The sequence below is a fragment of the Fictibacillus sp. EA-CB0309 genome (genome assembly GCF_055814265.1).
On sequence record NZ_CP169271.1, the window covers coordinates 2,313,881 to 2,429,223 of the forward strand.

General features: G+C 39.7%; 90 protein-coding genes, 38 pseudogenes, 1 riboswitch and 1 other annotated feature (2 of these 130 running past the window's edge). Of the genes and pseudogenes, 5 read left to right on the top strand and 123 right to left on the bottom strand.

The window, feature by feature from the left end; all coding sequences use genetic code 11:
- The 62 genes and pseudogenes from ACEWFH_RS12805 to ACEWFH_RS13110 all read right to left on the bottom strand — a co-directional run.
- Positions 1–1,650, bottom strand: a pseudogene (locus ACEWFH_RS12805) (proline--tRNA ligase); it reaches 62 nt to the left of the window's first position.
- A 27-nt stretch (positions 1,651–1,677) separates the two neighbouring features.
- On the bottom strand, positions 1,678–2,940 hold the full coding sequence (gene rseP / locus ACEWFH_RS12810; protein WP_473724335.1) for an RIP metalloprotease RseP: 1,263 nt from the start codon (positions 2,938–2,940) through the stop codon (positions 1,678–1,680).
- Positions 2,941–2,945: 5 nt separating this feature from the next.
- A complete protein-coding gene (dxr, locus tag ACEWFH_RS12815) occupies positions 2,946–4,103 on the bottom strand; it encodes a 1-deoxy-D-xylulose-5-phosphate reductoisomerase (protein ID WP_473724336.1) in 1,158 nt (385 codons plus the stop codon).
- Between the two features lie 16 nt (positions 4,104–4,119).
- On the bottom strand, positions 4,120–4,908 hold the full coding sequence (locus ACEWFH_RS12820; RefSeq protein WP_473724337.1) for a phosphatidate cytidylyltransferase: 789 nt from the start codon (positions 4,906–4,908) through the stop codon (positions 4,120–4,122).
- 13 nt (positions 4,909–4,921) lie between these two features.
- Entirely contained in the window at positions 4,922–5,677 is a 756-nt protein-coding gene (locus ACEWFH_RS12825; protein WP_473724338.1) for an isoprenyl transferase, read from the bottom strand.
- Between the two features lie 127 nt (positions 5,678–5,804).
- A pseudogene (gene frr, locus ACEWFH_RS12830) lies at positions 5,805–6,363 on the bottom strand (ribosome recycling factor).
- Positions 6,363–7,088 carry a UMP kinase gene (gene pyrH / locus ACEWFH_RS12835; RefSeq protein ID WP_066240860.1) on the bottom strand — a complete coding sequence of 242 codons (726 nt, stop codon included), beginning with the start codon at positions 7,086–7,088 and terminating at the stop codon, positions 6,363–6,365. The pseudogene frr and the gene pyrH overlap by 1 nt, the downstream one beginning before the upstream one ends.
- Positions 7,089–7,128: 40 nt before the next feature.
- On the bottom strand, positions 7,129–7,269 hold the full coding sequence (locus tag ACEWFH_RS12840; protein WP_473724339.1) for a hypothetical protein: 141 nt from the start codon (positions 7,267–7,269) through the stop codon (positions 7,129–7,131).
- A gap of 135 nt (positions 7,270–7,404) precedes the next feature.
- Positions 7,405–8,281, bottom strand: a pseudogene (tsf, locus tag ACEWFH_RS12845) (translation elongation factor Ts).
- Positions 8,282–8,383: 102 nt separating this feature from the next.
- Positions 8,384–9,109 carry a 30S ribosomal protein S2 gene (gene rpsB / locus ACEWFH_RS12850; RefSeq protein ID WP_473724340.1) on the bottom strand — a complete coding sequence of 242 codons (726 nt, stop codon included), beginning with the start codon at positions 9,107–9,109 and terminating at the stop codon, positions 8,384–8,386.
- Positions 9,110–9,264: 155 nt separating this feature from the next.
- The gene (locus ACEWFH_RS12855; RefSeq protein ID WP_473724341.1) at positions 9,265–9,693 is read right to left on the bottom strand and encodes a DUF6115 domain-containing protein; all 429 of its coding nucleotides are present in this window, start codon (positions 9,691–9,693) and stop codon (positions 9,265–9,267) included.
- A gap of 9 nt (positions 9,694–9,702) precedes the next feature.
- Positions 9,703–9,966, bottom strand: a complete 264-nt coding sequence (locus ACEWFH_RS12860; RefSeq protein ID WP_473724342.1) for a hypothetical protein — start codon at positions 9,964–9,966, stop codon at positions 9,703–9,705.
- A 17-nt stretch (positions 9,967–9,983) separates the two neighbouring features.
- Positions 9,984–11,255 (bottom strand): DUF342 domain-containing protein, encoded by a 1,272-nt coding sequence (locus ACEWFH_RS12865; protein ID WP_473724343.1) that lies wholly within the window; start codon positions 11,253–11,255, stop codon positions 9,984–9,986.
- Between the two features lie 79 nt (positions 11,256–11,334).
- Positions 11,335–12,098, bottom strand: a pseudogene (locus ACEWFH_RS12870) (FliA/WhiG family RNA polymerase sigma factor).
- A 15-nt stretch (positions 12,099–12,113) separates the two neighbouring features.
- Positions 12,114–12,601: pseudogene (locus ACEWFH_RS12875) on the bottom strand (chemotaxis protein CheD).
- Positions 12,594–13,226 (bottom strand): chemotaxis protein CheC, encoded by a 633-nt coding sequence (locus tag ACEWFH_RS12880; RefSeq protein ID WP_473724344.1) that lies wholly within the window; start codon positions 13,224–13,226, stop codon positions 12,594–12,596. The pseudogene ACEWFH_RS12875 and the gene ACEWFH_RS12880 overlap by 8 nt, the downstream one beginning before the upstream one ends.
- 1 nt (position 13,227) lies before the next feature.
- A complete protein-coding gene (locus ACEWFH_RS12885; protein WP_473724345.1) occupies positions 13,228–13,692 on the bottom strand; it encodes a chemotaxis protein CheW in 465 nt (154 codons plus the stop codon).
- 252 nt (positions 13,693–13,944) lie between these two features.
- A complete protein-coding gene (locus ACEWFH_RS12890) occupies positions 13,945–15,945 on the bottom strand; it encodes a chemotaxis protein CheW (protein ID WP_473724346.1) in 2,001 nt (666 codons plus the stop codon).
- An 18-nt stretch (positions 15,946–15,963) separates the two neighbouring features.
- The gene (locus ACEWFH_RS12895) at positions 15,964–17,010 is read right to left on the bottom strand and encodes a protein-glutamate methylesterase/protein-glutamine glutaminase (RefSeq protein ID WP_473724347.1); all 1,047 of its coding nucleotides are present in this window, start codon (positions 17,008–17,010) and stop codon (positions 15,964–15,966) included.
- A 7-nt stretch (positions 17,011–17,017) separates the two neighbouring features.
- Positions 17,018–17,260, bottom strand: a complete 243-nt coding sequence (locus tag ACEWFH_RS12900) for a MinD/ParA family ATP-binding protein (protein ID WP_473724348.1) — start codon at positions 17,258–17,260, stop codon at positions 17,018–17,020.
- Positions 17,261–17,309: 49 nt separating this feature from the next.
- Positions 17,310–17,873, bottom strand: a complete 564-nt coding sequence (locus ACEWFH_RS12905) for an AAA family ATPase (protein ID WP_473724349.1) — start codon at positions 17,871–17,873, stop codon at positions 17,310–17,312.
- Complete coding sequence (gene flhF / locus ACEWFH_RS12910; RefSeq protein WP_473724350.1) at positions 17,866–18,990, bottom strand: flagellar biosynthesis protein FlhF; 1,125 nt, start codon at positions 18,988–18,990, stop codon at positions 17,866–17,868. Before flhF ends, ACEWFH_RS12905 begins: the two co-directional genes overlap by 8 nt.
- Positions 18,990–21,022 (bottom strand): annotated as a pseudogene (flhA, locus tag ACEWFH_RS12915) (flagellar biosynthesis protein FlhA). The gene flhF and the pseudogene flhA overlap by 1 nt, the downstream one beginning before the upstream one ends.
- A gap of 16 nt (positions 21,023–21,038) precedes the next feature.
- Positions 21,039–22,120 (bottom strand): annotated as a pseudogene (gene flhB / locus ACEWFH_RS12920) (flagellar biosynthesis protein FlhB).
- A 4-nt stretch (positions 22,121–22,124) separates the two neighbouring features.
- Positions 22,125–22,897, bottom strand: a pseudogene (fliR, locus tag ACEWFH_RS12925) (flagellar biosynthetic protein FliR).
- A gap of 1 nt (position 22,898) precedes the next feature.
- Positions 22,899–23,170, bottom strand: a pseudogene (gene fliQ / locus ACEWFH_RS12930) (flagellar biosynthesis protein FliQ).
- A gap of 13 nt (positions 23,171–23,183) precedes the next feature.
- A pseudogene (gene fliP, locus ACEWFH_RS12935) lies at positions 23,184–23,863 on the bottom strand (flagellar type III secretion system pore protein FliP).
- Positions 23,864–23,974: 111 nt separating this feature from the next.
- The gene (locus ACEWFH_RS12940) at positions 23,975–24,505 is read right to left on the bottom strand and encodes a flagellar biosynthetic protein FliO (protein WP_473724351.1); all 531 of its coding nucleotides are present in this window, start codon (positions 24,503–24,505) and stop codon (positions 23,975–23,977) included.
- A 24-nt stretch (positions 24,506–24,529) separates the two neighbouring features.
- Positions 24,530–24,891 (bottom strand): annotated as a pseudogene (locus ACEWFH_RS12945) (response regulator).
- An 18-nt stretch (positions 24,892–24,909) separates the two neighbouring features.
- The gene (fliY, locus tag ACEWFH_RS12950) at positions 24,910–26,046 is read right to left on the bottom strand and encodes a flagellar motor switch phosphatase FliY (RefSeq protein WP_473724352.1); all 1,137 of its coding nucleotides are present in this window, start codon (positions 26,044–26,046) and stop codon (positions 24,910–24,912) included.
- Positions 26,040–27,032, bottom strand: coding sequence for a flagellar motor switch protein FliM (fliM, locus tag ACEWFH_RS12955; RefSeq protein WP_473724353.1), 993 nt, complete (start codon positions 27,030–27,032; stop codon positions 26,040–26,042). The genes fliY and fliM overlap by 7 nt, the downstream gene beginning before the upstream one ends.
- Before the next feature lie 34 nt (positions 27,033–27,066).
- Positions 27,067–27,495 (bottom strand): flagellar basal body-associated protein FliL, encoded by a 429-nt coding sequence (gene fliL / locus ACEWFH_RS12960; protein ID WP_289495691.1) that lies wholly within the window; start codon positions 27,493–27,495, stop codon positions 27,067–27,069.
- Positions 27,496–27,711, bottom strand: a complete 216-nt coding sequence (locus tag ACEWFH_RS12965) for a flagellar FlbD family protein (protein WP_473724354.1) — start codon at positions 27,709–27,711, stop codon at positions 27,496–27,498. It lies immediately after the preceding gene.
- A gap of 49 nt (positions 27,712–27,760) precedes the next feature.
- A pseudogene (flgG, locus tag ACEWFH_RS12970) lies at positions 27,761–28,581 on the bottom strand (flagellar basal body rod protein FlgG).
- An 83-nt stretch (positions 28,582–28,664) separates the two neighbouring features.
- Entirely contained in the window at positions 28,665–29,039 is a 375-nt protein-coding gene (locus ACEWFH_RS12975; RefSeq protein ID WP_473724355.1) for a TIGR02530 family flagellar biosynthesis protein, read from the bottom strand.
- Positions 29,040–29,173: 134 nt separating this feature from the next.
- Positions 29,174–29,503 (bottom strand): flagellar hook assembly protein FlgD, encoded by a 330-nt coding sequence (gene flgD, locus ACEWFH_RS12980; protein ID WP_473724356.1) that lies wholly within the window; start codon positions 29,501–29,503, stop codon positions 29,174–29,176.
- A 7-nt stretch (positions 29,504–29,510) separates the two neighbouring features.
- Entirely contained in the window at positions 29,511–29,681 is a 171-nt protein-coding gene (locus tag ACEWFH_RS12985) for a hypothetical protein (protein ID WP_473724357.1), read from the bottom strand.
- A gap of 59 nt (positions 29,682–29,740) precedes the next feature.
- Positions 29,741–30,673: a hypothetical protein gene (locus ACEWFH_RS12990; protein ID WP_473724358.1), complete on the bottom strand. Its 933-nt coding sequence runs from the start codon at positions 30,671–30,673 to the stop codon at positions 29,741–29,743.
- A gap of 16 nt (positions 30,674–30,689) precedes the next feature.
- On the bottom strand, positions 30,690–31,244 hold the full coding sequence (locus ACEWFH_RS12995; RefSeq protein WP_473724359.1) for a MotE family protein: 555 nt from the start codon (positions 31,242–31,244) through the stop codon (positions 30,690–30,692).
- A gap of 14 nt (positions 31,245–31,258) precedes the next feature.
- Positions 31,259–31,696 (bottom strand): flagellar export protein FliJ, encoded by a 438-nt coding sequence (fliJ, locus tag ACEWFH_RS13000; protein WP_473724360.1) that lies wholly within the window; start codon positions 31,694–31,696, stop codon positions 31,259–31,261.
- Positions 31,696–33,015 carry a flagellar protein export ATPase FliI gene (fliI, locus tag ACEWFH_RS13005; RefSeq protein ID WP_473724361.1) on the bottom strand — a complete coding sequence of 440 codons (1,320 nt, stop codon included), beginning with the start codon at positions 33,013–33,015 and terminating at the stop codon, positions 31,696–31,698. The genes fliJ and fliI overlap by 1 nt, the downstream gene beginning before the upstream one ends.
- Complete coding sequence (fliH, locus tag ACEWFH_RS13010) at positions 33,005–33,811, bottom strand: flagellar assembly protein FliH (RefSeq protein ID WP_473724362.1); 807 nt, start codon at positions 33,809–33,811, stop codon at positions 33,005–33,007. Before fliH ends, fliI begins: the two co-directional genes overlap by 11 nt.
- Positions 33,804–34,817 (bottom strand): flagellar motor switch protein FliG, encoded by a 1,014-nt coding sequence (fliG, locus tag ACEWFH_RS13015; protein ID WP_066240774.1) that lies wholly within the window; start codon positions 34,815–34,817, stop codon positions 33,804–33,806. Before fliG ends, fliH begins: the two co-directional genes overlap by 8 nt.
- A gap of 13 nt (positions 34,818–34,830) precedes the next feature.
- Positions 34,831–36,420 (bottom strand): flagellar basal-body MS-ring/collar protein FliF, encoded by a 1,590-nt coding sequence (gene fliF, locus ACEWFH_RS13020; RefSeq protein WP_473724363.1) that lies wholly within the window; start codon positions 36,418–36,420, stop codon positions 34,831–34,833.
- Between the two features lie 81 nt (positions 36,421–36,501).
- Complete coding sequence (gene fliE, locus ACEWFH_RS13025) at positions 36,502–36,801, bottom strand: flagellar hook-basal body complex protein FliE (protein ID WP_473724364.1); 300 nt, start codon at positions 36,799–36,801, stop codon at positions 36,502–36,504.
- A gap of 12 nt (positions 36,802–36,813) precedes the next feature.
- Positions 36,814–37,260 carry a flagellar basal body rod protein FlgC gene (gene flgC / locus ACEWFH_RS13030; RefSeq protein ID WP_473724365.1) on the bottom strand — a complete coding sequence of 149 codons (447 nt, stop codon included), beginning with the start codon at positions 37,258–37,260 and terminating at the stop codon, positions 36,814–36,816.
- A gap of 2 nt (positions 37,261–37,262) precedes the next feature.
- Positions 37,263–37,649, bottom strand: a complete 387-nt coding sequence (flgB, locus tag ACEWFH_RS13035) for a flagellar basal body rod protein FlgB (RefSeq protein ID WP_473724366.1) — start codon at positions 37,647–37,649, stop codon at positions 37,263–37,265.
- A 520-nt stretch (positions 37,650–38,169) separates the two neighbouring features.
- Positions 38,170–38,949, bottom strand: a complete 780-nt coding sequence (gene codY, locus ACEWFH_RS13040) for a GTP-sensing pleiotropic transcriptional regulator CodY (RefSeq protein ID WP_473724367.1) — start codon at positions 38,947–38,949, stop codon at positions 38,170–38,172.
- Between the two features lie 24 nt (positions 38,950–38,973).
- Complete coding sequence (hslU, locus tag ACEWFH_RS13045) at positions 38,974–40,368, bottom strand: HslU--HslV peptidase ATPase subunit (RefSeq protein ID WP_473724368.1); 1,395 nt, start codon at positions 40,366–40,368, stop codon at positions 38,974–38,976.
- A gap of 22 nt (positions 40,369–40,390) precedes the next feature.
- A complete protein-coding gene (gene hslV / locus ACEWFH_RS13050) occupies positions 40,391–40,930 on the bottom strand; it encodes an ATP-dependent protease subunit HslV (protein ID WP_066240759.1) in 540 nt (179 codons plus the stop codon).
- A 24-nt stretch (positions 40,931–40,954) separates the two neighbouring features.
- Positions 40,955–41,857 (bottom strand): annotated as a pseudogene (gene xerC, locus ACEWFH_RS13055) (tyrosine recombinase XerC).
- Positions 41,858–41,918: 61 nt separating this feature from the next.
- Complete coding sequence (trmFO, locus tag ACEWFH_RS13060; RefSeq protein WP_473724369.1) at positions 41,919–43,226, bottom strand: FADH(2)-oxidizing methylenetetrahydrofolate--tRNA-(uracil(54)-C(5))-methyltransferase TrmFO; 1,308 nt, start codon at positions 43,224–43,226, stop codon at positions 41,919–41,921.
- Between the two features lie 13 nt (positions 43,227–43,239).
- Positions 43,240–45,313: pseudogene (gene topA, locus ACEWFH_RS13065) on the bottom strand (type I DNA topoisomerase).
- Positions 45,314–45,412: 99 nt separating this feature from the next.
- A complete protein-coding gene (dprA, locus tag ACEWFH_RS13070; protein WP_473724370.1) occupies positions 45,413–46,066 on the bottom strand; it encodes a DNA-processing protein DprA in 654 nt (217 codons plus the stop codon).
- An 11-nt stretch (positions 46,067–46,077) separates the two neighbouring features.
- Positions 46,078–46,278 carry a hypothetical protein gene (locus tag ACEWFH_RS13075; RefSeq protein WP_473724371.1) on the bottom strand — a complete coding sequence of 67 codons (201 nt, stop codon included), beginning with the start codon at positions 46,276–46,278 and terminating at the stop codon, positions 46,078–46,080.
- A 13-nt stretch (positions 46,279–46,291) separates the two neighbouring features.
- Positions 46,292–46,429, bottom strand: coding sequence for a hypothetical protein (locus ACEWFH_RS13080; protein WP_473724372.1), 138 nt, complete (start codon positions 46,427–46,429; stop codon positions 46,292–46,294).
- Positions 46,430–46,669: 240 nt separating this feature from the next.
- A complete protein-coding gene (sucD, locus tag ACEWFH_RS13085) occupies positions 46,670–47,584 on the bottom strand; it encodes a succinate--CoA ligase subunit alpha (protein ID WP_473724373.1) in 915 nt (304 codons plus the stop codon).
- A 37-nt stretch (positions 47,585–47,621) separates the two neighbouring features.
- Positions 47,622–48,781 (bottom strand): annotated as a pseudogene (sucC, locus tag ACEWFH_RS13090) (ADP-forming succinate--CoA ligase subunit beta).
- Positions 48,782–48,983: 202 nt separating this feature from the next.
- A complete protein-coding gene (locus ACEWFH_RS13095) occupies positions 48,984–49,142 on the bottom strand; it encodes a small, acid-soluble spore protein, alpha/beta type (protein ID WP_473724374.1) in 159 nt (52 codons plus the stop codon).
- 45 nt (positions 49,143–49,187) lie between these two features.
- Positions 49,188–49,463 carry an EscU/YscU/HrcU family type III secretion system export apparatus switch protein gene (locus ACEWFH_RS13100; RefSeq protein ID WP_473724375.1) on the bottom strand — a complete coding sequence of 92 codons (276 nt, stop codon included), beginning with the start codon at positions 49,461–49,463 and terminating at the stop codon, positions 49,188–49,190.
- A 103-nt stretch (positions 49,464–49,566) separates the two neighbouring features.
- Positions 49,567–50,922, bottom strand: a complete 1,356-nt coding sequence (locus ACEWFH_RS13105; RefSeq protein WP_473724376.1) for a hypothetical protein — start codon at positions 50,920–50,922, stop codon at positions 49,567–49,569.
- Positions 50,915–51,699 (bottom strand): annotated as a pseudogene (locus tag ACEWFH_RS13110) (ribonuclease HII). The gene ACEWFH_RS13105 and the pseudogene ACEWFH_RS13110 overlap by 8 nt, the downstream one beginning before the upstream one ends.
- Before the next feature lie 347 nt (positions 51,700–52,046).
- On the opposite strand from ACEWFH_RS13110, the gene ACEWFH_RS13115 reads away from it, so the two are divergent.
- On the top strand, positions 52,047–52,226 hold the full coding sequence (locus ACEWFH_RS13115; protein WP_473724377.1) for a hypothetical protein: 180 nt from the start codon (positions 52,047–52,049) through the stop codon (positions 52,224–52,226).
- Here ACEWFH_RS13115 and ylqF read toward each other — a convergent pair.
- The 11 genes and pseudogenes from ylqF to smc form a co-directional block, all read right to left on the bottom strand.
- The gene (gene ylqF, locus ACEWFH_RS13120; protein WP_473724378.1) at positions 52,202–53,056 is read right to left on the bottom strand and encodes a ribosome biogenesis GTPase YlqF; all 855 of its coding nucleotides are present in this window, start codon (positions 53,054–53,056) and stop codon (positions 52,202–52,204) included. The genes ACEWFH_RS13115 and ylqF overlap by 25 nt on opposite strands.
- 11 nt (positions 53,057–53,067) lie before the next feature.
- Positions 53,068–53,618 (bottom strand): annotated as a pseudogene (gene lepB, locus ACEWFH_RS13125) (signal peptidase I).
- A gap of 84 nt (positions 53,619–53,702) precedes the next feature.
- Positions 53,703–54,047 (bottom strand): 50S ribosomal protein L19, encoded by a 345-nt coding sequence (rplS, locus tag ACEWFH_RS13130; protein ID WP_066289359.1) that lies wholly within the window; start codon positions 54,045–54,047, stop codon positions 53,703–53,705.
- A gap of 115 nt (positions 54,048–54,162) precedes the next feature.
- Positions 54,163–54,900, bottom strand: a pseudogene (gene trmD / locus ACEWFH_RS13135) (tRNA (guanosine(37)-N1)-methyltransferase TrmD).
- Positions 54,900–55,414: pseudogene (rimM, locus tag ACEWFH_RS13140) on the bottom strand (ribosome maturation factor RimM). Before rimM ends, trmD begins: the two co-directional pseudogenes overlap by 1 nt.
- A 346-nt stretch (positions 55,415–55,760) precedes the next feature.
- The gene (locus ACEWFH_RS13145) at positions 55,761–55,988 is read right to left on the bottom strand and encodes a KH domain-containing protein (protein ID WP_066240722.1); all 228 of its coding nucleotides are present in this window, start codon (positions 55,986–55,988) and stop codon (positions 55,761–55,763) included.
- Positions 55,989–56,009: 21 nt separating this feature from the next.
- Positions 56,010–56,282 (bottom strand): 30S ribosomal protein S16, encoded by a 273-nt coding sequence (gene rpsP / locus ACEWFH_RS13150; RefSeq protein WP_473724379.1) that lies wholly within the window; start codon positions 56,280–56,282, stop codon positions 56,010–56,012.
- An 82-nt stretch (positions 56,283–56,364) separates the two neighbouring features.
- A complete protein-coding gene (ffh, locus tag ACEWFH_RS13155; protein ID WP_289495722.1) occupies positions 56,365–57,711 on the bottom strand; it encodes a signal recognition particle protein in 1,347 nt (448 codons plus the stop codon).
- A 15-nt stretch (positions 57,712–57,726) separates the two neighbouring features.
- A complete protein-coding gene (locus ACEWFH_RS13160) occupies positions 57,727–58,050 on the bottom strand; it encodes a putative DNA-binding protein (RefSeq protein ID WP_473724380.1) in 324 nt (107 codons plus the stop codon).
- A 408-nt stretch (positions 58,051–58,458) separates the two neighbouring features.
- On the bottom strand, positions 58,459–59,445 hold the full coding sequence (gene ftsY / locus ACEWFH_RS13165) for a signal recognition particle-docking protein FtsY (protein WP_473724381.1): 987 nt from the start codon (positions 59,443–59,445) through the stop codon (positions 58,459–58,461).
- 13 nt (positions 59,446–59,458) lie between these two features.
- Positions 59,459–63,024: pseudogene (smc, locus tag ACEWFH_RS13170) on the bottom strand (chromosome segregation protein SMC).
- A 225-nt stretch (positions 63,025–63,249) separates the two neighbouring features.
- On the opposite strand from smc, the gene ACEWFH_RS13175 reads away from it, so the two are divergent.
- Positions 63,250–63,474 (top strand): DUF1128 domain-containing protein, encoded by a 225-nt coding sequence (locus tag ACEWFH_RS13175; protein WP_066240704.1) that lies wholly within the window; start codon positions 63,250–63,252, stop codon positions 63,472–63,474.
- A 49-nt stretch (positions 63,475–63,523) separates the two neighbouring features.
- On the opposite strand, the pseudogene rnc reads toward ACEWFH_RS13175, so the two are convergent.
- The 11 genes and pseudogenes from rnc to ACEWFH_RS13230 form a co-directional block, all read right to left on the bottom strand.
- Positions 63,524–64,233: pseudogene (gene rnc, locus ACEWFH_RS13180) on the bottom strand (ribonuclease III).
- Positions 64,234–64,417: 184 nt separating this feature from the next.
- Positions 64,418–64,651, bottom strand: a complete 234-nt coding sequence (acpP, locus tag ACEWFH_RS13185; protein WP_066240701.1) for an acyl carrier protein — start codon at positions 64,649–64,651, stop codon at positions 64,418–64,420.
- A 91-nt stretch (positions 64,652–64,742) separates the two neighbouring features.
- Complete coding sequence (fabG, locus tag ACEWFH_RS13190; protein ID WP_473724382.1) at positions 64,743–65,483, bottom strand: 3-oxoacyl-[acyl-carrier-protein] reductase; 741 nt, start codon at positions 65,481–65,483, stop codon at positions 64,743–64,745.
- Positions 65,470–66,426, bottom strand: a complete 957-nt coding sequence (gene fabD, locus ACEWFH_RS13195; protein ID WP_473724383.1) for an ACP S-malonyltransferase — start codon at positions 66,424–66,426, stop codon at positions 65,470–65,472. Before fabD ends, fabG begins: the two co-directional genes overlap by 14 nt.
- Before the next feature lie 3 nt (positions 66,427–66,429).
- Positions 66,430–67,427 (bottom strand): annotated as a pseudogene (gene plsX / locus ACEWFH_RS13200) (phosphate acyltransferase PlsX).
- A 6-nt stretch (positions 67,428–67,433) separates the two neighbouring features.
- Positions 67,434–68,093, bottom strand: coding sequence for a transcription factor FapR (gene fapR, locus ACEWFH_RS13205; RefSeq protein ID WP_473724384.1), 660 nt, complete (start codon positions 68,091–68,093; stop codon positions 67,434–67,436).
- An 84-nt stretch (positions 68,094–68,177) separates the two neighbouring features.
- Positions 68,178–70,214, bottom strand: coding sequence for an ATP-dependent DNA helicase RecG (recG, locus tag ACEWFH_RS13210; protein WP_473724385.1), 2,037 nt, complete (start codon positions 70,212–70,214; stop codon positions 68,178–68,180).
- A gap of 3 nt (positions 70,215–70,217) precedes the next feature.
- A pseudogene (gene sdaAA / locus ACEWFH_RS13215) lies at positions 70,218–71,104 on the bottom strand (L-serine ammonia-lyase, iron-sulfur-dependent, subunit alpha).
- Between the two features lie 12 nt (positions 71,105–71,116).
- A complete protein-coding gene (sdaAB, locus tag ACEWFH_RS13220) occupies positions 71,117–71,779 on the bottom strand; it encodes an L-serine ammonia-lyase, iron-sulfur-dependent subunit beta (RefSeq protein WP_473724386.1) in 663 nt (220 codons plus the stop codon).
- A gap of 95 nt (positions 71,780–71,874) precedes the next feature.
- Positions 71,875–73,550 (bottom strand): annotated as a pseudogene (locus ACEWFH_RS13225) (DAK2 domain-containing protein).
- A 15-nt stretch (positions 73,551–73,565) separates the two neighbouring features.
- Positions 73,566–73,928, bottom strand: a complete 363-nt coding sequence (locus tag ACEWFH_RS13230; protein WP_066240675.1) for an Asp23/Gls24 family envelope stress response protein — start codon at positions 73,926–73,928, stop codon at positions 73,566–73,568.
- A 235-nt stretch (positions 73,929–74,163) separates the two neighbouring features.
- Here ACEWFH_RS13230 and rpmB point away from each other — a divergent pair, with 235 nt between their 5' ends.
- Positions 74,164–74,352: a 50S ribosomal protein L28 gene (gene rpmB, locus ACEWFH_RS13235; RefSeq protein ID WP_066240673.1), complete on the top strand. Its 189-nt coding sequence runs from the start codon at positions 74,164–74,166 to the stop codon at positions 74,350–74,352.
- A 232-nt stretch (positions 74,353–74,584) separates the two neighbouring features.
- Here rpmB and spoVM read toward each other — a convergent pair whose 3' ends face one another.
- The 3 genes from spoVM to thiT form a co-directional block, all read right to left on the bottom strand.
- Positions 74,585–74,665, bottom strand: coding sequence for a stage V sporulation protein SpoVM (spoVM, locus tag ACEWFH_RS13240; protein WP_066240671.1), 81 nt, complete (start codon positions 74,663–74,665; stop codon positions 74,585–74,587).
- A gap of 106 nt (positions 74,666–74,771) precedes the next feature.
- Positions 74,772–75,416 (bottom strand): thiamine diphosphokinase, encoded by a 645-nt coding sequence (locus ACEWFH_RS13245; RefSeq protein ID WP_473724387.1) that lies wholly within the window; start codon positions 75,414–75,416, stop codon positions 74,772–74,774.
- Positions 75,413–75,982, bottom strand: a complete 570-nt coding sequence (gene thiT / locus ACEWFH_RS13250; protein WP_473724388.1) for an energy-coupled thiamine transporter ThiT — start codon at positions 75,980–75,982, stop codon at positions 75,413–75,415. The genes ACEWFH_RS13245 and thiT overlap by 4 nt, the downstream gene beginning before the upstream one ends.
- Positions 75,983–76,095: 113 nt before the next feature.
- Between thiT and ACEWFH_RS13255 the strand changes: the two genes are divergently transcribed.
- Positions 76,096–76,296, top strand: a complete 201-nt coding sequence (locus tag ACEWFH_RS13255) for a hypothetical protein (RefSeq protein ID WP_473724389.1) — start codon at positions 76,096–76,098, stop codon at positions 76,294–76,296.
- Positions 76,297–76,335: 39 nt separating this feature from the next.
- Positions 76,336–76,442: riboswitch (TPP riboswitch) on the bottom strand.
- Positions 76,443–76,462: 20 nt separating this feature from the next.
- On the opposite strand, the pseudogene rpe reads toward ACEWFH_RS13255, so the two are convergent.
- The 16 genes and pseudogenes from rpe to ACEWFH_RS13335 all read right to left on the bottom strand — a co-directional run bounded on the left by rpe (position 76,463) and on the right by ACEWFH_RS13335 (position 92,530).
- A pseudogene (gene rpe, locus ACEWFH_RS13260) lies at positions 76,463–77,109 on the bottom strand (ribulose-phosphate 3-epimerase).
- 40 nt (positions 77,110–77,149) lie between these two features.
- Positions 77,150–77,878 carry a ribosome small subunit-dependent GTPase A gene (gene rsgA, locus ACEWFH_RS13265; protein ID WP_473727297.1) on the bottom strand — a complete coding sequence of 243 codons (729 nt, stop codon included), beginning with the start codon at positions 77,876–77,878 and terminating at the stop codon, positions 77,150–77,152.
- Positions 77,879–77,884: 6 nt separating this feature from the next.
- Positions 77,885–77,997 (bottom strand): annotated as a pseudogene (locus ACEWFH_RS13270) (ribosome small subunit-dependent GTPase A); the annotation flags it as partial.
- Positions 77,998–78,064: 67 nt separating this feature from the next.
- On the bottom strand, positions 78,065–78,973 hold the full coding sequence (locus ACEWFH_RS13275) for a PASTA domain-containing protein (protein ID WP_473724390.1): 909 nt from the start codon (positions 78,971–78,973) through the stop codon (positions 78,065–78,067).
- 44 nt (positions 78,974–79,017) lie between these two features.
- Positions 79,018–80,007, bottom strand: coding sequence for a Stk1 family PASTA domain-containing Ser/Thr kinase (pknB, locus tag ACEWFH_RS13280; protein ID WP_473724391.1), 990 nt, complete (start codon positions 80,005–80,007; stop codon positions 79,018–79,020).
- Positions 80,004–80,762 carry a Stp1/IreP family PP2C-type Ser/Thr phosphatase gene (locus ACEWFH_RS13285; protein WP_473724392.1) on the bottom strand — a complete coding sequence of 253 codons (759 nt, stop codon included), beginning with the start codon at positions 80,760–80,762 and terminating at the stop codon, positions 80,004–80,006. Before ACEWFH_RS13285 ends, pknB begins: the two co-directional genes overlap by 4 nt.
- Before the next feature lie 7 nt (positions 80,763–80,769).
- Complete coding sequence (rlmN, locus tag ACEWFH_RS13290; RefSeq protein WP_289495742.1) at positions 80,770–81,855, bottom strand: dual-specificity RNA methyltransferase RlmN; 1,086 nt, start codon at positions 81,853–81,855, stop codon at positions 80,770–80,772.
- On the bottom strand, positions 81,848–83,221 hold the full coding sequence (gene rsmB / locus ACEWFH_RS13295; protein WP_473724393.1) for a 16S rRNA (cytosine(967)-C(5))-methyltransferase RsmB: 1,374 nt from the start codon (positions 83,219–83,221) through the stop codon (positions 81,848–81,850). The genes rlmN and rsmB overlap by 8 nt, the downstream gene beginning before the upstream one ends.
- A 2-nt stretch (positions 83,222–83,223) precedes the next feature.
- Positions 83,224–84,152 (bottom strand): annotated as a pseudogene (gene fmt, locus ACEWFH_RS13300) (methionyl-tRNA formyltransferase).
- Between the two features lie 100 nt (positions 84,153–84,252).
- A pseudogene (gene def / locus ACEWFH_RS13305) lies at positions 84,253–84,629 on the bottom strand (peptide deformylase); the annotation flags it as partial.
- 18 nt (positions 84,630–84,647) lie between these two features.
- A pseudogene (priA, locus tag ACEWFH_RS13310) lies at positions 84,648–87,054 on the bottom strand (primosomal protein N').
- On the bottom strand, positions 87,051–88,292 hold the full coding sequence (coaBC, locus tag ACEWFH_RS13315; RefSeq protein WP_473724394.1) for a bifunctional phosphopantothenoylcysteine decarboxylase/phosphopantothenate--cysteine ligase CoaBC: 1,242 nt from the start codon (positions 88,290–88,292) through the stop codon (positions 87,051–87,053). Before coaBC ends, priA begins: the two are co-directional and overlap by 4 nt.
- A 110-nt stretch (positions 88,293–88,402) precedes the next feature.
- Positions 88,403–88,609 (bottom strand): DNA-directed RNA polymerase subunit omega, encoded by a 207-nt coding sequence (gene rpoZ, locus ACEWFH_RS13320; protein WP_473724395.1) that lies wholly within the window; start codon positions 88,607–88,609, stop codon positions 88,403–88,405.
- Positions 88,609–89,226: a guanylate kinase gene (gmk, locus tag ACEWFH_RS13325; RefSeq protein WP_473724396.1), complete on the bottom strand. Its 618-nt coding sequence runs from the start codon at positions 89,224–89,226 to the stop codon at positions 88,609–88,611. Before gmk ends, rpoZ begins: the two co-directional genes overlap by 1 nt.
- A 15-nt stretch (positions 89,227–89,241) precedes the next feature.
- Positions 89,242–89,499 carry an extracellular matrix/biofilm regulator RemA gene (gene remA / locus ACEWFH_RS13330; protein ID WP_473724397.1) on the bottom strand — a complete coding sequence of 86 codons (258 nt, stop codon included), beginning with the start codon at positions 89,497–89,499 and terminating at the stop codon, positions 89,242–89,244.
- Positions 89,500–89,861: 362 nt separating this feature from the next.
- Positions 89,862–92,530, bottom strand: a pseudogene (locus ACEWFH_RS13335) (calcium-translocating P-type ATPase, SERCA-type).
- A 98-nt stretch (positions 92,531–92,628) separates the two neighbouring features.
- On the opposite strand from ACEWFH_RS13335, the gene ACEWFH_RS13340 reads away from it, so the two are divergent.
- Positions 92,629–94,338 carry an Rqc2 family fibronectin-binding protein gene (locus tag ACEWFH_RS13340; RefSeq protein WP_473724398.1) on the top strand — a complete coding sequence of 570 codons (1,710 nt, stop codon included), beginning with the start codon at positions 92,629–92,631 and terminating at the stop codon, positions 94,336–94,338.
- Positions 94,339–94,535: 197 nt separating this feature from the next.
- Here ACEWFH_RS13340 and ACEWFH_RS13345 read toward each other — a convergent pair whose 3' ends face one another.
- From ACEWFH_RS13345 to pgeF, 20 genes and pseudogenes are all read right to left on the bottom strand, one after another.
- A complete protein-coding gene (locus tag ACEWFH_RS13345) occupies positions 94,536–95,198 on the bottom strand; it encodes a class I SAM-dependent methyltransferase (RefSeq protein WP_473724399.1) in 663 nt (220 codons plus the stop codon).
- Positions 95,199–95,272: 74 nt separating this feature from the next.
- The gene (pyrE, locus tag ACEWFH_RS13350; protein WP_473724400.1) at positions 95,273–95,911 is read right to left on the bottom strand and encodes an orotate phosphoribosyltransferase; all 639 of its coding nucleotides are present in this window, start codon (positions 95,909–95,911) and stop codon (positions 95,273–95,275) included.
- Positions 95,880–96,614: an orotidine-5'-phosphate decarboxylase gene (gene pyrF / locus ACEWFH_RS13355; RefSeq protein WP_473724401.1), complete on the bottom strand. Its 735-nt coding sequence runs from the start codon at positions 96,612–96,614 to the stop codon at positions 95,880–95,882. Before pyrF ends, pyrE begins: the two co-directional genes overlap by 32 nt.
- The gene (locus tag ACEWFH_RS13360) at positions 96,587–97,525 is read right to left on the bottom strand and encodes a dihydroorotate dehydrogenase (protein ID WP_473724402.1); all 939 of its coding nucleotides are present in this window, start codon (positions 97,523–97,525) and stop codon (positions 96,587–96,589) included. Before ACEWFH_RS13360 ends, pyrF begins: the two co-directional genes overlap by 28 nt.
- Positions 97,522–98,291: pseudogene (locus tag ACEWFH_RS13365) on the bottom strand (dihydroorotate dehydrogenase electron transfer subunit). The gene ACEWFH_RS13360 and the pseudogene ACEWFH_RS13365 overlap by 4 nt, the downstream one beginning before the upstream one ends.
- Positions 98,233–101,492: pseudogene (gene carB / locus ACEWFH_RS13370) on the bottom strand (carbamoyl-phosphate synthase large subunit). The pseudogenes ACEWFH_RS13365 and carB overlap by 59 nt, the downstream one beginning before the upstream one ends.
- Positions 101,485–102,582 (bottom strand): carbamoyl phosphate synthase small subunit, encoded by a 1,098-nt coding sequence (locus tag ACEWFH_RS13375; protein WP_473724403.1) that lies wholly within the window; start codon positions 102,580–102,582, stop codon positions 101,485–101,487. Before ACEWFH_RS13375 ends, carB begins: the two are co-directional and overlap by 8 nt.
- A pseudogene (locus ACEWFH_RS13380) lies at positions 102,579–103,869 on the bottom strand (dihydroorotase). Before ACEWFH_RS13380 ends, ACEWFH_RS13375 begins: the two are co-directional and overlap by 4 nt.
- Entirely contained in the window at positions 103,844–104,764 is a 921-nt protein-coding gene (locus ACEWFH_RS13385) for an aspartate carbamoyltransferase catalytic subunit (protein WP_473724404.1), read from the bottom strand. The pseudogene ACEWFH_RS13380 and the gene ACEWFH_RS13385 overlap by 26 nt, the downstream one beginning before the upstream one ends.
- 129 nt (positions 104,765–104,893) lie before the next feature.
- Entirely contained in the window at positions 104,894–106,213 is a 1,320-nt protein-coding gene (locus ACEWFH_RS13390; RefSeq protein WP_473724405.1) for a solute carrier family 23 protein, read from the bottom strand.
- 159 nt (positions 106,214–106,372) lie between these two features.
- Positions 106,373–106,915, bottom strand: coding sequence for a bifunctional pyr operon transcriptional regulator/uracil phosphoribosyltransferase PyrR (gene pyrR / locus ACEWFH_RS13395; RefSeq protein WP_066240591.1), 543 nt, complete (start codon positions 106,913–106,915; stop codon positions 106,373–106,375).
- A 191-nt stretch (positions 106,916–107,106) separates the two neighbouring features.
- Positions 107,107–108,021, bottom strand: a complete 915-nt coding sequence (locus ACEWFH_RS13400; protein WP_473727298.1) for an RluA family pseudouridine synthase — start codon at positions 108,019–108,021, stop codon at positions 107,107–107,109.
- Positions 108,022–108,036: 15 nt separating this feature from the next.
- A pseudogene (gene lspA, locus ACEWFH_RS13405) lies at positions 108,037–108,579 on the bottom strand (signal peptidase II); the annotation flags it as partial.
- A 273-nt stretch (positions 108,580–108,852) separates the two neighbouring features.
- A pseudogene (gene ileS, locus ACEWFH_RS13410) lies at positions 108,853–111,614 on the bottom strand (isoleucine--tRNA ligase).
- 98 nt (positions 111,615–111,712) lie between these two features.
- Positions 111,713–111,942 (bottom strand) — a binding site (T-box leader).
- A 39-nt stretch (positions 111,943–111,981) separates the two neighbouring features.
- Positions 111,982–112,491 carry a DivIVA domain-containing protein gene (locus ACEWFH_RS13415; RefSeq protein WP_473724406.1) on the bottom strand — a complete coding sequence of 170 codons (510 nt, stop codon included), beginning with the start codon at positions 112,489–112,491 and terminating at the stop codon, positions 111,982–111,984.
- A gap of 76 nt (positions 112,492–112,567) precedes the next feature.
- Positions 112,568–113,338, bottom strand: a pseudogene (locus ACEWFH_RS13420) (YlmH family RNA-binding protein).
- 9 nt (positions 113,339–113,347) lie between these two features.
- Positions 113,348–113,623, bottom strand: a complete 276-nt coding sequence (locus ACEWFH_RS13425) for a YggT family protein (RefSeq protein ID WP_394605743.1) — start codon at positions 113,621–113,623, stop codon at positions 113,348–113,350.
- 25 nt (positions 113,624–113,648) lie between these two features.
- Positions 113,649–114,070 (bottom strand): annotated as a pseudogene (locus ACEWFH_RS13430) (cell division protein SepF).
- Positions 114,071–114,082: 12 nt separating this feature from the next.
- A pseudogene (locus ACEWFH_RS13435) lies at positions 114,083–114,762 on the bottom strand (YggS family pyridoxal phosphate-dependent enzyme).
- A 36-nt stretch (positions 114,763–114,798) separates the two neighbouring features.
- Positions 114,799–115,343, bottom strand: the 3' portion of a protein-coding gene (gene pgeF / locus ACEWFH_RS13440) for a peptidoglycan editing factor PgeF (RefSeq protein ID WP_473724407.1). It continues 247 nt past the right edge of the window; only the last 545 of its 792 coding nucleotides appear in the window; its start codon lies beyond the right edge, outside the window — the gene reads right to left on this strand; it ends in the stop codon at positions 114,799–114,801.

Sequence of the window (115,343 nt, forward strand, 5' to 3'; positions counted from 1 at the left end):
CAAAAGATTCTCCGCTTTTACGGATCTTCACTTCAACGATACCTTCAGAAGCTCGCTTACCTACCATAACACGAATCGGCAATCCGATTAAGTCACTATCAGCGAATTTAACACCTGCACGCTCAGGACGGTCATCATATAAACAATCATATCCATCCTGTTTAATCTGCTTATATAATTCATCAGAAAGAGCAGCTTGCTCTGCGTTTTTACTATTAACAGCAATTAAGTGCACATCGAATGGAGTTAGTGATAACGGCCAGATCAAGCCTTTATCGTCGTTATTTTCTTCAGCAACTGCTGCTAGTGTACGAGAAACCCCAATACCATAACAACCCATTGACATGATTTGATTTTTTCCGTTTTCATCTAGATAAGAAGCTTTCATCGGCTCACTGTATACTTTTCCAAGTTTAAATACATGACCAACTTCAATTCCTTTTGCAAAAACGATGGTACCTTTGCCATCCGGCGAAAAGTCACCTTCTACGACAAAGCGGATATCAGCTGATTGGTTAAGTTCGAAATCTCTATTCGGATTTACATTCATGAAATGGTATCCTGATTCATTTGCACCACAAACCGCATTTGCCATCAAAGGCACCGCTTGATCGGCAATGATTTTTACTTCTTTCGATACAGAAATTGGGCCAATTGAACCTGGCTCAGTGTTCAACCACTTTTTTGCTTCTTCTTCAGTAGCTAACACTACATCTGTAACTGAAAGTTCATTTTTAAGCTTAATCTCATTGACTTCATGATCGCCTCTTACGAGAACTAGAACCGGCTGTTCGTCAGCGATATAAAGCAATGATTTAATAATTTTTGAAGTTGAAACATTTAAGAATTCGGAAACTTCTCCGATTGTTTTTGCGTGTTTCGTTTCTACTTTTTCGAGTTCAAGCAGATTCTCAGAAGAACTTTCTTCGTTAAGCAATACAGGCGCCATCTCAATATTTGCAGCAAAATCTGATTCAGTTGAATAGGCGATCAAGTCTTCCCCTATATCTGATAAAACCATATACTCATGATTGTCTTTACCGCCGATAGCCCCTGAATCTGCTAAGACCGCTCGGAAGTTCAATCCGCAGCGGCTAAAGATTGCTGAATATGCATCTTTCATCGCTTCATACGTTTCATCAAGACTTTCCTGTTTATCATGGAAAGAGTAAGCGTCTTTCATAATAAACTCTCTTCCTCGAAGAAGACCAAAACGCGGACGCTTCTCGTCTCTGAATTTTGTTTGAATTTGATACAGACTCAATGGAAGCTTTTTATAAGATTTTACTTCATCACGAATGATACTTGTAATGACTTCCTCATGTGTCGCTCCAAGAGCAAAATCACGTTCGTGGCGATCTTTTAATCTCATCAGTTCCGGTCCATAGCTGTACCATCTTCCGCTTTCTTGCCAAAGTTCTGCAAGCTGAAGTGCCGGCATCATCATCTCTTGAGATCCGGCACGATTCATTTCTTCTCGTACAATGTTTTCTATTTTATGAAGCACTTTTTCCCCAGCGGCAAGAAAGAATAGATACCTGCTGCATTTTGGCGGATAAATCCTGCTCTTAAAAGGAGCTGATGACTTTTTACATCGGCATCTGCAGGAACTTCCCGTAATGTTGGCATAAACAACTGACTTTGTCTCATAATCTCTACTCCTCAAATAATCCCTAATTAACCAAGAAATATTTTCTGTATATCATTCCATGTAACCACAAGCATCAGTAACATAAGAAAAGCAAATCCGATAAAATGAACCATTCCTTCTTTTTGAGGGTCGATCGGTTTTCCTCTTAATGCCTCAACTCCTAAGAAGAGGAGTCGCCCACCATCAAGAGCAGGCAGAGGCAACAGGTTGAAGATTCCTAAGTTGATGCTTAGAATAGCAGCCCATTGTAATAACATATACACACCAGCTTTTGCCGCTTGATCCGTGTATTCATAGATTCCAAGTGGTCCAGATAACTGGTCAATTCCATGCTGTCCTGTTATAAGCTGACCAAGCCCGGTAAAGATAGCCGTTGTCATAAACCATGTTTGTTTAGCACCATATTCAAGTGAACCGACAAAAGAAGACTCTGTAAATGGATGTGCTCCAATAAAACCTTCGTTTTGGTCTTCAGCACCTTTTCGTGTACCTAATGTAACAGGAACGACTTTCTCTTCACCATCCCGGTTGATTGTAAACATAAGCTTCTCACCAGGGTTTTGCTGAATAACTGAAACAAGCTCTTTCCAATCATCCATCTTTTCACCTTGAACAGCGATGATTTTATCACCTTGTAATAAACCAGCTTTATCTGCTGCAGCACCTTCTTGCAGAGTACCCAGTCTTGACTCATTCGTTGGAATTCCTTGCATTAATGAAAAGGCTACAAGAATAATAAACGCAAGTAAAAAGTTCATTGCTGGACCAGCAAAGATGGCAAGTGTTCTTTGCATGATCGTCTTCGATCCGAACTGACGGTTATAAGGAGCGATTTGCATCTCTTGATGATCCGCAACAAATAGTGCATCTTCTTTTACTTGATAAGTTTCAGATCCAGTGTCTTCATTCTCAAAACCTGTTAAGTATAATTCTCGTTCTAAATCGGCTTTTTCGATCGTAATCGTTTTTTGAACCGGATATTTATCACGGTGATTTACGACGATCTTCTCCACTTCATTTGCCCCATTAAAGATCAAACCAACTCTGTGACCTGCCTTAAGTTCTATGCCTTCTGGATCTTCACCAGCCATACGCACGAATCCTCCAAGAGGCAATAGACGAATCGTATAGACTGTTTCCCCTTTTTTGAAAGCAAACACTTTTGGGCCAAATCCAATTGCAAACTCACGGCACAAAATACCGGCACGCTTTGCGAGCAAAAGATGTCCCAGTTCATGAAAGAAAATTAAAGCCCCTAAAATGATGATAATGGCTATCACAGTGTTCATTTCCATTACCTGCCTTTACTTAGTAGTGACTCCACAAACTTTCGAGTCCTTGTATCTGTTTCCTGAATTGTCTCAAAATCAGGGGTACTGACATTTGACAGACCTTGCATTGCACGTTCAATCATTTCTTCTATTTCAAGAAACGTAATATGACCGTTCAAAAATAACTCGACCGCTTTTTCATTCGCTGCATTTAAGACTGTTGGCATTAACCCTCCTGCAGTTCCTGCTTCAAATGCTAGTTTCAAGCATCTGAACCGATCGTAATCCATCTTTTGAAAATGCAGCTTTCCAACTTCCCATAAGTTTAACCTTTTCCCGTTTACTAATTCAAGTCTGTCGGGATATGTAAGCGCGTATTGAATCGGCACTCTCATATCAGGTTGTCCGAGATGAGCGATGATGCTTGTATCAACAAACTCTACCATAGAGTGTATGATACTTTCCTTATGTAAAATGACGTCTATTTTGGAATAATCAAAGGAAAATAACCAGTGAGCTTCAATGACTTCCAAACCTTTGTTCATCATCGTGGCTGAATCAATGGTAATTTTCGCACCCATAGACCAATTTGGATGATTCAATGCTTCTTGCACTGTTACGTTTTTTAATTCTTCACGGGTTTTATCTCTAAAACTTCCACCTGAAGCTGTTAAGATTAGTTTTTCAACTCGGTTGGTATCTTCACCATTTAGGCATTGGTAGATTGCTGAATGCTCAGAATCAACTGGAAGTACTGTTACGTTGTGTTTCTTTGCTTTTTCCATTACAAGATGACCAGCTGTAACAAGTGTCTCCTTATTTGCTAATGCAATCGTCTTCTTCGCCTCTATCGCTTTTAAAGTAGGCAATAGTCCTACACTGCCTATAACCGCATTAACCACAACAGATGAGTCAGTTGAAACTGCCGCTTCAATAAGGCCTTCCATACCTGAAACAATTTTAATTGATGAATCTACTCTTAAACGAAGCTTCCTTGCGTCTTCTTCATTTTGAACAGCACATATTTCAGGTTTGAATTTTTGAATGATCTTTTCAGCAGCTTCAATATTTTTACCAACAGACATAGCACTTAATTTGAATTGTTCAGGGTGAGAGGCGATCACGTCTAATGTTTGAACGCCAATTGAACCTGTAGCACCTAATAAACTGACTAATTTCATACTATACCTCCAACCATTATCCTAACAAATGAAGTACGTGCAACAACGGGAACACAAATAATGCACTATCTAGTCTGTCTAGTATTCCACCATGTCCAGGAAGGAGAGTACCAGAGTCTTTCACATCATATATACGTTTAAATGCAGATTCTGCTAAGTCTCCGATTTGACCAAAAATCCCTACAACAACAGAAATAACTAAAATATGAAGCAATGACATCTCAACAAAATTAACAGCATAGCTGATAACACCGACTAATAAGCTGAAGAAAATACCACCAACAGCACCTTCAATCGTTTTGTTTGGTGAGATCACTGGCCATAGTTTCCGTTTACCCATTGACTTACCAACAAAATAAGCTCCAGAATCTGTTGCCCAAATCATAAATAAAATTAAAAACAAAATCTGTACGCCATTTTCTAAGATTCTAGTTTCTTCTAAATAGAAAAAGCCAAAGCCTACATAAATGGAACTAAATAATACAAATGAAATATGGTTATAGTCTGTTTTGTTTTTGTGTACGACAGTTACAACTAGTAATAGAAGAACCGCAAGTATAATGGCATCTGTTTTAGTAAAGGGTTCAAGGTTTTCCATCCATTGTTGAGGCAGCGCGATCAGGACTGCTAAGAGTAGCCCGATTCCTCCAATGAAAGAAAACGCCATTCCTTTCATCCGCAATAATTCATACATGCCTATCCCTGTGAGTAAAAGTATTAAAAGTGAGAACGGCCAGCTTCCGTAAAGGGTAATCCCTATAAATAAAACGGCTGCGATTACACCTGTTATAATCCGTTGTTTCATAAGTCCTCCTTAATTAAACACCGCCATACCGCCTGCCTCGTCCGGCAAATTGTGATACAGCTTCTTGTAGATGCTCCTCAGAAAAATCTGGCCACAACACATCTGTAAACCAAAATTCAGAATAAGCAAGCTGCCATAGCATAAAGTTACTTAATCGCACCTCACCACTCGTCCTGATTAATAGATCAGGATCATTAAGGCCATGTGTCATCAAGTGCTTTTCAATCATTGATTCATCGATCTCTGAGGGTTCTAACTTACCTTGTTTTACTTCAGAAGCTAGTGTTTTAACTGCAGCTGTAATTTCATCACGACTGCCATAGTTCAATGCGAAATTTAAAATTAAACCTGTGTTATTTTTTGTCTTGTTGATCGCTTCATCTACAGCTTTTATCGTATGAAGCGGCAGAAGTTCTTTTTTACCCATTATTCGCACTTGTACGTTCTCTTTAATCAAATCTGGAAGAAAAGTATTTAAAAATTCACCAGGAAGCTTCATTAAAAAATCTACTTCCTCGCGAGGTCTCTTCCAATTTTCAGTTGAAAAAGCATAAAGCGTGAGAACTTTAATCCCCATTCTATTTGATTCTTTAACTATTTTCCTAACCGTTTTCATTCCCTCATGGTGGCCTGCAATACGTGGCAGAGCTCTTTTTCTAGCCCATCGCCCATTTCCATCCATAATAATGGCTACATGAGATGGAATGTTTTCTTCTTTAAATGTATTTGTTTCAGGACCTTTTTTCTTAAAGAAAAGCTTGTCAAGCATGTATAAGCCTCCATCTTCTAGACTTCATTTGTTCATCGAATTATTCATGATAAACCGTGGTGATAAGTCTAATAAAAAAGCCCCCTTTATAGAGGGCTTTTTATATTTAATTGTACATGGAAAAGCTTTATACTTCCATGATTTCTTTTTCTTTAACTGAACTTACAGAATCAACTTCAGCTGTATATTTATCAGTAAGTTTTTGAACGTCATCGTTATAACGGCGAAGTTCATCTTCTGTAATCTCTGCTTCTTTTTCAAGTTTCTTCAGATCATCATTTGCATCACGGCGAACGTTGCGAAGCGCTACTTTTGCTTCTTCTGCAAACTTTTTAACAAGTTTAACGAGTTCTTTTCTGCGTTCTTCCGTTAATGCAGGAATTGCAATACGGATAACCTGACCGTCGTTTGAAGGAGTAAGACCAAGATCAGACTTTAGTATCGCCTTTTTCAATATCAGCCATCGCTGTTTTGTCGTATGGCTGGATAACTAAAAGTCTCGCTTCTGGCGTTGTAACACCAGCTAGCTGATTGATCGGAGTTGGAGTTCCATAATAATCAACTTGTACTCTGTCTAATAACGAAGGATTTGCTCTGCCTGCGCGAAGCGTTGAATATTCACGTCTTAACGCTCCGATTGCTTTTTGCATTTTTTCTTCTGCTTGAGTTAAAACTTCTTTTGCCATTAGTTTTTCCCCCTTATAACCGTCCCAATTTTTTCACCAGCAACTGCTCGTTTGATGTTTCCTTCTTCCATAATAGAGAAAACAACTAACGGAATATCATTGTCCATACATAAAGACGAAGCGGTCGTATCCATAACTGCCAAACCGTCTTTTAGTAGATCAAGATAAGATAATGTTGTATATTTAACAGCATTCTCGTCAAGTTTAGGATCTGCTGAATAGACACCGTCAACGTTATTTTTCGCCATTAAGATTACTTCTGCTTCAATTTCTGCTGCTCTAAGTGCGGCTGTAGTATCTGTAGAGAAATAAGGATTACCTGTTCCTGCTGCAAATATAACAACACGCTTTTTTTCAAGGTGACGAATGGCTTTTCTTCTGATATAAGGTTCTGCAACCTGACGCATTTCTATAGATGTTTGTACTCTTGTTTGAACCCCGATGTTTTCAAGACTGTCTTGAAGGGCTAATGAATTCATGACAGTAGCAAGCATACCCATGTAGTCTGCTGATGCACGGTCCATTCCCATCTCACTGCCCGTTTTACCACGCCATAGGTTTCCACCGCCTACAACTACAGCAACTTCTACGTCTAATTCAACAATTTCTTTCACTTGCTCAGCAATAGATTGAACAATTTTTGGATCAATTCCTGAAGTTTGTTCACCTGCTAATGCTTCTCCACTTAATTTCAAGACGACTCGTTTATATTTTGAAGTAGTCATTTGTCCCTCCATCACCTAAAAAATGTATTTACCTGGTTTATCATGGCCGTTTAAGTTCCTCTTGAATGAGGTTGATTTCCGTTTCAGGTGCTCGCTTTCCGGGGGCGTGCGGTGAGCCACCTCTTCGCTTTGCGCACTTAGGTGTCTCACCTGTCCCGCTGATCCCCCAGGAGTCTCGCACCTTACACTCCATTCAACTTGTCAATGATGTTTTGAAGATCAATGAAAGAACAATTTTTGAAAGTATTGCCATTATGAAACTCAGGTTATTTCTAAAAAAAGAGGAACACAACGTGCTCCTCTTTTAAAACTGTGCTTACTTTTTCACTTGAGACATAACTTCTTCTGCGAAGTTGTCTTCACGCTTTTCAAGACCTTCTCCAACTTCAAAACGAACGAAGGCTTTAACAGTAGCACCTTTGGAAGCTACATATTTACCAACTTTTGGTCTGGATCTTTAATGAAAGATTGATCGTTTAAGCAAATATCTTCGAAGTATTTACCAAGACGTCCTTCTACCATTTTAGCTACGATGTTTTCAGGCTTGCCTTCGTTAAGTGCTTGTTCAGTCAACACTTTACGCTCACGAGCTACTTCTTCTTCGCTTACTTCGTCACGAGAGATGTACTTAGGGTTTACAGCTGCAACGTGCATTGACACGTCTTTCGCAACTTCCTCTTCAGTTGTTCCTTCAACAACTGAAAGAACTCCAATACGTCCACCCATGTGAAGGTATGCACCAAATGCTGCGTTGTCATCTTTTTCAAGATTTCAAAACGGCGAAGTGTAAGTTTCTCTCCGATTTTTGCGATTGCAGCGTTAATGTAGTCATTAACTGTAGTTCCGTTAAAGTCAGAAGCTAATGCATCTTCAACAGAAGCAGGCTCAGTAGCCAATAAGTGGTTACCTAGTTCAGCGATCAAGTTTTTGAAGTTTTCGTTCTTCGCAACGAAATCCGTTTCAGAGTTCACTTCAAGGATTACTGCTTTGTTCCCGTCAACGATTACTGAAGTTAGACCTTCTGCAGCGATACGGTCAGCTTTTTTAGCAGCTTTCGCGATCCCTTTTTCACGAAGGTAATCAATTGCCGCCTCCATGTTACCATCTGTTTCAGTTAATGCTTTCTTACAATCCATCATACCTGCGCCAGTTTTTTCACGCAATTCTTTAACCATTTGTGCTGTAATAGCCATGTGTTTTTGCCTCCTTATGGGATATGTAGTGCTTTAGTGTGCTTTACATAAAAAAGGTGATAAAGGGTCATCCCCTCTACCACCCTTGAGCATTCCATTTAATTAAGCAGTAGTCTCTTCTTCAGCTGCTTCTGCTACTTCTTCTCCGCCTTGGTTAGCTTCGATGATAGCATCTGCCATTTTACCAGTTAGAAGTTTAACTGCACGAATTGCATCATCGTTACCAGGGATAACGTGATCAACTTCATCCGGATCACAGTTCGTATCAACGATTGCGATGATCGGAATGTTTAATTTACGAGCTTCTGCAATCGCAATGCGCTCTTTACGAGGGTCAACTACGAATAATGCATCAGGAAGCTTGTTCATGTCTTTAATTCCGCCTAGGAACTTTTCAAGACGTTCCATTTCCTTTTTAAGAAGGATAACTTCTTTCTTAGGAAGTACTTCAAAAGTACCGTCTTCTTGCATTTTTTCAAGATCTTTCAAACGGTTGATACGCTTGCGGATTGTACCGAAGTTTGTTAAAGTTCCACCTAACCAACGTTGGTTGATGTAGTACATGTCTGAACGTTGAGCTTCTTCTTTAACTGAATCTTGAGCTTGTTTCTTAGTTCCAACGAAAAGGATCTTTCCGCCGTCAGCTGCGATGTTACGCATAACATTGTAGCATTCTTCAACTTTCTTTACCGTCTTTTGAAGATCGATAATGTAGATACTGTTTCTTTCTGTGAAAATGTAACGAGACATTTTCGGATTCCAACGGCGAGTCTGATGACCAAAGTGTACACCAGCTTCTAACAATTGTTTCATTGAAATTACTGCCATAATGGCACCTCCTAGGTTTTTTCCTCCGTTTGTTTCACCTTTGAGCAATAACTGACTTAGCAGCACCACATTACTCAAATCCGCAAACGTGTGTGATTAACACCGAGAAATAATATAACACGATTCGTGCAATTTCCGCAAGTCTTTTTAAGGTGTTAGGCGTAAAATTTTATTAGTAATTCTACTTCACCTTTTCCTCGGTTAAGCATTTTCGCAATTTCTTCAGCATTATACCCTTCTCGAGCTAATAATAACACCTTATTTCGATCTTTGTTTTCATCAGAAGGTAAATAGTCAACATCCTCCATTAAGTCTGTAGGGACGTCTTCAGCTTCCTCTTGATTGGAGATGGAGATAGAATGATGCTTCTCTTGATTTTGTTTGGAAAATTGTAAAATCATCTCTTGCAATCGTGCATTTTCTTCTTTCATTTCTTGTGAAAACAGCTCTAAAAGCTCTCCAACATCTTCACTTACATTTGAATCCTGAGTCATATCCCGCTCTTGAATCCTTTTCCATAAAATAAATAGAAAATAAAAACAAACAACGTTTAGTAATAAACTGAAGAAAATCAAACCATACATTGTTTTCACCTATCCCGAATAATCAATTTTCTGTCCTTTAAACGGATGACTGGAACTTGTTGCATTTTTTTCATGCTGACTTGTATGTAATAAACTTTCTTCGGCTGATTCTTTCTTATTGACACGTTTCGATTCAAGGTTATCTTTCTTACGTATCTCTTCTGATTTTTGTTCTTGCTGAAGAAGTCCTCTATTTAAAGTTTCAGTAGCTGACTTTGCCGCATCGACTGTCCTAGGAATAGCAACTTGAAGTTCGATTAATTTCAAACTCACAGCTTCACATCCATTTCTTATAAGGAATGAATAACGATTTCTTTTTCTTCCATAAACACTTTTGCCGATTGAAACGGAGATTGCACTTTTCGCTTATACTTGCCAATCCCAATCTCTACATTCGGATGCAATGTACCTTTAATTGTAATAAATGATCGTACAGAATTTTGATTTGCAGCTTTTTCCTTATTCAGTTCTGTTAGTTGAATGTTTGTTTGATGGATCGTATTAATAATCTTATCGATTGTCGCTCTATCCATCTTCTTTTGTTCCATAACCGCTTTTAGTTGATTCAATTTTTTAAGGTTTTGCTCTAGTTCTATCAACTTTTGTTCATTGTTAAATCTAATCTGATCATTATTTTCATTCGTTTTTATATATATTAACGTTTTGGAATACGTTTCATTTCCGATTTCATTCGCTGAAATTTCACTTCCAGCAATACACGTTCCGCCTGATATATTTCCTTTGCCATTTAAGCATATAACATTCTGGCCCGCTTCACAGTGGCTGTGCATAATCGTTTGAGCAACTTCGATGTTTTCTCCTGCATAAACGGTTCCTTGACTAATGTACAGAGAAGTGAAATTTCCGCCACAGCGGATTGAGCCTTTTCCTTGACCCAATACTCCGCCACCAATCACAACATTTCCTTGCGTTATAATTTCTGCGGCCTCTACAACCCCTTCGATACGCACATCACCTTGTGCTGAGATCTTGAATCCTGAAGGGACATCACCTGTTATATGTACATTTCCTACAAAATCAATGTGCCCTGTCTTTAAAGAAACGTCACCTTGAACTCTATAAACAGGATAAATATTGACACAGTTTTTTCGATACGTTACTTCTCCACTCGTTGAAGCATACACACATAAATCCTCAGCATTAAAAACCGTATTCTCTCCATTTTTAATATGGAGGTCCTTCCCTTTTTTCGCAGGCAAGAGTTCACCAAAGACTGTAATGCCGGGTATCCCTTCTGTCGCTGTTTGTTTTCTTGCAACGATTTCTCCAAAATCTGCAGTAGGTATGGTAAATAAGCGTTTAAAATCAACCTTTTTATGTTCTTCTACCAGTACATCACATTCTGTTGAACAAGTAGGAATGAGTTGAGCTGGTTTACCGGCTATAGGCAGTTTACCTTTTGCGATTTCTGCAGGAAAAGAATAGGTTTCCAGGTTTTCAACAATCAAGTTTAAGATTTCATTTCGAACACCATGTCTTATCCCCTTGGATTCAATCCATGCTGCTAATGCCGAAAAACTTATCTGATCTGGAGGAATCACTACTCCTTTTTATACAAAAGAGCGAGTGTATCTTTTTCTTCACGTTTAATATGAAACCATTGATCCATACATTTACTCCTTACATATAACGTTGCAGAACCTGTCTAATTCGAAATAATGCTTTTGAGTGTATTTGAGATATTCTTGATGTTGATAACCCGAGTACTTGTCCAATTTCTGTTAACGTTAATTCTTCAAAGTAAAACAAACTAACAACAAGCTGTTCTTTTTCTGATAGCTCTTTAATCACTAGGGCAAGTTCCCCATGAAGTTCTTCCTGAAGCAAACTGTTTTCAGGAGTGATTGCCTTTTTGTCTTCAATGGTATAACTGACTTTCTCGCGGCTGTCGGTTTCTTTATTTTCTTCATCAATGGATAGAACATTAGCCAGAAAGCTTTCTGACATAACGGTAGTTACTTCGTTTTCGGAGTAGCCTAATTCGTCAGCTACTTCTTTCGCGCTAACCGAGCGTAAGTTTTCTTGTTCTAGCCTTTCGATTGCTGCTTCTACTTTTTTGTTTTTTCCCTTAGGCTTCTCGGCAGCCAATCTTCTCTTCTTAGCCCATCTAGAATCGCACCTCTAATACGGAAAGAAGCATATGTATCAAATTTAAGATCTCGTTCCGGCTCAAACTTTTTTAGGGCATCATACAACCCTAGCATACCAAGGGATCGGAGTTCATCTTTATTGACGCTTTTAGGCAGTCCAACCGATATCCGTTGTACATGATAATTCACAAGAGGCAGATAAGCACGAAGTAGTTCATCACCTGCTTCTCGATCACGACTTGTGTTCCACTTATCCCAGCATGATTGTTCTTCTACTAAAGATGGCTCCGTCATGGTAATCCTCCTCTTTTATATTACTTTAGTGCCCGCATTCACCGTTCTAATGGTTAATAAAGTGTTATTCGGGTCAAATTCAATCGTTCTTCCGCTAGACCCGCCTGTATCACTTGCAATTAGAGGGATTCCTAAAGTTAAAAGCTCTTCTTTTACACGATCTACATTTCTAGGACCGATTCGCATCATTTCGTTTCCAGATGCAAATTGAAACATTTGCGCGCCGCCCGCGATTTTCGCTTTTAGCTTTTACCATTTGCACCTTGTTTTACTAACATCTCATACAAACTCTTAATAGCCGTATCTGCGTATTTGCCATCATTTAATGTTGGTGCTTTCGATAAAGATGAATCAGGGAGCATGATGTGTGCCATACCTGCAATTTTGTTTGTTTGATCAAATAATATGACGCCAACACATGATCCAAGACCTGTTGTTCTAATTGTGTCTGGTGGGGAAACGACGTTTATATCCGCAATCCCCACCTTAATAATTTCACTCATCCAACGGAACTCCCAATGCAAGAAAAATTTTTGAAAATGATTCAGGGTCTGGCAATAAGAAAAAGTGTCCTTTAACATCATCGTGTTTTTCTATATCCGTAAAAGCAGTGTCAATTACAATGGCATAATCACTTACAGTTGAAATTTCAAACAACCCAAAGCTTAAGATTGCACCAGCCATGTCAATACTTGTAGCGGGTACAGAAGGCTGCAAGTTTAAACCCGTAAAATCTGAAAACGAAGTAAGATATGAACCGGAAAGAATATTTCCAACCTCCTGCAGCGCAGAGAGTGAGATTTCTGAAATATCTCCGCTTGCCAACTGTACGGATTGTCCTCCTAATAGGTCTTCGAGAAGCATTTCAGCTTGTTCAATCGGCAGCATAAAAAACATACACCCCGGCGCATCACCAACAATCCTTAGGAAAACTGAAGCTACAACGTTCTCAGCTCCACCAACCATCTCAGATATTTCTTCAAAGGAGATCACATTTACTGAAGGGACTTTCATATCGACCGCTTTGTTCAGCATCGTAGATAATGCTGTTGCAGCATGCCCTGCTCCAATGTTTCCTATCTCACGCAAAATATCTAAATGGATAGGCTGAATCTTTGAAAAGTCCATCTTAATTAAGGATTTCCTTAGCTAGTTGAACATCGAGTTTTTCTGGATTCAATACTTTCACAAGATCCAAAAGGATAAGCAGTCTTTTTTCAATCTTCGCAACGCCCTGAATGTATTCAGCATCAACGCCTCCCACAACTTCAGGAGGTGGTTCGATCGAATCTTTATCCAGGTCGATCACATCATTGGCAGCATCTACAATTAATCCAGCCTCTATCGTACCTACTGAAACAATGATGATTCGAGTTGCGTCTGTATACATCTCTTCTTCAATATCAAAACGTAAACGCAGGTCGATAATCGGTGTTACAACACCTCGAAGGTTTATTACGCCTTTAACAAAATTCACAGTTCTAGGAATTCGCGTAATGTGCTGCATTCTTTCTATTGATTTAACGTGCTGAACAGGAACCGCATATTCTTCGTCTTTTAATTGAAAAATGATTACTTTTTCTTCATTTGCCATTCTGATTAACCACCTTTTTTATTTAGCTATCTCGTTGTCGCTCTTTGAGAGGTTGATTTCCGCTCCAGGTTGCTTCGCTTTCCGCGGGGCGACCGGTGCGCCCCTTGCCGCTTTGCGCCCTTAGGGTCTCACCTGACCGCTCGTCCCGCAGGAGTCTCGCTACCTTCCACTCCTATCAACTTGTCAATGAAGCCTCTTTATTAAAATGACTTAATAGAGAATATCTTTTAGAAAAGAGTTTATAGAAAAGAGCTATTTAATAAGTGCATTGCAATCTAAAATTAAGGCTACTTGTCCATCTCCTAAAATCGTTGCACCAGAGATGGCAAACACGGACGCTAAATATTGACCAAGTGATTTTAAGACGATTTCTTGCTGTCCGATAAACGAATCAACAACTAACGCTGCCATTTTGTCCCCTTTTCTTACGACCACGACAGGAACGTGCTGGCTCGATTCATTTGTTACCGGAACTTCAAAGATTTCTTTCATGTTAACGAGCGGTACTACTTTCCCGCGGAAATCAATGACTTTTTGATTATGAGCAGATAGAATATCTTCTTTTTTAATAATGGCTGTCTCAATAATGGACGATAACGGAATCGCATATTTTTCTTGTTGGATTTCAACGAGCATGACTGACATGATTGATAATGTTAACGGAAGCTGAATCGAGAAGATTGTTCCAAATCCAGCCGTTGAATCAACAGAAATTGATCCGCCTAACGACTCGATCTTGTTCTTCACTACGTCCAGTCCAACTCCACGGCCGGAAATATCTGATATCACGTCAGCCGTTGAAAATCCAGAAGCGAACAACAATTCAAAACACTGTTTATCGGTCAAATTTTCTGACATTTCTTTTGTGATGATTCCGTTCTCTAATGCCTTTTCCAACACTTTTTGTTTATTAATACCCGCTCCATCATCTTCAATCTCAATAAACACATGGTTACCGCTGTGATACGCTCTTAAGTAAATCGTTCCCGTATCATTCTTTCCGGCGGATGACCTAACAGTAGGGTTTTCAATTCCGTGGTCAATGGAGTTTCTAAGCAGATGTACTAGCGGATCACCGATCTCATCTATAACGGTTCGATCAAGTTCTGTTTCAGCTCCTACAATCTCCAAGTTCACTTTCTTGCCTAAGTCTTTTGCCAACCCTCTAACCATTCTTGGGAATCGGTTAAAGACTTGTTCTACAGGCACCATACGCATGGTTAAGATGATATTTTGAAGATCGCCTGATACTCTGGACATGCGTTCAACCGTCTCGTTTAAATCAGAACTTCTCAGAGATTTTGATATCTCTTCAAGACGTCCGCGGTCGATGACAAGTTCCTCAAACAAATTCATGAGCTGATCAAGTCTTTCAATATTTACGCGAATTGTTTTACCAGAACCAGCAGCGCTTGTATTTTGTTGAGTATCTTCTTTTTTGTTTTCACTGTTTACCACATGTTCTGAATCATGGTTCCCTTTGTTTTCTTCAGCAGAGGCATTTAGTTTATCGGATTGAATTTCTGATACTTCGACCACTTCAATCTCCGAAACTTTTAAAATACGTTCTTTAATATCTTGAGCTGATACTTTCGTGAGAACGGATAGGTTAAAACTCGTTTCAAACTGTTCTGCTTCAAGCATGTCAACAGCTGGCATGGTTTTAATAATCTCACCGATCTGTTCAACAACTTCAAAAACCATATAAACTCTTGCCGCTTTTAAAATGCAATCTTCACGTAATGAGATTGACAGCTCAAAGGCGTGAAAACCTTGTTCTTTAGATTGAAGGATGATTTGTTTTTCGTACTGATCATATCTTTGTGAGCTCTCTTTATCACTTCTCATTTGATTTGAAGCAGGAGTTGGTGATTCTCCTTTTTCTAATGCTTCTAGATCTCGAACGGTCTCTGAAACATCCCTTTTACCTTTACCGCCTTCAGAAATTTCAACTACCATCGCTTCTAAGTGATCTAGCGAAACAAAAAGTACATCAAGCACAGCAGGTGTAACCGGTATCTTTTTATTCCGTATCGCATCAAGGACGTTTTCCATGCAATGCGTTAAACTTGCTAGATCTTCATAACCCATTGTTGCGGACATCCCTTTTAATGTATGAGCAGAGCGGAATATTTCATTTACGATCGACAGCTCTTCTGGTGATTTTTCTAGCAGCAGCACCTGTTGATTGATTGCTTGTAAATGTTCTTTGCTTTCATCAATGAATATGTCAAGATATTGTGTCATTTCCATCGTATAGTTCCTCCTATTTTACAAATAGTTCTGAATAGCTAGTGCAATAGATTCCAGGTGAACCACTTCATCTACTTTCTTGGTTAGAGCTGCAGCTTTAGGCATGCCGTAAACGATGCAAGATTCTTCAGCTTCTGAAATCACGATCGTTTCCCCATTTTCTTTGAGGTCTAAGATTCCATTTGTACCGTCTGAACCCATGCCTGTCATGATCACTGCAATCTTTTGATAGTTTTTAAGTTTTGCAGCAGAACTAAAAAGTACATTTACAGCCGGTCTGTGTCCTCCAACTGGTTCTTCTCGATCTAATGTTATAAAAAGCTCGCCCCTTTTTTCGTTCACTCTCATATGCAGCCCGCCTGGTGCTATGTATACAGTTCCTTTTCTCAACGTTTCATGATGTTCTGCTTCCTTAACATGTACATGAGATAAAGAATTTAATCGATTGGCTAATGACTGAGTGAAACCTGCAGGCATATGCTGAACAACAACAACAGGAGCGTCTAAGTCTGCTGGAAGTTTCGTAATTACTTCTTGCAAAGCTCTCGGTCCACCCGTTGATGTACCAATTAAGATGAGCTTATCAAGGTCATTCTTTTTTATTGGTTTCCTAATTATTTTAGGAACAGGTCTATTTCCAGTTTTAGAACGTTTCGCAGCAACTTTTGCTTTAGATGAAGCGATTACTTTTTCAATTAAGGTTTCTTTTACTTTGTGCAAATCTAGTGAAATGGCACCAGATGGCTTAGCAATAAAATCAATAGCCCCTGCTTCCATTGCTAGAATGGTATTTTCTGCACCCGCTTTGGTTGTACTCGAGAGCATAATGATTGGCACTGAATGGCTGCTCATTATGCTTTTCACTGCTTCAATCCCATCTAAAATAGGCATTTCGACATCCATCGTAATGACATCTGGGTTTAATTTTTCGGTTTTTTCGATAGCCTCTTGTCCATTTCTAGCCGTATCGAGAACAGCGATTCTAGGGTCTTCACTTAGAAATTCTTTTATAAGTTTTCTCATAAAGGCAGAATCGTCTACAATTAGCACTTTGATTTGTTTCACGCAGCTTCTACCTCTCAATAAATAGTGACTTCAACCTGCTGATAAAAGATGTATAGGATGCTTTTTGCTCTTTAGTAGCTCCAACATAAGATTGCGCTAAGTCGGAAACAGCTTTTGAAGCTAAAGAAGCTGGTTTATGAATCGTAAATGGAACTTGTTTCTTTACGGATTCCAAAACGCTCTGGTCTAACGGAATTTTCCCGAGACAGATCAGCTCTTTATCTAAAAACTGCTGGCATACATGTTTCAATTTTTCAAACGTTTCTCGGCCTTCTTCTCGTTTTCATAACGGTTTATGACTAAGTAAAGGGAAGAGTGTTATCTTTTAAATAGATGAACTTCATCATAGAATAAGCATCAGTCATTGAAGTAATTTCTGGTGTAGCTACAACTAAAATTTCATGGCTCGATAATACAAACTTTAGCGCTGCTTCTGTAGCACCTGCACCCATGTCTAAGAAGATAAAGTCATAAAATTTTTCAAGTTCTTCAAGCTGCTTCATAAAATGGTTCAGCATATCCTCCGTGATCTCTGCAAGAGAGCCGAAATTTCTTCCACCCGCAATTGTATGAAGACCCTCTTTTCCTTCTTCAATAATCTCCCATACTGATAATTGATTGTGTAGCATATGCATAATATGCTTATTCGATCTTCTGCCAAGAATTAGATCAACATTCCCCATTCCAACATCCAGATCCAATACGAGAACTCTCTTTTTCATTTTTATTAAGGAAAGTGCTAAATTGACGGTTACATTCGTTTTGCCAACTCCGCCTTTTCCGCTAACAACAGAAATCACTCTTGCACTTTCGGTAGATGTTGCCGTCAATTGTTTTCTAAGACTTGCAGCCTGATCAATCATGATTTATTTTTTCCTTCAAAAGCATTTGAATCAGTTCATCCGCCTCTGCTTCAAACATATCATCAGGAACGTTTTGTCCGTTTGTGACATATCCGATTCCCACACCGTTTGCAATAGAGAGATTTACCATTGCGCCGTAGGTCTTTGTTTCATCTTTCTTTGTAAAGATCACCTTGTGAACGGGCAAACTCTTAAACTGGTTATAGATTGTTTCCATATCCCTGTACTTTGAAGTTAGGGAAAGAACGAGATAATTTTTCATGTCTTTATCAAAATGAACAATCCGCTGCAGTTCTTCTATATAAAAGCGATTCAAGAAATTTCGACCCGCAGAATCAACGAGAACAAGATCATAATCTATAAATTTTTCTTTTGCCTTCTTAAAATCATCTGCAGTATAAGCCACTTCACACGGAATGTTTAGAATTTCTGCATAGGTTTTCAATTGATCGATTGCAGCAATTCGATACGTATCTGTCGTAATAAACGCCACTTTCTTACCATCTTTGAGAACAGCCTTTGCTCCGATCTTGGCGATGGTCGTCGTTTTGCCGACTCCAGTAGGACCAATTAAGTTTAAGAATTTCGTTTCATAATGAAATCCACCAAACTCACTTTTCTTCATTTGGGCACCTAAGTGATTTTTAATCCAGGTGTTCCAGTCGTATCGATTTGCTTCATCCGCCTCAAGACCATCGTATTTACTCGATAAAGCTGCTACAAGTTCGTCCAGAATTAATGGATCAAGCTCTTGATTTCTTAAGAACGTTTCCCATTCTTGGACTAATGGAGCCTTCGTTTCCGGTTGTTTCGTTTGTATGGTAAGTGTGTGAACCATATTCTTTAACTGACGGATTTCCTGAGTCAACTCTTCATCAGGGACAAAAACTTGCTGATGATCATGCACACTACTTTTTGTTTGTTTTTTACTTTGCTGATAATCGATGTCTTGATCTAACCCTGCAAAGATTTCAACGTTCTTTTTTGTAAAAAAGCCGAATACTCCACCAACTTGTACTTCTCTTGTATTCAAGATTACGGCCCCGCTGCCAAGGTCTGCTCTAACTAGTTTCATAGCTTCTGGCAAGTTTTGTGCAGTATATTTCTTCACTTTCATCAGATGTTCACCACCCCTACACTTTTCACTTCGAGTTCAGGTTCTAATTCGTTATAGGATAATACCGCCACATCCGGTAAATATCTTTCTATCAGCTGGCGTACGTACATTCTAACTGCAGGAGAACACAACAATACGACTGACTGGTCAAAGCTTCTTCCAGATTCTAGTTCTCTTGTAATGCTATCAAAAATAGACTGAGAATCGTGAGGATCAAGAGAAAGATAATTCCCGTGTTCTGTTTGCTGTACCGCGTCGGCAATCTTTTTTCAACCGATCCACCCAATGTTATGACATGCAATGGTTCATTTTCATTTGTGTAACTTTTAGAAATCTGTCTGGACAAACCTTGTCTCACATACTCAGTTAATAAATCCGTATCTTTTGTCATTTTTGCGAAATCAGCTAGTGTTTCAAAAATAACCGCTAAATTCCGAATGGAAATTCTCTCTCTTAAAAGTTTTGATAATACTTTTTGAACTTCACCGATTGTAAGCGCATCTGGTGTGACTTCTTCCACAATCGCTGGGTACGATTCTTTTAAGTGATCTACCAGCTGTTTCGTCTCCTGTCTGCCGATCAATTCGTGTGCGTGCTTTTTGATGACTTCTGTAAGATGAGTAGAAACGACAGAAGGAGGGTCAACGACGGTGTAACCTGAGTATTCTGCACGTTCTTTCATCTCTTCCCCGATCCAGATGGCAGGCAGACCGAAAGCGGGTTCCATCGTTTCAATACCTTGAATTTCTTCATCTTCTATTCCAGGGCTCATCGCTAAATAATGATCGAGTAACAGCTCACCTTTAGCAACCTGACTGCCTTTAATTTTGATTCTGTATTCATTGGGCTGCAGCTGTATGTTGTCCCGAATCCTGACTACCGGAACAATCATGCCCAGCTCTAAAGCAAGCTGTCTTCTGATCATGACGATTCTGTCTAACAAGTCCCCGCCTTGTGAGGTATCTGCTAATGGTATTAGGCTGTACCCAAACTCGAACTCAATTGGATCGATCTGAAGAAGGTTCACAACAGATTCAGGACTTTTCAGTTGTTCTGTCTGAATATCTTCTTCTACAACTTCTTCTTTTTCTTTTTGTTCTCGTTCTGCTTTTAATAACAGGTATCCACCGATTGAAAGTATTCCGCCGATCGTAATTGTGAAGAAATCGTTGATCGGTGTGAATAACCCGAGCAAAATGATCGTGCCGCCAGCTACAAAGAGCATGATTGGATACGCGAGTAATTGTTTGCTAATATCAAAACCAAGATTTCCTTCTGATGCTGCTCGTGTCACAATGATTCCTGTTGCAGTTGATATGATCAGTGCTGGAATTTGAGAGACCAATCCATCACCGACGGTCATTCTTGTAAACAATTCAGCACTCTCACCAAAGCTAAGTCCCATTTGAAGCATTCCGATTATGATTCCAAATAGCATGTTGATCAAAACGATGATTATTCCAGCGATTGCATCTCCTTTTACGAATTTACTCGCACCGTCCATTGCTCCGTAAAAGTCCGCCTCACGTTCGATCGTCTCACGTCTTTCTTTCGCTTCCCGATCTGAAATCATGCCAGCATTTAAATCCGCATCGATGCTCATCTGCTTTCCAGGCATCGCATCGAGTGTAAATCTTGCTGCAACTTCCGATACACGTTCAGATCCTTTTGTAATTACGATAAATTGAATGATGATCAGGATAAAAAACACTACGATACCAACAAGAATATTTCCACCGACTACAAATTCACCGAATGTATGTACAACGTTCCCGGCATCCCCCGTTGATAGGATGCTTCTCGTTGTAGAAACGTTTAACCTAAGCCTAAAAAGTGTCACTAACAAAAGCAATGACGGGAATATAGAGAATTGGAGAGGCTGCGTTGTATTCATGGCAATCAATATGATTAAAAGTGCCAGAGATATATTCGTTATGATTAAGAAGTCCAACATAAACGTTGGCATTGGGATGACGAGCATGGCAATAATTAAAATTACGCCTGCTAAAACACTCATGTCTCTAGCTTTCATCTGTAAACTCTCCTATTCATTCCTTACGCTTTTTCTTAACGCGATACACAAAAGCTAATATTTCGGCTACTGCTTTAAAAAGATCTTCTGGAATCACATGACCGATGTCTACCCTAGCGTACAAAGTCCTTGCTAACGGGCGGTTTTCAACCATTGCAACATCATGTTCTTTTGCAATTTCTTTGATTCTTTGAGCAATCAGATCGACTCCTTTTGCTACAACTACCGGCGCATCCATACGGCCATCGTCGTATTTCAAGCAAATCGCATAATGTGTAGGGTTTGTAATGATAACATCCGCTTTAGGGACTTCTTGCATCATTCGCCTCATAGCCATCTGTCTTTGTTTTTCCTTGATCTTACCTTTTATCTTTGGATCACCTTCGGATTTTTTGTATTCATCTTTAATATCTTGTTTAGACATCCTAATGTTCTTTTCAAAATCGTATTTTTGGTACATATAATCGAGAAACGCAAGAAAAAGTAAAACGAGTGATGCTGCAAAACCCATCTTGACGGCTAGTCCCCCAAAGACGGGAAGTGAAGCCTCTATACTTACAAGACTCATTCTTAAGTAAATATCCCGCTCACTCCACAGAATGAAAAAGTTACACCGCCGATCAGTAGAATCTTCAGCATTGATTTTGAAAGTTCAACAAGGGCGCGCACTGAGTAGATTCGTTTGAATCCTGATAAAGGGTTAATCCTTTCAAGTTTCATTTGAATCGCTTCTGTTGATAGTAAAAAGCCAACTTGCAAATAGTTACCTAAGACACCAGCTACCATCGCTGCAACCATTACTGGTGATATAATTATGGCAACTTCTATCGCTAGCTCCCAAAACAGCTTAGCGATGCTCGATTCAGTAACGTCGTAAAGCAGTTTCTTATCTAGGCTGTAAGCAAATAGATGAAGCAACCTTTGACCCATCCAGCTCCCCATAAAAGAAAGAAACATTACGGAGGCAAACAACACAAAAGCCGCATTGATATCAGCACTTTTTGCTACCTGGCCTTTTTTCTGCTTTCCTGCCTTTTTTGGGTGTCGCTTTTTCCGTTTTTCCCCAGAAAAGTATTGTAAAGAAATTGTATATTTCATCAACTTAAGCCGCCCCCAACAATTCCATTAAGTTAATCATGCTGTCACGCATCTGGTCGACAAGCATCTGAACAGATACAAAGAATGCGGGCATTACAACTAAGAACAACACTAGAGCGATCAATATTTTCACCGGCAGACCGATTACAAAAATGTTCATCTGAGGTACCGTTCTTGCTACGATTCCAAGTGCTAGGTCAGCTAAAAACAGAGTACCTACGATCGGAATCGCCATCTGCAGAGCAACTAGGAACATGCCAGAGAAGACACTTATTACAAATCTGGTCATTTCGCCATTTCCAAAATTAGAGATGGCCGAATCAAGCGGTAAAAATTGATAACTATAGAAAATACCGTCCAGCAACATATGATGCGCATCAGTCGCTAACAAAAAAGAATCGCAAACGTGTACAAATATCTACCCATCAAAGGGGTCTGAATGCCTGTCTGCGGATCAAACACGTTCGCGATAGCAAAACCCATTTGCAGATCAATAAATCCACCGGCTACTTGAATTGCGTAGAAAACAATCGCTGCAATAAATCCGATGGAAAGTCCGACCATCGCTTCTTTTATAATTAAAAGAAGAAATGAACCATCTAACGGAATTGGTTTTGGATCAATCGCGTACAACATGATCCAAGATAGAAAAAGTGATAAACCGATTTTATGCATGACAGGTAAATTTTTATTAGAAAACACAGGAATTGTTAAAAAAAATGCCGATACTCTAGTTAAGATCAATAAAAATGCAGGAAAAGCAACTAAATCTATCATTTTATAATCCTATGTACGTATGTAAATTTTGAAAAATATTGGATGTGAAACCTAGAATTTGTGATAACATCCAAGGTCCAAAAATACAAGACCTACCAAAACTGCCACGATTTTTGGAATAAATGCGAGTGTCTGTTCCTGAATCTGTGTTGTTGCTTGAAAAATACTTACGATCAAACCAACAACCAGGGCTAATAGCATTAGTGGACCGCATAAAAGCAAGGTCATGTATACCCCTTTTTCAGCCAAAGATATTACAAATTGAGAATCCATGTTTCCACCTGCCCTAGTAACTTAATAGCAATGATTTGACGATGAGGTACCAGCCATCAACTAGTACGAATAACAAGATCTTGAATGGCAGTGATATCATAACGGGCGGCAGCATCATCATCCCCATAGCCATTAAAATAGACGCAACGACCATATCAATGATCAGAAAAGGTACAAAAATCATAAATCCTATTTGGAATGCCGTCTTTAATTCACTGATCGCAAAAGCCGGTACAAGAGTTGTTAAAGGAATATCTTTTATGCTTTCAGGCTTCTTCGCCCCGGAATATTCCATAAAAAGCATGAGATCTTTCTGCCTTGTATGTTTAGCCATAAACTCTTTAATCGGCAGACTTCCTTTATCGAATGCTTCTTCCTGAGAGATCTCACCTTTGACTAACGGCTGAACCGCTTCTTTGTTTACTTCATGCAGAACAGGGGCCATGATAAAAAAGTTAAGAATAAGGCAATACCTATCAGTACCTGGTTTGGAGGCATCTGCTGTGTTGCCAGTGATGTTCTGACAAAAGATAAGACAATAATGATTCTCGTAAAACAAGTCATAAGAATCAGAATACTAGGAGCTAGCGAAAGGACCGTTAAGAGCAGCAAAAGCTGAATGGTTGTTTCCATGTTGGCTGGATCGCTATTGTTAATAAAATCCAAATCTAAACCAGGAATAAATTCATTCATGATGTTTCCCTTTCTCTAACGCTTTCTGAATTTCTCTTTGTTGTTCTTTCTTATCCTGAACAATTGAATTCAGCATATTTTTAAAAGTATCTGTCTGACTCGTTGAGACATCTACTCCATTGCCATCCTTTTTTCGCTTCTGTTTTTTAACCATTTTGATTTTAATTGACTCGTCAAAGTAGAGACATTTTGAGACGGACGCTGTTCGAGCATCATTTTCACTTCATCTTCATCGTTAATCTCTTTTAAAAGTGTCACTGTGTCCCCAACACCTACTACCAAAACTGAATTTCCTGTTTTGATCAGCTGTACAGAACGATTCTGTCCGATCCCAATCCCGCCCAATGACTGCAGATTCTTTCCATCTTGAAAACTAACTGACTTTCTTTGGATAAAACGTAATACAAAAAACAAGATAGCTAAAACGATTCCAAGCATAAATACTAGTTTTACTAGCATCATAAACGTGCTTCCGCCATCAGAAGTTTCTGCTGCATTCGTTTGCGGTGTTTGTTCTTTCTCACTTTTTTGATTTGAATCATTCACGGTGTCCCAGACACTTTTCCCTGAACTGCTGCCTTCCGCTTGTACACTGTACGGTACAAACGAAAGGCAAACTGCTGCAAAAAACTGATTAACCATCTATACATGGAAAATGGCACCTGCTTAGCCTAAAGTCTTCTTAATCGCTTCAATAACGCGGTCTGCTGCAAATGGCTTAACGATAAAGTCTTTCGCACCTGCTTGGATGGCATCAATTACCATTGCTTGTTGCCCCATTGCAGAACACATAATGATCTTTGCATCCGGGTTTGTTTTTTGATCTCTTTTAGCGCTGATATGCCGTCCATCTCAGGCATCGTAATATCCATTGTTACTAAGTCTGGTTTTAATTCTTGGAACTTTTCAATGGCTTGTGCTCCATCTGCTGCTTCACCGACTACATCAAAACCGTTTTTTACTAAAATATCTTTGATCATCATTCTCATAAATGCTGCATCATCAACAACTAAAATACGCTCTCCCATTACACTTACCTCCGTTAGTTACTTCAATTTTTCTAAACGATCACGCTGGCTTAAGATCTCTGTTACACGGACTCCGAAGTTCTCGTCAATAACGACAACCTCACCTTTTGCGATCATTTTTTGATTTACAAAAATATCTACTGGTTCACCTGCTAATTTATCAAGCTCCACAATTGAGCCTTGAGATATTTCTAGAATATCTTTAATCGTTTTTTTCGTTCTTCCTAATTCCACTGTTACTTGAAGAGGAATGTCCAGCAGCATATCTAGATTTTTTGTTTCACTTTGGTTTGATTCAAAATCTCCAAAGTCCGAAAAGCTTGCAGGCTGAACGGAGACATCCCTCATCTGCGGCTGATAGGATGGAGCAGGCATCGTTCTTGTTTCACGTTGCACCGGCTCCTCATAATGAGTGATAGGTTGTGCTGGTGCAGCAACTTCTTCCTGAGGAACATAATCTGCAACTGGTTCTTTTTCCATTACAGGTTCAGGATTCATAAGTTTATGTACAAGATTCTTAGAGAATTCTGCATCGATCAACTGCATGATGTTAGAATCGATCAGTTCACCAACTTTGAGTCTGAATGATACTTTTACTAAAATTTCTTCGTCTGGAATTAAGCTTGTGTTTGATTCAACATCCAGAAAATCAATCTTAGGTGGTGAGATATCGACCTTTTTGTTAAAGATCGTAGACATGGATGTTGAAGCAGAACCCATCATCTGATTCATCGCTTCACCAACTGCACTTAACTGAAGCTCACCGAAATCAGGAGAAGGGTTGGTTCCTTCACCGCCGAGCATCAAATCTGCGATGATCTGTGCATCCGTCTTTCGGATCACAAGCAGGTTTGCTCCTTCAATTCCTTCTGTGTATGTTACTTGTACAGCGACATGAGGAATGGGAAACTCGTCTTTTAATTCGGTTCTTTTCACTACATTTACAGTAGGTGTCGTAATCTCTACCTTTTGGTTTAGAAGCGTTGAAAGCGCAGTTGCAGCACTGCCAAAAGAAATGTTTCCGATCTCACCTAACGCATCTTGCTCAATAGAAGATAAATAATCTTCGGTGTCGGTCACTCCGGACGAGGAAGCACTTCCACCATTCAGCAAAGCATCAATTTCGTCTTGTGAAAGCATATCTCCACTTACCATTGATCCTCATCCTCCTTAATGGTTTCTATAATTTGAACGGCTAGCTTTTTCTTCACTTTACCAGGCTGGCCGTAGAACTTAGGGTTGTTCTCTACTTTAATGACGAGCGGCTGATTGATTCTTTGATCCAGTTCGATACAATCACCGATTGATAAGTGCAGAAATTCTTCTATCGACATTTCTGAAGACCCTAACTCGACTTTAAAGGGCAAAAGTGCATTTTTTAGCTTTTGTTCAATAAACTCTGTTTCACCTGGAATTCTAGTTTTCTTTTTATTTTGCATCCAATGATGAACAGAAAGTTTCGGGATGATCGGCTCGATTACAACATGCGGAAGACAGATGTTAATCATACCGCTCGTTTCTCCAATGGTAGTGTTTAACGAGATGACAACTACCGTTTCATTCGGAGAGACCATTTGCAAAAATTGCGGATTAACCTCAAGATCGACCATGAAAGGATCGAGTTCAATAACGCTTGTCCATGCTTCTTTAAAACTATCAAGCGTGTTTTCAAACAATTGGCTCATAATCCTCGTCTCAATTTCTGTCAGGTTCTCGATCTTATTCATTCCAGCCCCGCTGCCGCCCATCACTCTGTCCAGCATGGCGTATGCGATATTAGGGTTCACTTCCATTAAGATTCGCCCTTCAAACGGTTGTGCCTCAAAAACATTTAATAATGTCATCTTCGGTACAGAGCGAATAAATTCTTCGTATGGAAGCTGGTCAACAGAAGCTACACCAATCTGTACATACGTCCTTAACTGGGCAGAAAAATAAGTCGTTAAAAGCCTTGCGAAATTTTCATGCAATCGCGTTAAACTGCGAATTTGTTCTTTCGAGAAACGAAGGGCCCTCTTAAAATCGTAAACTTTAACTTTATTCTCTGACTCTTCCTTTTTCAGCTCCTCTGCGTCCATCTCTCCTGTGGAAAGAGCAGATAAAAGAGCATCAATTTCGTTTTGTGATAAAACATCAACCAAGAGTCTCACCTCTTTTCATGCCGTTTTTAATGAATTATTGTATGATTTTTTGAGTTGTGTAGACTCTGACTACTTTTCCATCTTGCATGACCTTATTAATCTCAGTTTTCAACTTATCTTCTAGAGAAACCAATCCTTTTTGTCCTGAGAGTTCTTCTGTTTTCATGTTTGAGATCTCATAGATTATTAAGTTGTTCACTTGAAACAATCTTTTTTCTAACTCATGTTTGGCATCTTTATTGTCCGCCTGAATTTTAAATTGAATCTTTACGTAAGCTTGATCTGCTAAATTGGTTGTCATCTCATCGGTTTGTACCATAAGCTTATCCAGTTCTTCAGCAGACGGTTCAGAAGCTTCCGTTTTTGGTGAAAATTGTTTGAATCCAAAATAGCCAGCCGCACCAACAAGGCCTATAGCTAAAAGCATCGAAAGCATAATGGTTATAACTTTATTGTTACCCAACTACAGACCCTCCTTCTTTTGATTGTTTATTGGAAGCAGCGTTATTCCTCTATAAAATGAAGCAACCTTATGAACAACCTCTTCTTCGCTTTCTTTAACAACAAACTTCTTACCAGTCGTTAACGTGATTGTTGTGTCAGGAAAAGACTGAATTTGTTCAATATAAATGGCATTAAGTGTAAACGTGTTACCGTTTAACTGGGTTAAAGAAATCATATGGTTTCAGGGCTAAGCAGCTCACTGCTCAACCCTTCCTCCCTTCACATTAACGTTTTAGGTTCACCAGTTCTTGAAGGATCTCATCAGATGTTGTGATGATTCTTGTGTTCGCTTGAAATCCACGCTGCGCAACGATCATCTCAGTGAATTCTTCAGAAAGATCGACGTTGGACATTTCGAGAGCGCCTGCTACTAGAGTTCCCGCTCCGCCTACATCACCAGGGAATGATGCGGTTGGTCCACCAGAGTTTGTACTTTGTCGATATTCATTACTTCCTGCTTTTTCCAAACCTTCGTTGTTAGAGAACTTGGCTAATTGAATTTGTCCAGCCGTTTGTAAGACACCCGTATTGTCTATGAAATTAACTTTACCGTCAGCTCCTACACTAAAACTTTTAGCACTAGTAGGAATTTGAATAGTTGAATTACCATTACCTAATAGAAACTTACCGTCTCCATTTACAACATAGCCATTTTGATCAAGATAAAAGTTACCTGCTCTTGAAAATGTAGTATCAGACAAAGTAATATTGGTTCCATTAAGTGTTCCTGTACCTAGTCTAAAAAACCGTCTCCAGAAATCCCCAAATCTAGTGGTCGCCCTGTGGTTTGCAAACTGCCCTGAGTGTGAACAGTGTCGATAGTAGCAAGCTGCGAACCTAATCCTACTTGTTTCGCGTTCACTCCACCACGGCCACTACCAGGAGCTGCTGCACCAGCAATCTGCTGACTAACCAAATCCTTGAACGTTGTACCGCCTTTCTTAAAGCCATAAGTATTAACGTTTGCAATGTTGTTACCAATTACATCAAGCTTCACCTGAAAGTTTTTCATACCGCTGATTCCTGAATACATAGAACGTAACATTTGTTTTTATCTCCCTTACTTGGTTTATTAACTGCTTCTATCATTCGTCAGTTTTGTGAGCCTCCTGTAAAGGTCCAGCTCGTTTATTCGTCTATGACGATTGCACCATTAATGTTTGTAAAGATTTGAGACGTACTTTCGTTTCGATCTAACACTGTAATCACTGTCTGATTCGGGGCATTTACAACTAGCGTGACATCTCTCATGATGACTAGAGAATCTTTAATGCCTTTTCGACCTGCTTCTATTACCTTTTCACTTATCTTGTTCCAGCTGGATTCTGATATTGTAATATCTCGATCTTGAAGTCTTTTCTGAGCATGTTTACTCACTGTGAGCTGATTTTCTAGCTCTTTATTAAACAATGACTTAAAGGACTGATTAACATTTTTCTGCTGATTTTGCTTAGGGTAAAGGATCGGCTGGTACATTTGATGAGCGTGTATCCGTTCGCTCATAGTATCAACTCCTTACTTTGATGGGTCTGTTATCTTGATTACTTGAAAACTAGTAATCTTTGTTCCATCGCTCATTTCGAGCTGTACAGAACCTTTTTCAAATAATACAGATTTCACAACCGCTTCTTTTTCTTCTATCTTTTATTTCCTTCAGCATCAACCGTTTCCGTTTCATAGGTCACTTGCTTGCCGATCATCTGGCTTTGCTGTAAAAGAGATGCTTCTGTTTGAAAGGATAAGAACTGCTGCATTGTCTGGTTCATGTTTGTCATCTGTTCTAAAGATGAAAAGCTTGCCATTTGTGCGATAAACTCTCGATCTTGCATCGGGCTTGTCGGATCTTGATTTTGAAGCTGTGTCATTAAAATCTTAAGAAAATCATCTTTCCCTAAAATATTTGAACCTGTTTGCTTCGTTTTTGCCTGATAATTTGACAGCATGAGGTCTTCAGATACTTTGGTCATTCATTCATCACACCTTTTCGTTTAATACCAATTGTGATAACTGCTCTTCAAATGACAGATTCTCTAATTCCGTTTCATCTTTGTCATTTTCAGTGGTCTGACGCTGCTCTTCATATCCCTGATTTCCTTGATCATGAAATTCGAAGTTCTGCTCGTCACTGTTTACAAAAACCTCCACCTTTTCAAAATCAATGTTTTGGCCGGAAAAAGCTTGTTTTAACTGAGCAAGCTGTCCATCTAATGCATCTTTTGCCCCTGACTAGAAGCAATAATCTTTGCTGCAATCTCTCCATGTTTTTGAATAAGCTGAATTTCAATGGTTCCAAGATGTTCAGGTGTTAGTCGAATCTGCATCTTCGTAAATCCTGCTTCATTTACTATGAGTTTTCCTCTAGAAATGATTTGCTGAACTTCACGGACGAATTGCTCTTTTTGTCCTTCTCCTTGTGAAACTGGAACTTTTAATGTCCATTGTTCAAGAGGAGAAAGTGGACTTTGTACGGTTGTAAGTTCTTTAATAGCTGAAACCGTTTGTTCAGTTTGCTTTGAAGGTACATATCTCTGAAAAGCTTGATCTGCAAAACTCTGCACTTTTTTTACAGTTGTTATAGTCTCCATCACTTTTAAGAGTGAATTTTTATCTAGAGTACTCTGCTCATTCAGAAGCTTCTTTACTTGCCCGAAAATTTGTTCCACTTGTTTAGTTAACGAATCTTTTTGATCTAGCTTCACGCCTGGAAACCACTTTTCAATGATTGCTGTGAGTTGTTTTTGTCCACTTTCAGAAAATGTTCCGTTCTGATCGTTAAATACTACTTGTAACAAAACAGCTAACTTCATCTCTGGTGCTGGATTAGCAGCAACTTCTGAAAGATTGATCTGTTCCTGAAGCAGTTTCTCAAGAATTTCTTTCATTTCGGGTGGCAGCTCATTCATTAATGCTTGCACGTTTTCAGAATTGAGGGCTTCAGCATCCCATTCTAGTTCAGGCACTTCTGATAACAGGTTTAAAATCAATCCACCCAACCTGTCTCCGTTTTCTTCTTTTATTACACCAGTTGATGCCAGCAATTGAGAAAATAATGGAGATGCGTAGCTTGTTTTTTGCTGATTAGATGAGACCGGTGAAACCTGAGTTGCAACAGCTGGCTGTGAAATCAATATTTGCAATGCATTCACCTCCTTTTTAAAGAGAATTGTTTGCCATTAACACTGTAAGTTCAGCTGCCCGCTTAGCATCAAGTTTGGCAAGGATGGCTGCTTGTGTTTCAGATTGTAATTGCGTTAAGATGCTTAGTACTTGATTGTTATTCATTTCTGTCAGAACCGCTGCAGCATCTTTAGCTGACATCGCTTCATATAGCTTTTTTAACTGAGCATTCTCTTCTTCCTTAACACTCTCTTCAGCATCTTCCACTTGCTTTTCTAATAACGCAATATTGCTTTTTAAGTCTGTCACTTCTTTTTCTTTCTTTTGAAGATTGGCTGATAGCATCTTGATGTAGTCTTCTTGTTCATCGAACTTTGATTTCCATTGTTTTTCTTGCACGTTACTTGTTACAGCAACCTCATCATCTTTAAGAACATGATTGATAACAGGTATCTTGTTTTTCGCCTCTTCAACAACGTCTATTCCCATAAAAGAAAGCACAATTCCAAAAACGGTAAGTGCAAACACCGCAGGGACAAAGATAACTAACAGAAACCAAACCAACTTGCTGGATTTTTCATTTTGTTTCATGTGATCACCTGTTTTTACGACTTCGCAAAACGCAAAACTGAAAATTCATCGTTCTGCTTATTTTCATAAGAAGTTATTTCCACTTTATAGGCGGTTAACTGTTTTTCTTTCAGTTTTTCGTATTTCTTCACTTCAATCGTCTGCTGCAACAATTTCTGCTGAATGATTTGCATTCTTTCTCTTGCTCTTTGAAGCACTGGCTGTAAATCTTTAATCTTGTTTGTCATGGACAAAAGGAAGCGCTGCGTATTTTGCAGGTCATTTACGACGATTCTTTGATGAAATTGGTGATTCGAAAGATTTTCAATATCTTCTTTTCGTTTTAAAAGACTGTATATTTCTTCTGCAATGCTTTCGAATGCTTGAACAGCTTCTCCTAACTCTTGTTCTATCGATTCTTTCTCTTTTTGTTTAACGGATAATACTTTTTCCATAGAGAAATGAAATGACATTACCTTTCATCCTTTCCAAATTCGATCAGCAGCCTTTGAACAGCATCATCATAACTAACATCTTCATCTACTTGCTGTTTTAGAAAAGTTAAAATGCTAGGGTACATCTGAATAGCTTCATCGACTGATTTGGATGAACCTCTTTTATACGCACCAATGCTGATTAAATCTTCTGCTTCTACATATGAAGACAATAGTTCGCGCAAACGTTCGGCCGCTTGCCGGTGCTCTTTTGGAACAATGTCATTCATTACCCTGCTGATGCTTTTTAAGATATTCACGGCAGGAAACTGGCCTTTATTCGCTAAGTTTCGGTCTAGAATAAAATGTCCATCCAGAATTCCTCGAACTGTATCTGATATCGGCTCATTAAAGTCGTCACCATCTACTAGCACCGTGTAAAATGCAGTAATCGTGCCATTCTTGTTTGTACCTGAACGTTCTAGTAATTTGGGAAGTACCGCAAAAACACTAGGTGTATACCCTTTTGTTGTTGGAGGTTCTCCTACAGCAAGTCCGATCTCTCTCTGAGCCATCGCAACACGTGTGACTGAATCCATCATGAGCATGACGTTCATGCCTTGATCGCGGAAATATTCAGCGATGCTTGTGGCTGTCAGCGCACCTTTTATCCGCATTAATGCAGGCTGATCAGAAGTTGCAACCACCACAATCGAACGCTTCAATCCTTCTTCTCCAAGGTCTCTTTCAATAAAATCAAGCACTTCACGGCCACGTTCACCTATGAGGGCGATGACGTTAAGATCAGCCGTTGAATTTCTTGCTACCATACCAAGCAATGTACTTTTCCCAACACCGCTTCCAGCAAATATTCCTACTCGCTGACCTTTACCGACTGTTAAGAGACTATCGATCGACCGAATTCCTAACTGTATACTTTCATGAATCCTAGGCCTTTCCATCGGATTAGGCGGCTCGTTTTCAGATGGATAACGAAACAATCCGCGAGGTAAAGAGGAACCGTCTAACGGCAGCCCCATCCCGTCTAACACTTTTCCGATAAGCGAATGTCCTACTTTAATCTCCAGTGGCTGATCGGTTGCTTCTACTAAACTTCCTACTGCAATATCCTTTACATATGTAAAAGGCATCAATAGAACATTTTCTTCCTGAAAGCCAACAACCTCGGCTTTTATTTTTAGTTTTTTAGTGTTTCCTGTATGGATATAACAAACATCACCTATAGAAGTTTTGGGGCCTTTTGATTCAATCATCAGCCCAACAACCCGAATGACTTTTCCATACCGTTTATATGAATCTATGGATTGAAGTGAGTCAATCAGCTGATCAACGTTCATGTTCAGTCACCTCAATTTGTTCTAGCAGCTTTTCTCTGATTTCTTTTAGCTGAACATCAAGGGTCGCATCAATTTTCCCAAACGGAAATTCGATTATTGCACCGTTCTCTGTTAATGTTTCATCTGGATAGATAAAAAGCGTTGCGGTCGACTGAAGCATATTCTTTAGCTCTTCACGGTATTTTTGAGTGAGTTCAAACCAATGAGTTGGTACATATAGTTTTATATCTTCAAATTCCCTAGCTTCTTTTACAAGTTGTTTTACAATAGATATCCACGTTTCTGGTGTTTCTTGCAGCTTCATACCTAGAATTTTTTCTGCGGCTCTGATTGCGAGTATAACCATCTGCGGCTCTGCTTCACTCAGAACACTGTGATAGTCGTTTCTCAATTGGTCCATAAAACGTTTAACTTCATTTAGTTGAGAAAGCCAACTTTCTTGCCCTTGTTCTAAACCGCTTTGAAAACCAGCATCATAGCCTTCTGTTTTTACTTTTTGTAACTCTTGTTCTAAATTCAATCGCCAACTTGTCTCTTCTTCAGCCAATCTCTGCTGCTGTTCTTCTCTAGATCTTTCAGATTCAGCAATAATGCGAGCTGCTTCTTTTTTTGATTCATCCAAAATCTTTTGTGCTTCATTTTTCAATCTGAAGATTTTTGTCTCATCATCTTCTGCTAACAAAGATTCATCAACTTGTGTGAAAAGTGATATAGATTGGATGCCAATGACTACCCCGTCCGTTTCTACATCACTTTTTTCTTTGTGATTGTGAAAAGATTTAATTACTTTAGACAATCACATCATCTCCTCCGCCTCTAGCAATAACGAGCTCACCAGCTTCTTCAAGTCTGCGTATCGTTCCAACGATTCTGGATTGAGCTTCTTCTACATCTCGAAGTCTGACAGGACCCATGAATTCCATCTCTTCTTTAAAGTTTTCTGCCATACGCTGAGACATATTTTTAAACATAACTTCTTTAACCTCTTCACTTGAGGCACGAAGAGCAAGAAGTAAGTCTTCGTTTTGAACTTCTCTAATCACTCGCTGAATCGCACGATTATCAAGCGTAACAATGTCTTCAAACACAAACATTCTTTTCTTGATCTCTTCTGCAAGTTCAGGGTCTTGAATTTCAAGTGCATCCAATATCGTCCGTTCTGTACTGCGGTCAACGCCGTTTAATACTTCAACAACCGCTTCTACTCCACCCGCTTGTGTGAAATCTTGTGTTACGGTAGCAGAGAGTTTACGTTCTAAGATTTGTTCGACCTCATTAATCACTTCTGGTGATGTTCGATCCATTAATGCGATCCTTTTTGCGATATCTGCTTGCATCTCTTGTGGAAGTTCAGATAATATCTGTCCGGCTTGAGATGAATCCAAATAGGACAAGATAAGAGCAATCGTTTGCGGATGTTCGTTTTGAATAAAGTTTAAAATTTGGCCTGGGTCCGCTTTTCGCGCGAAATCAAATGGTCTTACTTGAAGAGTTGATGTTAAACGGTTAATGATTTGCATCGCTTCATCTTTACCGACTGCTTTTTCTAATACCGTTTTCGCGTATCCAATACCGCCTTGAGTAATATAATCCTGTGCAAGCGCCAGTTGATGAAACTGGGTAATGATTTCTTCTTTAAGTGTTGAATCTACTTTTCTTACCTGTGAGATTTGAAGTGTCAATCTTTCAATCTCTTCTTCGCTTAAGTGTTTATATACTTGTGCAGCTACATCAGGACCTAAAGAGATAACGAGGATCGCTGCTTTCTCTTTACCTGACAGCTCTTTCATACCTTTTGCCATCGTTCGTTAGCTCCTATTCTTCTGATAACCATGTTCTTACGAGTTTTGCGAATTCTTCAGGCTTTTCTTTTGCCATCCGTTCTAATTGTTCTTTTCGAACTGTACCTTCTGAACCTTGCTCTTTATTAACATCTGGAACAAAATACGTCTCTTGTGTTTCCATCTCAAAATCTTCAATCGTTCCTTCTGTTTCTGTTTTCTTTTTACGAGAAAGCAAAAAGATTAATAGAATGATAACGATCAACAAGATTCCGCCAACAACATAAATCCATATCGGAATCCCAGTCGATACTGGAGTGGTTTCTTGTTTGCCGTTAAATGGCTGAGCTGATACGAAAATCTTTTCTTGAATCTGTTCTTCTGTCAGCTGATTGTTTATATCTTTTGAGATACTTGTCCTAACGATCGCACTCAAAATTTGTTCAATATCATCAAGACGTTCTTGAGGAAGAGATTCAGGCTTGTCTGGTGTCGGTGGCTCTACCATGACTTGAATACCTAAATCACGAATCTGGTAAGGACTCTCCACAATTTCTTTTCGTATTTTATTTACTTCGTTGTTGATCCGCTCTTCTACTTTTTCGTAATCACCGTTTGAACCAGCTGTAGATCCAGGATAAGTTGGAACTTCTTGATCACCTGTTCCTCCTACACCGCCTGCTGCAGCTCCATCCCCTGTAAATGTTTCGCGAATGCGTTCAACACTGACTTCTATGCCTTTCATATTCTCTTGATCAACCGGTTCTACAATGGTTTCTTCACGTTTTTCTTCCGTAAAATCAATGTCTGTTGTAACAGTTGCTACTACTTTCCCTTGCCCCATAATCGTTGAAAGCATCTGTTGAACTCTTCTCTGAAGATCTCTTTCAACATCTTGCTTGATTTTACGTTGTTCTTCATATTTAGAAGCTGAAGAAGTAGAGTTAACTGAATTCAGATCATAATAATTAAAGTATTGGTCTGTTATGACGATATTTTCCATAGGCAGGTTCGCCACACTTTTGGAAACAAGATGATAGAGCGCTTTTACCTGATCTTCATTTAACTTAGCTCCAGCACCTAATGAAAGTACGACAGATGCTGACGCTTTTTCTTCTTCTTGGTTCACCCACACACTGCTTTCAGGCAGTGTGATCATCACGCTTGCATCTTCAACACCATTAATGCTTTTTACCAAGTTGGCAATCTCTGTTTGTGTCGCTTCTCTTTCAAGAACCCCGAATTCTTTATCTGTTATTCCAAATCCGGATTTCTCTCCAAAATATGAAAAATCGATATTCCCGCTCTCAGGCAATCCTTCAGCTGCAAGCTGCACTTGAAGGTTGTTCACCTGTTCTTCAGGAACCATGATTGTCTTTCCGCCATCTCGAACTTCATTAGCGACACCTTTACTATTTAAGTTCTCTTGTATCTGTCCCGCTTCCTGAGGGGAAAGATTTGAATACAATGGAACAAGAGTTGGCCGAGACATCATAACCGTTAGAAAAATAAATCCTGCGATAAAAAGGAAAATCCCTCCGAGAATCAATCCTTTTTGTATGTTCGAACGTGATTTAAACCGCTCTGTAATTTGCTTGGTGATGTGTTTCCATTTTTCTTTCATTTTTTCCCCCGATAAACACAATAAAAATTTTTAAAAGCTACCCCCAAAATAGAATGCATCTTTCGAAATATGTATTAATTACTAAACTTGCATCCTCATGATTTCCTGGTATGCTTCTACAACTTTATTGCGGATTTCAAGAGTCGTTTGCATGGTTACACTCGCTTTTTCAGCTGTTATCATAACCTGATGAAGATTGTCCATATTTCCATTCATCAGTGACTGTGTAGCATTATTTGATTGTGCCTGTGTTTCGCTTAAATTATTTAAAGCACCTTTCAGATAGCTCTTAAAGTCTTCTTGAGCTTCAGAAGGTGTCGTTTTTGCTGTTGGAGTACTGTTACTTATACTCTGAAGCGCTCCGATTGAAATTTTATCCATGTCTCACCACTCCTAACGGCCAATTTCTAATGCTTTTAAGTACATTCCTTTTGCTGCGTTTAATGCTGTAACGTTTGCTTCGTATGATCTTGTAGCACTCATTAAATCAACCATTTCTTTAAGTGGATCCACATTAGGAAGAAGTACAAATCCATCTTCGTTCGCATCAGGATGATCTGGCTGATAAACCGTCTTGAATGGTGATTCGTCCTTAATAATCTGATTTACTTTAACTCCTGATAGTTCTCCTTTATTTACTGCATTATTAAACATGGTTTTAAAACTAGACTCACCAGAACCTAGTACAACCATTTTCCGTTGATAAGGCTCCCACTTACCATTTTTAAATGTACCTCGTGTCGAATCGACATTTGCCATGTTAGATGAAGCAACATCCATTCTAAGCCGTTGAGCTGTTAGACCGGATGCTGAAACATTCATTGCATCAAAAACTCCCATATCTATCTCCCGCCTTTAACAACCATCTTAATCGAATTGAATTTTCCGTTAATACGCTGCACAAGTGTCTGATAATAGAGTTGATTCTTTGCTAACTCTGCCATTTCTTTGTCCACATCTACATTGTTGCCATTATGATTCATCACAGTATTTGCTTTTTCTTTTACATAAAAAGAAGAAGACGATCCAGTACTAAATGAAAAATGGCGTTGATCTGTTCGATGTGCTTGTAAACTTCTTTTAAATTCCTGATTAAAAACGGTTTCTTTCGCTTTATATCCAGGTGTGTCCACATTAGCCAAATTATTTGAAATGGTTTTTTGTTTTAACGCTGATCCATCTAATGCCATTTCTAGGTTTTTCATGACAGGGCTAGAGAACAAGTTCATCACTTCCCTCTTTTTTACTATAGATGTTTCAATTATTGTTAAATCTTACCTCACTATCATATTTTAAGTGATATATCCAAAAAGTGTCTATGTATTTTTTCCCAAAATGACTTTTTTCGATAGAAAGGACTATATTTCGACCGTGACTTTGTGCCTAATTTTGTTTATAGTAATAAAATCCCTATATGCACGTAGCATGCAGGACGACTGTACCACATTTTTTTGTATCGACATATTTTTACAATTATTGTTATTAAAGGTGTGTATTTGTTAGGAGTTGCTAGCCTTTCTCGGATAGCGCTCAACCAGTGAGCCTTAGAGCATACTTGACGAGCATAAATCTCCGTGTGCGAGCACAACTCTTCAATGAACGAGCATAAATCTCCGTGTGCGAGCATAACCCTTCGATGAACGAGCATAAATCTCCGTAAGTGAGCATTTGTTCATCCGAAGTACATACTCACCAAAACACAAAAAACCAACCCCCAAGTTACAGGGATTGGTTTTTTCATACTAACTATTATGAAGTTTTTAGTTTCTCAAGTTCTAGCAAGAACTTATCATTTAATACTTTAATGTACGTCCCTTTCATACCAAGTGAACGGGATTCGATTACGCCAGCACTCTCTAGTTTACGAAGAGCGTTTACGATAACAGATCGAGTAATTCCAACTCTGTCAGCAATTTTACTTGCAACAAGAAGCCCTTCATTGCCTTCTAGCTCTTCAAAGATATGCTCGATTGCTTCAAGCTCACTGTATGATAGTGAACTAATCGCCATTTGAACAACAGCTTTGTTACGAGCTTCTTCTTCGATTTCTTCAGCTTTTTCACGAAGGATTTCCATCCCAACTACTGTTGCTCCATACTCGGCTAATACTAAATCATCTTCCTCAAATGAAGTAGAAAGTCTCGAAAGGATCAGAGTACCAAGTCTTTCTCCTCCACCAACGATCGGAACAATCGTAGTTAAACCTGTTGAGAAAAGATCTTTGTTTTCTACCGGGAATGCTGTATAGTCACTTTCCACATCAATATTTGAAAGGGATTCTGTAATATTGAAAAGATTTTTTGTGTAATCTGTAGGAAATTGACGGTCTTCAATCATTTTTTTCATACGCTCGTTTTCAATTTCTTGCTTAAGAGCTAGACCTAAAAGTTTTCCACGGCGGCTAACTACGAAGATATTAGCTTCAATCACCGAGCTAAGTGTTTCAGCCATCTCTTTAAAGTTTACTTGTTTACCACCTGTTTGTTGTAGCATTGAGTTAATGCTTCTTGCTTTGTTCAATAAATTCATTGTCTTTCTTCCTCCTACTGCATCCTATAATATATATTGGCTCAAATCCTTGTTCTTTGCGATGTTAGCCAGCTTTTCTTCTACATACTCGGGTGTAATGGTTATTTGATCTAAACTAATATCAGGCGCTTCAAAAGATAGATCTTCGAGCAAGCGTTCCAATATGGTATGAAGTCTTCTGGCACCTATATTGTCAGTGTCTTGGTTAACTTCATATGCGATACTTGCAATCTTAGCAATAGCATCGTCAGAAAATTCAACATTTATACCTTCCGTACTCAATAGAGCTTTATACTGTTTTATTATCGCATTATCAGGCTCTATTAATATACGTGTAAAATCTTCAACAGACAAGCTATTTAACTCAACTCGGATCGGAAATCTTCCTTGAAGCTCCGGAATCAGATCAGATGGCTTTGAGATATGAAAAGCACCCGCTGCTATAAACAAGATATGATCTGTTTTAATTGATCCGTATTTTGTAATAACCGTTGAACCTTCAACGATTGGAAGGATATCTCTCTGAACACCTTCTCGGCTCACATCTGCAGAGTTTTGGTTCTTGCCAGCAATCTTATCAATCTCATCAATAAATATAATACCTGTTTGTTCTGTCTTGTAAACTGCTTCACTCGTTACATCATCCATATCAATTAATTTAGCAGCTTCATCTTGTGTTAAGATCTTACGAGCTTCGCGAACGGTCAGTTTACGTTTTTTCTTTTTCTTTGGCATTAGTCCGCCAATCATGTCTTGCATGTTCATTCCTACTTGTTCTAGTCCTGAGCCTTGGAACATGTCTAGCATAGAAGGATTTTGTTCATCCACTTCAACTGTAACAAGATGATCTTCCATCTCTCCTAGAGCAAGCTTTTGTGCCATCTGATTGCGCTTTTGTCGAATATCTGCTGCATCATCTTGCTGAGGATTCTGCTCTTGCTCTTGATTTCCACCGCCAAAGAACATTTCAAGCGGATTTTTAAAACTGGTTTCAGTCTTTTTACCAGGAACCAGCAGTTCAACGAGACGTTTATTTGCATTTTGTTCTGCCTTGTCTTTAACATCGTTCATCTTTAATTCTTTCACTAGTCTTACAGAAGTTTCTACAAGATCACGGACCATAGAGTCGACATCACGCCCAACATAGCCAACTTCAGTGAACTTCGTAGCTTCAATTTTTATAAAAGGAGCTTGAGCAAGTTTAGCAAGCCTTCTAGCGATCTCTGTCTTACCAACACCTGTAGGACCAATCATAAGAATGTTTTTAGGCGAAACTTCATCACGCAATTTGTCGTCGAGCAAACTTCTTCTATAACGGTTACGAAGCGCAACTGCCACAGCTTTCTTTGCGTCTTTTTGACCTATAATATATTGATCTAACTTCTCAACAATCTGCCTTGGAGTTAATTGACTATTCATTGCAACCGCTCCTTTACCTTTTTTACAACTCTTCTAAAACTATTTCTGTGTTCGTGTAAACACAAATCTCGCCAGCGGTCTTTAACGATGCAAGGGCTATTTCTTTTGCAGAAAGCTCAGGAGCGTGATTCTTCAGTGCCCGGCCAGCTGCAAGAGCATAATTTCCTCCTGAACCGATTGCCAAAATCCCATCATCTGGTTCAATGACTTCTCCTGTACCTGAAATCAAAAGCATGTGCTCTTGATTCATAACGATTAACAGCGCTTCAAGTTTTCGCAGAACCTGATCGGTGCGCCATTCTTTTGCCATTTCGACTGAAGCTCGCTGCAAGTTGCCGCTGAATTCTTCTAGTTTGCTTTCAAATTTCTCATACAGCGTAAATGCATCCGCAACAGATCCAGCAAATCCAGCAAGTACTTTTCCGCCATAAAGCTTTCTCACCTTTCTGGCTGTATGCTTCATAACAACTGCATTCCCAAAAGTAACTTGGCCATCGCCAGTCATAGCTGCTTTACCATTATGCTGAATCGCAAATATCGTAGTAGCATGAAATGTTGACATTGAAAAATCCCTCCCTTTTTGTTTTTATGCTCGAGGATGCGCATTATTATAGATTTTTTTAAATGGCTTTTTGAGACATGTGTATAAACTTGTGTAGAGGATAGACTTGAATGTCCTAACAGTTCCTGAACAGCTCTTAAATCTGCTCCTTCATTCAACATATGTGTCGCAAACGTATGCCGCAAAACATGCGGGCTGATATGTATGGTAAGCGACGATTCCTCAATAAGCTTATTTAATATGTTTCTTACGCCTCTCTGGCTTAAAGGTTCCCCTTTATAGTTTAAAAATAATGCTTCTGACTTATTTGTTGTTTTTTCAAGCAACAATTTCCGCCCGCTATTGATATAACGCTCAAGAGATTCTCTGGCAAATGATCCGATTGGTACGTATCTTTCTTTTTTCCTTTTCCTTTTACAAGAGCTACCTCAACATTTAAGTCTAGATCTTTTAACTGCATCTTGCACAATTCACTGACACGTATTCCAGTTCCGTACAATATTTCGAGTATCGCCTGGTTTCTTTGTCCCATTGGTGTTGTAACATCGGACACATTGAAAAGCCTCTCCAACTCTTTTTCATAAAGAAATTGAGGAAGCAGTTTTGCTTTTTTGGGCAATGATGCCATGGCGAACGGATTGTGTTCTTCTACGATTTTTTCACGATTTAAGAAACGATAAAAGCTTCGCATCGCTGAAATCTTTCTGGCTACGGTGTTTCTTGCATATTTCTTTTCATGAAGCGTCACTAAATATTGTCTTACTAAAACATAAGAAACAGCAGCGAATCCTTCGATTGCTTGCTGTTTCAAAAAGAAGTAAAATCATTAATATCTTTTTCATAGTGTTCAATCGTATAAGGTGAACAATTCTTCTCAATCATTAAATAATTCAAGAAATCTACCACGTGCTGGCGTTCTGATTCCATTTCATACACCTCACAAAGCCCCTAAATCGTAACACAATTTAGGGGCTAAATCAATACATGTTCACAAATTTGTTATAAAATTCTGAATTGTTTCCAGTGCTCTTTCAGCTAATGCTGTGTTTCGTTCTTGCTTGTTTTTAATTCTTTTTTCAAGCGGAGGCAAGAGACCAAAGTTAGCATTCATCGGTTGGAAGTTATCCGGATTTGCAGTCGTAATATAGTAAGCCATACTTCCGATTGCCGTTTCTTTAGGGAATACTGCTAGCTCTTCGCCTTTCACAAGCTTAGCAGCATTAATACCTGCGATTAGACCAGATGCAGCACTTTCGACGTACCCTTCAACACCTGTCATCTGACCAGCGAAAAATAGATCTTTTCTAGATTTTAATTGGTACGTCTCATCTAATAGTCTAGGTGAGTTCAAGAACGTATTTCGATGCATAACGCCGTATCTTACAACTTCTGCATTTTCTAACCCAGGAATAAGTCTTAATAACTCTTTTTGTGGTCCCCACTTTAAATGTGTTTGGAATCCTACAATATTATATAGAGTTCCTGCACTATTATCTTGTCGTAACTGAACAACAGCGTAAGGGATTTTTCCTGTTTTCGGATCCTCAAGTCCTACTGGCTTCATTGGACCGAATAATAAGGTTTTCTTTCCGCGCTTCGCCATTACTTCAACCGGCATACATCCTTCAAAAAAGACTTCTTTTTCAAATTCTTTTAGAGGGACCGTCTCAGCAGAGATTAATGCTTCATAAAAGCGATCAAACTCTTCTTCTGTCATCGGGCAGTTTAAATAAGCGGCTTCCCCTTTATCATAGCGAGATTTCAAATAAACTTTATCCATATTGATGCTATCTACTTCAATGATAGGTGCAGCAGCATCATAGAAATATAAATATTCTTCACCCGTTAATGAGTTTAATGCTTTAGACAAGTTATCAGAAGTCAGTGGGCCTGTTGCGATTATCGTAGGACCTTCCGGGATTTCTGTAACTTCTTCTGTGATCACTTCCACATTCGGATGATTTTTCACTCGTTCTGTTACAAGATCCGCAAACTCATGGCGGTCAACCGCTAGAGCCCCACCCGCTGGAACAGCGCAATCATCTGCAGATGAGATAATAACTGAATCTAATTTTCTCATCTCTTCTTTTAGCACACCAACTGCATTTGTAAGTGTATTGGCACGAAGAGAGTTGGAACAAACAAGTTCTGCAAACTTTTCAGTATGATGAGCCGGTGTTTGTCTAACCGGTCTCATCTCGTATAATTTTACTTTTATTCCTCGGCTTGCGATCTGCCAAGCTGCTTCACTTCCAGCAAGACCTGCTCCGATTACGTTAACATGTTGATGATTCATGAAGAAAAACTCCTTACTTTGCTTCCTCTTCGGCATAATCGCAAGATACACACTGTACGACTTTGCCTTTTTTCGTTTTCTTTTCTACTAACATACTATTACACTTCGGACATGTTCTGGCAATAGGTTTATCCCAAGAAACAAATTCACATTCAGGGTAACGGTTACATCCATAGAATAGTCGTTTCTTTTTACTCTTCCGTTCAACGATAGACCCTTCATGACATGAGGGACACGTAACACCGATATCTTTCACGATCGGTTTTGTATTGCGGCAATCGGGGAAGTTTGAGCAAGCCATAAACTTTCCAAAGCGCCCCATCTTATAGACCATCTCATGTCCACATTTCTCACAATCTTCACCGGCTGGCTCATCTTTAATCTCTACTTTTTGCATTTCTTCTTCTGCAATCTTAAGCTTCTTTTCAAAGCCTTTGTAGAAGTCATCAATGATTCTAATCCAGTTTTCTTTTCCGTCTTCTACCTCATCAAGATCACTTTCCATCTTGGCAGTAAATTCAACGTTGAATACCTCTGGAAAGAATTCCAGTGTCATCTCTAACACAAGACCCCCAAGTTCTGTTGGAACAAACTTCTTTTCGTCAAGGGCTACATATCCACGTTTTTGAATGGTATCAAGCGTTGGTGCATATGTAGAAGGTCTGCCTATACCCAGTTCTTCCATCGTACGAACAAGCCTTGCTTCCGTATAGCGTGGAGGTGGCTGCGTAAAATGCTGAGTGGGTTCAAGATCTTTCTTTTCTACTTTCATGCCTTCTTGAACATCTGGGAGAATACGATCTTCTTCTTTTTCCCATCATCATTGCCTTCTACATAGACTTTCATAAATCCAGGGAACTTTACTTTTGAACCAGTAGCTCGGAAATTAATACCGTTGTTCTCTAAATCAACTGTCATCGTATCAAGCACAGCAGATGCCATCTGACTTGCTAAAAATCGTTCAAAAACAAGTTTGTATAATCTAAGCTGATCTCTAGATAAATAATTTTTCAGATCGCGAGGATGATACATAACTGAAGTTGGGCGAATAGCTTCATGGGCATCTTGAGCGTTCTTGCCTGCTTTTTTCTCCGCTCTTGTGCTATTGACAAATTGCTTGCCGAATTCTTTTTCAATGAACTCCGCAGCTTCAGCTTTTGCCGTATCTGAAATACGAGTAGAGTCTGTACGCATGTAAGTAATTAGACCAACTGTACCTTCTTTTCCTAGATCAATTCCTTCATATAATTGCTGTGCGAGCATCATCGTCTTTTTAGCTCGAAAGTTTAGTTTTCTAGCCGCTTCCTGTTGAAGTGAAGAAGTGATGAAAGGTGGTGAAGGATTTCTGCGTCTTTCTTTTTTCTGAACAGATTCAATCTTAAATTGTTTGCCCTTTATCGTGTTTAAAATCTCTTTAACTTCTTCTTCATTTGAAAGATCTTTTTCTTGCCGCTCACTCCATGAAACTGAGCTTCAAAATCCTCTCCAGAAGCGCTGAATATTCCTTTGATCTTCCAATACTCTTCAGGTTGGAAAGCTTCTATTTCTTTCTCACGTTCAACGATTAATCGCACCGCAACCGTTTGTACACGGCCAGCGCTCAAACCCTTTTTGATTTTTTTCCATAATAAAGGACTAACTTTGTATCCTACTAGTCTGTCTAGCACTCTTCTTGCCTGCTGTGCATCAACTAAGTCCATATTAATTTTTCTTGGTCGTTTAAAAGAATCTTTTATCGCATTTTTTGTAATCTCATTAAATACTACTCTGCATTCAGAATCTAGATCCATGTCCAAACTGTGAGCAAGATGCCATGCAATTGCTTCACCTTCGCGATCCGGGTCAGCTGCGAGAAAAATTCGTTTCGCTTTTTTTGCTGCTGTTTTTAGGTCTTTTAAAATTGGGCCTTTACCGCGAATCGTAATGTATTTTGGTTCATAGTTTGCTTCTACATCTACGCCAGTCTGACTTCTAGGAAGATCACGGACATGTCCCATAGATGCTTTAACGTCATATTTGCTCCCTAAATATTTTTTTATCGTCTTTGCTTTTGCGGGAGACTCAACAATGACTAAGTATTTTTCCATTTACAGTTTATCCCCCTTTAAGGGTTTAGTGAAATCTTCCCTATTATTAAATAATGTATCTGCATTTGTCAAACTGTTTCCTCATTTAAATGAAAACGGTTAGAATCCTTCATTTAGAATATCATCTGCATTCATAACCAATTTTGCACCATTCTGTATTAAAAAATTTGTACCGTTAGCACACTCTTCTAAAATGGATCCTGGAATCGCAAAAACATCCCTTCCTTGCTCCAATGCTTGGTCAGCTGTTATTAATGAACCGCTTTTTGTCCGCGCTTCAGCAACAAGAGTTGCTTTGCTGAGACCGCTAATTATACGATTACGTAATGGGAAATGCCAGCGTTTTGGTGTAACGTATGGAGAAAACTCTGATAGAACGATTCCATGTGCACTTATCTTGTTAGCAAGCTCTATGTTTTCTTTCGGATAAATCTGCAGAATTCCTGATCCCAACACTGCAGCTGTTTCTGACCCGCTTTGAATACAGAGCTCGTGAGCAAACGTATCAATCCCTTTTGCTAACCCGCTGATTACGATCCAGCCATTCTTCACCAATGGCTCTAGTACTTTTTGAAGCGCTTGTTTTCCTTGTTTACTAGGATTTCTAGTACCCACTACACTAATCATTTTAACCTGATTCAGCGTACTCCAATCGCCTCGGCCATAAAGAACCCATGGCGGATCATAAATAGTTTTTAAGTGAAAGGGATAATCGTCGTCAAATAAGGTTACAGCTGTAATGGAATGCTTCATTAAATTCTTCATTATATATGTACTTTTTTCTGATTCATGTGGTCGTATAAACGCTTGGCCGTTTGTTCACCTAAACTGAACGACATCTTCAATCTGCGAATATCCATTGAAAAAATTTCAGTTAAATCGGCATCAACTTCTAAAATTGATCTCATCTGATTCCAAGTAAGTGCTTCGCAATGATGAAGAAAGATTAAGCGTTCTTTATCCAAACTTCATTCCTCCTCATGAATCAAATCTAAGTAAAGTCTTTTTTCGTAATATTTGTTGCTTTTGGAAGTTGTTGATTTCCTTTCCAGGTGCTCGCTTCCCGCGGGGCAGGCGGTGAGCCACATTTGTACGTTTCACTTTTAAGTGTCTCACCTGCCCGCCTCAAGGAAGTATACTTGCTCCTGCGTCTACAAGGTAATGCTTTCGCAGAAGCTTCCTCGTCGCATGCCTTGCGAGAAGTTTTTCATGTGGCAGGCACCCACCTTGCACTTCAATCAACATTCATAGAAGGAAAGCAACAATCTTTTTTAAAAAGAGCGTAATAAAAAATTAAGTCCCTATGTAAATAAAAAGCTCCCGGTCTGGGAGCTTTTCACGATGTAAAAGTTGTAATTACGCTTTTGCCTTATGTGTTACACAACGATCGTATAAATCGTTTTCTTTAAGTGCTTCTACTAAAGTTTCACCCATTACTGAAGGTGTTGCTGCAACTTTAATTCCGCAAGCTTTCATTGTTTTGATCTTTTCGTCTGCAGTCCCTTTACCACCTGAGATAATCGCACCAGCATAGCCCATACGTTTTCCAGGAGGAGCTGTTTGTCCGCCGATAAAGCCTACAACTGGTTTCGTCATATTAGCTTTTACCCACTCTGCAGCTTCTTCTTCAGCCGTACCGCCAATTTCACCGATCATGATTACAGCATATGTGTCCTCATCTTCGTTAAATGCCTTCAGAACGTCAATAAAGTCTGTTCCGTTAACTGGGTCTCCACCGATCCCTACTGCTGTAGATTGGCCGATTCCACGCTCTGTAAGCTGGTGAACAGCTTCATATGTTAAAGTTCCAGAACGAGAAACAACTCCTACATGACCTTTTGTATGGATATATCCAGGCATAATACCGATCTTACATTCTTCCGGTGTAATAACTCCAGGACAGTTAGGTCCAACAAGACGAGTCTTTTTGCCTTCCATGTAACGCTTTACTTTTACCATATCCATTACTGGAATACCTTCTGTAATACAGATAGCTAGGTCTAATTCAGCGTCAACTGCTTCAATGATCGCTTCTGCCGCGAATGCAGGAGGAACATAAATTACAGAAGCGTTTGCTCCAGTTTCTTTTACAGCATCAACAACCGTGTTGAAAACAGGAAGTCCTTCAACTTCTGTTCCACCCTTACCCGGTGTAACTCCGCCCACAATTTTCGTACCATATTCAAGCATTTGTTTCGTATGGAAAAGTCCTACGGAACCTGTGATACCCTGAACGATGACTTTTGTGTCTTTATTAATAAAAATGCTCATGCTTTAAACTCCCATCCTTCCTGCAATGTTTTCTTTATTACTTAACTAAAGCGACGATTTTCTCTGCACCGTCAGCCATGGAATCAGCAGCTGTAATATTAAGTCCTGATTCTTTTAAGATTTTTTTGCCAAGATCAACGTTTGTACCTTCAAGACGAACTACTAAAGGCAATTCAAGACCTACTTGTTTCGTTGCCTCTACAACACCGTTTGCGATGATGTCACATTTCATGATTCCACCGAAAATGTTAACAAAGATCCCTTTAACATTTTGATCAGAAAGAATGATCTTGAATGCTTCTGTAACTTTCTCCGTTGTAGCACCGCCTCCAACGTCAAGGAAGTTAGCGGGATCACCGCCGTAATGCTTAATGATGTCCATTGTAGCCATTGCAAGGCCAGCACCATTAACCATACAGCCGATATTTCCATCTAGAGAAATATAGCTTAAGTCATATTTAGACGCTTCAATTTCTTTTGCATCTTCTTCTTCAAGATCACGATATTCTAAGATGTCTTTATGACGATATAACGCATTAGAATCGAAGTTCATTTTTGCGTCAAGTGCCATAACGTTTCCATCACCTGTTACAACTAATGGGTTGATTTCAGCGATTGAACAATCTTTATCAACGAAAGCTGTATAAAGCCCAAGCATGAACTTAACTGCTTTTCCTACTAGTTCAGTTGGAATATTGATGTTATAAGCAAGTCTTCTCGCTTGGAAAGCTTGCAGACCAATCGCAGGATCAATCACTTCTTTGAAGATTTTTTCAGGTGTCTTCTCAGCCACTTCTTCAATTTCAGTTCCGCCTTCTTCAGATCCCATCATTACCACGCTGGATGTAGCACGATCTAGTACTAGACCGATGTAATATTCTTTTTAATATCACAGCCCTCTTCGATAAGTAAGCGCTTAACTTCTTTACCTTCTGGACCTGTTTGGTGAGTTACAAGAACTTTTCCTAAAATTTCATTTGCGTATGTACGCACTTCATCGATATTTTTGGCAACTTTTACGCCACCTGCTTTACCGCGGCCACCTGCGTGAATCTGTGCTTTTACAACAGATACTGTGCTCCCCAGTTCTTTAGCAGCTTCTACTGCTTCTTCAACGGTAAATGCTACTTTCCCGTTTGGAACAGCCACACCATATTTTCTAAGTATCTCTTTACCTTGGTATTCGTGGATATTCATTTACTCTCCATCCTCCTATCATGGTGAAAACTTAAAGTACCGTTATCATTGTATAAGACCAAGCCTATTATGTCTACTATTCTTCAGAAAATTGCAAGCGCATACAGTATTTCCGCTCAAAAATAAAAACCAAGACCGCATGAATGCGAGCTTGATTTTAGTGTTTTTTATCTTTCTGAAATAAGGATTTCCATGCTTTAATTCATTTGTTATTCTCGTTTTGCTGCTTTTTTATAATTTTAGGTGTAATCGTTTCTTTTTCTAATGCAGGACGATACAACCCAAACTCTTCAGCCATCTCTTCTCTAAATTGATTGACAAGCTGTTCGGATTGTTTCACAACTAATTTATTTCTTGGCATTGTACACACTCCTTTTATGTTAGCAATGCCCTATTTCAAAAATAATTATGTGGATTTCTTAGCTTCTTTATCCAAATGATAGATAAAAGCAAAAAGTTCAGCAACTACTTCAAACAACTCTTCTGGAATGCTTTGATCAATGTCCAATTTAGATAATAAATGAACAAGCGAAGGATCTTCCTGAATGGGAATGTTGTTATCTGATGCTCTTTGAAGAATCCGATCTGCTGTTTCACCTTTTCCCTTAGCGATTACAATAGGAGAGCTTGATTCTTCAGGGTTATACTTTAATGCTACTGCTTCTTTTTTGTGTTCTTTCATACGCGCAGATCCAATCCTTTATAAGAGTTAGGCTTTTCAGCTGATTTCATCTTCTTTTGCTGCTGAACAAAAGTAACGGACGATAACGTATAATTCATGTCTCTCATCTGTTTTTTAAAGAAGACATGAATGGTGCTGAAAGTTTCTCAAGTAATGGGTGCTCATTATATATTTTTACAGATAATATTCTGTTTTGAATTTGCACATCAACAGCTACCTCATTTAGGTTCTGCATTTCCAGCCAAAAAAGCATTCTGCAATGACCAGGATCTATTGCTTTGCCATCCTGTTTTTTCCCTTCCCATGAAATCGTCATTTCTCTAGGATTATCGCTTTGCCCAAAAGGAATCTGCAATATAAAGTGCTGCATGTTATCGTTACTCTGTACGTTCTGAAGCTGCTGACTCGTTATTTTCACTATCGCTTGTTCCGTCTTTTGCAAAACACTTTCAGGCAGATCCAATCTATCAGCATTTCGCTGGAGATAAAGAAGTTGAGACTTTAACGACTCTTCTAGTTTAGCTTGTACAGGATTCATAAGAATGTTTTTTTCGTGCAACATACCTGATTTTTGGAGCCATTTCTGTACGGATTGAATAAAATCCTGAGACGGATTACGCTTTATTTCTGATGTGATTGGTGTAGCCTCGTTTTTACTAATTGCAGGAATTGTATCTCGTAATTCGTTCATACCTGATTTTTGTAGATTCATCGGTTCAGGTGAAGTTATCTTGTTTTGAGTCAAAGATTCTGAAATAGTCTTTAATTCGGTTTTTTGCTGATTATTTGGTAATATTGATGGTTTAGACTGGGTTTCTTTATTTTCAAATCCGTAAATGCTTTTTAATAAATCTATTGTCTTAGAGATCATTCTGTCTTTATGACTATATGGAATTAAAGCTTCATAAAGTGATTTCATTTCATCAAAAGCAGAACTCATTTTTATACTTGTTGATACAGCCTGAACAGACTCTGTCTTAGGTGGGAGCTGCAGCTCTAGCATTCGATGGATAATTGCTTTTTTATCTTGCAGCGGCAGCTCAGCGGTCACTTTAAGAATCTCTGCTACCACTTTCATGTTTTCCTTAGTAAGTGGTATTTTTTCAGAAACAGAAAAATCTACTGCTTTTTTGTTTATCTCAGTCGATGTAAGATTCCATTTATGTAAAATCTGTTCTGAAGGTGATTTTACAGGATCTGAATCTACCTTTTTTAAAACGGTGTTTCCATTCTTTTCTGCAACTTCAAATAAATAACTATTTCCTTTTGTTAAAGGAACTTCTAACTTAGCATGTAAAGTTGCACCGTTGTATAAGATCGTAGCTGTTTGATCAGGGAATATCTCTAAAATCTTAGCTGTTATTAATTGATTGAGTTTTAATGAGAGCGTTCCTTCTGTTGGCCTTATCGCCTGAAACTGCTGACTAATGATATTGTTTAGTTGTAACAGGTTAATCACTTCCTGTGATTTGAATTAGTTCTCCTACTGGACTGAATGATTTTCGATGAATACTTGTTGGACCATATTTCTTAAGCGCTTCTAAATGTTCCTTTGTCCCATAGCCCATATTTGATTTAAAGCCGTACTCGGGGTATCTCTGATCCAATTTCAACATATAACGATCTCTCGTAACTTTTGCAACGATTGAAGCTGCCGCTATAGAAATGCTTTTTTCATCGCCTTTAATAATTTTTAACTGATCGATTGATAAAGGTACCTCCATTGCATCGATCAACAGTTGGTCAGGTTGAACGTCTAACGAACAAATCGCTTCAGTCATGGCTAACTTCGAGGCTTGATAAATATTAATTTCATCTATTCTTTCAGGTTGAACTAGGAAGACACTGTATGAGATGGCATCTCTTACGATTAATTCGTAAAGTGCGTCTCTCTTTTCTCAGATATCTTTTTGGAATCATTAATTCCTGTAAGTTTATAGCCTTTAGGTAATATCACTGCAGCTGCAACAACTGGTCCAGCCAAAGGGCCGCGTCCTACTTCATCTACCCCTGCAATTAACGTTTTGCCGTTTTGATAACATTGTGTTTCATAGGCTGACATGACTTCTAATCTTTTTCGTTCTGCTTCAGCTTGATCTAAGCGCTTTGTATAGGCTTCAACTATTTTTTTCGCACCTTGTCTTTCATCCTCAGAAAGTACCTTCAGCAAGGCTGGAATATCACCTTGCTCACTATTTTTTAATTTTTGTTCCCATTCTTTTATAGATAATTTCATATTTCTCACACTCTTTATGTATTTTGTATCGGTTTGTATCGTTATTCTTTATAGGCTTATGTTTTGTAGTCCCAGGAAGATAGCTGTAATTTATCAATGATAGCGATAAAATAGGCTATTTTCTTTTTAGATTGTTTTTGGGTCTATTTCGTTTTTCTTAACATCTCCATTGCAAGTTGATTGGAGTGGAAGATGCGAGACTCCTGTGGGACAGGCGGGCAGTCCGAAAAGTGGAAGTGGCTCGTTCAGCCCCGACAAGCAAAAGGTGAATGGGCTAGGAAGGCGCACTTGGCCTTCTTGCCTATTTAACTTTTGACCTCGAGGGGCTAGCCGCTGCAACTAGACAGGTGACACACTTAACAGTGAAATTGTACGAATGTGGCTCACCGCCTGCCCAGCGGAAAGCTGTAACGGAAATCAACCACCGTCAAAAGCAACAAAGCTTAAACTTAAAGAAAACAGGCACTCCGAAAACAGCGCCTGTTTATACTCTTCTATTTGATTATACAGTATCTGGCCGTTCATAAGATAAACGCCCTAGCTTTTCTGAACGAAGATCTCTGAGAACAATCTCGGCTGTCTTTTCAAGATCCACTTCTCCGCCGCTCATCATACAGCCGCGCTTCTTACCGATTTCTTCAAATAGAAGCATAGAGTCTTCTGGTATGTCGGACAATTTGTACCGTTCAACGAGACGCTCTTCATAATGCTCTTTTAAATACTTGATGGCGAATAGTACCACTTCTGTAAAATCAAAAAGCGTTTCTTTAATCGCACCCGTTACCGCAAGTTTTAATCCAATCGTCTGATCCTCAAATTTAGGCCATAGTATCCCAGGGGTATCCAATAGTTCTAACGTCTTACCCGCTTTTATCCACTGCTGCTTTTTTGTAACACCAGGCTTATCACCTGTTACAGCTATGTTTTTACCTGCCATACGGTTGATAATCGTTGATTTGCCTACGTTTGGAATACCGACTATTAAAGCTCTGACAGCTCTTGGTTTAACGATGCCTTTTGCCCTCATTTTATCAAACTTTTCTTTTACGAGTTCATGTGCTAACGGCTCTATCGTTTTAATTCCTTTTCCATCCTTCGAGTTAATAGCAAGAGATGGAATTCCTTTATCAGAAAAATAACTTTCCCACATAGAAGTTACTTTTGGATCCGCCAGATCTGCTTTATTTAAAAGAACGATACGAGGCTTTTGTCCAAGAATTTCATCGATCATGGGGTTTCTAGATGCAAGAGGTATACGAGCATCTACTAACTCAAATACCACATCGATCATTTTAAGTTTTTCAGTTATCTCCCGGCGCGCTTTGGCCATATGTCCAGGAAACCATTGAATGGTCATTTTTTCTCACCCTACTTTACAAATCCAATATCCGATAACGGCCAGAAACGGAATGATGCTTTACCTAAAATCTTATCGTCATCCACTGTCCCTATATTTCGGCTGTCACTCGAGTTACGGCGGTTATCACCGAGAACAAACAATTGTCCTTGAGGTACCTTTTGCTTGCCCGTCACCTCAAGCAACGTGAAATCATAAGTGAAGTTTCCGTCTTTTGTTTTCTTTTTATACGCTTCTAAATATTCTTCTTTTACCTTTTTACCGTTCACATAGAGTGTATCGTTTTTGTATTCTACCGTGTCTCCTGGTAATCCGATCACTCGTTTTATGTAATCTTTTTCTTCTGTTGCATGAAAGACTACAATATCAAATCTTTTTGGATCGCCAATTATATAAGTGAATTTGCTAACAATCAAACGATCTCCATCATGCAGGTTAGGCATCATAGACTGTCCATCCACCACCACTGGTGCAAAAAGAAAAATCTGATGATCCCTGCTAATAATAAGGCTGCCGCTAATGCTTTAATCCATTCCCACGTTTCGTTTTTTGTACGTGCCATTCTTAATCCTCACCATCTGTAGAAATTCCTTACTTATAATATGGAAAAAGGAGCTTGAATAAGTCAAGCTCCTTTCGAGAATTATTAGCGAATTTCTTTAATACGAGCTGCTTTACCACGAAGTGCACGTAGGTAGTATAGCTTCGCACGGCGAACTTTACCACGACGAACTACTTCAAGGTTCGCAATCTTAGGTGAATGTACAGGGAACGCACGCTCCACTCCTACACCATAAGAAATTTTACGAACAGTAAACGTTTCAGAAATCCCTGATCCACGCTTCTTGATAACTACACCTTCAAAAAGCTGGATACGCTCACGAGTACCCTCGATTACTTTCACGTGTACACGTACAGTGTCACCTGAACGGAATTTTGGTAAATCTGATTTTAATTGATCTTTCGCTAGATCTGCAATAAGCTGTTGCATAGTTTATTGCCTCCTTCCCATGGATGTTCTTGCTAAATATAGTTGAAGCAGCGGAACACCGGATTAAACGGGCATAAGCCACAAACAATATAATACCATATAACTCAAACAGTGTTCAAGTTGTTTTATTATCTTTTATGTCTTGAAGCCACTTTTCTTCTTCTTTGGATAGTTCCTTTTTTCTAAAAGGTCTGGTCGCCTATTATATGTTCTTTTTAGCGACTCTTTTCTCCGCCAATCCTCAATATTTTTATGGTTGCCAGACAATAGTACATCAGGTACCTTCATGCCTCTAAAATCTGCCGGCCTCGTATATTGAGGATGTTCTAACAGACCCGTGCTGAAAGAATCTTGAAGATGAGACTCTTCTTTTCCAAGCACACCGGGAAGCAGCCTCGTAACAGCATCAATCACGACCATCGCTCCTAGCTCTCCGCCTGTTAGAACATAATCACCAATTGAAATCTCATCGGTTACTAAGTACTCTCTGACACGCTCGTCATAGCCTTCATAATGGCCGCACAGGAAGATAAGATGATCTTCTTCAGCAAGCTCTTCTGCTTTTCTTTGTGAAAAACGCTCTCCTTGTGGGCAAAGCAAAATGATTCTCGGCTTTGACTCCGCTTGATCTGTTAATTGTTCAACAGCATCAAATAACGGTTGAGGAGTTAATACCATTCCAGCTCCCCTCCGTATGGGTAATCATCTACATTCCTATGCTTGTTCGTGGAAAACTGGCGGAAATCAACGACCTGAAACTCTACTGCACTTTTCTCTTGAGCTTTTTTAAAATGGACTGCCCAAAGACTCCTGAAAACATATCAGGGAAAAGACTCAGAACATCAATTTTCATTAGAATAACCCTTCTAGTGGTTCAATGATTATCTTTTTTTCCTTAATATCAACTGTTTTAACGACGGATGGTATATATGGTATTAAAATATCCGAACCAAATCCTTTTCTTTTTACAACCCAAACATCGTTTGCGCCTGGAGATAAGATTTCTTTCACTTTTCCAAGTTCTTCGCCTTCAACCGTGAACACGGAACAGCCGATAATATCGTGATAAAAAACTCACCTTCATCTAACGAAACGGACTGTTCTTTAGGTACTTTAAGGAGATTCCCTTTAAAACGTTCTACGTCATTGATGTTATGCAAGTTTTCAAACGTTAAAAGGTCGAACTGCTTATGCTTTCTGTGCGTTTCAATCGTTACCGGTACATGCTCAGTTCCCATTTCCACGTATAAGGTATTTCCGATTTTGTAGCGCTCTTCAGGAAAATCAGTCCTAGAAATCACTCGGACTTCTCCTCTTATCCCATGTGTATTTACAATCTTGCCTACATTAAGCCATTTATTTTCCATAACGATGTACCTACCTCCGTACAAATTCATCCACATTACTGCCTAGTCTAAATTTTAGCATAAAACTCGATATGTATACTTTTTGTTAGAATGTTTCACAAACTTTGTTGATTTTGAAAGTAGTTGATTTCCGTTTCAGCTGCTTCGCTTTCCGTGGGGCAGGCGTTGAGCCCTTGCCGCTTTGTACCGTTAAGGGTTTCACCTGACCGCTTGTCCCGCAGAGTCTCTCAGCTTCCACTACAATCAACCTGTTACTGAAAAAAACGGTCAAAAACCACTTTACAACAACATGTTAGATCAAGAGTTATGAGTAAAAGAAAAAAGGAAGAGGTTCCCCTCATCCTTTTTAGACGATTTCGATTGAAATCCTTTTATTTTGATTTGTACCAGCTGCATTCACAACCGTACGAATCGCTTTAGCCACTCTTCCTTGTTTTCCAATCACTTTCCCCATATCAGTCTGGTTAACAGATAATTGGTACACAAGGCGGTGACCTTCTTGAACCTCTTTGACGCTAACTTCTTCTGGGTGATCAACTAGAGCCTTCACAATCGATTCGATCAACTCTGTCATATCAGTTCCCCTTCGTCAAAATTATTTTTGGTTTTTAGCGTTATGGAATTTCTCCATAATACCAGCTTTTGAGAATAGGTTACGAACTGTGTCAGATGGCTTCGCACCGTTTGTCATCCACTCAAGAGCTTTTTCTTCATTAATTTTAACTTCAGCTGGGTTAACAACTGGGTTGTAAGTTCCGATCTCTTCGATGAAACGTCCATCACGAGGAGAACGAGAATCTGCTACTACTACACGATAAAAAGGAGCTCTCTTAGCACCCATACGCTTTAAACGAATTTTTACTGCCATTATAACTTGCACCTCCGAAAATAGTTCACACAAAATAATATAATAGTATAAATTGACAGGTTTGTAAACCTGAAAATTCAGTTTACATAAAAGGGAATTTGAATCCACCTTTTTTCTTTTTGCCATTCATCATTCCGGACATTTGTTTCATCATTTTCTTCATGTCCTCGAATTGTTTGATCAGGCGATTTACTTCTTGTACCGTGCGTCCGCTTCCTTTAGCGATACGGCGCTTACGGCTGGCATTAATGATTTCAGGCTGTTCTCTTTCATGAAGAGTCATCGAACGAATGATGGCTTCAACGTGACCAATTTGTTTTTCATCAATCTGCACGTTTTTTAGGCCTTTCATTTTGTTCGCACCCGGAAGCATGCCAAGTATTTCATCCAATGGGCCAAGATTTCTAACTTGTCCCATCTGATCGAGAAAATCATCAAACGTGAATGACATATCACGCATCTTCTTCTGAAGATCGCGTGCTTTCTCTTCATCGACTGAAGACTGAGCCTTCTCGATTAGAGTCAGCATGTCACCCATTCCTAAAATTCGTGATGCCATACGATCCGGATGGAACGCCTCAATAGCATCCATCTTTTCTCCTAGACCCACAAATTTAATAGGAAGTCCTGTTACAGCTTTAATAGAAAGTGCAGCACCACCACGTGTATCTCCATCCAATTTGGTTAAGACTACACCTGTGATTCCAAGCGCATCATTAAAACTTTGAGCAACATTCACCGCATCTTGACCAGTCATTGCATCAACAACTAGAAAAATCTCATCAGGTTTTGCTGTTTCTTTTACCTGTTTTAATTCATCCATCAACGTTTCATCAATGTGCAAACGTCCTGCTGTATCAATAATGACATAATCGTGATGATCTTCTTTTGCTTTAGCGATGGCTGATTCAGCAATTTTAACGGGACTGACTTGGTCACCCATCTGAAACACAGGTATATCTAATTGTTTACCTACTGTTTCTAATTGCTTGATTGCAGCAGGACGGTAGATGTCAGCTGCAGCCAGTAGCGGTTTGCGATTTTGTTTCTTTCGTAAATGATTCGCAAGCTTTCCTGTTGTCGTTGTTTTACCTGCACCCTGAAGTCCAACCATCATAATAACGGTAGGAGGACGATTGGAAACCGCAATCTTACTTTGTTCCCCGCCCATGAGTGTCGTCAGTTCATCATTAACAACCTTTACGACCTGCTGCCCAGGCGTCAGGCTTTTTAAAACTTCCTGGCCTACTGCACGTTCAGATACTTTTTTCACAAAATCTTTTACTACTTTAAAGTTAACGTCCGCCTCAAGAAGCGCAAGGCGTACTTCCCTCATCATTTCCTTTACATCTGCTTCGTTTACTTTCCCTTTTCCACGAATTTTTTGTAAAGTATTCTGAAGACGGTCGGCTAAACCTTCAAATGCCATCTCACTGAACGCCTCCTATTCCATATTTTCAAGGCGATCGATAATTGCAATTACGTTATCAGGTTCAGATTTCAGAAGCTCTCTTAAAGATGACAGCAACTGTTCACGTTCCTGAAACTTTGCAAAAAGCCCTAACTTTTCTTCATATTCTTCCAGCATCGCCTCTGTCCGTTTAATATTATCATAAACGGCCTGGCGGCTGACATTATATTGTTCAGCAATTTCACCGAGAGAATAATCGTCCAAATAGTATAAACCCATGTAGTTCTTTTGTTTAGGGGTTAATAATGATTGATAAAAATCAAATAGATAATTAATTCTCATTGTTTTATCGAGCATTTATTCACAACCCTTGTTAAGTGAAATGCCTTTACGTGAATACTATACAACCCATACATTTAGATGTCAAGTTTTTTTCTTAACAGAATGGTGCTGTTGGTATTATAAATCAGGGGTATAATGAGGCTCGAAAAATATCGAGGATTGTAAACTCGTGGATAAATGATCAAAACTTTTGGATTCGAGGCAAAAACTCGTGGATAAACAGCCAAAGTTTTTGGACTAAGGCCATTTTTATTAGGATTAAACCTTAAAATACGATTAAAAATACCCGGTGTGGTATCATTTTCGATAGACTCCTGAGGGACATGAGGCTTACTGCACACATGGCGGAAAGCTTGATTAAAAGAGCAAAAAGCCATCCAGTCCCTAGAGAGCTGGATGGCTTCAAAAATGTAGTAATTGGCGTTACTCTGTTTCTTCTTCCGTTCCTGCAAACAATCCATAGACAAACTGATCAGCGTCAAACTCTTGAAGATCGTCAATTTTCTCACCTAGACCTACAAACTTAACAGGAATATCAAGTTCATGGCGAATGGCTAAAACGATACCGCCTTTTGCAGTTCCATCAAGTTTTGTTAAAACCAAACCTGTTACGTCTGTTGATTGACCAAATGTTTTTGCCTGGTTCATGGCGTTCTGTCCAGTTGTTGCATCAACCACTAGCAGTACTTCGTGTGGAGCTCCAGGTATTTCACGCTCAATAACACGTTTTACTTTTGATAATTCGTTCATTAAGTTCACTTTATTTTGTAATCTTCCAGCAGTATCACAAAGCAAAACATCCGCTTTACGCGACTTAGCTGCCTGAATGCTATCAAAGATTACAGCAGCAGGATCTGCTCCTTCATGATGCTTAATCACATCAACTCCAGCACGTTCTCCCCAAACTTCCAATTGATCAATAGCCCCCGCACGGAATGTATCTCCTGCAGCTAAAATCACTTTTTTACCGTCACTTTTGAGCTGATGAGCAAGTTTTCCAATCGTTGTAGTCTTTCCAACACCATTAACACCAACAAACAAGATTACCGTCATTCCATCCGTCTGCAGGTTAAGTTTATTGTCGCTATCATCTTTTTGAAGCATTTCAGCTAATTTTTCAGAAATCGCTGAACGTAGCTCCATCGGATTTTGAATATTACGTGTGCGGGCAATATCTTTAAGTTCGTCGATAATATCAAGAACAGTATGAACTCCAACATCTGCCCCAATTAAAATTTCTTCTAGTTCTTCAAAAAACTCTTCATCCACTTTCCTAAACCTTTTTAGAAGATCATTAACTTTAAATGAAAATGAATTTCTTGTTTTCTCAAGTCCGCTTTTAAATTTCTCAGATGATTCATCAGCCTGCTGATTTGAAAATTTGTCTTTTAAACGTTTCAAAAAACTCACGATCAATTTCCTCCTATGATGTTACAAGTTCTTTTGTTTCTTCAAGTCTTACTGATACAAGATTCGATACACCAGACTCTTGCATGGTTACACCGTACAGTACATCTGCTTCTTCCATCGTACCTTTTCGGTGAGTAACGACAATAAATTGCGTTTCTTTGCTAAAAGCACGCAGATATTTTGCAAAACGGTTTACGTTGGCATCATCAAGGGCTGCCTCTACTTCATCTAAAATACAAAAAGGTACTGGCCTTACTTTAAGGATCGCGAATAATAATGCGATTGCTGTTAATGCGCGTTCACCGCCAGAGAGTAATCCTAATTGCTGGAGCTTTTTGCCTGGTGGCTGTGCCATGATGTCAACACCTGTTGCAAGCATATCGTCTGGCTGTGTTAACACAAGATCAGCACGGCCTCCGCCAAACAACTCTTTAAATATGATAACGAAGTGGGAACGTATGGCAGTGAATGTTTCTTCAAAACGGTTCTTCATCTCTACATCCATTTCAGAGATCACACCATACAGTGTATCCTTTGCTTCCGTTAAATCATTCCTTTGTTCTGTAAGAAAATTAAAACGCTGGCTCACTCTGTCGTATTCTTCGATCGCTCCAATATTCACTACACCAAGCTCTTCGATGGCCATTTTAATTAATCTCACTTTGCGTTTTGCATCTTCTAGCGGAATTTCCAGCCTATGTTTTTGTTTTGCTCCTTCATAGGAAAGCTCATATTCTTCTCGAAGATGAGTAAGTCTGGATTCTAATTCAACATCAAGTCTATTGATGCTGACTTCTTCGGTCTTTAATCCGTCACTCAACTGTTTATACTGTCGCTTTGCTTCTTTAAGTCCAATCTCCATACTTTCAATGGAGCGGAATGATTCTGTTCGCTCTTTTCTTCTCTCAGCGATCAGTTTTAATGCGTTATTTTTTTCGTGTCTTCTTTGTTGAATTTGTTCATCAAGAGAATCCTCCCCAGATGAGCTAGAGTTCATTTCCTCTTCTAGAAGCCAGTAGTCTTCTTCCGTTTCGTTACACTTAGCTTCTACAACATGAAACTCTTCTTGTATCCTTGAGCTTTTTTCTCTTAGGTTAGCAACTTGCTGTTCTAGTTCAGCTGCTTTAATTTTCAATAAGGTTAGCGCTTCTCTTAGTTCTTCTTTTGAGCTTTGATTACTCTTCTTTTTCTCAGTAAGATCTGCGATTGTTTTTTCCAGCTCTTTTCCAGATTTAACTGCAGCATTGAGTTTACTTTGCAGATCAGTAAGCCTGGTGTCTGCTGCAGATTTTTCTGATTCATAAGAATGCTTTTCACGGTCATACAACTGGAGCCTATCATTTAAGCTTTTTTCCTGAATCTCTACTTCCCTTAAAGAAGATTTGAGTTCTTGCTCTTGTTCTCTTAAAAATTCGCCTTCAGTTTGAAGTGATTCAAGTCTTTCTTTTTTCTTTGAAACTTTAGTCCGCAGTTCTGAGACTTTTTCTTCTAACTGAAGAGTTTGTTTTTCCATCGTTGCAATTTTTTCGGTAAGTGCATCTACTTCTCTTTGTCTGCTTAACAAGGAACTGCTTTTTTGTTTTAAGCTACCTCCAGACATCGATCCACCTGGTGAGACTACATCACCTTCAAGCGTAACAATTCGATAACGATAGTTCACTTGTTTTGCGATTGCGTTCGCACCCGCTAAATCTTTAGAAATAATAATATTTCCTAATAAGTTGCCGACGATATTATTATACTTTGGATCAAACGTAACGAGGTTTGAAGCAACACCTACAAAAGAATCTTCAGAGCTTGCTTGATGGAGATCAGCACTCGATACGTGGCGGCTTTTTATAACATTCAATGGCAGGAATGTTGCTCTTCCTGCTCTTGTTTGTTTTAAGTATTGAATAGCTTTCATTGCATTCTGCTCGTGATCCACAACAATATGCTGCATGGAAGCGCCTAATGCTGTTTCGATTGCCGTTTCAATCTCAGACGGCACGGTTAGAAGTTCAGCTACTGCCCCTTCAATTCCAGTTAACTTAGTTTGTTTGGCTTTTAGGACTTCCTTAACGCCTTGCATAAATCCAGCGTACTCATCTTGCATAGACTCGAGCATTTCTTTTTTAGATTTAAACTGCTGTATAAACTGATAAGCTTGATACAATTTCTCTTGAAGACCACGGTTCTCTTGATCTTCTACTGAGATTTCAGTTTTTAAAGATTGGTATTCTTCTTGTTTTGATTTCAGATCTGTTTCCGCTTTTTTATATGCAGCTTCAGCTTTTTGTTTTATTTGCTTCAATTGTTCTCTTTGCTCTAGAAACTTTGTGTTTTCTTCATCGAGACGATTGCTTTTGAAACTCTGAAGTTTTGCCTGATCTTCAATATAACGCATCTCGTTTTTTATCGTTGTTTGTTCGTTTAACCGCTCAAAATAATCACTTTTTAGTTTTTCGAGTTCAGCCTCTACATCCATTTCTAAAACGGATAATCTGCTTTCTTCGTCTTTTACTTGCTTTTTAACGTTTTTCAACTCTTTTTCTTTTGTCTGCAACGTCTCATTTTCAGCAACCAGCTGCGTTTTCAACTCTTCTTTTTTGGTCTTCAGCTTCTGAATCTGGTCTAAAAGTGACGTTTTATTTTGATCGTAATTCTTTTTGCGTTCTTTTAAGACTTCTTTTTTCCTTCAAGCTTCTCTAATGTTTCACTTGCTAAAAGAAGAGCACCTTGCAATTCGTCTATAGACTCATCCATTGCTTGCATATCCAGTCTTGCTCGCTCAATGGTCGTTTCACCTTGTTTTACTTTTACTGATAGGTCAGCTTCTTGTCTCTGCAATTCTGCTACTAAAGCCTTTTGTTTTTCCCATCGAAAGTGCAGCTCTTCAATCTCTTGAACAAGTACAGCTGTTTCCACAACTTCAAGCTCTTCCTTTTTCTCGAGGTAATCCTTTGCGATTGATGCTTGGATTTTAAGAGGCTCGACTTGGTCTTCAAGTTCATGAAGTATATCTTCAACGCGGTTCAGATTCTCCTGTGTTTCTGAGAGTTTAGCTTCTGCTTTTTGCTTGCGGGTTTTATACTTTAATACACCCGCTGCTTCTTCAAAAATCTTTCTACGCTCATCAGACTTGCTGCTTAAGATCTCTTCTACTCGCCCTTGACCGATAATAGAAAAAGCTTCTCTTCCTAAACCAGAATCCATAAACAGCTCAACAATATCCTTTAAACGGCATTGTTGTTTATTAATTAAATATTCACTGTCACCTGAACGGAACACTCTTCGTGTTATCGATATTTCATTATAATCGAGCGGCAGATGCTGATCTTCGTTATCCAATGTAAGTGTAACTTCTGCTACATTCAAGGCTTTGCGGTTATCGCTTCCCGCGAATATGATGTCTTCCATTTTAGATCCGCGCAGTGACTTAGCGGACTGCTCGCCAAGCACCCAGCGTACTGCATCTGAGATATTGCTTTTACCGCTTCCATTTGGGCCGACTACTGCCGTAACCCCTTGTACAAATTCTACTTGTATCCGCTCTGCAAATGATTTAAATCCTGCTACATCAATTCGTTTGAGGAACATCATTAAATCCCCCTTTATTTAGAACTTTATGTTTACCCTCTTTTAACGGGCGTTCAAGTTTTCTAAGATATGTATTTCATTCTTTAACCTTTATATTTTATCATAGATTCACTCTCGCATAGTCACAAAGATTGCAGTGTGCTAAAATGAAGTGTGTTTACAAACGGGTCATGTGATTAATTTTGATCTCACATGAAAATATGTGTATAAAAAGGAGCCCCATTCATGGACTTGACCACTCATAATCATGAAAACTTATCGTTTATGATTGAAGGATTAAAAAAGAAACTGCAGCTTGTTAACAGCGGCCTTATTCAGCCGGAAGACTATGAATTATCAAAGTACGATGATATTAAAGAACTATATGACATGGTAATGAAGATGCCATCATTCAGCATTCGAGACATGGAAGGCATCGTAGAAGAACTCGCATCACTGAAAACAAAATAATAGAAACCCCCTTAAAACGGCAAAGCAGCCAATTTATAGGGGGTTTTGTTTAGCTCTTTTTAGTAACTTTCTCAATTGCTTCCTGTGCCGCATGCTGTTCAGCTTCTTTTTAGATCTTCCATATCCAATTCCAAAACTAGCTTCATTCAGTCTAACTTCAGACACAAACTCTCGGTTATGTGCCGGTCCTTTTTCCTGAATGATTCTATAATCGATATGACCTAATCCTTCACGCTGTACATATTCTTGTAACTGGCTTTTAAAATCCATCACATGAGAAAAAGCACCTTCGTTTATTCGGGGCACCACATACTGATTTAAAAACTCTTTTACTTTTTCGAGCCCTTGATCAAGGTATAACGCTCCAATAAAGGCTTCAAATACATCTGCCAAAAGAGCAGGCCTAGATCTTCCTCCAGTATTCTCTTCACCTTTTCCCAATAAAACAAAATCTCCGAAATGAAGGTCATTCGCAAACAAAACTAAGGATGGTTCGCAGACGATCGCTGCTCTTAACTTTGTAAGTTCTCCTTCACTCATATTTGTAAATTTGCTGTATAGATATTGAGAGATGGTCAATTCCAGAACGGCATCACCGAGAAATTCAAGTCTTTCGTTATCCTCAAATGTTCTTCCTCGATGCTCATTCACATATGATGAATGCGTAAATGCTTGAGCTAACAGTTTTTCATTTTCAAATTTAATGCTTAAACGCTCCTGAATCGGGGCAACTTTTTGAATGCGCACCTTGTCATCCATGCCCTTTTTGGAAGCGGATTTAAACCGGTTTTTCACCGTTTTCTTTTGTGTTGAATGTTGTTTTGAACCTTTCATAAACTTCCTCCAAGAATCTCGTAAAAGGGCTATTTTGCTGCAATTTGTTTTTTGCTCATAAAGGGAAGAAAGCCCCGCTATATTGCACGGGACTTTATCCGTCATACACTTATTGTTTGCTGTTTATGTAATTTACAACGTCACCAACAGTTGCAATTTTCTCAGCATCTTCATCAGAAATTTCTAGTTCGAACTCATCTTCAAGTTCCATTACTAATTCTACTACATCAAGAGAGTCAGCACCTAGATCTTCTTTAAAGGAAGCTTCAGGTTTAACCTCAGATGCGTCAACACCTAAACGGTCCACAACAATCTTTGAAACTCTATCTAAAACGTCTGCCATTTTGTGTGTCACCTCCTTTCATTAGTATATGCTTTTTCCCCTTAAAAAACTAGAGGGATTTAGAGTCTTTTAAAGACAACTTTCTTAGGATCTACATCACCATTCCGCCGTCAACATGAAGGGTCTGGCCCGTAATGTATGAGCTTGCATCACTTGCTAGAAATGCAGCAGCTGCAGCAATATCATCGGGCTGTCCAAAACGTGCAAGCGGAATGTTTCTTAGCATATCTTCCTTAATACCTTCTTCTAATTTTCCAGTCATATCCGTCTCAATGAAACCCGGAGCGATTGCATTGACTGTAATTCCTCTAGAAGAAAGTTCTTTAGCTGCCGTTTTTGTAAGACCGATCACACCTGCTTTTGCGGCAACATAGTTCGCTTGACCAGCGTTTCCTGACACTCCAACAATTGACGCAATATTGATAATGCGTCCTTGTCTTTGTTTCATCATCTGTCTAGTAACGGCTTTTGTTGTTAGAAACACACCTTTTAGGTTTGTATTAATAACAGCGTCCCAATCTTCTTCTTTCATTCTCATTAATAGATTATCTCTCGTAATACCTGCGTTGTTCACAAGCACGTCAAGACTTCCGAATTCATTGACAACCGTCTTAACCATGTTTGTTACATCATCAGAAGAGGAGATATCAGCTTTTATAGCAAATGCTGTGCCTCCATTTGCTTTAATTTCTTCAACTACTTCGTTTGCTTTCGCTTCACTGCCAGAGTAATTGACAGCTACTTTTGCTCCGTTTCTTGCAAAATAAAGGGCAATCGCTCGCCCGATTCCGCGGGAAGCACCTGTTACTAAAACTGATTTACTTTCTAGCATCAACAGATTCTCCTTTCAGTTTTTCTACAGCAGACTGAATTGTTTCCAAGTCACCAACAGCAATAACATTTGCTCTTCTATTAACCTTCTTCACCAGACCAGACAATACTTTTCCTGGTCCGATTTCCACAAAAGTGTCTACACCTTGTTCCATTAGCTCTTTAACTGTTTCTTCCCATCTCACAGGTGAATAAAGCTGTTCGATCAGCTTTGTCTTAATTTCATCTTTAGACGTAATAGATTTAGCAGTTACATTTGCAATTACAGGTGTTATTGCGTCGCTAATTGCAACCTGATTCAAAATCTCTTGGAACTTTTCAGCTGCAGGTTTCATAAGTGATGAGTGAAAAGGTCCGCTTACTTGAAGGGGAATGACCTTTGCTCCTTCTTCTTTTGCTAAAGCACTCGCTTTTTCAACCCCGCCTACTGTCCCAGAGATAACAATCTGTCCCGGGCAATTCAAATTGGCAACTTGTACGCTTTCGTTTCCAGTTGATACTTCTGCAGTTATGGCTTCTAAACGCCCTTGATCAAATCCGATCACGGCAGCCATCGTTCCTACTCCTGCAGGAACCGCTTCTTCCATTAGCAGACCTCGGTTTCGCACGGCATATACAGCGTCTTCAAAAGACAGACTTCCTGCAGCAACAAGCGCCGAATACTCACCAAGGCTATGTCCAGCTACATAATCAGCTGTGATCCCATGTTGCTTTAACACTTCTAGAACAGCAGTTGAAACAGTTAACAATGCAGGCTGCGTGTTTTCTGTTTTCTTTAATACGTCTTCTGGACCTTCGAAGATAATCTCTGAAAGGTTCATAGAAAGCTTTTCGTCAGCTTTATCAAATATCGCTTTAGCTGAGGATTCTTGATGAATTAACTCTTTTCCCATTCCTACAAATTGAGAACCTTGTCCAGGAAAAAGAAAGGCAATTTTACCCATCCGTTATTCCTCCTTTTGATCATCAGATTGTAAATGATTTTGAATCGTGTTTACAACGTTCTTATCTACCATGCTCTTAGTTTGTCTAATGGCATTCAACACCGCATTAGCGTTTGATGAACCGTGAGCTTTAATCACTGGGGCTGCAAGGCCAAATAGCCCTGCTCCACCGTATTCCGTATAATCAAGCTTATCTTTAATTCCGCGCAGCTTTGGTTTCAAAACACCTGCTGCAAGCTTAGAAGTAAGACTTGAAGTAAGCTGTTCTTTAATCATGGAAAACATGCTCATAGCTGTTCCTTCAATCGATTTAAGAACAAGGTTTCCGGCAAAGCCATCGCAAACCACTACATCAGCTGCACCCATTAATAAATCTCTTGATTCTACATTTCCGACAAAGTTAATATCTGCTTCTTGCAATAATGGAAACGCTGCTTTTGTTAGGGCATTTCCTTTTTCACTCTCAGTTCCAACGTTTAACAGACCGACTCTCGGCTTTTCAACACCTCTAACTTGCTGCCAATAGACCGAACCCATTAGTGCATACTGTAAAAGATGCTCTGGTTTTGCATCCATGTTAGCCCCTACATCTAAGAACAAAAATCCTTTACCGTCCAATGTAGGCAGCGTAGGCGATAACGCTGGTCTTTCAATACCTTTTATACGCCCAACATAAAACAATCCGCTTGCCATCAAAGCTCCAGTATTACCAGCAGAGATATAAGCATCCGCTTTGCCTGTTTTCACTTCATTAGCTGCGAGAACCATGGAAGAATTCTTTTACGGCGAACAGCACGCACCGGTTCTTCAGATGTTTCGATTACTTCATCCGTATGGATAATGTTGAATGAGTGATTCTCTGGCAAATACTTTTTAATCTGATCTTGGTCTCCTACTAGTGTGATGGAGAGCTCCGGGTATTGTTCAACAGCAAGCAAGGCACCTTTAACAATTTCCTGTGGTGCGTTGTCGCCGCCCATTGCATCTATCGCGATATTCATGCTGAATTAACTTCCTTCCTTTGTATCATGTGTCGATCTGTACATCGTAAATTCGCCATTGAAAACAAGCTCTTTTTCTACATAACTGTTTACTTCTACAATCGTTCTCTCTGAACCTGTTTCTCTTACTCTAGCCTTGGCAATTATTCTTTCTCCTACTCGAACCGTACGTGAAAACCGAATGTTGGCCTTTGCTGTTAACGCAAGGTCATCATTAATGATCGCTACAGCAAGCGAATTGGCTTGGGCGAACACGTGATGTCCTCTAGCAATCTTATTACGTGAAAATACATGCTCTTCTTTTATGTCTAATATTGAAATGGCTGATTCATCGAGTTGAAGGTCAATGATCTCTCCGATAACCTCTTCAATCGGCAGTGCTTTAACATCATCCAGTTTCGTTTCAGCAACAGACTTAATTCTTTCTCTAAGCTCAGGAATTGAAAGCTCTAGACGGTCAAGCCTGATGGTCTGTACACTGACACTGAATCTTTCTGCCAATTCTTCATCTGTAATAAAAGGGGTTATCTTAATTGTCTCTCTTAGCAGCTCTTGCCGCTCTTTTTTGATTTTTTCATAAATTCTTTCCTTCTTCCATACAAAGGTCTCATTTATGAGAAAGATAGTTGAGTTAAAATGCAGCGCGTAGAAAAGCAGGTATCGCATTAACGCGTACCTGCATGATTATCTTTCTGCTATTAAGAGCTGGTACTAATAGTAGTATATAGTATCAGTTCTTTTCTTTCAAGGTTAATCTAGTCTTTCTTTATCAAGCACACCTTGCCTAGTTAAGATTTCTCTAATCGGCTGGTACGAATCATCTTTCCAGAATTCATCTGTATTCACTAGTCTGGCAGCATCGTTCCTAGCTGTTTCTAAAATGCGGTAATCGTGAACAAGATCTGCTACTTTAAAGTTTGGAACACCACTTTGTTTGTTCCCAAAGAAATCTCCAGGTCCCCGAAGCTCTAAATCTTTTTCCGAGAGTTCAAATCCGTTTGTCGTCTCCGTCATGATTCTCATCCGCTCTTGTCCTTCTTCCGTTTTCGGATCAGCGATAAGAACACAATACGATTGATCACTGCCCCGGCCAACGCGGCCTCTTAACTGATGAAGCTGTGATAACCCAAATCTTTCAGCGTCATATATGACCATGATTGTAGCATTAGGCACATTGACTCCCACTTCGACGACGGTAGTTGAAACAAGGATTTGGCATTCATTCGCTGCAAATCTTCTCATCACTTCATCTTTCTCCGTTGAATGCAGTCTGCCGTGCATCAAACCAACATCAAATGATTGGAAGTAGCTGCTTAGTTGGGCATGAACATCTATCGCATTTTGAACATCGACTTTTTCAGATTCCTCAATCAATGGACAAATGACATATGCCTGCCTGCCGCTATCAATTTCTTTTTTTATAAAATCAAGAACCCGATCTAACATCCCATGTTTAGCCCAATGGGTGATGATTGGCTTTCTTCCGGCTGGCATAACATCTATCGTTGATACATCCATATCTCCAAACGCTGAAATAGCGAGCGTTCTAGGTATAGGAGTTGCAGTCATAAAGAGCACATCTGGACTTTCCCCTTTTTCCCTTAACACCCTTCTTTGGTTTACACCGAATCGATGCTGTTCGTCTGTAATAACAAGTCCTAAGTTTTTGAAATTCACTTCGTCTTGTATAAGAGCATGTGTGCCCACCATGATCTGAATCTCACCTTTACTCAAAAGACTCAATGTTTCTTTGCGAACTTTTCCTTTTACAGATGAAGTTAAGAGGGCAATTGAGATTCCAAAAGGAGCAAAGAGCTCTTTTAATGATTGAAAATGCTGTTCAGCGAGAATTTCGGTAGGCACCATCAAGGCCCCTTGTTTGTTAGCTGTTACTGCCGCATAAAGGGCAATGGCAGCAACAACCGTTTTCCCTGAACCTACATCTCCTTGAAGGAGCCTGTTCATACGGCTTGTATCTGATAAATCTCTTAAAATTTCTTCTACTACTCTTTGCTGTGCCTCTGTTAATTGAAACGGCAAAGAACGAATAAACGCGTCAACTTCTGCCCTGTCAAACTTTAGAGAAGCTCCTTCTGATTGCTGTCTGTTCCATTTTCTGAAAATCTGCATCTTTAATTGAAAAAATAACAACTCTTCATAAGCAAGTCTTCTTCTTCCGGCTTTTAGAACTTGAAAATTTTCTGGAAAATGCATCATTTTAAGGGCGGATTCTTTATCAGGCAGACGGTATGCATCCCGCAGCTCTTGCGGAATCGGATCCTCTATCAATCCTGAAAATTGACGAAACGCTTGATCGACAATTTTACGCATCGTCTTACCATAAAGTGAACCTTTAACGGAATAGACTGGCTCTATTTTTCGGTCATCTGAGAAAGCTCCAAAATGCACATCACTAACAGTAAGAGTCATTTTATTGCGATCCCATTTTCCGGTTACTGTCAGTGTCTGACCTAACGATATTTGATTCTTTAAGAACGGTCTGTTAAAAATGGTCGCCGTAATTAAATACTTGCCAATCAGCATCCTGAAAGAGAGTCTAGATTTTTTCTTCGGAAAATAACGCAGAGAAGGTTCTGAGTGAACCTTCCCTTCAATCGTTGCTTTTTCATCGTGCGCAATTTCTGCTAGATCTTTCTTTTGGTAATCTTCATATCGATAAGGCAAATATTCTAAAAGATCTTCAACAGAAAGAATACCCATACTCGCTAATTCTTCTGCTTTCTTTTCCCCTATTCCCGTAACGGTTGTTATGGATTGAGTCAGCATCTTTTACTTCTCGTTTAGCGGTATGCCAAAGATTTTTGCCTCAAGCTCTCTTCCTGTAGGCGTAGCTGCCAATCCGCCTTGTGCAGTTTCTCTAAGAGCTGACGGCATCGTTAGTCCAATTTTATACATTGCATCAATTACTTCATCACATGGAATACGGCTAACAATACCAGCAAGTGCCATATCGGCTGCAACGATCGCGTTGCTTGCACCCATCGCGTTTCTTTTACACATGGAACTTCAACAAGGCCTGCTACGGGATCACAAACTAGTCCTAGCATGTTCTTTAAAGCGATAGCCATTGCTTCAGCAGATTGAGAAGGCGTACCTCCTGCAAGTTCAACAATCGCTGCTGCAGCCATACCTGTTGCAGATCCTACTTCTGCTTGACATCCGCCAGCTGCTCCAGAAATCGAAGCATTGTTCGCAACAACAAAACCGAATGCTCCAGCGGCAAATAAGTATTCAATCATTTGTTCACGTGTTGGGTTCAATTTTTCTTTCAGCGCAAATAAAGTACCAGGAACAACTCCTGCAGACCCAGCTGTCGGTGTGGCACAGATAGTACCCATCGCTGCATTCACTTCGTTCGTCGCCATCGCTTTACTTACAGCGTCAAGCATCAGTTCGCCAGATAGTGATTTACCTGATTGGATATACGTTTGAAGAAGCTTACCGTCACCACCCGTTAATCCTGAATGAGACTTCACGTCTTCTGTAATACCGCGCAAGACCGCTTCTTCCATAACTTTTAAATTTCGATCCATGAAACCAAGTACTTCTTCTCTTGTACGACTCGTTACATCCATTTCTTGCTGGATCATGATCTCAGAGATCTTACATTTTTTTGATTCGGCTAATTCTATTAATTCAGCTACATTACGAAACATTCTTCTCACCTCTTAGTCGTGTATCTTTACTACTTGTTGAACGATTGGGAGAGAACTTAATTCGTCAATGATGATGTCATCTGCATTTTGATCGATCTCAATAACCATCAGTGCTTCTTTCCCTTTTTCTTTTCGTGAAACTTCCATATGGCCGATATTTATTTCATGCTTAGCCAGTATATTTGCAACTCCTGCAATCGCTCCGTATTTATCATTATGCACGATAAGAAGAGCAGGATGATTTCCAGATAACCTTAAAGCAAAACCGTTCAATTCGGTAATCTCAATTTTTCCACCACCAATTGAAATCCCAACAACTTCAATTTTGTCGTCCTCATCACCAATAATGACTCGAGCCGTATTTGGATGGTCAGTAACTGCATCTTCGGCAGTCATCGATACTTTGATGCCTTCTTGCTTTGCAATTGTAAGCGCATCCACAATCCTAGTATCAAAAGTGTCATAATCCAAAATTCCGCCTACTATCGCTACATCTGTTCCGTGACCTCTATAGGTTTTAGCGAACGAACCGTAAAAAGAAATTGTGGCGTATTTAGGTTTTCTTCCAAATAAGCTCCGTGCTACTCTTCCAATCCTTGCTGCGCCTGCTGTATGCGAACTAGACGGTCCGATCATAATGGGACCGATAATATCAAACACACTTTTATATTTCATGACGATCTCCTTCAATTGCGTTTTTTCCCAATAAAATAAGTATTCTCTCTTAACTTTATCACACTTTAAGTTTAAGAGAGAATACTTTTCATTTTTTACTCAACTGACAAAATGAATGAATAGATCGGCTGTTTTCCGTTGTGGATTTCAGCTTCTGCATCAGGGAACTTTTCTTCAATAAAATCAGCAAGTTCCTGTGCTTCTTGTTCTGAACTATCTTCACCGTAAATAATCGTTACGATTTCGGAATCTTCATCTAACATTTTCGTTAAAAGTTCTTTCGTCACTTCTTGTTTGTCAGTCTTTGAAGTGATGATTTTGCCTTCAGAGATTCCCATGAAATCACCTTTTGCAATTTCAACACCATCAATCGAAGTATCTCTAACCGCATAAGTAACTTGGCCAGACTTTACAGAAGTGATTGCTTCGTTCATCTTCTTTTCATTTTCCTTCATATCAGCAGAAGGATTGAAAGCTAGGATGGAAGCGATCCCTTGTGGTACTGTTTTGGTACGGATAATAGCCACTTCTTGTTCAACAACACTTGCAGCTTGTTCCGATGCCATAATAATGTTGCTATTATTAGGCAAGATAAATACCTTTTCTGCATTCACCTCAGAAATGGCTTTAACAATATCCTCTGTACTTGGATTCATGGTTTGTCCACCTTGAATCACAGATGCTCCCATAGATGAAAACATCTCTTCGATCCCTTCACCCATCGCAACCGTTACAATGCCATATTCCTTCTTCTTCTCAGAAACGGGTTGTGAATAGGAAGGAACCACTTCATTTTCGCTCTCTAAGATCGCTGAATGCTGTTCACGCATGTTTTCGATCTTAATGTTGATCAAACTGCCATAACGGTGTGCTAGAGTCAGCATGTTACCTGGCTGTTCAGTATGAATGTGAACCTTGACTACGTCATCGTCTGCAACCACTAAAAGAGAATCACCATGCTCACTTAACTCATTACGAAAGTTAATTTCATCGAACGGATTCTTTTTAATTTTCTGGTCTTCAAATCTCACCATGAATTCAGTGCAATATCCGAAATGAATATCTTCCGTTTTCATGTGGATCTGCGCTTTATGGTGCTCAGCGTTAACAAGTTCACCCATAGAAGGAGCGTTCACAGAGACTTTTGGAAGTTCTTTCCCTTCAAGCACTGCTAAAAATCCTTCATAAACCGTAACTAGCCCTTGGCCACCTGAGTCTACAACGCCTACTTCCTTTAAAACAGGCAGAAGATCTGGTGTTCTATTTAAGGAAGCCTTAGACTCTTTTACAAGTTCTTTCATAATGTGTAGGATGTCATCTGATTTTTTAGCTTCTTTAACTGCTTTTTTAGCTGCATCTTTCGCTACAGTTAAAATAGTACCCTCTACCGGTTTCATAACGGCTTTATAAGCCGTTTCTACACCTTTATCAAATGCATTAGCGAATTCAGCAGCCGTGATAGAGTCTTTTCCTTCAATTGATTTAGAGAAGCCTCTAAATAGCTGTGAAAGGATAACTCCGGAGTTTCCTCGTGCTCCCATTAATAACCCTTTTGCAAATGCACTTGCTACGGCTCCAATTTGACTAGAAGTGTTTTTTCTACTTCTTTTGCACCAGAAGTAATCGTTAAGTTCATGTTTGTTCCTGTATCACCGTCTGGGACAGGAAATACATTAAGTGCATCGACCATTGCTGCGTTTCTTGATAAGTTTGAAGCGCCCTCGAGCACCATTTTCGAAAACTTTTTTCCGTCTAATACTTTTAAAGACACAAAACTTCCTCCTAACTAAGGGGTTGTCACCCTGACACCCTGAACATAGATATTCACTGAGTCAACCGCCAAACCAAGCATTTGATCCAGGGTATATTTCACTTTGTTCTGAACGTTATGAGCCACTTCAGAAATCTTTGTTCCGTAACTTACGATGATATACATGTCGATATGTACTTCATCTTCCTCTTGGCGAACAACGATCCCTCGGGAGAAATTTTCACGTCCTAAAAGTTCAGTTATTCCATCCTTTAATTGCTTTCTTGATGCCATGCCAACAATTCCGTAACAATCGATTGCGGCTCCACCAGCGATAGTGGCAATCACTTCATTAGAAATATCAATTTGACCATAGGTTGTTTTCATTTCAATTGACATGCTTACATCCCCCTTTAAATTGTTAAATGGCTAACAAATATTTTACTATACATTAGTCTTTTTTGAAAGGACTACTACATTTCACACTATGTAAATAGTATTGTCAAGGAAATTTACTTGAAAACCTTTCACGAATATGTTGCATTGCTTCTGAAGTCATGCTAATATTATTTAGTATTTAACATACGATTGAATTGATGCAAAGCTTTTTTGCTGTAAAGGAGGTTCACCTACTATGGCTCGTAAATGTTTTATTACTGGAAAAGGACCTAAAACTGGTAACAAGCGTTCTCACGCAATGAACAAATCAAAGAAAAGCTGGGGAGCTAATGTCCAAAAGGTTCGTATTCTTGTGGACGGAAAGCCTAAGCGCGTATACGTTTCTGCTCGTGCTCTTAAATCAGGTAAAGTAGAACGCGTTTAATAAAAAACAGCAGCTACCGCTGCTGTTTTTTTATTTGTAGTAGAACGAGTGAAGTGGACAGTATTTTCGTTGAAGTGGACAGTAATTCATGAAAAGTGGACAGTATTTTCACTGAAGCGGACAGTAAATAATAAAAAGTGGACAGTATTTTTGCTAAAGCGGACAGTAACCATTTCCAGCAGCAGTATATGGACACAAACAAAAAAAGCGCACTTGGCGCTTTTTTTGTTTATTACCCTTTTTTAAAAGAACCTAAGATGGCACGTACGAATCCCCCTAAGAATCTAGGAAGTTTAATGGTATAAAATTTCATCTTACCCCTCCTCCAGGCCCATAAAAAATGATAAGAGCTAAACAATAAAATACTTTATTCCCCTTTTTATAAAAAGGTGCTTTGGGGCCTGTATTCCGTAATTTTTTTAATCACGGCTCTTTACCATCAATATTATGCCGGAGTCGAAAGAATAAGTACCACTTTTATTTACAAGCTCATTTGAGATGCATAATGACGATCCAGCTTTTAAAACGGCACGTTTTAAAGGATATTTAAAACCTTCTAATGTTATTCCTCTCACCTCTTCACTGTGTGAGAGGAAGGAAATATAGCGATATTTTTCATCATGATCAACTCTGTAACTGCCCGGCATTTGGAGTGAGATTTCATTTTTTATATCAATTAATTTTACAATAGCTGAGCTAAACCGGCTTTTATATAAGAGCTGCATGTTCATCAGCTCATGATCCAGCCTTCCTCCAGAAGCTCCGAACAACAGGATTTCTTCTGGATTCTGGGTCAAAGCCCATTCAAAAGCGATTTCCATATCTGTAGCATCTTTTTCTGAACGATATTGATTTACTTTTATATGTGAATGCAGGATTTTAATTTTTTCATTATCTGTAACGGAATCAAAATCTCCAAACGCGTACTGCGGTTCTATATGTTGTTCAATCAGATACAATGTGCCCCTATCTACACCTACCCACACGCAATCAGGAGTGTTATAAAAAGAATTCAGCTCTGGTATCAGGTATTCAGGGCCACCTGCAACGATTCTTATTTTCATGCCGCTCGGGTGTATCCGCTTCGTGCAGCATGTAGTAATTTTGGCGCAGTGTTTGTTAAAAGAATGACTACAAGTGAAGTAATTACAAAAATAACAATCATAAATGATCCATTATACATAAATGAATAAAGCCAAATGTTCATTTCTTCAGCTAGATCACTAAAGAAGATAACTCCTGATAAAACGTGCGAGATTGTTCTTAATAAACAGCCGACAAAGATACCTGTAACCATTAGGAACGTTCTTTTTGATTTATTTTGTGCCAATGACGGCGCAAACGCACCTGCAACACCCGCTAAAGCAAACGCTAACGGATAGTCTAGAATCATCTGTGCTGGGTGTATAACATAAGGGTTAACAAGAAGCTGAAGAAGTCCTACCGCTAATCCAGTAAATACACCTGCTTTAAATCCTCTTCTAAAAGCCATCAAGAAAATCGGAACCATCTCAAGAGATACAGACCCACCTTGCGGCCAAGGTCCAGCAAATTTAATCATGCCTAAGATCAATGATAGAGCAGACATAATCGCTATTTCTGTTAATAATGAAATGTTGTTGTTTTTCATTTTTATCCTCCTATTATTTATTTCTAATTTGCAAGTTATTTGAAGCTAAAGTACGTGCCAAACCTAAAAAATCTTTTTACCTTACCACCTTTGAAGTTGATTGGAGTGAAAGGTTGCGAGACTCCTGCGGGACAGGCGGGCAGGTGAGACACTTAAGAGTGAAACGTACGAATGTGGCTCACCGCATGCCCCGCGGAAAGCGAAGCACCTATAACGGAAATCAACAACTTTCAAAAAGCGCCAAAGCTTCAGCAAAACCCATAAGCGACAAACGACTGCAAAAAAGAAAAATAAAAAAAGCAACCGGCATGTGAGCGCGGTTGCTTTAGGATCCATCATAATTGAATACAAAAAGTCATACGACTCCACATCCCTACGCAGGTATGATCCAGCTTCAGGTTCAAAGGGTCGGGAGAACACTCCCCTCTCAGCCCTTTAAAGGACTCCCCCTGTGGTTGCTTATTTTATTATTCGGTACAATTATACACCACGGATGGATCGAATTGCATCCTTTAAATCTTTTTTCCGTAAATGGCAGAACCGGATACTAATACATTAGCACCAGCCTCAACACAAAGACGAGCCGTTTCAGGATTAACTCCACCGTCCACTTCAATTTCAACATTCAATCCTTGTGTTTTTACTAAATCTGACACTTCTTTGATTTTGGGCACTACGCTCTCAATGAAAGCTTGACCACCAAAACCAGGATTAACGGTCATTAATAACACAAGGTCAACATCTTGTAATATGTGTCTGATGGATTCGACTGGAGTAGCTGGATTAAGAACCACACCTGCTTTTACACCTTGTTGTTTAATGAGTTGAACCGTTCGATGTAGATGCGGTGACGCTTCTACATGAACAGAAATAATATCCGCACCTGCTTTTGCAAATTCTTCAATGTATCGATCAGGATTTTCAATCATTAAATGTACATCTAAAGGGAGTTTAGTAACTGGGCGAATGGCTTGAACGACAAGCGGTCCGATCGTAATATTCGGAACGAAATGACCGTCCATAACGTCAACATGAATGTAATCCGCACCAGCTTCTTCTACAGCTTTAATATCTTCGCCTAACTTCGAAAAGTCAGCAGAAAGAATGGAAGGAGCTATTTTAATCATTAGTACCTCCGTTTTTGATCTTTTATTTCTTGTAAAAAACTTACGTAATGGTCGTAGCGGAACTCTGGAACAACTCCGTCTTCAACACCTTTTTTACGGCACATTTCGGTTCGGACGTATGCGAACATCCTCTAAATTTACAGTCACCGCGCAGTTCATTCATCTCTGGAAAGTACATCGACAAATCATCAGCTTCGATATTCATAAAATCAAGTGAACTAAAACCCGGTGTATCTGCAACTAATCCGTTGCCAAACAAAATTAATTCTACATGCCGTGTCGTATGCTTCCCTCTGCCTAAATGGGTTGAAATCTCATTCGTTTCAAGCATTAATTCAGGATTTATAGCATTTAATAAAGATGATTTACCCACACCAGACTGACCAGCAAAGACCGTTACTTTGTCTTTGAACAAGGGATAAAACAAATCTAAGCTATCATCGGTTTTCGTTGAGGTCGGAATTACTTCATATCCTAATTGTTTGTAGATTTCAATATATTTCTGAATCTCATCCATTTCTTCTGGTTGTTGAACAAGGTCCATTTTTGAGATACAGATCACAGGCAGAATATCATTCGCTTCAATATGAACAAGGAAACGGTCTAATAAAAGCGTACTAAAATCTGGCTCCGTTGCTGAAAAAACAAGGATGGCTTGGTCTACGTTAGCAATTGGCGGACGGACTAGTTCATTTTTACGTTCTTTCACATCGAGAATGTATCCATCTGTAATGTTGGTTGATTCATACTCAACCCAATCACCGACCAACGGGTTCACTTTCTTTTTGCGAAAGTTTCCTCACCTCTACATTGGAAAACTTCTGACTTCCCATTTTCCTTAACGTAATAAAAACCAGCGAGGGCTTTAACAATTCTTCCTTCAGGCATGCTTAATCACCATCGTCCCCTTCCTCATCTTCCATTTGTCCATTGGCACTTTTAACATCATCATAATTTATGGTCTCAGCTTTCTCTTCTTTTCCGTTAACATACACAACATAAGAAGCAGAACCCCTTCAGCAATCGTTAGAGGCAGCTGATATTTCTTTTTGTCTGTAATTTGTTCTTCTACAAAAACTTCATTAGAAGCGTTTTTATCCGAATAAACAATCTTTACAGTAACTGGCTGACTTCTATCCTTTTTATCCAGCTTTACTTCAATATCTTTCGTCACGGAGCGGTCTCCTGCGGGTTGGTCATCTTCAGAAGGCGGCTCCTCTTCTGTTTCCTCAGGACCATCTGATAAGACAACGGAAATGGTCGCGCCTTTTTCTACTTGAGTAAAAGGAGAAGGATTCTGTGAGATTACTTTCCCTTTTTCAACCGTATCAGAAAACTCACTTGAAAACTCAACTGTTAAACCGGCATTGTCAGCAAAAGTCTTAACATCTTGCTCTGTTGCTCCGATCAAGTTCTCTACTTGAACGGTAGGAGTTCCTGAACTCACAGTTAGAGTTACAGTTGTTTCTGCAGGTGTTACCTTTTCATCTCTGTCAGGACTTTGAGTGAGTACTGTCCCTTCAAGTTCTGTATCTGATTCTTCGTAATTAATATTGATTTTTGTAAAGCCATTATCATTTAAAAGTTCTTTAGCATCATCAATATTATATCCTTCTACATCAGGCATATTTTCCTTTTCAGGGCCTTTTGATACATACAGCGTAACGATTGCTTGCTGCTTTACTTTTGTACCAGGTGAAGGATCTTGTCTCACAACATGCCCTTCTTCAATTTCAGGATCAAATACTTCCTCACGTTTCACTTCAAGTCCTTCTGCTCTTAGCTTATCAAACGCATCTACATATTCTTCTCCGGCTAAGTCAGGAACGCTCACTTCTTCAACGTAAAAAATGGAAGGCATCATCGTGAATGCCGCAATTCCGGCTCCACCTAGCAATAGAAGTGAAATTAATACGATAAGCCACCAGTTTCTTTTTTCTTGGATTTTTCTGGCTTTACCTCTTCTTCTTTTACACTGGTGTTCATTTCTTGTGTTTCAATTGGCGGAACGATAGGAGGAATGTACTTTGTTTTTTCATCTTCTTCACTTTCTTCATTCCACTTTTGTTCATACATCCTGTCAGGGTCTAATGCCGTGTTCATATCTCTTAGCAGTTCTTCAGCACTGTCATATCTTCTTAACGGATTTTTAGCGAGTGACTTTAAAACGATATTTTCAACGCTTTGTGGAATTTCAGGATTTAATCTTCTCGGTTCGATCACATTCTCTTGAAGATGCTTTAAAGCAACTGAAACAGGTGAATCCCCAACGAACGGCACCCTGCCTGTTACCATTTCATAGAGAACAGCCCCGAATGAATAGATATCCGATTTTGCGTTTGCGATGCCCCCTCTAGCCTGCTCAGGAGAAAAGTAATGAACGGATCCGAGAATAGAGTTCGTATGTGTAATTGTTGCTGATGTAATGGCTAATGCAATCCCAAAATCAGTTAACTTTGCCGTGCCGTTTTCCGTTATTAAAATATTGTGCGGCTTTATATCTCGATGTATGATGCCATGCTCATGTGCGACAGCCATTCCAGAAACGATCTGTTTCATGATGTGCAGAGATTCTTCTACAGATATCTTTCCCTGCTCTTTTATGTATTGTTTAAGTGTTTTACCTTTCACGTATTCCATAACAATGAAATAGATTTCTTCATCTTCTCCAACATCATAAATACTTACAATGTTCGGGTGGTCAAGACTCGTAGCTGATTCAGCTTCCCGTTTAAATCGTCTGATAAAATCTTCGTCTTTATTAAACTCTGAACGAAGAACTTTTACTGCTACATCCCTGTCGAGAATTAAATCTTTTGCTCGATAAACGATGGCCATTCCGCCGTCACCAATGACTTCTAAAAGCTTGTAGCGGCCACTGACTCTTTTTCCAATCATGTTATTGCTTCCCCTTTTGTTTCTGTGTCAGAACTGTTCTGTATAAGGATAGCAGTAATGTTATCTTCTCCACCGGCCTCTTTTGCCCACGTGATTAATTTTTCTACCTTTTCAGCTACGGTTTCATCAGTGTTGTCTAAAACTTCCTGAATCCGTTTAAATGACACTTTATCGGATAGCCCATCTGAACAAAGAAGCAGATAATCCCCTTTGTTCCATATAATATGATTCACTTCTGCTTCTACCGTCTCATCAGTACCCACAGCTTTCATAATCATGTTTCTTCTCGGGTGGATCTCGGCTTCATCCTCTGTGATCTGTCCAGATTTGACCAATTCTTGAACGAGTGAGTGATCATCAGTTACTCTTTTGAGCTCACCATTTGAATACAGATAACAACGGCTATCTCCAATATGTGCAACCGTAATCTCACTGTTCGTGCCAAGTGCTGTAACAATAGTAGTTCCCATCCCTCTCGTTTCAGGGTTTTCTTGAGAAAAATCAAAGATATGCTTATTTGCATCTTTTAGAACATTCTGGATCCAGTCTTTTATGTTAACCATGTTTTCCTCAAACTGATCCCATGCTTCTTTTATTACATTAAGGGCTTCTTGGCTCGCTATATCCCCAGCTTTATGTCCGCCCATACCATCAGCGATAACTGCAAGAAAGTGCTCACCCTTTGTGAACACTTCCCCGCTGTCTTCATTATGCTTCCTTACCATTCCAACGTCTGTCTGAAAGGCAATTTGCATTTCCCCGTCACCTCGTCTCTTCTTTACGTTCCTTTGCACGCAGCTGACCACATGCTGCGTCAATGTCATGTCCTTGTTCTCTTCTGATGGTGGCATTGATGCCTCTTGAGGTTAACGTCTCTAAGAACTTAAATATTTGTGTTTTCGGTGTTCGTACATAATCTCTTTCAGGTACATAGTTTACTGGAATCAAGTTTACGTGACACTTGATATCTTTAATCAAATCAGCCAACTCATTAGCATGATCAACTGAATCGTTAACTTTTCCAAACAAACCATATTCAAACGTAACCCGGCGGCCTGTTTTCTTGATGTAATAACGAATAGAGTCCATCAATTCGTTTAACGGATACATTCTGTTTACAGGCATTAAACGACTTCTTGTTTCTGTGTTTGGCGCATGAAGTGAAATCGCAAAGTTAATCTGCATGCCTTCATCAGCAAACTTGTAGATGTAAGGTACAACACCACTTGTTGAGATCGTGATGTGTCGCGCACCAATGTTTAATCCTTGATCATGATTGATAATTTTCAAGAACGACATAAGTCCTTCGTAGTTGTCAAATGGTTCTCCAATTCCCATTACAACAACAGAACTTACTCTTTCTTCTGTTTCATCCAAAGCTCGTTGAACTTGAAGAACTTGCGCAACAATTTCACCAGCTTGAAGATTTCGTTTTAATCCGCCTAATGTGGATGCACAGAATGTACACCCAAGACGGCAGCCTACTTGTGTTGTTACACAAATGCTGTTTCCGTATTCGTGTCTCATCAGAACAGTCTCAATAGAATAGCCGTCTTGCAGCTCAAATAAGAATTTAATTGTTCCGTCAGATGATTCTTGACGTACGACTTCTTTGAGAGGTTTTATATAATAGTCTTTTTCAAGTTTTTCACGCAAACCTAGAGGAAGGTTTGTCATTTCCTCAAAAGAAGACACACGTTTTTTATAAAGCCATTCAAAGATTTGCTTCCCTCTGAACTTAGGTTCTCTAATATCTGTCAGCCATGCTTCAAGCTCATGAAGCTCTACTGAAAAGATAGAAGGCTTAATATTCGGTTTTGTTTGTTTCTCTGTTAAAGGTTTAAGCATGTTTCTCACCACCTGTTGTCTTTTTTCTGTAAGCTGCTATATAGAAACCATCACTATTAAAATAGTGAGGCATGATCTGAAGGTCTGATCTTCCATCCATTATATAGGATTTCACGGTTTCTGGCATTTTTTCTGTAAAATGAGGATCCCATTCGAATTGTGGGTGGTTCGATAAAAACCAATCCGCAACTCTATCGTTTTCATCCTTATCTACCGTACATGTACTGTAAACCAGTAATCCGTCCTCTTTAACCATATTAGAGGCTGAATGTAATATATCCTTTTGAATCGTGTTCAATCTCATTACATCTTCTTCTGTTTTTGACCATTTTAAATCTGGTTTTTTGCGTATTACACCAAATCCGCTGCAAGGTGCATCTACAAGCACTCTATCAAAAGTTGCAGATGGAAACTTCTCGGAAACTTTACGAGCATCCAATACCGATGCTTCAATATTTTCAAGACCAAGACGTTCAGCTTGTTTCTTAATCAAGTCAATTTTGTGTGCATGAAGATCAAGTGACACAACATTTCCTTCTCCTTGCATCATTTCGGCCATATGTGTTGATTTCCCGCCAGGTGCAGCACACGTATCTAGTACGTTTTCACCGGGAACTGGGGCAACCGCTCGAGCGACAAGCATGGAGCTTTCATCTTGTATGGTTACCAGACCATTTTTGTACACGCTAGTTCCTGGCAGATAGCCTTCCTTGATTATGATTCCCTCAGGAGACAATTCTCCTTCTTCAGCCAAAATTCCTTCTTCCCGAAGAAGCTGCAGCACGTCTTCTCTCTTTGTTTTATTCACGTTCACTCTTGCTGTCACGGGTGAAGCAAGCAGGTTTGATTCTGCCATATTCTTAGCATCTTCTTGCCCGAACTGTTCGCTCCAACGGTCGTAAAGCCATTGAGGCATGCTGTATGCGAGCGCTTCTTTTTCAGAGCCTTCACCTGCTTTTTTATCCATTGCCGACGTGCCTTCTCGCTGCAATTTACGCAAAATACCGTTTACGAGTCCTGCTAACCCTTGATTGCCTCGTTGTTTCGTAATTTCTACAGCTTCATGAATAATGGCGTGATCTGGAACACGATCTAAATAGAGCATCTGAAAAATAGATAGCCTTAATAGGGTTAATACCCAACGATCCTTTTTCTTAATGGGTTTGTTCAGTAATTGTTCTAAATAGAAATCGATTGTATTTTTACGTTGAATTGTTCCATAAACGATGTTTGTTAACAGGCCTTTATCCACACTTTTTATGGATGTGTTTTGCAGTGTTTGGTTTAGCTGCAAATTGCTGTATGCCTGATTTTGTTCTATTTTAAGTAAAACGTCCAGGGCGATCGCCCGAATGTTGTTTTCCAACTCTACTCACCTAATTTCAAGCCTTTTGCAATGCTTGCTCCTTTAAGATAATCACTTGCTAACATTCTCTTTTTACCAGAGAGCTGCAAGTCTGTAATAATGATACTAGTCTTATTTCCTGTCGCAACCTGCAGACCGTTGTCTTGAACTCCTATTACGGTTCCAGGCTCTGCATCTGATGACGTTTCTAGCTTTTCACCCCACCACACTTTTAGAGGCTGACCGTTTAAAAATGTGTATGCAACCGGCCACGGATGAAGTCCGCGAATATGGTTATATATTTGTTCACCTGTTAATGTCCAATCAATTTTTTCCTGCTCACGAGTAATATTCCAAGCAAATGATACTTCTTCATCAACTTGTTTTATCGGTGTAAGCTTTCCTCCTACAAGGAGCGGAATCGTTTCTGACAATAATTTAGCTCCAGCAGCGCTTAATTTATCATGCATAGAACCAACATGATCCTTTTCTTCGATTGGAACTTCAACTTGGGTAAGTATATCACCTGCGTCTAATTTTTCAACCATATACATAATGGTGATACCTGTTTTGTCGTTTCCATCAATAATACTCTTATGAATCGGTGCACCACCACGATATTTTGGAAGTAATGACGCATGTACGTTAATACAGCCATGTTTTGGCGTTTCTAAAATTGCTTTTGGCAGGATCTGTCCGTAGGCAGCTGTTACGATCAAGTCAGGATTAAGAGCAATTATTTCTTCATAGTCTTCACGCAGTTTAATAGGTTGATACACGGTAATTCCATGTTTAATCGCTTCTTCTTTAACAGGGGTTTGCTTGATCTCTTTTTTCTCCCGACTGGCTTGTCTGGCTGAGTTACAACTCCAACCACATCATAACCATCTTCTACCAGCTGGCGAAGTACGGGTACAGAAAAGTCTGGTGTTCCCATAAATAAAACCTTCATGTCTCTATCCCTCCAATTCCTCATTCTCGTAATAGGCGATTACTTTAGAGGTGAATAATATGCCATGAAGATGATCAATTTCATGAAGAATAGCACGAGCAAGAAAATCATTAGCTTTGATTGTAAATTCTTTTCCGTTTTCATCTTGCGCCGATACCGTAACTTCAAATGGACGTTCAACTTCACCAAAAAGACCCGGAAGCTTAAGCAGCCTTCAGGACCTGTTTGGCTGCCTGATGTTTTCTTTACGACAGGGTTGATCAGAACGATCTGTCCTTTTTCATCACCAACATCTACTACAGCTATTCTCTCTGCGATGCCAATTTGCGGTGCAGCAAGTCCAACACCTTCAGCATCATACATCGTATCAAACATATCTTGAACTAACTTCTTTAAATTTTTATCAAACGTGTTAACGATCTTACATTCAGTTTCTAAAACTGGGTCTGGATGTTCAACGATTTTACGAATTGTCATGATTATCTCCTTAACTGGCTACATAAGTGTTTGGTTGTTTAAATCTCCCGTTATTTGCAAATCTTTAATATCTTTGTCTTTTTGAAAATGAGCAATAATTTCTTCAAACCAGTTTCTAAGCTCCGGCTCATTTTTGTATTTTATCATGACCTGATAGCGATATCTATCCTTCACACGCGCGATAGGTGATGTTACGGGACCTAATAACAAACTGTCAGGTGATAACCGTTTTTGTAGATAACTCGCCGCTTTTTCACTAGCTTCAACGACTTGCATAAGATCCAAATGACTAAACGTCAATAAACCTAAATAATAAAACGGAGGGTATTGATGCAGTTTTCTCGTTTGCATCTCTTGATTATAAAAGGTGTGGTAATCATGCTTTGATGCAAGTTGAATGCTGTAATGCTGTGTATCATAGCCCTGTACGATTACTTTACCTTCTAGCTCATGTCTGCCTGCACGTCCACTTACTTGTGTGAGAAGCTGAAACGTTTTTTCAGAAGCTCTGAAATCAGGCAAATGCAGCATCGTGTCAGCGGCAAGTACACCAACTAGAGTTACTTTAGGAAAATCGAGTCCTTTTGCGATCATCTGAGTACCAAGAAGAATATCGGCTTCACCATTTTCAAAAGCGGTTAATAACTTTTCATGGCTTCCTTTTTTGAAGTCGTATCAACATCCATCCGGATGACACGGGCTTCAGGTAGTACTTTAGCGAGTTCTTCTTCTACTTTTTGCGTTCCTGTTCCGAAAAAGCGAATATGCTCAGATGTACAGGTAGGACAAACTGACGGTGTACTCTCTTTATAGCCGCAATAGTGGCATTTTAATTCACCGAATCTCTTATGATAGGTTAATGAAATATCACAATGCGGACACTGTGCTACATACCCGCAATCTCTGCACAGTATGAAAGAAGCATATCCTCGGCGATTAAGAAACAATACGGATTGTTCGCCTTTTTCAATACCGGTTTTTAACTTTTCCATCAATGGAAGGGAAAACATCGAGCGATTTCCATTCTTCAGTTCTTCCCTCATATCAACAATCGTCACTTCAGGCATCGGATTGGAATGTACACGATTAGCGAGTTCAGCCAACTGATAGCGGCCCTTTTGTGCTCTAGCATACGTTTCTAATGCTGGGGTCGCACTTCCGAGTACAATCGGACATGAGTGAAACTTCCTCTCCAAATCGCTACGTCCCGCGCATGATAGCGAGGATGATCCTCTTGTTTATAGCTTGTTTCATGTTCTTCATCTATGATCACGATACCTAGATTTTGAAAAGGTGCGAAAATAGCAGAACGCGCTCCAACAACGACAGATACTTCTTTTCGTAGAATTTTACGCCATTCATCATATTTTTCACCGATGGATAACCCGCTGTGCAGCACAGCGACTGCACTTCCGAATCGTCCTTTAAAACGGTTTACCATCTGTGGTGTTAGTGAGATCTCAGGTACGAGTACAATCGCTTCTTTTCCTTTATCGAGAACGGACTGTATGGACTGTAAATAGACCTCTGTTTTCCCGCTTCCGGTAACACCATGCAGAAGCACAGTTTCGTGTTCATTGTTTTCGATAGAATCAAGAATCGGCTTTATGGCATTTTCTTGATTTTCCGTTAGAGTAAGGGGCTGGGTTCGTTTCATGGTTCGACCTTGATACGGATCTCTATAAACCTCTTTTTCTTCTATAGAAATAATTCCTTTTTTAAAAAGAGTTTGAGCAGTTGAAAGGGATGCTCCTGTTTCTACTAAAATTTCCTGCAGAAGATACTCTCCAGGTGGTCTATTGAGCAGTTCAGTAAGTAACGCTTTTTGCTTTTCCGCTTTCTTTTGGTTTTGTTTCAGCGTATCTTCTGCTGATGACTTGTCAGCCATCGAAACAAATTTTACTTTCTTTTTATTTGCCTTGTTCTTCACTTTATATACAACATCAAGTACTCCCTCTTTTGCGAGAGTCTGCATTGTTTGTAACAAATGTGGATATTCTTTTGTTATATCACTAACATTGATTTCATTGTTTGCTGAAAGAAGAGGTACGATTGAGTCTGGTAACTTTTCCGATTGTAACACATGAAAACTTTTCTCATACGTTGCTTTCATGGCAGCAGGCAGCATAGCTTGATAGGCCGTAATATAAAAACTTAGCGTATTTTCAGCAAGCCACCTGCCAAGCTTGATCAGTTCTGAAGTTAGAACAGGAAGCGGATCAATGATTTCAGAGATGTTTTTCATTCCTTTTACAGATGATGACGATTTTATCTCCAGAATGAACCCTTGAAGTTTTCTTGGTCCAAACGGTACGATAACCCTCATTCCGGGTTCTGCCCAAGTCTCCCATTCAGAAGGAACCTTGTAGTCAAAGGTTTTATTCACACTGCCTGATGGAACGTCTACCACAACTGCTGCGATCATCGATTCATCAATTCCATTACTTCTTCAAAAATTTCTCTTGCTGCTTTTTCTTTTGAAAGGATCGGAAGAGTTTTCATGGAACCATCCTTCTTAATCATCATAATTTCATTCGTATCACTGCCAAAACCCGATCCCTCTTTAGAAACATCATTTCCGACAACCATATCCAAGTTCTTTCTTGTGAGCTTGTCTTTTGCATAGTTTTCAAGATTTTCTGTTTCTGCAGCAAAACCAACTAATATTTGATGTTCTTTCCTCTCGCCTAACGCTTGTAAAATATCATCCGTTTTTTTCAGCTCGATCGTCCACGTTTCGTTCTTTTTCTTAAATTTATTCGAATGAACGGTAATCGGCGTATAGTCAGCGACTGCTGCACATTTGATCACCACATCTTGCTCACTGAAACGCGAAAGCGTAGCATGGAACATCTCTTTTGCCGAAGTCACCTTTTCAACCGTTATCCCTTCAGGAACAGGAAGCGATGTAGGTCCTGTTACGAGTGTCACATCAGCACCTAATTCTTTAGCAGCCCCCGCAATAGCGTAGCCCATTTTACCTGACGAATGGTTTGTGAAATAACGAACGGGATCAAGCTCTTCTCTTGTTGGTCCAGCCGTTACAAGCACTTTCTTACCTTTTAAAGGTGATTCATTCTCCACTTTCTTTTCATTAAAATAAGTATGAACGGATTCTATCAATTCTTCAGGTTCTGCAAGTCTTCCTTTTCCAATCCACCCGCATGCAAGAAGTCCTTCGTTCGGTTCAATAAACCGCCAGCCGAACGTGGAGAGAGTCTCCATGTTTCTCTTTACTGCTGGGTGATTAAACATGTTCACATTCATGGCAGGTGCGATCAGTACGTCTGCTTTTGTAGCGAGTAGAGTGGTTGTAAGCATATCATCAGCGATGCCGTTTGCGAGTTTTCCAATAACGTTTGCCGTTGCAGGAGCAATCATAACAAGATCAGCCCAATCTGCAAGATCAATATGGCTTACAACAGCAGGTTCTTTTTCTTCAAACGTATCTGTATAAACTTCTTGCCGTGTCAGCGTTTGAAAGGTAAGTGGTGTAATGAATTTTTGCGCAGATTGAGTCAAGATTACTTTTACTTCATATCCGCTTTGATATAATCTGCTTGCAACAGTTGCTGCCTTATATGCAGCAATTCCGCCTGATACGGCAAGCAATATTTTTTCTTTTCCATAATAAACCCCTTCCGCCGCTCTTGTCTTATACATTCCAAATCTATTTTACAGCATTACTATGTAATAAAAAAATTTAATGAAACATGTTATAAACAAAAAAATAACAACCTTTTGTCAAGGTTGTATATTTTTTCGATGTTCTATTAATCTTCAGGTGTTTCTCCGACTTTTTTTAATACGCCAGACTGAATTTCCTCAAGTGCTTTTCCAACAAATTTGTATGATACCGGTTTTGCGATCTGCTGGTTGTCATACTGTTGGATTTCTCTAGCACGCTTAGAGCTAAGAGTTACTAGGGAATATTTTGAATCTATTTTTTCCATAAGAGAGTCGATGGATGGATATAGCATTATTGGTCAGCTCCTAAAATTTTTTCGTATTTTGGACGAACTCTGTCCACTCGGCAATGTTCAGTCGTAATGATGGCTTTAATTCGATTACAAGCAGATTCGATCTCATCATTCACTACTGAATAATCATAGTGTCTCATGAGTTCTATTTCTTCTTTGGCAACAGACATACGATTGTTGATCAGATCTTCTGTTTCTGTGCCGCGACCAACAATACGACTTCTTAATTCATCCAGACTTGGAGGTGTTAAAAAGATAAACACACCTTCCGGAAAAATGTTTTTAACTTGAAGTGCACCTTGAACTTCAATCTCTAATATAACATCCTTACCTTCATCAAGCGTTTGGTTCACATATTCAATCGGCGTACCATAATAGTTGCCAACATATTCTGCCCACTCGAGCAGCTCTTTATTTTCAATCATGTTTAGGAACTCTTCTTTTGATTTAAAGAAGTATTCTACCCCATGCCGTTCGCCTTCACGCGGCTTTCTAGTCGTTGCTGAAACGGAGTATTGAATGTCCAGCTTTTGTTCACGCAGCGCTTTACAAACAGTTCCTTTTCCAACACCCGACGGACCGGAAAGTACAAACAGAATGCCTCTTTCTTTTTCCATAAAAACCTCCACAACCTAACTTTCTTCTGAGCCCTCATCAACCGACATCAGTCTGTGAGCTACAGTTTCTGGCTGTACAGCTGACAAGATGACATGATCACTGTCAGTCACAACAACCGCTCTCGTTCTGCGGCCATATGTAGCATCAATCAGCATGTTCTTTTCACGTGCGACCGTGATTAATCGTTTGATCGGTGCAGATTCAGGACTGACTACCGCAATGATTCGGTGAGCAACAACAATATTTCCGTACCCAATATTAATTAATTTCATCTCTAAACGCCCCTAACCTGCTACTATTCTAGCCAAATGGAATAACGGGTCATACGCTAGTAGTACGATATTGTGAAAAACTGTACACATGTTCTTATATTTTAGCACATAAATCCTGAAATCTAAACTAATTTCCCTTTTTTAAGGAAATAACGTAAAAACTTGAAAGCTAGGCATTCGTATGAAGAGCACCGTGCAGTTTAGGTAAAAGTCTGGAATCGCTCATAAAAGTCTGGAATCGCTCATAAAAGTCTGGAATCGCTCGTCCAGCGTGCTTATCAGGCGCTGGACGAGCATCTATATTACATTGTTTAACATAAAATGAACGAAGCCGGCCCCTACACCGGGAGCCAGCTCATATACTAGCGTGCTTCTCTTCTAAATAGCTGAAAACCTGCCAAAGCAAATGTTGGAATAGACGCCATACCCATAACGAGCAGCCATTGTCTCAAAGAAAGCGGAACAGTATGGAAAATGTCCTGAAGCGGCTGTACATACATAACAACAAGCAATAAAAGTATGGATGAGATTACCGCCAGCACCAAGTATCCATTTTGAAACGGATTTCTGTGGAAGACAGATTTTTCACTTCTGCAATCAAATACGTGAATCAACTGCGCCATAACTAACGTGGCAAATGCGACGGATTGTGCGACGATCAGTTGATCTGGATTTTCTTTTAAAGTAACCCAAAACGCCAAAATAGTGGCAGCACCTATTAAAAACCCGCGAGATATGATTTTCCAGCCAAGCCCTCTAGAGAAGACTCCTTCTTTCGCCTGTCTTGGTTTTCTTCTCATTACATCTTCTTCCGCTTGATCGACACCGAGCGCCATGGCAGGCAATCCGTCAGTAACGAGGTTCACCCATAAAATCTGGATCGGGACTAAAGGAAGTGGCAGTCCCATAATCATCGCGAACAGCATGACCAAAATTTCACCAACATTGGAAGCTAGCAAATATCGAATAAACTTTCTGATGTTTTCGTAGATGTTTCTTCCTTCTTCAATCGCAGAACGAATCGTAGCAAAATTGTCGTCTCCTAGAACGAGAGAGGATGCCTCTTTGGCCACATCTGTTCCTGTAATCCCCATTGCAATACCGATATTAGCTGACTTAATCGCTGGAGCATCATTTACCCCATCACCTGTCATCGCGACAACATGACCTTTACGCTGCAGTGACTTTACAATCTTTAACTTGTGTTCTGGAGAAACCCTTGCATATACGTATACATCTTCAGAAACTTTATCCAGTTCATCGTCACTTAATTGCGCGAGTTCCGCACCTTCCATGACCCTGCCGCCATTTGGCAACATGTTTAGTTTTTTGGCTATGCTTGCCGCTGTAACAACATGGTCACCTGTAATCATAACGGTTTTGATTCCAGCAGTCTGACAATCTCTTATACTTTCTTCAACCTCAGGACGCGGCGGATCCATCATTCCTTGTAACCCGATAAAAGTGAGGCTTCTTTCGGCAAATGACGCTTGTGAATAATACTCTCCTTCTTTTAAAGGACGAATGGCAACCGCAATCGTTCGGAGGGCCTGACTTCCAAGCGCGTAGAACGCTTCTTTAATTCTTTCTTTATGTGCTTGTTTTATTAATTGCTTCTTGTCGTCCCACACAATGTAATCACTTTTTTCTAGTAACACATCTGGAGCTCCCTTTACTACAAGCATCTGATTACCGTCTGTATCCTGAACAACGACACTCATCATTTTACGAGTGGAATCAAAAGGAAACTCGTGCACAAGCGTAAATTGTTCGCTCAATGATTCTTTTGTGATGCCTGCTTTATATGCACTAACAAGCAACGCTGTCTCTGTTGGATCACCTACTTCTAAAAGTGAACCCTTCTTTCCTTCTTCAATTGAAGCGTTGTTGCATAGTGCCGCATAAGCCAAAACTTCTGTTAGTTTATCTTCGCGTTTATTTTCGTTGATACTCGCTCCTACAACGTCAAAACCATCTTCACTAACTGTCCATTGTGTTCCTTGAGACCAAACACGGGTTACAGTCATTTTGTTCTGTGTAAGTGTACCCGTTTTATCAGAACAGATGACGGTTGCACAGCCGAGTGTTTCAACGGAAGGAAGTTTGCGGACAATTGCACGCTTCCGAATCATTTTTTGTACACCAAGTGCCAGTGCGATCGTAACAATAGCTGGCAGCCCTTCAGGTATGGCTGCTACTGCTAGTGACACACCTGCTAAAATCATGCTGTATAAATCATGCCCTTGCACTACACCTGCTAGTACGACAAGAACCGTTAACAGCAAAGCAAGCGCGATTAAAATTTTCCCAAGCTGTTCAAGCTTCATCTGAAGAGGTGTTGCAATGTTTTCGGCTGTTTGAATTAAATGTGCAATCTTACCCATCTCTGTTTTCATACCCGTTGCAACAACGATACCTTGTCCTGTTCCTCTCGAGACCATCGTTCCCATAAACGCCATATTCTCTTGATCACCAAGATTCAAGTCATCAGCAGAAATAAGATTGTTATGCTTTTGAGCAGGAACGGATTCACCTGTCAGTGCAGACTCCTCAATTTGCAAACCTGACGTTTTTAATAATCTAATATCGGCTCCGACTCTATCACCGCTTTTTACTTTGATTACATCTCCTGTGACAACATCTTTTGCAGCGATCGACACCCATCTACCCTCTCTTAAAACTTGTGCAGTCGGTGCAGAGAGTTCTTTTAGGGAAGCCAGAGACTTTTCCGCTTTTCTCTCTTGAATAAACCCTAAAATTCCGTTCATTACAACGATCAAGATGATGGCAATCGCGTCTAAATATTCGCCTAAAAACCAGAAAGCAACGTGGCGGCCAATAATACTAAAACCATAAAATCCTTAAATTGCGCGAGGAACATTAAAATGGCAGACTGCTTCTTACCTTCTTCTAACTGATTCGGTCCATCTAGCTTTAACCGTCGTTCTTGCTCGCTTTTCGTGAGCCCTTCTTCCATCCTGCTGTTCAGTATGGATTCAATTTCGTCTTGCGGCAGCTGGTACCAATTCATAGCTTCCACCTCTAATAAGATTAGTTAATAGCATTTATATGCAGGCATGTCCGCAAAAATGCTATACTATGAATCAGAAATAAGAGGTGAACCCAATCATGAGTTTTGATGGAATAATGACACGTGCAATAACAACTGAATTACAGAACACACTTACGTCAGGCAGAATTTCAAAAGTGTACCAACCCCATAAGACTGATCTTGTTTTTACAATCCGAGCGAACGGAAAAAACCATAAGCTATTATTATCCGCAAACCCCTCTTTTGCGAGAGTGCATCTGACAGAGCACACATATGAAAACCCGGACACTCCACCCATGTTTTGTATGTTGCTCAGAAAACATTTAGAAGGTGCTTTCATCGAAAAAATTGAACAGCTTGATCTGGAGAGAATCATTACGATCACTGTAAAAAATCGAGATGAAATCGGGGACGAAACAACTAAGGTCTTATACGTAGAGATCATGGGAAGACATAGCAATATTATTTTAGTTGACGAAAAATCAGAAAAAATTGTAGATAGCATTAAACATATTCCTAGCTTTCAAAATCGTCACAGAACCATTCTTCCAGGATTTCAATATGTGATGCCTCCTGCACAAGAAAAGACAGATCCTTTTACCATTACAAATAAGGACGATTTTATTTCAAAGATTTCTTGGAACGAAGGGAAATTAGATAAGCAGCTTGTAGCGAGATTCAGCGGATTCTCTCCGTTGATAGCTAGTGAGATCGTTCACCGAGCTGGTCTATCTGTCAAAGAGGAAGTTGCGGATGCATTCTTTGAAATAATGAATCAGCTATCTCTACAAAACTACGAACCTCGAATGATTACTAATGAAAAGAAAGAATACTTTTCTGTCATTCCTTTACGTCATGTCACAGGTGAAATCCGGCAATTTGAAACGGTAAGCAAAATGCTCGATCGCTTTTTCTATGGCAAGGCTGACCGGGATCGCATTAAACAGCAAGCAAATGATCTCGAAAAATACCTTTCCAATGAGTATGACAAGATCACCAAAAAAATTGGAAAGCTTGAAAAAGAACTTCAGCAAACGGTAAACGCAGAAGAATATCAACGAAAAGGTGAACTGCTTACTGCTTATATGTATTTAGCGAAAAAAGGCGATAAAGAAGTAGAAGTTGAGGATTATTTCTCAGAGGATCAGCCTTTGATTAAGATTGCTCTCGATCCGCTTAAAACGCCTGCAGATAATGCGCAAAGCTACTTCAAAAAATATGCAAAACTAAAGAAGTCTGTTTCAATCATTAAAGATCAAATTGAAAAGTCGAAGAATGAATTGCTTTACTTTGAAAGATTGAACGTTCAAATGGATTCAGCATCCATGAAAGATGTTGAAGAAATTCGGGAAGAGCTCGGTGAAGGCGGCTATTTAAAACACCGGCAAAGTAAGAATAAGAAAAAACAAAACAAAGCGCCTCAGCCAGAGAAATTCGTTTCAACTGACGGAACAGAAATCTTGGTTGGAAAGAACAATAAACAAAATGACTATTTAACGTTCAAATTGTCACGAGCGAATGAAACATGGCTTCATACAAAAGACATTCCAGGCTCACATGTGCTTATTCGTTCATCATCTCCAAGTGACTCAGTGATACAAGAAGCCGCTGTATTAGCAGGATTTTTTAGCAAAGCGAAGAATTCAAGTTCAGTTCCTGTTGACTATACGTTAGTCAAGCATGTTAAGAAACCAAACGGAGCAAAGCCTGGATTTGTAATATATGATAATCAGCAGACCGTTTTTGTAACACCAGATGAAGATCTAGTGTTTCGTTTAAAAAAATAAAAAGGGCTATTTATGCAAATTTTGTTGCTCTTGAAAGTGGTTGATTTCCGTTACAGGTGCTTCGCTTTCCGCGGGGCAGGCGGTGAGCCCCTTGCCGCTTTGCGCCCTAAGGGTCTCACCTGACCGCTTGTCCTAGCCTCTCGCACCTTTCACTCCAATCAACCTTGTCAGAGAAGCGAAACGACACATAGTCAAAATCAACATTCTTTTAAAGCAGAACGGCCCAAAAAAGCAGAACAGCATTCATTAGCTGTTCTGCTCTTTTTTGCGGTGGTAATCAGCGCAAGTCCGCCTAGAACTTCTTTATGTTGGATGTCAGAAAACCCAAGATCTTGAAGCAATCCTGTCATTTCATTCTCCGTATAACGATGTCTTCTCGTACTAACATTAGACCATTTTAATAACGCCGTTCTTTCAAAGCCTGAGATTCCGTGTTCCTTCCCGTAAGAAGCAGCGGTCTCCTGACTCATCTTTTCACTAGGATTCAGCATGGCAATCATGCCATCATCTTTGAGTACACGATGAACCTCTCGTATTCCGTTAGCAGGGTCTGGCAATAAGAACATTACACAGGTGGATAAAGCTAAATCAAAAGTTTCATCTTTAAGCGGCAAATTTTCGGCATCCGCTACTAAAAATTCACTTTTGGCACTTAATTCATGATAAAAGAATTGCTGAATGCTCGCTTTTACCATTTCAGACGACAAATCCACTCCAACTAATCTTCTAGCTTCCTCTGCCCCTCGAAGCAACAACCTGCCCGTTCCACAACCTACATCAAGGACTTCTTTATCTACCCATGACCCTGTTGTTTCTTTTAAAGTGTCATGAATTTTTCTCAGCCATGTTGTTCGTGCCATAGCATCAAAAAAGAAACAAGTTCATCAAATTCCTCACCGTTCATTTTTCTCAAAATCGTAAACTCCTTAGAATACTATTTGGAAAAAGAGGCAGCTCCCCAATGTTCTGGGTCTTGTTGCCATTCTTTTAATAAAGAAAGCCCTTGCTCACTAATCTTACCGCTTTCTTGTGCTTCCTCTATTAATGTACTAAAGTTTGTAACGGTTTGAAAAGGAATATCTAGTTCACCAAGTGCGTCATCTGCTTTTTTCAGTCCGTAGCTAAAGATGGCTACAACACCTAGAACTTCAATCCCCGCTTCACGAAGTGCAAGAACGGATTGAATGGAGCTTTTCCCAGTGGAGATTAAATCTTCAACAACGACCGCTTTTTTGCTTTTTTCTGTTAAACCTTCGATCTGTTTCGCTTTTCCATGAGCTTTTGCGCTTGATCTTACATAGCACATCGGCAGATTCATTTGTTCAGATACAAACGCAGCGTGCGGTATACCAGCTGTAGCGGTTCCAGCAATAAGATCTGCTTCAGGATAATGATTTTGTATCAACGCAGCAAGCTCTCCAGCCACTTGTTTACGAATCTCTGGATATGCAATAATCAAACGGTTATCACAATAAATGGGAGACTTCATTCCTGAAGACCACGTGTATGGCTCCTCAGGTGAAAGAGTTACAGCTTGAATGTTAAGCAAATGTTGGGAAGTTGTTGGTTTCATGACTTTCTCTCCATTCATTTATTATTTCTGTATATGTGGAAACTGGTTCTACTGATTGAGTAATACTTCTGCCTATTACCATATAATCTGATCCCTTTACCGCTGCTTCTCCCGGTGTTGCGATCCGGGCCTGATCATGGGTATCTGAGCCACATGCCCTGATTCCAGGAGTTACGGTCAAAAAGTCCTTTCCACAAACGTTTTTAATCTCCATAGCTTCTTGTACAGAGCAAACGACACCATCTAAACCCGAATCCTTCGCAAGTTTAGCGTAGTGAGATACACAATTATTTAAACTAGTATCCTTAATCAAAAGCTCATCACTTAAAACTTTTTCAGTTGTACTTGTAAGCTGTGTGACAGCGATTAATTTCGTATGATGAGCACCTGCCGCAACAAGGCCTTCCTTAGCAGCTTTCATCATCGCCACACCGCCAGCCGCATGAACATTAACCATATCAATGTTCAGTCCACCGAGTACTTTCATTGCTTTATGAACAGTCGTCGGAATATCATGAAGCTTTAAATCTAGGAAAACGCGAAAGTTTCGTTCTTTTAGCCATCCAATAAAGGAAGCACCTTCTGCATAAAAAAGTTCCATACCAACCTTTACATATGGTGACTGTCCTTCAAAACCTGCTAAAAACGCTTTTGCTTTTCTTGCATTTTCAAAGTCTAGCGCGATGATAACGGGGTTTTCCATTGCTTAAAACTCCTTCCTGTCATTTCGCTTATAGTTCCAACGCCGATCTCATCCAGTAATTCTGGAAGCTTTTCGATAATCTCTGGACAAACATACGGGTTCACGAAGTTCGCGGTTCCTACTGCTACAGCAGAGGCACCTGCTGACATCATCTCAAGCACGTCTTCCGCTGTACTCACACCGCCCATACCGATAATCGGAACAGATACTTTCTGACTGACTTCATAAATCATACGAATTGCTACCGGTTTGATCGCTGGACCCGATAAACCACCTGTTTTATTCGCCAAGATTGGATTACCTGTTCTCCAGTCCAGTTTCATGCCGACAAGTGTATTGATCATTGAAAGACCGTCTGCACCTGCGTCTTCCACCGCTTGTGCCATCTCTGTAATGTTTGATACATTCGGTGAAAGTTTAACGTACAAAGGTTTTTCGGATGCGTTTTTTACTTTTCTCGTTAATTCTGCTGCTGATTTATAATGGGTTCCAAACTGTATGCCGCCTTCTTTTACATTTGGGCAAGAAATATTTAACTCGACCGCTGATACGAGCGGTGAAGCAGATATTTGTCTTGTTACTTCGATATATTCCTCTTCTGTTGATCCTGCAATATTAGCTAAGATTGGAATGTTATATGGTTTCAGCGCAGGAAGTTCATTTTCTATGATGTTCACAACTCCTGGATTTTGAAGACCAATAGCGTTTAGCATGCCGCTTTCTGTTTCCGCTACTCGAGGTGTCGGGTTTCCGAAACGACCCTCAAGCGTAGCCGCTTTAATCGTAATTCCGCCTAGAAGACTTAAGTCATACCATTTTGCATATTCTTTTCCGAAACCAAAACAACCTGATGCTGGCAGAATGGGGTTCTTCATATTTAATCCTGGCAATGAAACACTTAGCCGACTCATAAAACAACCTCCCCCATTTTAAATACTGGACCGTCGCTGCAAATTTTCACGTAACCTGATTTCCTTGTTTCGGTCGGACATACACATGCAAAACACGCTCCGATCCCACAGCCCATTCGTTCTTCTAAAGAAAGATACCCGTCTAAGCTGCCTGCTCTATCTTCCACAGCTTTTAGCATAACTGCTGGACCAACAGAGTAAATAACAGGTGCCTCTCTCAAGCTTCGTTCCATCGCATCTGTAACAAATCCTTTAATACCAAGAGAACCATCTACCGTCGTTACAATCGTTTCACCGATTTCTTTAAACTTATCTACATAAAAACTATCTTCAAAAGATTGATATCCTAAGATGAACGTAACTTCAACTCCAGCATTTTTAAGCTGTTTTCCAAGGTAGTAAAGAGGCGGTACACCAATTCCTCCCCGACAAGCAGAGCACTTCTTTTCACATCAACCTCATCCATATTAAATCCGTTACCCAGCGGACCAAGAACATCCACTATTTCACCTTTTTGTTTTTCGCTAAGCTGTTTCGTGCCATCGCCTTGCGCTCGATATAACAAAGTTACTTCTTCTCTCTCAAGATCTACATCGCAGATAGAAAGGGGACGACGTAGAAGTTTAGAAGTATGATTTCCTACGCTGACATGGAGAAACTGACCAGGTGTAGTCATACTACCTACACCAGGGCCAGTCAATTTCATCTCAAAGATGTTGCGTGCAATCTCCGTATTCGACGTAACTTTTAACAAATGTTTCATCATACGAGCACCTTTTCTTTTTAGTGAAAGAAGATAGGGCATGCGCTGAGAATGAAATGGATTCTAGTACTTCTAAAAGAGCGACAGAAGTATCTAGGTTTGTCAGACACACTACTCCATTTTCTGCACATTCTCTTCGGATTCGGAATCCGTCTCTAGCTGGAAGCTTTCCTTTAGTCAGTGTGTTCACAACAAATTGCGCTTCACCTTTTCGAATCACTTCAAGCAAGTTTCTTCCTTCAGAACCAATCTTACCAACTACTTCAACTGGAATGCCTTCTTTTTCAATAATGTTTGCTGTTCCTTCTGTTGCCATGATTGTGTACCCTATCTCGTAGAATCTCTTCACCATATCAAGTGCTTCTTCTTTATCTTTATCTGCGACAGTAAATAGTACTGTTCCATATGCAGGAATCTTCATGCCAGACGCGATAAGTCCTTTGTAGAGGGCTTTTTGAAGATTCTTATCTCTTCCCATTACTTCTCCCGTCGACTTCATCTCAGGTCCCAAATACGTATCTACGCGGCGAAGTTTCGCGAAGGAGAACACAGGTACTTTTACAGAAACTTCTTCCGCTTCCTTCTGGTAGCCTGTTTCATAGCCTTGACGTTCTAAGCTCTCTCCTAGAATAACTTTAGTTGCTACGTTTGCCATCGGAACACCAGTTATCTTACTTAAGAATGGTACTGTTCGGCTTGAGCGCGGATTCACTTCAAGTACATATACTTCCTCTTTGTGCCATACGAACTGGATATTTAACAATCCAATGATTTTTAATCCTTTTGCGATTGAAATGGTTCTGTCGATAATCTTTTGTTTGATATTCTCAGGCAATGTTTGCGGAGGATAAACCGCGATCGAGTCACCTGAGTGAACACCTGCGCGTTCAATATGCTCCATCATCCCTGGGATGAACACATCTTTTCCGTCTGAAATCGCATCTACTTCAATCTCTTTACCTTCAAGGTATCTGTCAACCAATACCGGATGATCAGGATTTACTCTCGCTGCGTTCTCCATGTATTGAAGAAGTTCGCTTTCTTGGTACACGATTTCCATCGCTCTTCCACCTAACACATAAGATGGACGAACAAGAACCGGGTAGCCGATTAAATTTGCGATCGTTACAGCGTCCGTTACAGAGAATGCTGTTTTTCCTGCTGGCTGCGGGATGTTAAGCTGCTGCATTACTTTTTCAAAGCGCTCTCTGTCTTCCGCGAGATCCATGCTGTCTAGAGATGTACCAAGAATTTTAATTCCTCTTCTTTCAAGCTCTTCAGAAAGATTGATGGCTGTCTGTCCTCCAAACTGAACAATGACTCCTTCTGGCTTTTCATGTTCAATTACATGCATAACATCTTCTACAGTCAGTGGTTCAAAATAAAGCTTGTCTGACATACTAAAATCTGTAGATACGGTTTCTGGGTTATTGTTAATGATGATTGCTTCATATCCTGCTTCTTGAATCGCCCAAACCGTGTGAACTGTAGCGTAATCAAATTCGATTCCTTGTCCAATTCTGATCGGTCCAGATCCTAGTACTACAACACTCTTTTTATCAGTAATAATGGATTCATCTTCTTCACCGTATGTTCCGTAATAGTAAGGTGTTGCAGATTCAAACTCAGCTGCACACGTATCAACCATCTTGAACACAGGTTTGATTTCTTCGTTTAGTCTGAATTGATAAAGCTCGTATTCATCCATCTCCCAAGCTTCTGCAATCCAGCGGTCGCTAAATCCTTTTTCTTTTGCTTTCTTTAAGATAACAGCATCTTTTTTACGCTCTTTCACACGTTTTTCTAATAAAATGATCCCGTATAGTTTTTCTAAGAAGAACAGATCAATCTTTGTCCATTCATGAATTTCTTCTACCGTAATGCCCATTCTAAAAGCTTCTGCTATATAGAAAAGTCTTTCATCATCTGCTCGCAGGATCTTTTCTTCAACTTGTGATTTTGTTAGATTTTTTCTTTTACATCTAGATGGAAAGCAGATATTTCAAGCGAACGCACCGCTTTTAACAGAGATTCTTCAAAGTTACGTCCAATTGCCATAACTTCTCCTGTTGCTTTCATCTGCGTTCCTAGTTTACGATTCGCGCCTTCAAACTTGTCAAATGGCCATCTAGGAATCTTTGAAACAATATAGTCAAGTGCAGGTTCAAAACAAGCATACGTTGTACCTGTTACTGGATTTTTAATCTCATCAAGTGTGTAGCCCACTGCAATCTTTGCTGCCAATTTCGCGATCGGATATCCTGTCGCTTTTGACGCTAGTGCAGATGAACGGCTTACACGCGGATTTACTTCAATCACATAATATTGTGAGCTTTCTGGATCTAGAGCAAGCTGTACGTTACAGCCTCCCTCAATTTTTAATGCTCTAATAATTCTTAATGATGCGTTTCGTAAAAGCTGATAGTCTCTATCCGTAAGTGTCTGACTCGGTGCTACTACAATGGAATCACCAGTATGAATCCCAACTGGATCAATGTTTTCCATGTTACATACGACGATTGCCGTATCATTTTTATCCCTCATTACTTCATATTCAATTTCCTTGAATCCCGCGATACTTTTCTCGATTAATACTTGCCCAACAGGACTCGCATGCAGACCGGATGGTGTTATTTCCAAAAATTCTTCTTCGTTCGTTACGATACCACCGCCTGTTCCACCGAGTGTAAAGGCAGGACGAATGATAACTGGATAACCATTTTCTTCAACAAATGCTCTTGCTTCTTCCATGTTGTGAACGATCGCACTCTCAGGCACTGGCTCGTTCAACTCTCTCATTAATTCTCTAAACAAGTCACGGTCTTCCGCTTGTTGGATAGAAAACAGCTTTGTACCTAATAATTCTACGTTGTATTCTTCGAGAATTCCTGAATTAAATAGCTCTACTGCCATGTTAAGACCTGTTTGTCCGCCAAGTGTAGCAAGAAGTCCATCCGGTCGTTCTTGACGGATGATTCGAGAAACAAATTCAAGTGTTAAAGGTTCGATGTAAACCTTATCCGCCATATTAGGATCTGTCATGATTGTTGCTGGGTTTGAGTTAACGAGAACAACTTCGTATCCTTCTTCTTTTAAAGCTTGGCAAGCTTGTGTACCTGCATAGTCAAATTCTGCTGCTTGTCCAATTACGATTGGTCCAGAACCAATCACTAAAATTTTACGGATGTCATGTCGTTTAGGCATATTGCATCAAACCTTCTTTCTTAGTTGTTTTAATCATGTTCATGAAATCATCAAAGATCGGATTTGAATCTTGTGGTCCTGGTGATGCTTCTGGATGATACTGAATAGAAAAAGCTGGTTTTTCTTTATGTTTCAAACCTTCAACCGTTCCATCATTTACTGCTTGATGTGTAAGTACAAGTTCTGAATTCAATAACGAAGCTTCGTTTACTGCGTAACCATGATTTTGAGAAGTCAGCGCAATTTTTCCAGTCGTAAGATCTTTTACCGGATGGTTGGAACCACGGTGTCCGAACTTCAGTTTTTCTGTATCAGCCCCGCAAGCAAGAGCTAGAAGTTGATGTCCTAAGCAGATTCCTAAGATTGGTACATTGTTTTTTAACAGCTCTTGAATCATTGTGATCCCCGTGTGAACATCCTTTGGATCCCCAGGTCCGTTGCTCAGTAACACACCATCAGGCTGCAGGCGGATAATGTCAGCTGCAGATGTGTTGTAAGGTACAACGATTACATCACATAAACGTCTGGAAAGCTCTCTCAGCATTCCACTTTTTACTCCAAAGTCTACAACTACTACTCGATATCCACTGTTTGGCAAGTGGTAAGGAGATTTTGTAGATACTTTTTTTACTTGATCTGTCGTTAAGGCTGAAGCGTTCAATTCTTTTATAATCTCTTCAGCATTTTCAATAGAATTTGTCATTTTTCCTTTTAATGTTCCGTGCTGACGGATTTTTCTCGTAAGTTTGCGCGTATCAATTCCGTATAGTCCAGGTATATCCTTAGCCGTCAGCCAGCTGCTTAATGACTGCATGCCTTCATGGTGATTTGGGAACTCAGCATGTTCGTTTACAATGATTCCGCTTGTAGCCGGATGAATAGACTCATAATCAGAACGGTTAATTCCATAGTTACCCACTAGCGGATACGTAAAGCAGATGATTTGATCACAATAAGAAGGATCTGTCATTACTTCCTGATATCCTGTCATACTTGTTGTGAATACTACTTCCCCGCTTGATTCACGCTGTGAACCAAATGCCAGTCCATTAAAAATTGTTCCATCCTCTAAAATTAAGTAGCGTTTCATACTAAGCTCTCCTCTCTGTAATAAACAAGCTTTCCATCAAAAATTGTTGCAACCGGCCATCCTTTGCAGATCCAGCCGTCAAACGGTGTATTTTTCCCTTTTGATACGAACTCACCAGCGTTGATTGCTTCTTCTTTTTCTAAATCTACAATTGTTAAATCAGCAAGCGCACCTTCTTTAAGTGACCCATAAGGTAGGTCAAAGCTTTCTGCCGGTTTTTTCGTCATGTTATCAACTAGCTCCTGCAGTGTGAATAACTTCTCTTTTACGACAAGCTCTGTGTAAAGAAGCGGAAAGGCCGTTTCAAGACCTACAATTCCAAAAGGTGCAAGTTCAACATTCTGGCTTTTTCTTCAACACTATGCGGCGCATGATCTGTTGCGATAAAGTCGAGTGTTCCTTCTTTTAACCCTTGAATTAACGCTTCACGATCAGCTTCACTTCTAAGCGGTGGATTCATCTTGTAATGTGTATCGTTAGCTTTTATGTCTTTGTCACTTAAGATTAAGTGATGCGGCGTAACTTCAGCTGTCACCTTTATTCCAGCGCGTTTTGCATCTTTTATTACACGAACAGACTCTTTTGTGCTCACGTGGCAAACATGGTATCTTGCATCTGCCGCTTCAGCGAGCAGAACATCACGTGCGATGTGAACAGATTCACTGACAGAAGGAATTCCAGGAAGACCTTCTTTTTTTGTGTAGTCACCTTCATGAAAAGCTCCCCTTTAGGAAGAAGGGTATTGTCTTCACAATGTGCAACGATTACTGCTCCAAGCCGGCTTGCCTCTTTCATCGCTTTCAGCATCATTCCAGCTGACTGTACACCTACTCCATCATCCGTAAAAGCAAATGCCCCGCCTTTCAAAAGCGTCTCAAAGTCCGTAAGTTCACTGCCGATTTGTCTTGTTGTGATTGAAGCGTAAGGCAACACTCTGCAGCTTGCTGTATTCTTTATTTTTTGCTGAACAAGTTCTAACGTCTCAGCACTATCTGGTACTGGGCGTGTGTTCGGCATTGCTGCAAGAGTTGTATAGCCGCCTTTTACTGCTGCTTTCGTTCCAGTTGCAATCGTCTCTTTATGCTCACCGCCAGGCTCTCTTAGGTGAACATGCAGATCGACAAAGCCAGGCGTAACAAGTTTACCCTCTGCTTCAAGCACCTGGTGTTCATCTACAGGAATATCTTTTTCCACTTTTTGAATCACGTTATTTTCAATTAAGATATCTGTTTGGATGAAGTTGTTGTTCCCATCTAAAATGTTAGCGTTTTTTAATAAGTAACCCATGATCTACCGCCTCCTGATTCGTTGCTAATGCCCATTTCAAAACAGCCATTCGTATAAAAACCCCGTTTTGCACTTGCTTAAAGATTCTGGAGCGCTCACACTCTACAAGCTCATCTGCAATTTCAACTCCTCTATTAACTGGAGCAGGGTGCATGATTATGCTGTGAGGCTTCATCCTTTTTTCTCGTTCAATCGTTAGACCATATTGCTGATGATACTCTTCTTTCGTTAACAGCATCGACGTACTATGTCTTTCATGCTGTATTCTGAGCATCATCAAAGCATCTGCAGCTTCAACTGCTTCATCCATCGGAAGAAAGTCTTCTTTCCATTCATCAACAAACCATTCTTCAGGGCCAGAGAACAAAACCTTAGCCCCCATTTTTCGAAGTACCTCTGCATTTGATCGTGCAACCCGGCTGTGCAGGATGTCACCAACAATAACGACTGTTAATCCTTGCAAGACGATAAACTCTTGTTGAATGGTTAGTAAATCTAAAAGAGATTGAGTTGGATGATTTCCGCAGCCATCACCTGCGTTGATGATTGGAACATTTATTTTTTCAGCTAAGTCATCGAAATAACGGTCTTCAGGATGTCTTATGACAAATGCCTCAACTCCTATTTCTTCTAGCGTTCTTAACGTGTCGTAGAGTGATTCTCCTTTTTGAACGGAAGAACCGTTTACTTCCACGTTTAAAGGGTTCATGCCAAGCCTGTGTTCTGCAGCTTCAAAGCTGAACCTTGTTCTTGTACTTGGCTCAAAAAATAAATTCGCGATCATCTTGTGCTTGAAGATTTCATCTTGCTTTCCGCTATTAAATTCTTCCGCTTTGTTTAAAATGTATTGAATGTCTTCAATTGACAGCTCGTTCATTGATAGTAAATGATTCATCCTAAACTCTCCTTTTGACATAAAAATAGCACCCTGAAAGTTTTTTCAGGGTGCCCTTAACAGAAGAAGAAAACCGTTCCTCTTAAGTCGTCACCCTTTTAAGTCTCTCGTACTTATTTAAAAGGTGTATTATGCAGCTGTGTCGTTACCATCTGTTTTAAACATTTTTTTCATTAGATCTTTATCGTTTTCTCGTCCTGGCAACACTAAGTTTAAAACAATTCCGATTAGTGTAGCTAATGCCATTCCCGCAATCTCAAAGTTTGCATTGATCTTAAGAGCTGCTCCGCCGATTCCGGTTACTAAGATGACAGATGAGATGATCAAGTTTCTTTTGTTTCCAAAGTCTATGTTGTTATCTACAAGCATTCTAAGTCCAGAAGAAGCGATAATTCCAAACAATAGAATGGATACTCCACCCATAACCGCTGTTGGTATCGTACTGATCAATGCTGTAACTTTTCCTGAGAAACCGAACAGTATCGCCGTCACAGCAGCTCCTCCGATTACGAAAACCGAGTAGACTCTAGTTATTGCTAGTACCCCAATGTTTTCACCGTATGTTGTTACAGGAGGTCCTCCGATTAAAGAACCGATAACCACTCCCAATCCATCACCTAGGATTGAGCGATGAAGCCCTGGTTTTTCAATAAAGTTGCGCCCGACTACTTTTGATAAGACGAGCTGATGTCCGATATGCTCTGCAATGGTTACCGCAGCAACCGGCATCATGATCATCGCGATACTCCATGAAAAGTCTGGAGTATAGTTTACAAAAGGAACGAAGAAGTCTGGTGCTTGAATCCAATTTGCTTCTGCAACCTTAGAGAAATCAACGATCCCTCTGAAGTAAGCAAAGCTAAAACCAGCGATAATTCCGATTAAGATCGGTATAATTCCTAATATACCCCTAAAGAAAATCGAGCATATGATTGTGATTCCAAGTGTGAAAAGCGCTACCGTAAAGTGGGTTAAGCTATACTTCTGTGTAACAGGATCGTTCATTGCCATTCCAACTGCTACATTTGCTAGTCCTAATCCAATTACGATAATGACTGGACCAACAACAACCGGCGGCAAAACTCTCATCAGCCATTTAAACCCGAAGCTTTTTATCAACAGTGCAATTACCCCATATACTAATCCTGCTAAGAAGCTTCCGAGCATCGCTGCTTCAGGTCCGCCAAAAGCTTTAACCGTTAAGATCGGTGTTATAAATGCAAAGCTTGATCCAAGATAAGCTGGTATCTGTCCCTTTGTGACTAAAAGATACGCGATCGTTGCAAGTCCGCTTGATACGAGCGCTACTCCAGGGTGCAGTCCAACTAAGAACGGTACTAATACCGTTGCGCCGAACATTGCGAATAAGTGCTGTAAGCTTAATGTGAACCACTGAACCGGCGATGGTTTTTCATTTACATCTAATATTGCTTTTGTGTTGTTTTCCATTGTGTACCTCCTATTTGGATAGAACTCTTTCTTGCAATAAAAAACCTCTTCTGCTTTTTAGCAAAAGAGGCCGAGGAGGCACACGTGCACACTTAAACGTTGTGAGCACATGATTTATACCTCCCTTGCCAGCCTCTCTGGACTGAATTTAAAGGGATATTATTTATTTGTTGAAATCGATACTTCATCAAAGCCGTCAACTTCTATTAAAGAAGCTGAAATAATTTCTTCGCTGGATGTTGGAACATTCTTCCCTACATAATCAGCTCGTATCGGCAGCTCTCGATGACCTCTGTCAATAAGGACTGCGAGCTGTATATTAGAAGCTCGTCCAAGATCCATTATGGCATCCATACCAGCTCTAACTGTTCTTCCTGTGTATAGAACATCATCCACTAAAATGATCTTTTTGTCAGACACTTCAACCGGAATGTCTGTTCCTTTCACTTCAGGTTCAGAATCATCTGTTTTGATTTTAAGATCGTCTCGGTATAAAGTGATATCAATTACACCGACTGACACAGCGTTCCCTTCGATCTGTTCAATGCGCTCAGCAAGGCGTTTTGCAAGAAATTCACCACGGGTCTTTATGCCAGCTAATACGATGTCTTTGACTCCTTTATTTCGCTCAATAATTTCATGAGCAATACGAGTCAGTGCTCTTCTAATTGCTTGGTCATCCATTAATACTGTCTTTGACATAACATACCCTCCTTTAAAAACTCTTTGCCTTTAACCGTTATCTCTCAAAAAAATCCTCCCGTCACGCATGACGAGAGGATAGAGAAATCCCAGTTGGATTCTCATTAATAACGTTTCCTTCTCAGCCTCACGGGACTAAAGTTAAAGGACTATTTAAGTTACATTGATTATGACAAACTCTTTGATGTTTGTCAACTTCTTTTCTCTAAAAGATCTAAAAGGTCATTCATGTCAGCTGGAATATCACGTTGAAACTCCATATATTCACCTGTTCCCGGATGATCAAAACCAAGTGTTTGCGCATGAAGTGCCTGTCCTTCAATCGGCAGTGTCTTAGAAGGACCATACTTCGGGTCACCAGCTAGAGGGAACCCAATATATTTCATATGAACACGAATTTGGTGTGTTCTTCCTGTTTCCAATTGACACTCCACAAACGTATAATTTGTAAATCGTTTAATAACATTAAAATGTGTAACAGCGTCACGGCTGTTTTCATCTGTCACCGTCATTTTTTGACGATCACTTTTATCTCTTCCGATCGGTGCATCGATCGTACCTTGATCATGTGGCATAACTCCATGAACAATAGCTTTATATACACGAGTTGTTGTTTTCGCTTTAAGCTGGTTAACAAGAGACTCATGAGCCATATCATTCTTAGCGACCATAAGTAATCCAGACGTATCTTTATCAATACGGTGGACGATTCCAGGGCGTAATACACCATTGATCCCTGATAGATCTTTACAGTGCGCCATAAGACCATTCACGAGTGTTCCGCTGTAATGACCTGGAGCTGGGTGTACGACCATCCCACGTGGTTTATTTACAACGAGTACATCAGAATCTTCGTATACGATATCAAGATCCATCTCTTCTGGAACAGCATCAAGTACTTCTGGCTCCGGAATTTCAATTTCAATCACATCACCAGCTGCACATTTATAGTTAGACTTTACAGGACTGTTCTTTAATAACACAATTTTATCTTTGATCCAGCTTTGAATCTGTGAACGGGACCAATCATCCTGTACTTCAGACAAAACCTTATCAATACGGTTTCCTGCTTGTTCAGGAGTTACCGTATACTCGAATTTATTCATTTTCTGTCTCCTTCTTTTTGCTTTCCAAAAACTTTGAATAAAAATAAGACCTACACCTACAACGAGTGCGCTGTCGGCCACATTAAAAATCGGGAAGTCATAACTGCCGATATAAACATTTAGAAAATCAACAACTTCACCACGAAGCAAACGATCGATAAAGTTTCCAACAGCTCCACCTAATACTAGAGCAAGTGCTGTTTTAAGCAATGTATCGTGTGCGTGCTTTTGCAGATAATAAACCACTGCCCCAACAACGATTACCGTAATAACGATAAAAAAGTATCGCTGATCTTGCAGAATACCGAATGCAGCTCCCCTGTTTCGGTGAGAGGTTATGTAGAATACTTGATCAATAACAGGTATAGACTCCCCATATTCCATTTTCTTTACGATTACCCACTTTGTCACCTGGTCGACTGCCAAGATTAACAAAGCTATAAGATAATAAAACAATAGAACTCCTCCGATACAGAAATTAATGTCTTTATGAATTGTAGCACAGCCATCGGACGTTCTACAATTTAATTTGTGCAGGACAACAATGAAGTACTCCATCACAAGAAAAAATCCCGCAAATTGCGGGATTTTCTTTAATTATATTACCTTTATTCTAAAGGATTGGTGCTAATGGCTGATTTTGTTCATTCGCTTCACTGACAAGTTGTTTGTAGCGCAAGGTTGCCGACTCCTACGGGACGAGCGGTCAGGTGGAGACTCCTAATGGCGCAAAGCGGCAGGAGGCTCACCGCACGCCCCGTGGAAAGCGAGCAACCTAGAGCGGAAATCAACCACTTTCAAAAAGATCAGCAATGAATTCGAAAACAGCTCTTAAGCGTAATGCTTCTCAACGATATCTGCACAGCTTGCACAAAGTGTAGGATGGCTCTCATTCTCACCTACATCTTCAGAAACAACCCAGCAGCGTTCACATGTTTCACCTTCAGCAGAAGTTACAGAAACCGCTACATGTTCATACTGTCCTGCTGATTCAGGAGCTTCAGCTTTCACTCCTCCAACTTCAGCTTTAGAAACGATGAAAAGTTTATTCAGGTCTTCTACCGACTCAAGCCATGGTTTTAATGCTTCGGTCGGATAAAGAGTGATTGAAGCAGTTAGAGATTTACCAATTGTTTTTTGACTTCTCGCTTCTTCTAAAGCTTTTAACACTTCATCACGAACATCCATAAATACATCCCAATCTTTTTCAAGCTGTTCTGTACCTTGATAGTTTTTCACTTCTGGCATCGTTGTTAATTGAACACTTGCTTCTTCAGCACCAGGAATGTACTCCCATACTTCGTCTGCTGTGTGTGAAAGGACTGGAGCAGATAGCTTTGTTAGTGCCATTAATGATTCATAAAGCACCGTTTGAATGCTTCTGCGTTTATGATCGTCTTCTGCTTGGATATAAAGCGTATCTTTTGCCATATCCAAATAGAAAGAACTTAACTCGATCGTACAAAAATTATGGATCGTATTATATACCGTGATAAATTGATACTCTTCATAAGCTTTTTCACTTTGGCTACAACTTTGTCTAGTTTAACCATCATGTATTTTTCAAGATCCGGCATTTCTTCAAATGAAACAGAATGCTGCTTTGGATCGAAGCCATGAAGGTTACCCAATAAGAAACGAAGTGTGTTTCTGATCTTACGGTATACTTCAGCTACTTGTTTTAAGATGTCATCAGATACACGCACGTCTGATTGATAGTCTACAGAAGATACCCATAGACGAATGATATCTGCTCCAAGCTGCTTCATAACCTTGATCGGATCAAGCGTATTGCCGATTGATTTACTCATCTTACGTCCTTCTCCATCTAAAACAAATCCATGGCTTAGCACTGCTTTATAAGGAGCCTTTCCAGTGATCGCAACTGATGTAGAAAGCGATGAGTTAAACCATCCACGGTATTGGTCAGATCCTTCAAGATACAGATCTGCAGGACGAACTAAGTTTTCTCTCTCTTCAAGTACACCCCAGTGTGATGTTCCAGAATCAAACCATACATCCATGATATCTGTTTCTTTTGAAAAACGTCCATTCGGGCTATGCGGAGATGTAAACCCTTCAGGCAGCAAATCTTTCGCTTCTCTTTCAAACCAAACATTTGAACCATGCTCTCTAAATAATTCCACAACATGAGCAATCGTTTCTTCCGTAAGAATTGCTTCACCATCTTCACCATAGAATACAGGAATTGGTACACCCCATGCTCTTTGACGGGAAATACACCAATCTTCACGGTCTTTGATCATGTTGTGAAGGCGCGTCTCACCCCAAGTCGGAACCCAGTTCACTTCTTCGATCGCGCGCAGCATATCTTCACGGATTCCTTTAATCGATGCAAACCACTGTGCAGTCGCACGGAAGATTACTGGTTTTTTTGTTCTCCAGTCATGCGGATACGAGTGTGTGATAAATGAAAGCTTTAATAAAGCACCTTTTTCTTGTAATTGTTCGGTGATCGGCTTATTCGCTTCATCGTAAAAGAGACCTTCAAAGCCAGGAGCTTCTTTTGTCATTACACCTCTGTCATCAACAGGGCACAACACTTCAAGGCCGTAACGCTTACCTACTAGGAAGTCATCTTCTCCGTGTCCAGGAGCTGTGTGAACACAACCTGTTCCTGCGTCCGTTGTAACGTGGTCACCAAGCATAACGAGTGAATCACGTCCATATAACGGGTGGCTTGCTACTGCATTTTCAATTTGAGCACCTTTGAAACGTTTAACAACTTCAGCTTGTTCCCATTCGAATTCTTTTGTAAGAGATTCTAATAGTGCTTCTGCAACAACGTATTTACCATTCTCTGTTTGAACAGAAACATAATCCAATTCAGGATGAACGGAGATTCCTAAGTTTGCCGGAATCGTCCATGGCGTTGTTGTCCAGATTACGAGTTTTTCATCTGTATCAAGAACACCATTACCCTCTTTCACATCAAAAGCTACATAGATAGAAGCTGAACGCTTATCTTGATACTCAATTTCAGCCTCTGCTAAAGCAGACTCTGATGATGGTGACCAATAAACAGGCTTAAGTCCTTTATAGATCAAGTCTCTTTTCGCCATCTCGCCAAATACTTCAATCTGTCTTGCTTCATACCCTTTATCAAGTGTGATATAAGGATTTTCCCAGTCACCGCGAACTCCTAGACGTTTGAACTGTTCACGCTGATGATCAACCTGTTTGAGGGCATATTCTTCACAAAGCTTACGGAATTCTGCAACAGTGAGCTCTTTGCGTTTTACTTTCCCGCTTTTTGTAAGTGCCGTTTCAATTGGCAATCCGTGTGTATCCCAGCCTGGAACATACGGTGCATAGTGACCCGTCATGGATTTGAAACGAACAATGATATCTTTTAGGATTTTGTTTTCAGCATGCCCGATGTGGATATCACCATTCGCATACGGAGGACCGTCATGTAAGATAAATGGCGGCAAATCCTTTGTATTTTCAAGCACCATTTCGTAGATGTTTAGTTCTTTCCACTTTTCCTGAACAACAGGTTCTCTTTGCGGAAGATTTCCACGCATCGGAAACTCTGTTTTTGGCATTAATAGCGTGTCTTTATAATTCATAATCTTTCCTCCTTCATTACGATAAAACGTGACAGATGACTTGGCTTTTTAGTAACGTCAGGGAAAACAAAAAACCTTCTCGTCCCCACTGAACTAACAGTAGGGACGAGAAGGTTAACCCGCGGTACCACCCTAATAGGTTTATGAAAAAATCACAAAACCCGCTTAGTCATCCGTAGCGTGGATGAGGCGCCTGAACTTACTGCAAATATTTCAGTCCAAGAACTCAGGGGTGATCTTCAAATACCTCACTATACCAGGCTCGCACCATTTCCCAGTTCGCTTAAATAGAAAGAAAGTATTTTACTGTCCCCGTCTTCGTCACATATTAATCTTAGAAAAGTATATGCGATTTTTTAAATGAATGTCAAGCTTCCGTCTTTACTTCCTGAAGTTCGTAGCCTTCAAGATTTTCAGGAGCATTTAAAGAATCCCAGTCATCATTCTTTAGCATCTCAAGCTGTGCTTCAATCAGCATTCTGAATCGCGTGCGATAAACGGATGACTGTTTTTTCAGTTCATCAATCTCCATTGAGATCTTCCTGGATTTAGATAGTGATTCATTAATGATTCTGTCAGCGTTCTTTTCGGCTTCTTTAACAATTAAGCGCGCTTCTTTTGACGCTGTCCTTTTTACTTCTTCGCCCGTTTCTTGAGCAATTAGAATCGACTTATTTAGTGTTTCCTCAATATTTTTAAAATAAGAGATTTTTTCTTCAAGGTTTGCAACCGTTTCCTCTAATTCTTTCTTTTCACGAATCACTGCTTCATAATCTTTAATGACTTGATCTAAAAAGTCATTAACCTCATCTTCACTATACCCTCTGAAACCTCTTGTGAATTCCTTGTTGTGTATATCCAATGGTGTTAAAGGCACAACGGCCACCTCCATAGATGCATTATTTTTTACCTAATTTCGACAAATTTTCTTACATTCCTTCTTTAGAAGGAAATTATTTTAATAACCCGTAACGGATACGCCATTTTTCTTTTTGGTCGTTCCTTCTATTGCAATCAGCTTGCTTCTGCCAAACCCTCTTACTGAAAGCTCGTCTCCCTCCATTACTTCAGCTGCCACTTGATCCGTAACTTTATGGTTCAATTTTACGCGTCCTTGCTGAATTAATGGAGATGCTTTGCACGTGACAAGTTATATATTTCAGCAACAATGACGTCAAGACGAAGTGATGATACCGTACCGTTTCTTTCGTCATATTCAGTTTTCGATTCAATTAACTGGCTTTCTTCAATAGGAAGTAACTTAACACTGGTTTTCCCTATTTTCGTTAAATTCAGTTCAATGAATCCTGCAATCTCAGTAGCACATATAAATTGAACGTTTTCCCCAGAAATTAAAATATCTCCATATTTCCCCGTTTTACACCGATGTTCATTAACGCACCTAATACGTCTCTATGTTCAATGGTAGAAAACTTTGCGGGGTAGTGAATATCATAAGAAACGATTTGAAAGTCTTCGTTTTTAGATTCCAAATAATCAGGATACAAAAACGCTCGTTTTCGTTCAGAAAAAGAAGAGCCTCCCCATAAAGAGAGGCGTACATCTGTATCACTGCCAACGATCGTCTTAATGATTTCTTGTTCACGAGGATCAAGAAAATCAGTCAGTTTCGGGCTATACCGCTCAGCCACTTCTGATTTCCAATTTAATACACGGTCAATAAACTCATGTTCTTCAGGTCTAAAATGCTGGTAAATACTCATACGGTAACCTTATAGCGAACGAGCGATCATGTCTGCGATCGCACTTACTCCGAAACGAGCAAAGTGCAACGCCATTAGAGCTACGATTGGTGAAAGATCGATCATGCCAAGTGGCGGAATAATCTTTCGGAATGGAGATAAATATGGCTCTACAAGTCTTGCAATAACTTGGCCGATCGATGACTCACGAGCATTTGGAAACCAGGATAAAAGTATGTAACCTATTATCATGTAATAGTAGATTTGGATAAGTGTTAGTACTACATCTTCAATTGCATAAATCATATTCAATAATCGTCACCTGCCTGATTTAATCTTCGTCCATCATTTCTGAAATCGTACCGGATACATCCACATTTTCAGGTGTGCACAAAAATGTGTTTGGCCCTAGCTTTTGAATATCTCCACCGATTGCATAAACAGTTCCTGATAAAAAGTCTACGATGCGTTTTGCTTGATCATGCGGAATTCTTTGCAAATTCATAACAACCGCTCTTCGATTTTTTAATTGATCAGCGATATCTTGAGCTTCCGCATAAACGCGAGGCTCTACTAACACAACTTTAACCTGTTGCTGAATGCTTTGAAGGCTTACAACGTTCGGTTTCCCTTTTTCGTATGAGAAGGTGTAATCTCTTCTTCTTCAGCTACTGAATCATCTTCGTACTCGTTTTCATACTCATAATCGTCCTCAAGATCAAAAAAGCGCTTGAATTTCGTTTTAATTCCCATCTATTCCACCTCCTAAAATTCTTTTCCTACTAAGTTCGTCCCAATTCGAATAAAGGTTGCTCCTTCTTCAACGGCAATTACATAATCGTTTGACATACCCATTGATAGCTCTTTGCAGGGAGCGTGCGGCATTTCTTTTTCCTGTATCTCCAATTGAAGCTGCTTCAATGTTGAAAACACGTTTCTAATTAAAGGTTCATCATTCGTAAAAGGGGCCATGGTCATGAGACCAGCAACTTTAATACGATCGTAGTCTTTTAGTTTATCGACAAAAGGAAGCACATCTTTTACTGCAAGACCATGTTTAGAGTCTTCTTCAGCTACATTTACTTGTACAAAGCATGAAATGGTCTTTCCTGCTCGTTTTTGAATCTCACTCGCTAAACTTAATCGATCTAAAGAGTGAATGTAATCCACATGTTCAATAATATCTTTTACTTTTCTTGTTTGCAGCGATCCAATAAAGTGCCATTTAACAGATAAGTCATGAAGGAATTCTTTTTTGCTTAGAAGTCCTTCGACTCTATTTTCTCCAATATGTTCAACACCTGCTAATACAGCCTCTTTCGTTGTTTCGTTACTCACATATTTCGTAACCGCTATTAAATTAACGCCCTTTGGAGATCTGTTTTTTTCTCGCAGGCAGTTTGAATTTCTTTCATAATATGATCTCTGTTTTCAACGATTCCCAAATCCAGATTAATCTCCTTTCTTGCCTATATAACTCATCATTCTTCCAGTTTTGCCTTTGTCTTTACGGTGTGAAAAAAGATACCATTCTCACAACTCGTACACTGATCTGAAATGATTATGTTTTCTTGAGGTACTCCGGCATGTAGGAGTAACTTTTCATTTAGTCTTTTTAAGTTTAGTTGATATTTTCCGTATTCATTTTTCTTAAAGACGGTACAATCATCCACACCATCCAATGCTGATTTCACTTCATTTATTACTCTTTCATCCACTTCATAACAGCAGTCACCGATAGATGGGCCTATTGCAGCCTGAATGGTCTTAACATCTACATTCTCTTTTTCGCACCACGTCTTAACCATTTTTGGCCCGATATTTGCGACTGTTCCCTTCCAGCCAGCATGCGCAAGACCGATTAACTGTTCATTGGGCGCATAAAAGTATAGTGGTACACAATCAGCATATAGAGAGGTTAAAAGGATATCTTCATCTGACGTGTACAAGGCATCAGTGTCTGGGACAGCCGTTTCAAAATCTAATGAGCCTATGCCACGTTCGTTCTTAGATACCTTAACGATGT

Coding starts and splice junctions, on each gene's coding strand:
- trmFO (WP_473724369.1), bottom strand. CDS start 43,226: ATGAATCATCAACATGTTAACGTAATCGGAGCAGGTCTTGCTGGAAGT.
- ffh (WP_289495722.1), bottom strand. CDS start 57,711: ATGGCATTTGAAGGTTTAGCCGACCGTCTTCAGAATACTTTACAAAAA.
- flgD (WP_473724356.1), bottom strand. CDS start 29,503: ATGACCAAAGTATCTGAAGACCTCATGCTGTCAAATTATCAGGCAAAA.
- rpmB (WP_066240673.1), top strand. CDS start 74,164: ATGGCTCGTAAATGTTTTATTACTGGAAAAGGACCTAAAACTGGTAAC.
- ylqF (WP_473724378.1), bottom strand. CDS start 53,056: ATGACCATTCAATGGTTTCCTGGACATATGGCCAAAGCGCGCCGGGAG.
- ACEWFH_RS13390 (WP_473724405.1), bottom strand. CDS start 106,213: ATGGAAAACAACACAAAAGCAATATTAGATGTAAATGAAAAACCATCG.
- pknB (WP_473724391.1), bottom strand. CDS start 80,007: ATGATTGGAAAAAGAGTCAGTGGCCGCTACAAGCTTTTAGAAGTCATT.
- ACEWFH_RS13340 (WP_473724398.1), top strand. CDS start 92,629: ATGAGTTTTGATGGAATAATGACACGTGCAATAACAACTGAATTACAG.
- codY (WP_473724367.1), bottom strand. CDS start 38,949: ATGAATTTATTGAACAAAGCAAGAAGCATTAACTCAATGCTACAACAA.
- ACEWFH_RS13275 (WP_473724390.1), bottom strand. CDS start 78,973: ATGATGCCTTCCATTTTTTACGTTGAAGAAGTGAGCGTTCCTGACTTA.
- thiT (WP_473724388.1), bottom strand. CDS start 75,982: ATGAAAAACAACAACATTTCATTATTAACAGAAATAGCGATTATGTCT.
- rpsP (WP_473724379.1), bottom strand. CDS start 56,282: ATGGCAGTAAAAATTCGTTTAAAGCGTATGGGTGCTAAGAGAGCTCCT.
- fliF (WP_473724363.1), bottom strand. CDS start 36,420: ATGAAAGAAAAATGGAAACACATCACCAAGCAAATTACAGAGCGGTTT.
- ACEWFH_RS13425 (WP_394605743.1), bottom strand. CDS start 113,623: ATGATTTATGCAATTGAAGATGTAGTACTAACACTTATCCAAATCTAC.
- ACEWFH_RS13100 (WP_473724375.1), bottom strand. CDS start 49,463: ATGAAAGAACACAAAAAAGAAGCAGTAGCATTAAAGTATAACCCTGAA.
- fabD (WP_473724383.1), bottom strand. CDS start 66,426: ATGGGTAAAATTGCCTTTCTTTTTCCTGGACAAGGTTCTCAATTTGTA.
- hslU (WP_473724368.1), bottom strand. CDS start 40,368: ATGAATAGTCAATTAACTCCAAGGCAGATTGTTGAGAAGTTAGATCAA.
- rpoZ (WP_473724395.1), bottom strand. CDS start 88,609: ATGCTATATCCATCCATCGACTCTCTTATGGAAAAAATAGATTCAAAA.
- ACEWFH_RS12820 (WP_473724337.1), bottom strand. CDS start 4,908: ATGAAACAACGGATTATAACAGGTGTAATCGCAGCCGTTTTATTTATA.
- fapR (WP_473724384.1), bottom strand. CDS start 68,093: ATGCGATACCTGCTTTTCTACGCGCTGCATTTTAACTCAACTATCTTT.
- ACEWFH_RS13285 (WP_473724392.1), bottom strand. CDS start 80,762: ATGCAAATTGCCTTTCAGACAGACGTTGGAATGGTAAGGAAGCATAAT.
- pyrE (WP_473724400.1), bottom strand. CDS start 95,911: ATGAAACCAACAACTTCCCAACATTTGCTTAACATTCAAGCTGTAACT.
- spoVM (WP_066240671.1), bottom strand. CDS start 74,665: ATGAAATTTTATACCATTAAACTTCCTAGATTCTTAGGGGGATTCGTA.
- rlmN (WP_289495742.1), bottom strand. CDS start 81,855: ATGCTTAAACCTTTAACAGAGAAACAAACAAAACCGAATATTAAGCCT.
- acpP (WP_066240701.1), bottom strand. CDS start 64,651: ATGGCAGACGTTTTAGATAGAGTTTCAAAGATTGTTGTGGACCGTTTA.
- ACEWFH_RS12890 (WP_473724346.1), bottom strand. CDS start 15,945: ATGGAAATGACACAATATCTTGACATATTCATTGATGAAAGCAAAGAA.
- flgB (WP_473724366.1), bottom strand. CDS start 37,649: ATGAACTTGTTCTCTAGCCCTGTCATGAAAAACCTAGAAATGGCATTA.
- ACEWFH_RS12825 (WP_473724338.1), bottom strand. CDS start 5,677: ATGCTTGACAAGCTTTTCTTTAAGAAAAAAGGTCCTGAAACAAATACA.
- fliY (WP_473724352.1), bottom strand. CDS start 26,046: ATGGTAAGTGGAGATATGCTTTCACAAGACGAAATTGATGCTTTGCTG.
- coaBC (WP_473724394.1), bottom strand. CDS start 88,292: ATGTATAAGACAAGAGCGGCGGAAGGGGTTTATTATGGAAAAGAAAAA.
- ACEWFH_RS12965 (WP_473724354.1), bottom strand. CDS start 27,711: ATGATTTCTTTAACCCAGTTAAACGGTAACACGTTTACACTTAATGCC.
- hslV (WP_066240759.1), bottom strand. CDS start 40,930: ATGTCAACATTTCATGCTACTACGATATTTGCGATTCAGCATAATGGT.
- ACEWFH_RS13245 (WP_473724387.1), bottom strand. CDS start 75,416: ATGAAAATAAGAATCGTTGCAGGTGGCCCTGAATACCTGATACCAGAG.
- flhF (WP_473724350.1), bottom strand. CDS start 18,990: ATGAAAGTGAAGAAATATACTGCACAAAACTTGCCAGAAGCTATGAAA.
- ACEWFH_RS13385 (WP_473724404.1), bottom strand. CDS start 104,764: ATGAATCATTTACTATCAATGAACGAGCTGTCAATTGAAGACATTCAA.
- sucD (WP_473724373.1), bottom strand. CDS start 47,584: ATGAGCATTTTTATTAATAAAGACACAAAAGTCATCGTTCAGGGTATC.
- gmk (WP_473724396.1), bottom strand. CDS start 89,226: ATGGAAAAAGAAAGAGGCATTCTGTTTGTACTTTCCGGTCCGTCGGGT.
- fliG (WP_066240774.1), bottom strand. CDS start 34,817: ATGGCAAAAGGTATGAAAGAGCTGTCAGGTAAAGAGAAAGCAGCGATC.
- ACEWFH_RS12880 (WP_473724344.1), bottom strand. CDS start 13,226: ATGGACTTTTCAAAGATTCAGCCTATCCATTTAGATATTTTGCGTGAG.
- fliJ (WP_473724360.1), bottom strand. CDS start 31,696: ATGTCATTTCATTTCTCTATGGAAAAAGTATTATCCGTTAAACAAAAA.
- ACEWFH_RS13400 (WP_473727298.1), bottom strand. CDS start 108,021: ATGAATAAATTCGAGTATACGGTAACTCCTGAACAAGCAGGAAACCGT.
- dprA (WP_473724370.1), bottom strand. CDS start 46,066: ATGAAGCATTCCATTACAGCTGTAACCTTATTTGACGACGATTATCCC.
- ACEWFH_RS13345 (WP_473724399.1), bottom strand. CDS start 95,198: ATGGCACGAACAACATGGCTGAGAAAAATTCATGACACTTTAAAAGAA.
- ACEWFH_RS12940 (WP_473724351.1), bottom strand. CDS start 24,505: ATGGTTAATCAGTTTTTTGCAGCAGTTTGCCTTTCGTTTGTACCGTAC.
- ACEWFH_RS13375 (WP_473724403.1), bottom strand. CDS start 102,582: ATGAAACGCTACTTAATTTTAGAGGATGGAACAATTTTTAATGGACTG.
- pyrF (WP_473724401.1), bottom strand. CDS start 96,614: ATGGAAAACCCCGTTATCATCGCGCTAGACTTTGAAAATGCAAGAAAA.
- ACEWFH_RS13175 (WP_066240704.1), top strand. CDS start 63,250: ATGGACTTGACCACTCATAATCATGAAAACTTATCGTTTATGATTGAA.
- fabG (WP_473724382.1), bottom strand. CDS start 65,483: ATGCTAGAAAGTAAATCAGTTTTAGTAACAGGTGCTTCCCGCGGAATC.
- ACEWFH_RS12905 (WP_473724349.1), bottom strand. CDS start 17,873: ATGATTGATCAGGCTGCAAGTCTTAGAAAACAATTGACGGCAACATCT.
- ACEWFH_RS13360 (WP_473724402.1), bottom strand. CDS start 97,525: ATGAGTCGGCTAAGTGTTTCATTGCCAGGATTAAATATGAAGAACCCC.
- ACEWFH_RS12975 (WP_473724355.1), bottom strand. CDS start 29,039: ATGAGCGAACGGATACACGCTCATCAAATGTACCAGCCGATCCTTTAC.
- pyrH (WP_066240860.1), bottom strand. CDS start 7,088: ATGACTACTTCAAAATATAAACGAGTCGTCTTGAAATTAAGTGGAGAA.
- fliE (WP_473724364.1), bottom strand. CDS start 36,801: ATGGATAAAATTTCAATCGGAGCGCTTCAGAGTATAAGTAACAGTACT.
- flgC (WP_473724365.1), bottom strand. CDS start 37,260: ATGGGAGTTTTTGATGCAATGAATGTTTCAGCATCCGGTCTAACAGCT.
- dxr (WP_473724336.1), bottom strand. CDS start 4,103: ATGAAATTAGTCAGTTTATTAGGTGCTACAGGTTCAATTGGCGTTCAA.
- rpsB (WP_473724340.1), bottom strand. CDS start 9,109: ATGGCAGTAATTTCAATGAAACAATTGTTAGAAGCTGGTGTACACTTT.
- ACEWFH_RS12995 (WP_473724359.1), bottom strand. CDS start 31,244: ATGAAACAAAATGAAAAATCCAGCAAGTTGGTTTGGTTTCTGTTAGTT.
- fliI (WP_473724361.1), bottom strand. CDS start 33,015: ATGAACGTTGATCAGCTGATTGACTCACTTCAATCCATAGATTCATAT.
- pyrR (WP_066240591.1), bottom strand. CDS start 106,915: ATGTCAAAGACAGTATTAATGGATGACCAAGCAATTAGAAGAGCACTG.
- ACEWFH_RS12855 (WP_473724341.1), bottom strand. CDS start 9,693: ATGTATGGTTTGATTTTCTTCAGTTTATTACTAAACGTTGTTTGTTTT.
- rseP (WP_473724335.1), bottom strand. CDS start 2,940: ATGAACACTGTGATAGCCATTATCATCATTTTAGGGGCTTTAATTTTC.
- remA (WP_473724397.1), bottom strand. CDS start 89,499: ATGAAATTAATTAATATTGGGTACGGAAATATTGTTGTTGCTCACCGA.
- recG (WP_473724385.1), bottom strand. CDS start 70,214: ATGCTGACTCAATCCATAACAACCGTTACGGGAATAGGGGAAAAGAAA.
- sdaAB (WP_473724386.1), bottom strand. CDS start 71,779: ATGAAATATAAAAGTGTGTTTGATATTATCGGTCCCATTATGATCGGA.
- ACEWFH_RS13095 (WP_473724374.1), bottom strand. CDS start 49,142: ATGCCAAGAAATAAATTAGTTGTGAAACAATCCGAACAGCTTGTCAAT.
- ACEWFH_RS13230 (WP_066240675.1), bottom strand. CDS start 73,928: ATGTCAATTGAAATGAAAACAACCTATGGTCAAATTGATATTTCTAAT.
- ACEWFH_RS12885 (WP_473724345.1), bottom strand. CDS start 13,692: ATGGCAAATGAAGAAAAAGTAATCATTTTTCAATTAAAAGACGAAGAA.
- rplS (WP_066289359.1), bottom strand. CDS start 54,047: ATGCAACAGCTTATTGCAGATCTAGCGAAAGATCAATTAAAATCAGAT.
- ACEWFH_RS13160 (WP_473724380.1), bottom strand. CDS start 58,050: ATGCTCGATAAAACAATGAGAATTAATTATCTATTTGATTTTTATCAA.
- ACEWFH_RS13145 (WP_066240722.1), bottom strand. CDS start 55,988: ATGACAGAGTTGATCGAATCGATTGTGAAGGCTCTAGTTGATCACCCA.